This window comes from Serpens gallinarum (assembly GCF_014836765.1).
GTDB lineage: Bacteria > Pseudomonadota > Gammaproteobacteria > Pseudomonadales > Pseudomonadaceae > Serpens > Serpens gallinarum.
Genome location: NZ_JACSQG010000003.1, coordinates 173015 through 288357, shown reverse-complemented (window position 1 = coordinate 288357; position 115343 = coordinate 173015). Strand labels below are relative to the sequence as shown.

Annotated in this window: 96 protein-coding genes and 1 pseudogene (2 of these 97 running past the window's edge); 48 read left to right on the top strand and 49 right to left on the bottom strand. The window is 60.5% G+C overall.

Translation table 11 applies throughout. From position 1 onward, the window contains the following. From sucC to htpG, 8 genes are all read left to right on the top strand, one after another. Window positions 1-188, top strand: the end of a protein-coding gene (sucC, locus tag H9642_RS08820) for an ADP-forming succinate--CoA ligase subunit beta (protein WP_251836062.1). The gene continues 982 nt to the left of window position 1, outside the view; the window shows 188 of its 1170 coding nt (coding positions 983-1170); the start codon falls outside the window, past its left edge; it ends in the stop codon at window positions 186-188. Beyond that, the gene (gene sucD, locus H9642_RS08815) at window positions 185-1072 is read left to right on the top strand and encodes a succinate--CoA ligase subunit alpha (RefSeq protein WP_251836061.1); all 888 of its coding nucleotides are present in this window, start codon (window positions 185-187) and stop codon (window positions 1070-1072) included. The genes sucC and sucD overlap by 4 nt, the downstream gene beginning before the upstream one ends. Before the next feature lie 354 nt (window positions 1073-1426). Beyond that, entirely contained in the window at window positions 1427-2740 is a 1314-nt protein-coding gene (gene brnQ, locus H9642_RS08810) for a branched-chain amino acid transport system II carrier protein (RefSeq protein WP_251836060.1), read from the top strand. Window positions 2741-2789: 49 nt separating this feature from the next. After that, on the top strand, window positions 2790-3518 hold the full coding sequence (locus tag H9642_RS08805; RefSeq protein WP_251836059.1) for a DUF599 domain-containing protein: 729 nt from the start codon (window positions 2790-2792) through the stop codon (window positions 3516-3518). A gap of 163 nt (window positions 3519-3681) precedes the next feature. Further along, the gene (locus H9642_RS08800) at window positions 3682-4146 is read left to right on the top strand and encodes a PaaI family thioesterase (RefSeq protein WP_251836058.1); all 465 of its coding nucleotides are present in this window, start codon (window positions 3682-3684) and stop codon (window positions 4144-4146) included. After that, window positions 4143-4589, top strand: a complete 447-nt coding sequence (locus H9642_RS08795) for a PaaI family thioesterase (protein WP_251836057.1) — start codon at window positions 4143-4145, stop codon at window positions 4587-4589. The genes H9642_RS08800 and H9642_RS08795 overlap by 4 nt, the downstream gene beginning before the upstream one ends. A gap of 34 nt (window positions 4590-4623) precedes the next feature. Further along, a complete protein-coding gene (locus tag H9642_RS08790) occupies window positions 4624-5865 on the top strand; it encodes an MFS transporter (RefSeq protein ID WP_251836056.1) in 1242 nt (413 codons plus the stop codon). A 95-nt stretch (window positions 5866-5960) separates the two neighbouring features. Further along, complete coding sequence (gene htpG, locus H9642_RS08785; protein ID WP_251836055.1) at window positions 5961-7865, top strand: molecular chaperone HtpG; 1905 nt, start codon at window positions 5961-5963, stop codon at window positions 7863-7865. A gap of 155 nt (window positions 7866-8020) precedes the next feature. Here the strand turns inward: htpG and H9642_RS08780 are convergent, their stop codons facing one another. Both H9642_RS08780 and H9642_RS08775 read right to left on the bottom strand, forming a co-directional pair. Further along, window positions 8021-9523 (bottom strand): methyl-accepting chemotaxis protein, encoded by a 1503-nt coding sequence (locus tag H9642_RS08780; protein WP_251836054.1) that lies wholly within the window; start codon window positions 9521-9523, stop codon window positions 8021-8023. 430 nt (window positions 9524-9953) lie between these two features. After that, complete coding sequence (locus H9642_RS08775; protein ID WP_251836053.1) at window positions 9954-10373, bottom strand: OsmC family protein; 420 nt, start codon at window positions 10371-10373, stop codon at window positions 9954-9956. Window positions 10374-10493: 120 nt separating this feature from the next. Here H9642_RS08775 and H9642_RS08770 point away from each other — a divergent pair, with 120 nt between their 5' ends. Continuing rightward, complete coding sequence (locus tag H9642_RS08770; RefSeq protein ID WP_251836052.1) at window positions 10494-11147, top strand: thiopurine S-methyltransferase; 654 nt, start codon at window positions 10494-10496, stop codon at window positions 11145-11147. Between the two features lie 63 nt (window positions 11148-11210). On the opposite strand, the gene H9642_RS18445 is transcribed toward H9642_RS08770, so the two are convergent. Both H9642_RS18445 and H9642_RS18440 read right to left on the bottom strand, forming a co-directional pair. Continuing rightward, complete coding sequence (locus tag H9642_RS18445) at window positions 11211-11945, bottom strand: methyl-accepting chemotaxis protein (protein ID WP_433962689.1); 735 nt, start codon at window positions 11943-11945, stop codon at window positions 11211-11213. A 123-nt stretch (window positions 11946-12068) separates the two neighbouring features. Then, window positions 12069-12779 (bottom strand): annotated as a pseudogene (locus H9642_RS18440) (cache domain-containing protein); the annotation flags it as partial. A gap of 323 nt (window positions 12780-13102) precedes the next feature. Between H9642_RS18440 and H9642_RS08760 the strand changes: the two are divergent. The 3 genes from H9642_RS08760 (at window position 13103) to H9642_RS08750 (ending at window position 15988) form a co-directional block, all read left to right on the top strand. Then, window positions 13103-13933 carry an undecaprenyl-diphosphate phosphatase gene (locus tag H9642_RS08760; protein ID WP_251836050.1) on the top strand — a complete coding sequence of 277 codons (831 nt, stop codon included), beginning with the start codon at window positions 13103-13105 and terminating at the stop codon, window positions 13931-13933. Further along, a complete protein-coding gene (locus H9642_RS08755; protein WP_251836049.1) occupies window positions 13933-14322 on the top strand; it encodes a DUF1294 domain-containing protein in 390 nt (129 codons plus the stop codon). The genes H9642_RS08760 and H9642_RS08755 overlap by 1 nt, the downstream gene beginning before the upstream one ends. A 76-nt stretch (window positions 14323-14398) precedes the next feature. Then, window positions 14399-15988, top strand: a complete 1590-nt coding sequence (locus H9642_RS08750; RefSeq protein WP_251836048.1) for an ABC-F family ATPase — start codon at window positions 14399-14401, stop codon at window positions 15986-15988. A gap of 190 nt (window positions 15989-16178) precedes the next feature. On the opposite strand, the gene H9642_RS08745 is transcribed toward H9642_RS08750, so the two are convergent. After that, the gene (locus tag H9642_RS08745) at window positions 16179-16457 is read right to left on the bottom strand and encodes a peptidylprolyl isomerase (RefSeq protein WP_251836047.1); all 279 of its coding nucleotides are present in this window, start codon (window positions 16455-16457) and stop codon (window positions 16179-16181) included. A 146-nt stretch (window positions 16458-16603) separates the two neighbouring features. Between H9642_RS08745 and H9642_RS08740 the strand changes: the two genes are divergently transcribed. After that, on the top strand, window positions 16604-16828 hold the full coding sequence (locus H9642_RS08740; RefSeq protein ID WP_251836046.1) for a VF530 family protein: 225 nt from the start codon (window positions 16604-16606) through the stop codon (window positions 16826-16828). An 88-nt stretch (window positions 16829-16916) separates the two neighbouring features. Continuing rightward, complete coding sequence (locus tag H9642_RS08735; RefSeq protein WP_251836045.1) at window positions 16917-17345, top strand: YciI family protein; 429 nt, start codon at window positions 16917-16919, stop codon at window positions 17343-17345. 36 nt (window positions 17346-17381) lie between these two features. Here H9642_RS08735 and H9642_RS08730 read toward each other — a convergent pair whose 3' ends face one another. The 4 genes from H9642_RS08730 to H9642_RS08715 form a co-directional block, all read right to left on the bottom strand. Further along, window positions 17382-19337 carry an acetoacetate--CoA ligase gene (locus tag H9642_RS08730; protein WP_251836044.1) on the bottom strand — a complete coding sequence of 652 codons (1956 nt, stop codon included), beginning with the start codon at window positions 19335-19337 and terminating at the stop codon, window positions 17382-17384. A gap of 104 nt (window positions 19338-19441) precedes the next feature. Next, window positions 19442-20215, bottom strand: coding sequence for a 3-hydroxybutyrate dehydrogenase (locus tag H9642_RS08725; RefSeq protein WP_251836043.1), 774 nt, complete (start codon window positions 20213-20215; stop codon window positions 19442-19444). A 60-nt stretch (window positions 20216-20275) separates the two neighbouring features. Beyond that, on the bottom strand, window positions 20276-21667 hold the full coding sequence (locus H9642_RS08720) for a GntP family permease (RefSeq protein WP_251836042.1): 1392 nt from the start codon (window positions 21665-21667) through the stop codon (window positions 20276-20278). A gap of 301 nt (window positions 21668-21968) precedes the next feature. Beyond that, complete coding sequence (locus H9642_RS08715; protein ID WP_251836041.1) at window positions 21969-23372, bottom strand: sigma-54 interaction domain-containing protein; 1404 nt, start codon at window positions 23370-23372, stop codon at window positions 21969-21971. 103 nt (window positions 23373-23475) lie between these two features. Between H9642_RS08715 and H9642_RS08710 the strand changes: the two genes are divergently transcribed. Both H9642_RS08710 and H9642_RS08705 read left to right on the top strand, forming a co-directional pair. Further along, entirely contained in the window at window positions 23476-23892 is a 417-nt protein-coding gene (locus H9642_RS08710; protein ID WP_251836040.1) for a DUF192 domain-containing protein, read from the top strand. 130 nt (window positions 23893-24022) lie between these two features. Beyond that, window positions 24023-25948 (top strand): acyltransferase family protein, encoded by a 1926-nt coding sequence (locus tag H9642_RS08705; protein WP_251836039.1) that lies wholly within the window; start codon window positions 24023-24025, stop codon window positions 25946-25948. A gap of 43 nt (window positions 25949-25991) precedes the next feature. On the opposite strand, the gene H9642_RS08700 is transcribed toward H9642_RS08705, so the two are convergent. The 7 genes from H9642_RS08700 to H9642_RS08670 all read right to left on the bottom strand — a co-directional run bounded on the left by H9642_RS08700 (window position 25992) and on the right by H9642_RS08670 (window position 34171). Then, window positions 25992-26897 (bottom strand): hydroxymethylglutaryl-CoA lyase, encoded by a 906-nt coding sequence (locus tag H9642_RS08700; RefSeq protein ID WP_251836038.1) that lies wholly within the window; start codon window positions 26895-26897, stop codon window positions 25992-25994. Beyond that, the gene (locus tag H9642_RS08695; RefSeq protein ID WP_251836037.1) at window positions 26894-28825 is read right to left on the bottom strand and encodes an acetyl/propionyl/methylcrotonyl-CoA carboxylase subunit alpha; all 1932 of its coding nucleotides are present in this window, start codon (window positions 28823-28825) and stop codon (window positions 26894-26896) included. The genes H9642_RS08700 and H9642_RS08695 overlap by 4 nt, the downstream gene beginning before the upstream one ends. Before the next feature lie 35 nt (window positions 28826-28860). Further along, on the bottom strand, window positions 28861-29655 hold the full coding sequence (locus H9642_RS08690; RefSeq protein ID WP_251836036.1) for a gamma-carboxygeranoyl-CoA hydratase: 795 nt from the start codon (window positions 29653-29655) through the stop codon (window positions 28861-28863). A gap of 88 nt (window positions 29656-29743) precedes the next feature. Continuing rightward, on the bottom strand, window positions 29744-31351 hold the full coding sequence (locus H9642_RS08685; protein ID WP_251836035.1) for a carboxyl transferase domain-containing protein: 1608 nt from the start codon (window positions 31349-31351) through the stop codon (window positions 29744-29746). Window positions 31352-31505: 154 nt separating this feature from the next. Next, entirely contained in the window at window positions 31506-32669 is a 1164-nt protein-coding gene (locus H9642_RS08680) for an isovaleryl-CoA dehydrogenase (RefSeq protein WP_251836034.1), read from the bottom strand. 54 nt (window positions 32670-32723) lie between these two features. Further along, window positions 32724-33104, bottom strand: a complete 381-nt coding sequence (locus tag H9642_RS08675; protein ID WP_251836033.1) for a MerR family transcriptional regulator — start codon at window positions 33102-33104, stop codon at window positions 32724-32726. Between the two features lie 158 nt (window positions 33105-33262). Then, window positions 33263-34171, bottom strand: coding sequence for a LysR family transcriptional regulator (locus H9642_RS08670; RefSeq protein ID WP_251836032.1), 909 nt, complete (start codon window positions 34169-34171; stop codon window positions 33263-33265). 159 nt (window positions 34172-34330) lie between these two features. On the opposite strand from H9642_RS08670, the gene H9642_RS08665 reads away from it, so the two are divergent. The 4 genes from H9642_RS08665 (at window position 34331) to mddA (ending at window position 39687) form a co-directional block, all read left to right on the top strand. After that, entirely contained in the window at window positions 34331-35560 is a 1230-nt protein-coding gene (locus tag H9642_RS08665; protein WP_251836031.1) for an acyl-CoA dehydrogenase, read from the top strand. Between the two features lie 40 nt (window positions 35561-35600). After that, window positions 35601-36332: a response regulator gene (locus tag H9642_RS08660; protein ID WP_251836030.1), complete on the top strand. Its 732-nt coding sequence runs from the start codon at window positions 35601-35603 to the stop codon at window positions 36330-36332. Window positions 36333-36440: 108 nt separating this feature from the next. Further along, complete coding sequence (locus H9642_RS08655; RefSeq protein ID WP_251836029.1) at window positions 36441-38807, top strand: hybrid sensor histidine kinase/response regulator; 2367 nt, start codon at window positions 36441-36443, stop codon at window positions 38805-38807. Between the two features lie 121 nt (window positions 38808-38928). Further along, entirely contained in the window at window positions 38929-39687 is a 759-nt protein-coding gene (gene mddA, locus H9642_RS08650; RefSeq protein ID WP_251836028.1) for a methanethiol S-methyltransferase, read from the top strand. A 49-nt stretch (window positions 39688-39736) separates the two neighbouring features. Here mddA and H9642_RS08645 read toward each other — a convergent pair whose 3' ends face one another. The 3 genes from H9642_RS08645 to xthA all read right to left on the bottom strand — a co-directional run bounded on the left by H9642_RS08645 (window position 39737) and on the right by xthA (window position 43178). Then, entirely contained in the window at window positions 39737-40738 is a 1002-nt protein-coding gene (locus H9642_RS08645) for a TerC family protein (RefSeq protein WP_251836027.1), read from the bottom strand. Between the two features lie 112 nt (window positions 40739-40850). Beyond that, window positions 40851-42263 (bottom strand): substrate-binding domain-containing protein, encoded by a 1413-nt coding sequence (locus H9642_RS08640; RefSeq protein ID WP_251836026.1) that lies wholly within the window; start codon window positions 42261-42263, stop codon window positions 40851-40853. 102 nt (window positions 42264-42365) lie between these two features. Next, on the bottom strand, window positions 42366-43178 hold the full coding sequence (gene xthA, locus H9642_RS08635) for an exodeoxyribonuclease III (protein WP_251836025.1): 813 nt from the start codon (window positions 43176-43178) through the stop codon (window positions 42366-42368). 174 nt (window positions 43179-43352) lie between these two features. Between xthA and H9642_RS08630 the strand changes: the two genes are divergently transcribed. The 9 genes from H9642_RS08630 to H9642_RS08590 all read left to right on the top strand — a co-directional run bounded on the left by H9642_RS08630 (window position 43353) and on the right by H9642_RS08590 (window position 59670). After that, the gene (locus H9642_RS08630; RefSeq protein WP_251836024.1) at window positions 43353-44006 is read left to right on the top strand and encodes a GNAT family N-acetyltransferase; all 654 of its coding nucleotides are present in this window, start codon (window positions 43353-43355) and stop codon (window positions 44004-44006) included. A gap of 60 nt (window positions 44007-44066) precedes the next feature. Next, the gene (locus H9642_RS08625; RefSeq protein WP_251836023.1) at window positions 44067-45788 is read left to right on the top strand and encodes an autotransporter assembly complex protein TamA; all 1722 of its coding nucleotides are present in this window, start codon (window positions 44067-44069) and stop codon (window positions 45786-45788) included. Then, entirely contained in the window at window positions 45785-49492 is a 3708-nt protein-coding gene (locus H9642_RS08620) for a translocation/assembly module TamB domain-containing protein (RefSeq protein WP_251836022.1), read from the top strand. Before H9642_RS08625 ends, H9642_RS08620 begins: the two co-directional genes overlap by 4 nt. 153 nt (window positions 49493-49645) lie before the next feature. Continuing rightward, window positions 49646-50143: a thiol peroxidase gene (gene tpx / locus H9642_RS08615; protein ID WP_251836021.1), complete on the top strand. Its 498-nt coding sequence runs from the start codon at window positions 49646-49648 to the stop codon at window positions 50141-50143. 66 nt (window positions 50144-50209) lie between these two features. Then, window positions 50210-50521: a putative quinol monooxygenase gene (locus H9642_RS08610; RefSeq protein WP_251836020.1), complete on the top strand. Its 312-nt coding sequence runs from the start codon at window positions 50210-50212 to the stop codon at window positions 50519-50521. Between the two features lie 159 nt (window positions 50522-50680). Continuing rightward, on the top strand, window positions 50681-51883 hold the full coding sequence (locus H9642_RS08605; RefSeq protein ID WP_251836019.1) for an MdtA/MuxA family multidrug efflux RND transporter periplasmic adaptor subunit: 1203 nt from the start codon (window positions 50681-50683) through the stop codon (window positions 51881-51883). Beyond that, window positions 51880-54975, top strand: a complete 3096-nt coding sequence (locus H9642_RS08600; RefSeq protein WP_251836018.1) for an MdtB/MuxB family multidrug efflux RND transporter permease subunit — start codon at window positions 51880-51882, stop codon at window positions 54973-54975. Before H9642_RS08605 ends, H9642_RS08600 begins: the two co-directional genes overlap by 4 nt. Window positions 54976-55090: 115 nt before the next feature. Further along, on the top strand, window positions 55091-58195 hold the full coding sequence (locus H9642_RS08595; RefSeq protein WP_251836017.1) for an efflux RND transporter permease subunit: 3105 nt from the start codon (window positions 55091-55093) through the stop codon (window positions 58193-58195). A gap of 41 nt (window positions 58196-58236) precedes the next feature. Further along, window positions 58237-59670: an efflux transporter outer membrane subunit gene (locus tag H9642_RS08590; protein WP_251836016.1), complete on the top strand. Its 1434-nt coding sequence runs from the start codon at window positions 58237-58239 to the stop codon at window positions 59668-59670. Window positions 59671-59752: 82 nt separating this feature from the next. Here the strand turns inward: H9642_RS08590 and H9642_RS08585 are convergent, their stop codons facing one another. The 8 genes from H9642_RS08585 to H9642_RS08550 form a co-directional block, all read right to left on the bottom strand. Next, window positions 59753-60748, bottom strand: a complete 996-nt coding sequence (locus H9642_RS08585; protein WP_251836015.1) for a TRAP transporter substrate-binding protein — start codon at window positions 60746-60748, stop codon at window positions 59753-59755. A gap of 317 nt (window positions 60749-61065) precedes the next feature. After that, on the bottom strand, window positions 61066-61224 hold the full coding sequence (locus H9642_RS08580; RefSeq protein ID WP_251836014.1) for a hypothetical protein: 159 nt from the start codon (window positions 61222-61224) through the stop codon (window positions 61066-61068). A gap of 114 nt (window positions 61225-61338) precedes the next feature. Beyond that, window positions 61339-61737 carry a diacylglycerol kinase gene (locus tag H9642_RS08575; protein ID WP_251836013.1) on the bottom strand — a complete coding sequence of 133 codons (399 nt, stop codon included), beginning with the start codon at window positions 61735-61737 and terminating at the stop codon, window positions 61339-61341. Between the two features lie 178 nt (window positions 61738-61915). Next, complete coding sequence (locus tag H9642_RS08570) at window positions 61916-62650, bottom strand: PIG-L deacetylase family protein (protein ID WP_251836012.1); 735 nt, start codon at window positions 62648-62650, stop codon at window positions 61916-61918. A 217-nt stretch (window positions 62651-62867) separates the two neighbouring features. Next, window positions 62868-63623, bottom strand: coding sequence for an L-cystine ABC transporter ATP-binding protein TcyN (gene tcyN / locus H9642_RS08565; protein ID WP_251836011.1), 756 nt, complete (start codon window positions 63621-63623; stop codon window positions 62868-62870). 4 nt (window positions 63624-63627) lie between these two features. Further along, complete coding sequence (gene tcyL / locus H9642_RS08560) at window positions 63628-64293, bottom strand: cystine ABC transporter permease (RefSeq protein WP_251836010.1); 666 nt, start codon at window positions 64291-64293, stop codon at window positions 63628-63630. After that, entirely contained in the window at window positions 64290-65075 is a 786-nt protein-coding gene (gene tcyJ, locus H9642_RS08555) for a cystine ABC transporter substrate-binding protein (RefSeq protein WP_251836009.1), read from the bottom strand. Before tcyJ ends, tcyL begins: the two co-directional genes overlap by 4 nt. 22 nt (window positions 65076-65097) lie before the next feature. Continuing rightward, window positions 65098-66102, bottom strand: a complete 1005-nt coding sequence (locus H9642_RS08550) for a D-cysteine desulfhydrase (protein WP_251836008.1) — start codon at window positions 66100-66102, stop codon at window positions 65098-65100. Window positions 66103-66282: 180 nt separating this feature from the next. Between H9642_RS08550 and H9642_RS08545 the strand changes: the two genes are divergently transcribed. From H9642_RS08545 to H9642_RS08535, 3 genes are all read left to right on the top strand, one after another. Next, window positions 66283-67395, top strand: coding sequence for a DUF3182 family protein (locus tag H9642_RS08545; RefSeq protein ID WP_251836007.1), 1113 nt, complete (start codon window positions 66283-66285; stop codon window positions 67393-67395). Then, the gene (locus H9642_RS08540) at window positions 67379-68134 is read left to right on the top strand and encodes an alpha/beta hydrolase family protein (protein WP_251836006.1); all 756 of its coding nucleotides are present in this window, start codon (window positions 67379-67381) and stop codon (window positions 68132-68134) included. Before H9642_RS08545 ends, H9642_RS08540 begins: the two co-directional genes overlap by 17 nt. 102 nt (window positions 68135-68236) lie before the next feature. Then, window positions 68237-68701 (top strand): PA2169 family four-helix-bundle protein, encoded by a 465-nt coding sequence (locus H9642_RS08535; protein ID WP_251836005.1) that lies wholly within the window; start codon window positions 68237-68239, stop codon window positions 68699-68701. 54 nt (window positions 68702-68755) lie between these two features. On the opposite strand, the gene H9642_RS08530 is transcribed toward H9642_RS08535, so the two are convergent. The 5 genes from H9642_RS08530 to H9642_RS08510 all read right to left on the bottom strand — a co-directional run bounded on the left by H9642_RS08530 (window position 68756) and on the right by H9642_RS08510 (window position 72062). Continuing rightward, a complete protein-coding gene (locus H9642_RS08530) occupies window positions 68756-69199 on the bottom strand; it encodes a DUF421 domain-containing protein (protein WP_251836004.1) in 444 nt (147 codons plus the stop codon). 12 nt (window positions 69200-69211) lie between these two features. Next, entirely contained in the window at window positions 69212-69745 is a 534-nt protein-coding gene (locus H9642_RS08525; RefSeq protein ID WP_251836003.1) for a hypothetical protein, read from the bottom strand. Continuing rightward, window positions 69742-70908, bottom strand: a complete 1167-nt coding sequence (locus H9642_RS08520; protein ID WP_251836002.1) for a zinc-dependent alcohol dehydrogenase — start codon at window positions 70906-70908, stop codon at window positions 69742-69744. The genes H9642_RS08525 and H9642_RS08520 overlap by 4 nt, the downstream gene beginning before the upstream one ends. Before the next feature lie 143 nt (window positions 70909-71051). Then, window positions 71052-71417 carry a DUF3509 domain-containing protein gene (locus tag H9642_RS08515; protein ID WP_251836001.1) on the bottom strand — a complete coding sequence of 122 codons (366 nt, stop codon included), beginning with the start codon at window positions 71415-71417 and terminating at the stop codon, window positions 71052-71054. A gap of 138 nt (window positions 71418-71555) precedes the next feature. Further along, on the bottom strand, window positions 71556-72062 hold the full coding sequence (locus H9642_RS08510) for a DUF4142 domain-containing protein (protein ID WP_251836000.1): 507 nt from the start codon (window positions 72060-72062) through the stop codon (window positions 71556-71558). A gap of 33 nt (window positions 72063-72095) precedes the next feature. On the opposite strand from H9642_RS08510, the gene H9642_RS18375 reads away from it, so the two are divergent. Together H9642_RS18375 and H9642_RS08500 are read left to right on the top strand one after the other, a co-directional pair. Beyond that, the gene (locus H9642_RS18375) at window positions 72096-72473 is read left to right on the top strand and encodes a metallothionein (protein WP_350027855.1); all 378 of its coding nucleotides are present in this window, start codon (window positions 72096-72098) and stop codon (window positions 72471-72473) included. A 132-nt stretch (window positions 72474-72605) separates the two neighbouring features. Next, entirely contained in the window at window positions 72606-73076 is a 471-nt protein-coding gene (locus H9642_RS08500; protein WP_251835998.1) for a PA2171 family ribosome-binding persister protein, read from the top strand. A 26-nt stretch (window positions 73077-73102) separates the two neighbouring features. Here the strand turns inward: H9642_RS08500 and H9642_RS08495 are convergent, their stop codons facing one another. Further along, window positions 73103-74239, bottom strand: coding sequence for a DNA-binding protein (locus H9642_RS08495; protein ID WP_251835997.1), 1137 nt, complete (start codon window positions 74237-74239; stop codon window positions 73103-73105). Window positions 74240-74420: 181 nt separating this feature from the next. Here H9642_RS08495 and H9642_RS08490 point away from each other — a divergent pair, with 181 nt between their 5' ends. Further along, complete coding sequence (locus tag H9642_RS08490; RefSeq protein ID WP_251835996.1) at window positions 74421-75389, top strand: site-specific integrase; 969 nt, start codon at window positions 74421-74423, stop codon at window positions 75387-75389. A 30-nt stretch (window positions 75390-75419) separates the two neighbouring features. Here H9642_RS08490 and H9642_RS08485 read toward each other — a convergent pair whose 3' ends face one another. After that, complete coding sequence (locus H9642_RS08485) at window positions 75420-75794, bottom strand: Rho termination factor N-terminal domain-containing protein (RefSeq protein ID WP_251835995.1); 375 nt, start codon at window positions 75792-75794, stop codon at window positions 75420-75422. Between the two features lie 175 nt (window positions 75795-75969). Between H9642_RS08485 and H9642_RS08480 the strand changes: the two genes are divergently transcribed. The 7 genes from H9642_RS08480 to H9642_RS08455 all read left to right on the top strand — a co-directional run bounded on the left by H9642_RS08480 (window position 75970) and on the right by H9642_RS08455 (window position 84551). Next, window positions 75970-78441 carry a glycogen/starch/alpha-glucan phosphorylase gene (locus H9642_RS08480; RefSeq protein WP_251835994.1) on the top strand — a complete coding sequence of 824 codons (2472 nt, stop codon included), beginning with the start codon at window positions 75970-75972 and terminating at the stop codon, window positions 78439-78441. A gap of 205 nt (window positions 78442-78646) precedes the next feature. Beyond that, entirely contained in the window at window positions 78647-78811 is a 165-nt protein-coding gene (locus H9642_RS08475; protein ID WP_251835993.1) for a con-10 family general stress protein, read from the top strand. 683 nt (window positions 78812-79494) lie between these two features. After that, complete coding sequence (locus H9642_RS18330; RefSeq protein ID WP_286010277.1) at window positions 79495-79638, top strand: PSPA7_2676 family Cys-rich small protein; 144 nt, start codon at window positions 79495-79497, stop codon at window positions 79636-79638. After that, a complete protein-coding gene (locus H9642_RS08470) occupies window positions 79635-80126 on the top strand; it encodes an MgtC/SapB family protein (RefSeq protein ID WP_251835992.1) in 492 nt (163 codons plus the stop codon). Before H9642_RS18330 ends, H9642_RS08470 begins: the two co-directional genes overlap by 4 nt. Window positions 80127-80161: 35 nt before the next feature. After that, window positions 80162-81052, top strand: coding sequence for a non-homologous end joining protein Ku (gene ku / locus H9642_RS08465; protein ID WP_251835991.1), 891 nt, complete (start codon window positions 80162-80164; stop codon window positions 81050-81052). Between the two features lie 9 nt (window positions 81053-81061). Further along, window positions 81062-83605 (top strand): DNA ligase D, encoded by a 2544-nt coding sequence (ligD, locus tag H9642_RS08460; protein ID WP_251835990.1) that lies wholly within the window; start codon window positions 81062-81064, stop codon window positions 83603-83605. A gap of 82 nt (window positions 83606-83687) precedes the next feature. Beyond that, window positions 83688-84551: an SDR family oxidoreductase gene (locus H9642_RS08455; RefSeq protein ID WP_251835989.1), complete on the top strand. Its 864-nt coding sequence runs from the start codon at window positions 83688-83690 to the stop codon at window positions 84549-84551. A gap of 341 nt (window positions 84552-84892) precedes the next feature. Here the strand turns inward: H9642_RS08455 and zapE are convergent, their stop codons facing one another. Next, entirely contained in the window at window positions 84893-86029 is a 1137-nt protein-coding gene (gene zapE / locus H9642_RS08450) for a cell division protein ZapE (protein ID WP_251835988.1), read from the bottom strand. 194 nt (window positions 86030-86223) lie between these two features. Between zapE and H9642_RS08445 the strand changes: the two genes are divergently transcribed. From H9642_RS08445 to H9642_RS08430, 4 genes are all read left to right on the top strand, one after another. Further along, window positions 86224-88233 carry an alpha-1,4-glucan--maltose-1-phosphate maltosyltransferase gene (locus H9642_RS08445; protein ID WP_251835987.1) on the top strand — a complete coding sequence of 670 codons (2010 nt, stop codon included), beginning with the start codon at window positions 86224-86226 and terminating at the stop codon, window positions 88231-88233. Between the two features lie 13 nt (window positions 88234-88246). Beyond that, complete coding sequence (gene treS / locus H9642_RS08440) at window positions 88247-91570, top strand: maltose alpha-D-glucosyltransferase (RefSeq protein ID WP_251835986.1); 3324 nt, start codon at window positions 88247-88249, stop codon at window positions 91568-91570. Continuing rightward, complete coding sequence (gene glgB / locus H9642_RS08435) at window positions 91563-93761, top strand: 1,4-alpha-glucan branching protein GlgB (protein WP_251835985.1); 2199 nt, start codon at window positions 91563-91565, stop codon at window positions 93759-93761. The genes treS and glgB overlap by 8 nt, the downstream gene beginning before the upstream one ends. 95 nt (window positions 93762-93856) lie before the next feature. Further along, on the top strand, window positions 93857-94354 hold the full coding sequence (locus tag H9642_RS08430; RefSeq protein ID WP_251836160.1) for a TIGR00645 family protein: 498 nt from the start codon (window positions 93857-93859) through the stop codon (window positions 94352-94354). Window positions 94355-94380: 26 nt separating this feature from the next. Here H9642_RS08430 and H9642_RS08425 read toward each other — a convergent pair whose 3' ends face one another. The 12 genes from H9642_RS08425 to glgA form a co-directional block, all read right to left on the bottom strand. Continuing rightward, window positions 94381-95361 (bottom strand): lysylphosphatidylglycerol synthase domain-containing protein, encoded by a 981-nt coding sequence (locus H9642_RS08425; RefSeq protein WP_251835984.1) that lies wholly within the window; start codon window positions 95359-95361, stop codon window positions 94381-94383. After that, a complete protein-coding gene (gene clsB, locus H9642_RS08420) occupies window positions 95358-96569 on the bottom strand; it encodes a cardiolipin synthase ClsB (protein WP_251835983.1) in 1212 nt (403 codons plus the stop codon). Before clsB ends, H9642_RS08425 begins: the two co-directional genes overlap by 4 nt. Then, a complete protein-coding gene (locus H9642_RS08415; protein WP_251835982.1) occupies window positions 96566-97348 on the bottom strand; it encodes an endonuclease/exonuclease/phosphatase family protein in 783 nt (260 codons plus the stop codon). The genes clsB and H9642_RS08415 overlap by 4 nt, the downstream gene beginning before the upstream one ends. Continuing rightward, the gene (locus H9642_RS08410; protein ID WP_251835981.1) at window positions 97335-98255 is read right to left on the bottom strand and encodes a DUF72 domain-containing protein; all 921 of its coding nucleotides are present in this window, start codon (window positions 98253-98255) and stop codon (window positions 97335-97337) included. Before H9642_RS08410 ends, H9642_RS08415 begins: the two co-directional genes overlap by 14 nt. Before the next feature lie 24 nt (window positions 98256-98279). Next, on the bottom strand, window positions 98280-99599 hold the full coding sequence (locus H9642_RS08405) for a zinc-dependent alcohol dehydrogenase (protein ID WP_251835980.1): 1320 nt from the start codon (window positions 99597-99599) through the stop codon (window positions 98280-98282). 164 nt (window positions 99600-99763) lie between these two features. After that, entirely contained in the window at window positions 99764-100177 is a 414-nt protein-coding gene (locus H9642_RS08400) for a CBS domain-containing protein (RefSeq protein ID WP_251835979.1), read from the bottom strand. A gap of 107 nt (window positions 100178-100284) precedes the next feature. Next, complete coding sequence (gene glgX, locus H9642_RS08395) at window positions 100285-102450, bottom strand: glycogen debranching protein GlgX (RefSeq protein WP_251835978.1); 2166 nt, start codon at window positions 102448-102450, stop codon at window positions 100285-100287. A 27-nt stretch (window positions 102451-102477) separates the two neighbouring features. Continuing rightward, window positions 102478-102744: a DUF2934 domain-containing protein gene (locus tag H9642_RS08390; RefSeq protein WP_251835977.1), complete on the bottom strand. Its 267-nt coding sequence runs from the start codon at window positions 102742-102744 to the stop codon at window positions 102478-102480. Beyond that, a complete protein-coding gene (locus H9642_RS08385) occupies window positions 102741-105518 on the bottom strand; it encodes a malto-oligosyltrehalose synthase (protein WP_251835976.1) in 2778 nt (925 codons plus the stop codon). The genes H9642_RS08390 and H9642_RS08385 overlap by 4 nt, the downstream gene beginning before the upstream one ends. Next, window positions 105511-107619 (bottom strand): 4-alpha-glucanotransferase, encoded by a 2109-nt coding sequence (malQ, locus tag H9642_RS08380; protein ID WP_251835975.1) that lies wholly within the window; start codon window positions 107617-107619, stop codon window positions 105511-105513. Before malQ ends, H9642_RS08385 begins: the two co-directional genes overlap by 8 nt. Further along, a complete protein-coding gene (treZ, locus tag H9642_RS08375) occupies window positions 107616-109370 on the bottom strand; it encodes a malto-oligosyltrehalose trehalohydrolase (RefSeq protein ID WP_251835974.1) in 1755 nt (584 codons plus the stop codon). The genes malQ and treZ overlap by 4 nt, the downstream gene beginning before the upstream one ends. Further along, window positions 109371-110909 carry a glycogen synthase GlgA gene (gene glgA / locus H9642_RS08370; protein WP_251835973.1) on the bottom strand — a complete coding sequence of 513 codons (1539 nt, stop codon included), beginning with the start codon at window positions 110907-110909 and terminating at the stop codon, window positions 109371-109373. It abuts the gene before it with no gap. A 206-nt stretch (window positions 110910-111115) separates the two neighbouring features. Between glgA and H9642_RS08365 the strand changes: the two genes are divergently transcribed. Beyond that, entirely contained in the window at window positions 111116-111637 is a 522-nt protein-coding gene (locus H9642_RS08365) for a CinA family protein (RefSeq protein ID WP_251835972.1), read from the top strand. On the opposite strand, the gene H9642_RS08360 is transcribed toward H9642_RS08365, so the two are convergent. Further along, a complete protein-coding gene (locus tag H9642_RS08360) occupies window positions 111634-112932 on the bottom strand; it encodes a tyrosine-type recombinase/integrase (protein ID WP_251835971.1) in 1299 nt (432 codons plus the stop codon). The genes H9642_RS08365 and H9642_RS08360 overlap by 4 nt on opposite strands. Before the next feature lie 269 nt (window positions 112933-113201). Further along, complete coding sequence (locus H9642_RS08355) at window positions 113202-114698, bottom strand: catalase (protein WP_251835970.1); 1497 nt, start codon at window positions 114696-114698, stop codon at window positions 113202-113204. Window positions 114699-115145: 447 nt separating this feature from the next. Between H9642_RS08355 and H9642_RS08350 the strand changes: the two genes are divergently transcribed. Then, on the top strand, window positions 115146-115343 hold the 5' portion of the coding sequence (locus H9642_RS08350; protein WP_251835969.1) for an outer membrane beta-barrel protein. The gene runs 957 nt beyond the window's last position; the window shows 198 of its 1155 coding nt (coding positions 1-198); its start codon is at window positions 115146-115148; its stop codon lies off the right edge, out of view.

The following is a 115343-nucleotide window of genomic DNA, read 5'->3' as shown; positions in this document are numbered from 1 at the left end:
TTGCCGAGGGCATCATCGGCGCGGTGAAAGAAGTCGACGTCAAGGTGCCGGTGGTGGTTCGTCTGGAGGGCAACAATGCCGAGCTGGGCGCCAAGGCACTGGCTGAGAGCGGCCTGAACATCATTCCTGCATCCAGTCTGACCGATGCCGCCGTGCAGGTCGTCAATGCCGCGGAGGGCAATCAATGAGCGTCCTGATCAATAAAGACACCAAGGTCATCTGCCAGGGTTTTACCGGCTCACAGGGTACGTTCCACAGTGAGCAGGCTATCGAGTACGGGACCCAAATGGTCGGCGGTGTGACCCCGGGCAAGGGCGGTACCACGCACCTCGGCCTGCCGGTGTTCAACTCGGTCAAGGAAGCGGTAGAGGCCACCGGCGCCGATGCCAGCGTGATCTATGTGCCGGCTCCGTTCTGCAAGGATTCGATCCTGGAGGCCGCGTTCGGCGGCATCAAGTTGATTGTCTGTATCACCGAAGGCATACCGACCCTGGATATGCTCGAGGTCAAGATCAAGTGCGACGAGTTGGGCGTGCGGCTGATCGGCCCGAACTGCCCGGGCGTGATCACCCCAGGCGAGTGCAAGATCGGTATTCAGCCTGGTCATATCCACCTGCCCGGCAAAGTGGGCATCGTCTCGCGGTCTGGCACGCTGACCTATGAGGCGGTGAAGCAGACCACCGATGCAGGCTTCGGCCAATCCACCTGTGTGGGTATCGGCGGTGATCCGATTCCGGGTTCCAGCTTCATCGATATCCTCAAACTGTTCCAAGAAGACCCGCAAACCGAAGCCATTGTCATGATCGGTGAAATCGGCGGCAGCGCCGAGGAAGAAGCCGCAGCTTATATCAAGGCCAATGTGACCAAGCCGGTGGTGTCCTACATTGCGGGGGTTACCGCACCGGCCGGCAAGCGCATGGGGCATGCTGGGGCGATCATTTCCGGCGGCAAGGGTACGGCAGACGAGAAATTCGCGGCGCTACAGGACGCGGGGGTGACTACCGTGCGTTCGCTGGCCGATATCGGCAAGGCATTGGCCGAGTTGACGGGCTGGCCGATTAAACAGCCCTGAGTCGGTTAGCTGAGTAGAAGGAGGCCACCCTGGGGGTGGCCTCCTTCTTTTCTGACCAAATACGCAGGACGCGCTGGATGGACTCCGGCACAATGCCTCGTCACAGGTCTGTTTCGAGCTTGATCATTGCTCAAGTTCTCGGAGCCTGTCGTACTCCACGCTTCAAGCGTCAACTTGATCCGTATCAGTGCACTTGCGCGCGTCGAGCCGCTAGGCTCTGCGACTTGGCCTGCTGCCTTCACAAGAGGCGGCCTGCTACCCGTTCCGTTCATCACGCGGAACCTGAGTTTCCCCCATCCTTCGGGAAGCCCCACGGAATCCTTATTTTTTTTTCTGGAAGTGGTACTTCTCTTCATGACTCGTTTTAAAGGTTCTGACCTGCTTGCCCTTGGCTTCATGACCTTCGCGCTGTTTCTAGGCGCCGGCAATATCATTTTTCCGGCCAGCGCCGGTATGGCCTCGGGAGAACACGTCTGGAAAGCGGCATTGGGCTTTTTGCTCACAGGCGTTGGCCTGCCGTTGCTGACGGTGGTGGCCTTGGCGCGAGTCGGTGGCGGCATGCCGGCTCTTACGGCACCGTTGGGTAAGTGGGCGGGCACGTTGCTGGCAGTGGCTGTCTACTTAGCCATCGGTCCGCTGTTTGCAACGCCCCGTACTGCGGTTGCTTCATTCGAGATTGGTGTCTTGCCCTTTACAGGCGGCGGAGCGGTGGCGCTGTTTATCTACACGTGTATGTTTTTCGGCGTCGTGCTGTTCCTGTCCCTCAAGCCCGGCCAACTGCTGAACCGGGTTGGCAAAGTCATTACGCCGGTCTTGCTGGTGGCTCTGGTCTTGCTAGGCGCCGCGGCGCTGTTTGCTCCGGCCGGCCCGGTCGGCGCTACGGTCCAGGCCTATCAGGCCCAGCCGTTGATGAAAGGCTTTGTCGAGGGCTACCTGACCATGGATGCTCTCGGTGCCCTGGTGTTTGGTGTGGTGATCGCCACCGCGATTCGCGATCGGGGCGTGACGATGCCCAATCTGGTGACCCGATATTCGATCATTGCCGTGCTCATCGCCGGCACCGGCCTGGCGCTGGTCTATCTGTCGCTGTTCTATCTCGGTGCCACCAGCCAGGGCATCGCCGGCGAAGCCAGTAATGGTGGACAAATCCTTACCGCCTATGTCCACCACACCTTTGGTAGCCCGGGTTTGTTGCTGTTGGCCACCGTTATCATTCTGGCCTGCCTGACCACGGGCGTCGGGCTGATCACCGCCTGTGGCGAGTTCTTCAGTGAGCTGTTGCACGTGTCCTACGCCAAGGTGGTGTGGGTGTTCGTCCTGTTCAGTCTGCTGGTATCCAACCAGGGGTTGAATGAGTTGATCCGAGTATCGGTGCCTGTGCTGGTTGGCCTTTACCCTCTGGCGATTGTCCTGGTCGTCCTGGCGTTGGCAGATCGACTGTGGCGCTCAGCAGCGCGCGTGTTTCGCCCGGTGATGGCCGTCACCTTGCTGTTTGGCGTGGTCGATGGTCTGAGCGCAGCCGGCTTCGCTGCGCTGATACCCGCATTCTTCTCGCAGCTGCCTTGGGCCTCGCTGGGCATGGGCTGGGTACTGCCGGTGCTGGTCACCCTGGTGCTGGCCGTGGTGGGAGATCGGCTGCTTTCCGAGCGAGTAAGCAACCCCATCTGATCCCTCGCAGTCTTGGAGGTATAATCCTTCGGCATAGAAGGAGCTCCCTATGTCGATTTTCGCGATATACCTGCAGGACCTGCTGGCCATTCTCTGGTTAACGGTGTGTTGGGTGGGGTATACCCGCTACGCGATCTGGAGGGGCAGGGATACTCCCTGCCTGGCCAGTGTGCTGCATTTGTATCGCGAAGACTGGATGCGGCGCATGTTGCTGCGCGACAACCGTATCGCCGACGCCAACGTGATCGGCAGTCTGGAGCGCAACGCCTCATTCTTTGCGTCCAGTACGCTGATCATCCTCGCCGGTGTCTTGACCGCCTTGGGGGCATCGGAGCAGGCCTTCACGCTCCTGGCGGAATTGCCCTTGACCCAACCGGTGAGTCGGCAGCTTTCAGAACTCAAGCTGTTGGCACTCGCGTTGATTTTTGTTTATGCATTCTTCACGTTCAGTTGGTGCATGCGGCAATACAACTTTGCGGCCGTGCTGATCGGATCGGCGCCCCTGATTGGCGAGCGCAATGTCAGCGACCAGGAGCGTAAGTCTTTCGCCAGCCGCTCCGCTCGAGTGATTTCCATGGCGGCCAATCACTTCAACTTCGGTTTGCGTGCCTATTATTTTGGCCTGGCCACTCTGACCTGGTTTATCCATCCCTTGGTTTATATGGCGGTTACCGCAGGGGTAGTACTGGTACTGTACCGCCGTGAATTTCACTCGAAGGTCCTGCAGGTAATGCTCTACACGCAGACGGCGGTAGACGATGAGCTCCGGGACCTCTGAGTACGTCGTCAGAGAAAACTCAGCGGCCAGGTAGGCGGGGTGGCAAACAGTTGCCCTGTTGGCTTCTTCTGTTCCGCCAGCCGTACTTTACGGATAGTTACATTGGCGGTCCTGGCCCTGCGCTATTATTCCGCCCCTTTTTCCGCTGACGTGGTTTCGCTGTATGAGTGACATTCTCATCGTTGAACGGGCAAAACATTTTCTGAGTGCTTTGCGCCATTGCCAAGTGCTTGGCTTACGGGTGATGCAGGCTGATGCCCAGGGGTTATCCCTGTGTTTGCCCTACAGCGAAAAGATCGTCGGTAATCCAGAAACCGGTGTGATTCACGGTGGGGCAATCACCACCCTGATGGACACTACCTGCGGGATTTCCACTGTCTGCTTCCTGCCCGAGATGGAAATCTGCCCGACTCTCGACCTGCGTATCGACTACATGCATCCGGCCGATCCGCACAAGGATGTGTACAGCTTTGCCGAGTGCTATCGCGTCACGCCAACAGTGATCTTCACCCGTGGTTATGCCTATCAGGATGATCCGCAGCAGCCAATTGCGCATGCGGTTGGCACCTTCATGCGTTTGGGCAAGGACGCGCACGTCAAGGCCGGCACGTTGAGGAACAAGGCATGAGCCCACAGAATTTCAACGCGTTGGTGCAAGAGGCCAACGAGAAGAACGATTATTCGGCACTGCTCGATCTGGTGCCCTATGCGCGCCTTATCGGCATTGAATGCCTGCGTCTGGGCGATGACATGGTGTTTCGATTGCCGACCAACGCCGACAACATTGGCAATCCGGTGTTGCCGGCGCTGCACGGCGGTGTCATTGCAGGTTTTATGGAGCATGCGGCCATGTTGCATCTGCTGATGTTCATGGGCACGCCACATTTGCCGAAAATCATCGACTTCTCGATAGATTACCTGCGGGCCGGTCATTATCGTGACACCTACGCTTCATGCCAGGTATGGCGACAGGGACGTCGCGTCGCCAACGTGTCGATCACCGCCTGGCAAACCACGCAAACCGAGCCGATCGCCACCGCGCGCGCCCACTTCAAGGTTGACGAACCCTGATCAATGGGTCATGGCCGCATGTTAAGGAAGATTCATGGATGCTTTGCTGATCCTGGGCGGCCTGCTGCTGATCCTGGTGTGTCTCGTGTGGCTGAGCCTGCGCGCCTTCTCAGTGAGTGCCGCCTGGGGCGTTGCGAGCCTGGTGCCGCCTTTAGCGCTCGCGTTTGCCTGGCGTCATTGGTCGCGAGGGCGTTTGCCGATACTCGTGGGCGCGCTCGGCTGTGTGGTGCTGATCAGTGGTCTGATCCAGGTGGCCAGTCGCGACAGCGAACGCCTACGCGCCATTCTTTCGCTGCAATGGTTACAGCCGCCACCGGCTGAGCTGCACACCACCCTGCAAGGCCAGCTCTGGGGCGAACTGTTCAAGCCGGAGCAGGGCGAGTTGATCAATGGTGTGTTGCGCTTGCGTGAAGGGCGCGATTTTTTCGCTCGGCGTGAGCTGCTGATACGCCTGCCGCAAGGCCCGGAAGAACAGGCCCTGCGCCTGGATATCCTCCCGCAGGATCGCGTTGATGTGCCAGAGGTGGAGATCAGCCGCTTGTTGCCCGAGCAGGATCTGCCGGAAGCCCACCGCCTGGAGCATGGATATACCTTGCACCTTAATCTGCAGCCCAAGGCACCCAACCGTCTGGTCGGTGATCTGCACCTGACCTTGCCGGCTCCGTACCAGACACGCTTGAGCGGACGTGTCGAGCTGTTCACCGATCACCTGCGGTATCGCGAGGATGGCCAAGTTGATACCCACTTCGACTCGGAAGACACCCTCCTGCATGTAATCGGCGATTACCTGCAACGTCGTTTCGTGCAACCCGAAGTGCAGGTTTTCAGCATCTCGGGGCTGGATTGGACAGCGCAGTATCTGGATGTGCATGTGCTTGTGAAAATCGGTACGCGCACTGTGCGTCTGCCATTGAAACTGCAAAAGCACCCCAGTCATGGGTGGCAGGTGCTGGGTGACCGTTATCCTGAATTGCCCGTCGCCGCGGCTGCGGTTCCGCCACCAGCGTCTGCCCCACGGAGCGAAAACCGCCAGCGCCCAAATGCGCCGCCTCCGGTGTCGGGAGCCTTTTCTCTGCAGCGGCTGCAGGCGGCTCCTGGAGACTTCCCAAACAGCCGGTTGCGGGTGCAGACCGTGCGCGGGCATGTGGCCGAAGGCGTATTCCTGGGGCTGGACGAGGAAGGCCGTGTGCTGATTCGCCAAGTGCGAGGTGGGCCGGGTGAAGTACGCTTCAGTCTGGCTACCTCGGAAATTCGGCGCATCGAATTACTGCAGTAAAAACCCCAAGCCCTTGAAATGGCTGGTGGTGCCCCCATTTGCTGGGTTATCCGTCGCAACTGCGATCCGTACCATCCACGTGGAGTTTGATGACCATGAGTGTGGAAACTCAAAAAGAAACCCTGGGCTTCCAGACCGAAGTGAAGCAGATGCTTCACCTGATGATCCATTCCTTGTACTCCAACAAGGAAATTTTCCTCCGTGAGCTGATTTCCAACGCGTCCGATGCCGCCGACAAGCTGCGCTTCGAGGCGCTGGCCAAGCCCGAGTTACTGGAAGGCGGCGCCGAGCTGAAAATTCGTCTGAGCTTCGACAAGAACGCCAAGACCGTCACCCTCGAAGACAACGGCATCGGTATGAGCCGTGAGGATGTCATTTCCCACCTGGGCACCATCGCCAAGTCCGGCACTGCCGACTTCATGAAAAACCTCTCCGGTGACGCCAAGAAGGATTCCCAACTGATTGGCCAGTTTGGCGTGGGCTTCTATTCGGCCTTCATCGTCGCCGACAAGGTGGATGTCTACAGCCGCCGTGCCGGTATGCCAGCCAGCGAAGGCGTGCACTGGTCATCGAAAGGCGAGGGCGAGTTCGACGTTGCTACCGTCGAAAAAGCCGAGCGTGGCACACGCATCGTCCTGCACCTGAAGAGCGGTGAAGAAGAGTTCGCCGACGGTTGGCGCCTGCGCAACATCGTCAAGAAGTACTCCGACCACATTGCCTTGCCCATCGAATTGCCTAAAGAGCACGTCGGGGAAGAGAAGGACAAACCTGCGGAGCCCGAGTGGGAAACCGTCAACCGCGCCAGTGCGTTGTGGACCCGCCCGCGCACCGAGATCAAGGATGAGGAATACCAGGAATTCTACAAGCACGTCGCCCATGATTTCGAGAATCCGCTGACCTGGAGTCACAACAAGGTCGAGGGCAAGCTCGAATACACCTCGCTGCTCTACGTGCCGGGCCGTGCGCCATTCGACCTCTACCAGCGTGAAGCGCCCAAGGGCCTAAAGCTCTACGTGCAGCGCGTGTTCATCATGGACCAGGCCGACGAGTTCCTGCCGCTGTACCTGCGCTTTATCAAGGGCGTGGTCGACTCCAACGACCTGTCGCTGAACGTCTCCCGCGAAATCCTGCAAAAAGATCCGGTCATCGACAGCATGAAGTCGGCGCTGACCAAGCGCGTGCTGGACATGCTGGAAAAGATGGCCAAGAACGAGCCCGAGCAGTACACCGAGTTCTGGAAAGCCTTTGGCCAGGTGCTCAAGGAAGGTCCGGCGGAAGACTTTGCCAACAAGGAAAAGATTGCCGGCTTGCTGCGCTTTGCGTCCACCCATGCCGGTTCCGCCGAGCAGTCGGTATCCCTGGCTGACTACCTGGGCCGCGTCAAGGAAGGCCAGGACAAGATCTACTACCTGACCGGCGAGTCCTACGATCAGGTGAAGAACAGCCCGCACCTGGAAGTGTTCCGCAAGAAAGGCATCGAAGTGCTGCTGCTCACCGATCGTATTGATGAGTGGCTGATGAGCTACCTGACGGAGTTCGACGGCAAGCAGTTTGTCGACGTGGCCCGGGGCGACCTGGATCTTGGTAACCTGGATTCGGAAGAGGACAAGAAGGCCCAGGAAGAAGTCGCCAAGGCCAAAGAAGGGCTGGTCGAGCGTCTGAAAACCACGCTGGGCGGACAGGTCGCCGACGTTCGCGTCTCGCACCGCTTGACCGACTCGCCGGCAATTCTCGCCATCGGCGAGCAGGACCTGGGTCTGCAGATGCGCCAGATTCTCGAAGCCAGCGGGCAGAAAGTGCCGGATTCCAAGCCGATCTTCGAGTTCAACCCGCAGCATCCGCTGATCGAAAAATTGGACGCTGAAGCCGATGAAGATCGCTTCGCCGACCTTTCGCACATCCTGTTCGATCAAGCTGCGCTGGCGGCGGGTGACAGCCTCAAGGACCCGGCTGCCTATGTTCAGCGCCTCAACAAGTTGCTGGTAGAGCTTTCTGCCTGAACCTGTCGGATCAGCCTTCGCGGTTGATCCATCAAGCAACGCCACAAAAAAACCGCTGTCCCGTTAGGGGCAGTGGTTTTTTCGTCTGCGAGTGCTGGGCGTGACCCTTGTTTTGCTCTTGCCAGGGGCTGAACGCCATACGAGATCGTGCGGTGTTATTTATCTGCGCTGCTGAAACGCCCACTCAGCTGGTCGAGGCGTTCGCTCAGGACACGTAACTGCTTACCATCCTGCTCCAGTTGGCGGGCGTTGACGGCGGTATGCTCGGCGACATCTTTGATACTCCGCAGGTGTTGGCCAACTTCTTCGGTCACGGCCGTCTGTTCATGAGTGGCGGCAGCGATCAATGTATTCATCTCGCTGATCGCTTCGATCTCGCCAGCCATGGATTCCAGCAAGTCACTGGCAAGCTGGCTGCCTTTGACACACTGTATGACGCCGAGACGACTGTTCTGCATGACGCTTGCGGCCTCAAGGCTTTCGCTCTGCAATCGACTGAGAATCCCCTGGATTTCACTGGTTGAGTTGGCCGTTCTCTGCGCGAGGTTGCGAACTTCATCGGCTACGACGGCAAAACCCCGGCCTTGCTCACCAGCTCGGGCGGCTTCAATGGCTGCGTTCAAGGCCAGCAGGTTGGTCTGACTGGCAATACTGCTGATCACCTCCAGGACCTTGCCGACGTGTTTGGAGTGCGTCGCCAGGCTCTGCACTGTCTGGTTTGCGCTTTCGATGTGCGCCGCCAGTTTGGCGATCTCGTCGTGGGCGTCGGCAACAACGCTGCGTCCTTCAAGGGCTTTGGAATTGACACTTTGTGCGGTCACGGCAGCGTGCGCGGCATGTTCTGCGACATTCTCGATAGCCGAGGCCATTTCTTCCATGGCGTTGACCATTTGGGCGGTTTGCTCGAGCTGCAGGTTTGAGCCTTCACGCAAGTGCTGGGTAGCCTGGTTAAGGCTGGCCGTGGTGCTTTCCAGCGCGCGCATGTCGCGCTTCACCGCACCCACCAATTCGGCGAGATAGTTGAGGAATTCATTGAAGCGCAGGGCAATTCGGCCGCGCTGCTGAATGCGTGGGGTCAGATCAATCCGCTCGCTATCCGGGGTCAGGCAAGCGATAGCCTTGGTCAGCGCTGCGCCTTCTTGAGCGGTGGCGAGGCTGCTACGGGCCAGGTAGACGAGGATTGCAGTTTCCAGCACGACATAGAACGCGTGAAGGAAAACAATCGGCCAGTCACCCTCCGGGATCAGAAAAATATTCAGACCCCGTTGTTGCAATACGAAAAAAACCAGATGGTGAACCGTGGTGGTGGCAGCAGCGATAACGATGGGCAGCCAGTCATGGTAATAGAGCAGAAAGGCCAACAATACGAAAATGCCGAAATGCATTTCGACCATGCCATGGCCCAGGTTGATATGCAGGGCGGCCATGATCATGAACGCCACGCCAATCATGCATCGCAACATGCGCTGGCCGGGAATCAGTTGGACGAGGAAGCTCATGGCGCCGGCGGTGAGGCCGCCGATAATCAGTGCTTGAGGCCAATTGTCCTGCCAGGCCGCAATCACCAGGGCATACAGAAACATAAACCACACGACGCCGAGCATGATTCGGTCGGCTTTATGGTAGTGAGCTAGAAGGGAGTGGGAGTGACTGGTCATGATGTCAGTTTGTTAACACCTACAAGATGCTGGGAATCGCGCAGCACTTGAAAGGCGTGTGCATGGGCGCGAAGGGTCTTTTAAAAAGCGATAGGGTATTAACCCGATCCTTTAGCGAGGGCCAGGGGCTGCGTGTGGGTTGGGTTATGCGTCGGGTCGGGAGATTGCGCTGTCCCTATGTGGAGGGCAGGTCACGAAGTGGCGAAGCATACTCGGGTCTTAATCCACAATAAAGAAAAGGTTAATACAAGGTGCTATTGCTGTTGGGTTAAACACGGGAACTGGCGGAGGTCACGCAGAGAATGGATCTGACAGTCGCAGTCGACGCTCTGAATAAGGCGAGTGTCAGAGTGCGGACAGCGAAACAAATGAAAGGCCCTCTCGAAAGATGGAGAGGGCAGTGAAAGGACCGCGGGATTGGCAGTCCGGCTTATTGGCTGAAAGGACCTTGGCTGAGCTGGGTCTCAATGCTCACTTCAACCTGGGTCATCAATTTATGCAGGGGGCAGCGGTCCGCGACCCGTTTCAATTCGGCGCGCTGCTCATCAGTCAGGATTCCCCGCAGGGTGAGCACGGCTGTCATCGGATAGAGCCCTTCTTTTTCACGGCTGGAGTCGTGACTGACCTCGACACTGACGCCGGTCAGCGGAATATCGTGCTGGCGGGCGTAGTGGGTGACGGTAAGCGCCTTGCAAGCGCCCAGGGCCGCGTCGAAGTAATCGTGGGGCTCCGGTGCGCTGCCTTCGCCGCCCATGGACTTTGGCATGTCAGTGATCAGTTCATGTTCTTCATCCACCATGATGGTATGGCGATAGCTGTCACTGGATTGAGTGGTGACCATGATGCTCATAAGGAATCCGCTCCAGATTTACAGGGTGTCAGACATAGAGCCTGTATAGGCTGCTGTCGTTCCACGGCTCCGACCGTGCGAGAATCGTTTGCTCTGTGGGCAACCTAAAGGACATGGCACATGCATGAAGACTTTTGGCAGGCTCGTTGGAGTCGCAACGAAATCGGCTTTCACCTGAATCAGGTAAACCCCTGGCTTGAGCAGTTTTGGCCGACGTTGCGGCTGGCGGCCGGGACTCGCGTGTTGGTGCCCCTGTGTGGCAAAAGCCTTGACCTGTCGTGGCTTGCGGGCCAGGGCCATGCGGTGCTTGGTATTGAGCTGGCGGAGACGGCGGTGCAGGCATTTTTTGCCGAGCATAGCCTGCAACCCGAGGTCAGCCAGCAAGGTTCGTTCACCCGTTACCAGAGCGGATTGATCGAGCTGTGGTGCGGCGATTTCTTCGCGTTAACTGCTGACGATGTAGCTAACTGTCGCGCCTTCTACGATCGGGCGGCGCTGATTGCCATGCCTGCTGAGATGCGCGAGCGCTATGCGGCCCATCTCACGGCCATTCTGCCCGGGGCATGCAGCGGTTTGCTGGTGACTCTCGACTATGCCCAGGAAGAAAAGGCGGGGCCGCCCTTTGCGGTGAGTGAAGCAGAAGTGCGGCGCTTGTTCGGCGCCGCCTGGACAGTCGAGTGGATGGCACAGAAGGATGTGCTTGAACTCAACTGGAAGTATCACCAGCAAGGTCTGACCCGCCTGGAAGAAGCAGCCTACCGGATTCGGCGCTAGGGATTGGCCTATACCCAGTGAAAGAAAGCCCCGCCACGCCAATAAGCGCGGCGGGGCAAGGCGTCACAGCCGGAACTGCCCCAGCTGCTTGTTCAGCTGGCCAGCCAACTGCTCCAATTGCTGGCTGGCACTGCTGGTCTGATTTGAAGTTTCGGCCGTGTCATGGGCCAGGCTGGCGGCCTGGGTGACATTGCGGTTGATGTCGTCGATCACATGGGACTGCTGCAGCGTGGCGCTGGCGATCGAGGCGTTGGTGTCTGCCAGGGTGCGAAGACTCTGGGCAATCTGGCTCAGGCTGTCACGGGCCTGGCCGGCCTGTTCGACGGTGAGTTGTGTGGCCTGGCTGCTGTCCTGGATGACGCGTACCGCTGCGATGGAGTTGCTTTGCAGCCGCTCGATCATGGCCTGGATTTCCGACGTCGACTGCTGGGTGCGTTGGGCGAGCAGGCGCACCTCGTCGGCAACGACGGCGAATCCACGTCCCTGTTCACCGGCGCGTGCGGCTTCAATGGCGGCATTCAGAGCGAGTAGGTTGGTTTGCTCAGCAATGCCGCGAATGACCTCGACGACGCTGCCGATCTGTGTACTTTCGCCCGCCAAACCCTGCATGACGTCCACGGCCTCGGAGATGGTGGTGGAAAGGTGGTCGATCTGCTGAAGGCTTTGGTCAATGTTGTGTTGACCCTGGGATGCCAGGCTTTCTGCCTGCTTCACTTCTTCTGCAGCCTGATCCGCATTTTTGGCTACATCCTGCACGGCATAACTGACTTCGTTGACTGCCGTGGCCACCTGCTCCATCTGTTCGGACTGCTGCTGGCTGGTTTGCTTGGCGTTGTTGGCGACCGTGCCCAGGGAGTGCGCGGACTGGTCCATTGAGCGCGCAGCGGTGAGCATCTGTTGCACAGTGCCATGGAGCTTGCCGGTAAAGGTGTTGAAATGACGAGCCAAGTTGGAGATTTCATCGCGTCCGCGAGCATCCAACTGGAGGGTCAGGTCGGCTTCGCCACTGGCGATATTGGCCATGGCTTCGACAGCCTCGTTTACCGGGCGGACAATGCTGCGGGCTATGAGGGTCAGTAGCAGCGCCATCAATAAGGTGATACCCAGGCCGGTAGTTGATGCCGCAATGCTCTGCGACAGGAACTGCGCCTCTACATCATCGGTATAAACGCCCGTGCCAAGCACCCAGCCCCAGGGTTCGAACAGCTGCACATAGGAGGCCTTGGGAACCGGCGCGTCGGCACCTGGCTTTGGCCAGCTGTAGTTCACCGAGCCGGCTTGCTGCTTGCGTACCACCGCGACCATTTCGTTGAACAGCAGTTTGCCATTAGGGTCTGCGTATTCTTTCAGCGATTGGCCGTCCAGTTTCGGGTTGGTCGGGTGCATGACCATGCGTGGAAACAGGTCGTTGATCCAGAAATAGTCGTTGTCTCCATACCGCAACTTGCCAACCTGCGTCTTGGCCATTTCCTGCGCCTTTTCGCGGCTCAGCAGTCCTTGGGTTTCCAGCAGATGAAAATGGCTGAGAATGCCAATGGCGCTCTCTACCAAATGCTGATTTTTTTCTGCCTTGTTGCTGTGCAGGTCCTTATTCAGCTGATTAAGCTGAAGTGCCCCCTGCAAGACCAACATGACGATCGAGACGGCGAGGATCAGCCAGAGACGATGTCGAATGCGAAGATTGCGTAGAGATATCATGGGGGGTTAACTCTTATAAAAAGCTAATTATAAGTTGCAGAATACGAGCGTCGTAATCGGCTAACTTGCCCTGAATCAATGAATGAGCCTGCGGCTGCTGTGACAAAAAGTCCATGAGCCTTTAGACGAAGCCGCCGCATGCAGGTCTCCTTCTGGTAGGATTTCCGCCGGCCGCTGGGAGGGAGACCTGCCGGCATCTTTCCCACCTATTTTTTGAGTTCGCCCGTGTGGCAAGGCCGCGCGGACTAGGGAGCTTTATGGATCTTTGGATTGCCGTTCAGGCGTTGATATTGGGTATTGTCGAAGGGCTCACCGAGTTTTTGCCGGTCTCGAGCACGGGACACCAGATCATCGTCGCGGACCTGATCGGCTTTGGTGGTGAACGCGCTCTGGCGTTCAACATCATCATCCAGCTGGGCGCGATTCTCGCGGTGGTCTGGGAATACCGCCGCAAGATATTGGATGTGGTGGTGGGGTTGCCCAAGGAACGCTCGGCTCAGCGTTTCACTGCCAATCTGTTGATCGCCTTTTTGCCCGCAGCTGTGATCGGGGTGATTTTTTCCGACCTGATCCACGATTTTCTATTCAATCCCATTACCGTGGCTACCGCGCTGGTCATTGGCGGGGTGGTGATGCTTTGGGCGGAAAAACGTAGCCATGCCATCCAAGCCGATACGGTCGATGACATGCATTGGACCCATGCGCTGAAAGTCGGCTGCGCCCAGTGCCTGGCATTGATTCCTGGTACCTCGCGTTCGGCCTCGACGATCATTGGTGGCCTGCTGTTTGGTCTGTCGCGCAAGGCGGCGACCGAGTTCTCTTTTTTTCTGGCCATGCCGACCATGGTGGGGGCGGCGGTGTACTCCGGCTACAAGTACCGTGATTTGTTCCAGCCGGACGATTTGCCAGTGTTCGCCATCGGCTTTGTCACCTCGTTTATTTTCGCCATGCTGGCAGTGCGCGCCTTGCTCAAGTTCATCGCCAGTCACAGTTATGCGTCCTTTGCCTGGTACCGCATTGGTTTTGGTCTGTTGATTCTGGCCACCTGGCAGTTTGGCGTCATCGACTGGAGCACGGCGCAAGGCTAATGAAGAAGCCGCGGATAAAAGCCGGGCGGGGCAGGGCGTTGAAATGGCTGGCCTTCGGTTTGCTCTGCGCCTTGCCGCTGTATGGTTCGCTACGTTTCTGGTGGGTGTGGGAGGCTCCCTGGACTCTGACGCTCTACGGGGTGGCCAGTCTGCTGACGTTTGCTCTCTATTGGCATGACAAACGTCGCGCGCGCGTGGCCGGCTGGCGTGTGCCGGAAAACCTGCTGCACCTCGGCGAACTGCTCGGCGGTTGGCCTGGCGCGCTGCTCGCCCAGCAGAAGTTTCGCCATAAAACCCGCAAGCAGTCCTTTCAACTGGTGTTCTGGGCCATCGTGCTATTGCATCAACTGTTCTGGGTCGAGCGGCTGGTATTGCCACTAGGAGGCTGACCACCCTGACCGAGCATAAACACGCTACAATCGCGCCCTTTTTGCGCTCGCGCGTGCTCAAGCAGGATCCAGATTCGTGATTTCAACCGCCAATATCACCATGCAGTTTGGCGCCAAGCCTCTGTTCGAGAATGTTTCCGTCAAATTCGGCAATGGCAACCGTTATGGCCTGATCGGTGCCAACGGTAGCGGCAAGTCGACGTTCATGAAAATTCTCGGCGGCGAGCTGGAGCCCTCTGCGGGTCAGGTGATGCTCGAACCCAATACTCGGCTCGGTAAACTTCGTCAGGATCAATTTGCCTACGAAAACTTCACCGTGATCGACACGGTGATCATGGGTCATGAGCAGTTGTGGAAGGTCAAGGCCGAGCGCGATCGCATTTATTCGCTGCCGGAAATGACCGAAGAAGACGGCATGGCCGTGGCGGAGCTGGAAACCGAGTTTGCCGAAATGGACGGCTATACAGCCGAGTCCCGCGCGGGTGAACTCCTGCTTGGTCTGGGCATTCCGCTGGAGCAGCATTTTGGTCCGATGAGCGAAGTGGCGCCGGGCTGGAAGCTGCGGGTGCTGCTCGCTCAGGCACTGTTTTCCGATCCGGATGTGCTGCTGCTCGACGAGCCGACCAACCACCTGGATATCAACACCATCCGTTGGCTGGAAAGCGTCCTTACCGCGCGCAACAGCACCATGATCATCATTTCCCACGACCGTCACTTCCTCAATAGCGTGTGCACGCACATGGCGGATCTGGATTATGGCGAGCTGCGCCTGTTTCCGGGCAACTACGACGAGTACATGACGGCCGCCACCCAGGCGCGCGAACAACTGCTCTCCGACAACGCCAAGAAAAAGGCCCAGATCGCCGAACTGCAAACCTTCGTCAGCCGCTTCTCGGCCAACGCCTCGAAAGCCAAACAGGCCACTAGCCGCGCGAAACAGATCGACAAGATCCAGCTGGCCGAGGTCAAGCCGTCCAGCCGCGTGAGCCCCTTCATTCGCTTTGAACAGACCAAGAAGCTACACCGCCAAGCCGTAACCGTGGAGAAGCTCAGCCAGGGTTACGACGGTGTGCCGCTGTTCAGCAACCTGAACCTGCAGATCGAAGCGGGCGAGCATGTCGCCATTATCGGCCCCAACGGTATCGGCAAAACCACGTTGCTGCGTACGCTGGTTGGCGAAGTGCCGCCGATGAGTGGCGAAGTGAAGTGGACCGAGAGTGCTGAGGTCGGTTATTTCGCCCAGGATCATGCCGACGCCTTTGAGGACGATGTCACCCTGTTTGACTGGATGGGGCAGTGGACTCAAGGCGGCGAGCAACTGGTGCGCGGCACTTTGGGCCGTATGCTGTTCTCCAACGATGACATCCTCAAGTCCGTGAAGGTTATTTCCGGAGGAGAGCAGGGCCGCATGCTGTTCGGCAAGCTGATCCTGCAAAAGGCCAACGTGCTGATCATGGACGAACCGACCAACCACCTGGATATGGAGTCGATCGAGGCGCTCAACCTGGCGCTGGAGAACTATCCGGGCACGCTGATCTTCGTCAGCCATGATCGTGAGTTCGTCAGTTCCCTGGCCACCCGCATCATTGAGTTGTCGGAAGATGGCGTGACCGATTTCAGCGGGTCCTACGACGATTATCTGCGCAGCCAGGGCGTTGTGGTTTAACCGACGCTAGAGCTCCGCATCCATAAACAGAAAAACCGGCCTTGTGCCGGTTTTTCTGTTTATGGACCGGTAGTTCATGTGCAGCGCTGCGTCGATGGATACCATGAACTTAATACCACCCCTATACCGCGTTGAACGTTTCACGAACCTCCGCGTGAGAGCCCGGTTGATCAGTGGAAGGGGCGTGTGCTCAGTCGCGGTAAAAGACCTGAACCAGGTGATAACCAAACTGGGATTTCACCGGGCCGTGGACGATGCGGATGGGTTTCTTGAAGATCACCTGGTCAATTACCCTGACCATCTGCCCGGGCCGGACTTCGCCCAGGTCGCCTCCACGTTTTGCGGAGGGGCAAATAGAGTGTTTTCTGGCCAGCACATCGAATGCGTCGCCATTGGCCAGGCGCTTCTTCAACTGCTCGGCTTCTGCTTCGGTCTTGACCAGGATATGGCGCGCCATGGCTTTGGCCATGTGGGTTCTCCTCGATTTCGGGGTCGGCATTCTGCCGGCTTCCCGCGTGGTGCTCAACGCCAGGCAACCGAACATGGCAATAGAGTGGGCTAGGCGCACAGAGTCCGGTCCACTAAGCTGCCAACTTTATTCAGCTGAAGTGCCACATGAAACCCGCCGCGAACAATCCTCTGCATGGCGTCACCCTGGAAACTCTGCTCACCGAACTGGTTGATCACTACGGATGGCCAGGGCTGGCGCAACGCGTCGATATCCGTTGCTTTAAAAGCGATCCGAGCATCAAGTCGAGCCTGACCTTTCTGCGCAAGACGCCCTGGGCACGCGAGAAGGTCGAATCCCTGTATATTCAGTTGCGCAAATCGAAGTCCTGATCCAACGCTGTCGATTCCACTTCGTCCTGTTCGACTAAGTGCACGGACCGCTCAGCCGGTCTCAACCAAACCGACAGGAGGCAAAGCCATGCGCGTTATGGTGATTGTCAAAGCCGACCCAAGCTCCGAAGCGGGCATTATGCCCAGCGAGGAATTGCTGACCGCCATGGGTCGTTACAACGAAGAGTTGGCCAAAGCCGGCGTGTTGCTGGCCGGAGAAGGCTTGCAGCCCAGCTCGAAAGGCGCTCGGGTTAGGTTTTCCGGCAGCCAGCGTACCGTGATCGACGGGCCCTTTGCGGAAACCAAAGAGCTGATTGCGGGCTTCTGGATACTTCAGGTGTCCTCGTTGGCCGAGGCCATTGACTGGGTCAAGCGATGTCCCAACCCGATGCCTGGCGACTCGGAGATCGAGATCCGACCGATTTTCGACGTGGAGGATTTTGGCGAGGCACTTACTCCCGAATTGCGCGAGCAGGAACAGCGAATTCGGGCACTGGCCGCTGGACGTTCGGATTGAATGTCAACCACAACCGGGTCTGAGCTGCCGGGTCGCTCAGTCCCGTAGTTGCGGTAGATCGCGGAACAGCTCCAGCGCCTGGGGGTTGGCCAGGGCATCGGTATTCTTCACCGGCTGGCCGTGCACCACATTGCGCACGGCCAGCTCGACGATCTTGCCGCTGAGCGTGCGAGGAATGTCCGCGACCTGGATGATCTTCGCCGGCACATGTCGCGGCGAGGTATTGGCACGGATCACCTGGCGGATACGGGTCTGCAGTTCGTCGTTCAATAACAAGCCGTTGCGCAAACGTACGAAGAGCACCACGCGCACATCGCTCTGCCATTCCTGGCCAATAGCGATGGCCTCCAGTATGTCCTCGACCTTTTCAACCTGGCGGTAGATCTCCGCCGTGCCAATGCGCACGCCGCCGGGGTTGAGGACGGCATCGGAACGGCCGTGAATTACCAGACCGCCATGGATGGTCTCTTCGGCATAATCGCCGTGGGCCCAGATGCCGGGATAGGTCTCGAAATAGGCTGACTTGAAGCGGCTTCCCTGCGGGTCGTTCCAGAAACCCACTGGCATCGACGGAAAATGTCGAGTGCAGACCAGCTCGCCTTTCTCGCCAATCACGTGTTGGCCTTGCTCGTTCCACACCTCGACCGCCATGCCCAGGCCCTTGCATTGCAACTCGCCACGCCACACGGGCAAGGTTGGATTGCCCAAAGCGAAGCATGAAACGATATCGGTGCCACCGGAAATGGATGACAGGCACAGGTCGGCTTTGATCTCGCGGTACACGTAATCGAAACTTTCGTGAGCCAAGGGCGAGCCGGTGGACAGAATGGCTTTCAGGCGGCTGAGGCGGTGGGTATCGATGGGCTTGGCGCCGGCTTTCTGCAGAGCGGCCAGATAGCGGGCGCTGGTGCCGAAAATGCTGATGTCCTCGCTGTCGATCAGATCGATCAGGCGTTCCGGAGCGGGGTGGAGGGGCGAGCCGTCGTACAACACCAGGGTAGCGCCCTGGCTCAGCCCGGAGACCAGCCAGTTCCACATCATCCAGCCACAGGTGGTGAAATAGAACAGGGTGTCATCCGGTCGCAGGTCGGTATGTAGCCCCAGTTCCTTGACGTGTTGCAACAAGGTGCCGCCCACGCTGTGCACAATGCATTTCGGCACGCCGGTGGTGCCGCTGGAATACAGGATGTACAGCGGTTGGGCGAAGGCGACTGGCGTAAAGCTAGGCTCACCGCCAGGCTGGTAAACGTCTTGCCACAGCACAACCCGCGCCGCGGTGTTGAATTCGCCAGCCCGCGCTTCGGGGCGGGCGTAGGGCACCAGGATCAGCAGTTCCAGCGTCGGTAGTTCGGCAAGGATTTCGTTGAGCTTGCTGGTCAGGTCGAGGGTCTTGCCGGCGTAGCGATAGCCGGCACAGGCCAGCAGCACCTTGGGTTCGATCTGGCCGAAACGGTCTATCACACCGTGAGTACCGAAATCCGGTGAGCAACTGGACCAGGTCGCACCCAGGCTGGCGGTGGCGAGCATGCCCACCACCGTCTGCCAGGTATTGGGCATGACGGCGGCAACCCGGTCACCAACCCCGACGCCTGCTTCACGCAAACTCTTCTGCAGACCGGCGACATGCCTGGCCAGCTCGGCATAACTGAGCTGCTCGCGCGTTGCGTCTTCGCCCACGGCCACCAGCGCCGGATGATCGTCGCGGCGGCGCAGCAGGTGTTCAGCGAAATTCAGCGTGGCGCCGGGAAACCAGCGCGCATCAGGCATAGACTTGCCTTCGTCAAGCACGCTCTGGGGCTGCTCGTGAAAAGCAATCTGAAAGAACTCAACAATGGACTGCCAGAACTCGGCGCGGTGTTCCACGCTCCAGGCATGCAGAGTGGGGTAATCGGGTAGCGATTGGCCGTGGCGCTGCTCGACATATCGTCGGAACGCCTCCATTCGGGTATTGGCAATGTGCTCAATAGAGGGAGACCAGAGGGGCGCAGGCATGGGGAAAGGCCTCAGTGTGCAATTTCTTGTTGGATTCTAGCCGCGTGGTAAACCATCACCGAAAGCCGCTCCAGCGGAGCGGCTCGGGTCACGCTTGAGGTTTGTTATTGCGCGGTCCAGCCGCCGTCCATGTTCCAGGCGGCGCCGCGAACCTGATTGGCTGCCTGGCTGCACAGGAACAACACCAGCTCGCCCAGTTGTTCAGGTGTGACGAAATCCAGCGAAGGCTGTTTTTCAGCCAGTAGCTCCTGGCGGGCCTGGGCGACATTCCCCTGGGTCTGACTGGTGCGACTGTCGATTTGCTTTTGCACCAGCGGCGTCAGTACCCAGCCCGGGCAAATGGCATTGCAGGTAATGGCGGTGGTCGCGGTCTCCAGCGCCACGACCTTGGTCAGGCCGATCACTCCATGCTTGGCGGCGACATAGGCAGATTTCTGCGCAGAACCCACCAGCCCATGCACCGAGGCGATGTTGACGATCCGCCCCCAGCCGCGCTTGCGCATCCCGGGCAGAGCCAGGCGCGTGGTGTGAAACACCGAGGACAGGTTGATGGACAGGATTGCATCCCAGCGTTCCGCCGGAAACTCCTCCACCGGCGCCACATGCTGAATACCGGCATTGTTGACCAGGATGTCGATCCCGCCGAATTCGCGTTGCGCGTAGTCGCTCATGGCGGCGATTTGCTCCGGATCGGCAACGTCCGCCGGGTGGTGAGCGACCTTGCCGCCGTGGCGTTTTACGTCGCTAATCGCAGCGTCGGCATCGCCGAAGCCATTGAGAATCAAATTGGCACCTGCGGCGGCCAAGGTATGGGCGATGCCCAGGCCGATGCCGCTGGTGGAGCCGGTGACCAGAGCGGTCTTGCCTTTCAAGATCATGGGTGTTGTCTCGTTCAGGGGGCGCAGGCGGTCTGCTCGCCTGCGCCGCATCGATGGGGATCAGACGATGCCGGTCGCGTAGTACACGCCGATTACGAAAAACACGGCGACGGTGGAAATCAGCGTAATACCGAATATGTCCTTGTACGCCTCGCGGTGGGTCAGGCCGGTGACCGCCAACAGCGTGATCACGGCGCCGTTGTGGGGCAGGGTGTCCATCCCGCCACTGGCCATCGACGCCACGCGGTGCAGAACTTCCAGGGGAATTGCGGCGGCATTGGCGGCGCTGACGAAGCTTTCCGACATGGCGGCCAGGGCGATGCTCATGCCGCCGGACGCCGAACCGGTAATCCCGGCCAGCAGGTTGACGGTGATCGCTTCGTTGATTAGCGGGTTGGGGATGCTTTCCAGGGCATTGGCCACCAGCATGAACCCGGGCAGAGCGGCGATCACCGCGCCGAACCCGTACTCAGACGCAGTGTTCATGGCAGCCAGCAGCGAGCCGCCGACGGCAGTCTTGGTCCCTTCGGCGAGCTTGTCCTTGACGGTGCGGAACGAGCACACCAGCACCAGCACAATCCCGGTCAGCAGCGCCGCCTCAACGGCCCAGATGCCGGTGATCTTGGCAACTTCGGTCTGGATAGGCGCGCTCATGCCCGGCAATTGCAGGATGTGGCTCTGACCATACAGCTGTGGGATCAGGTTGGTGTACACCAGGTTGGAAACCCCCACCACCAGCAGCGGCGATAGGGCCAGCCAGGGGTTCGGCAATTTGATGTCATCCGGTGTGTCTGGCTCGTTGCGCAGGTCTGTGCCATAGCCTTCGCCCGCGCGCTGGGCCTTGTTCAGCTGCCGGCGCAGATACAGCATGCCGACGAAAAACATGAACAACGTACCGGCGACGCCGAGCCAGGGCGCTGCCCAGGCATTGGTGCTGAAAAAGGCGGTCGGGATGATGTTCTGGATTTGCGGCGTGCCGGGCAGCGCAGTCATGGTGAAGGTGAAGGCGCCTAGGGCGATGGTCGCCGGTATCAGGCGCTTGGGAATGTTGCTCTGGCGGAACATCTCCGCCGCGAAGGGATACACGGCGAACACCACCACGAACAGCGAGACGCCACCGTAGGTGAGCAGGGCGCAGACCAGGACGATGACCAGCATCGCCTGTTGCGTGCCGAGCAGACGGATGGCAGCGGCCACGATCGAGCGCGAGAAACCGGACAGCTCGATCAATTTGCCGAACACGGCGCCGAGCAGGAAGACCGGAAAGTACAGCTTCACGAAGCCGACCATCTTGTCCATGAACAGGCCGGTAAACGCGGGGGCCACCGCCGAAGGGTCAGTGAGCAGGACGGCCCCCATGGCGGCAATGGGGGCAAAGAGGATGACGCTGTAACCGCGGTACGCGGCCACCATCAGCAATATCAATGCAGCAAGGGCGACGATGACACTCATCGGAATTCTCCTTGGGCACTGCTACGAAGCAATCTGGCGCGGGTGTGGTGTTTCCAGGCGGGCGGCTTCGTGGCAGGCATTTTTGTTGTTGTTTTAGGTGCGGAACGAGCCGCAGCGAAGCTATAGCGAGTTTTGTGCCATATCGGTAACTCGCTGATTTATAAGTATTTTTTGCTTATTTTTGATAAGAGCTGGGCAGTGGTTTCTCCAAACGGAGAAAAAACGCTGACTAAATCCAAGACAAAGCCAGGTTGCATCAGGGGTCCCGCGCTGTCTCTTTCTCGAGACTGGTGTCTCGCAATCAAGACACAATGCCCAGCGCAGCCATTTTCTTGTACAGGGTCGAGCGCCCCATCCGCAGTTGGCGGGCCGTCGCGTCGACATTCCCGCAGTGCTCGGCCAGTGCCGCTGAGATGAACTGTCGCTCGAACTGCAGCCGTGCCTGCTGGAAGTCACCCAAGGCGGGCAGGGTGTGCCGTGACGACGCGGGCGCGGTTAGCGGGTGCAGGACGCCAATGGCGGTGCGCAGCGCTTCCTCGCTCAACACGGCCTCGTCGTTGAGTAGAGCGGCGCGCTCCAGCACGTTGCGCAGTTCGCGGATGTTCCCCGGCCAAGCGTGGCGAGAGAGAAGTTCGAGAGCTTGAGGAGCAAGCTCATGGTGGTTGCCAAACTCATCAAAGATGGCTTCGCACAGGGCCGGCAAGTCTTCGAGGCGCTCGCGCAACGGTGGTACGCGAATCGGTAGAACGTTGAGGCGGTAATACAGGTCGGCACGGAACTCGCCCCGCTGCACTGCTACTTCGAGGTCGATGGAGGTTGCGGCAATCAGGCGAATATCGCTGCTGATCACCTCGTTGGAGCCGACCGGTTCAAACTCCTTCTCCTGCAGCACGCGCAGCAGCTTGCTCTGGAGCGGCAGGGGCATATCGCCAATCTCGTCGAGAAACAGCGTGCCGCCTTGAGCAATCTGCAACTTGCCGGCACGTCCCTTGCGATCCGCCCCAGTAAACGCCCCCGGTGCGGTGCCGAAGAACTCGGCCTCCAGCAGTGTTTCCGGGATGGCTGCGGTATTGACGCTGACAAAAGCCTTGTGAGCTCGCGGGGAGGTGCTGTGGATGGCGTGGGCCAGCAGCTCCTTGCCGGTGCCGGTTTCACCCAGCAGTAGCACGGGCGAATCCGTGCCTGCACTGCGTCTGGCGCGGCGCTTGACCTCCAGGCTGGCGGCGCTGGTACCGATGAAGTTCGCGAAGTTGTACTTGGCCTGGCGTGCGCGTAATAACGAACGGGTCGAGGCCAGTTCTTCCTGCATCTGTTGATAGCGGGTCAGCAAGGGGGCCAGGCTTTTCAAACGACCGAACAAGGCGAAGCCGATGGCGCCGATGATCTGTTCGGCATCGTCGCGGATCGGCAGGCGCATCACCACCAGCGGTTCGGTGGACGTATCGAGCATGTCCAGCAGCAGGGGTTGGCCTGTGGTTACCACTTCGCGCATCAAGCTGCTGGGAATCACACTTTCGCAAGGTTTGCCAATGGCTTCCTGGGCGCTGGCCAGGCCGAAGCGTTGGGCATAGCGCTCGTTCATCCAGACGATATTGGCATTGCGGTCGACAATGATCGTGCCCGCGCTGGACTGCTCGACGATTTCAAACAGCGAGCGGATGGCGAGTTGGCGTACCCGTTGGTAATCCTTGAGGCTGGTATCCATGTGTTACCTGCAGCGATGCGATTCGAAAAGGAAGGGCGGTTTGGCGAGCGATATAGCCTCGCCTATAGTCCTGATCTTTGATCCTGTGACAAGGAACCACTCCATGCGCCTGTTTCTATTGGCCAGTATTCTGGCCGGCCCGGCACTGGCCGAACCCGGACTTTTACCCCTGTTGTTCGGAGAGCATCGCCTGCAGGTCGAGTTCGCGTCCAGTCAGGAAGAGCGCCAACGTGGTCTGATGGGGCGCACCGAGTTGGCGGAGTCAGCAGGCATGCTGTTCAGATTCCCCGAACTCAAGCGTCAATGTTTGTGGATGAAAGATACGCCGCTGCCGCTGTCGGCAGCCTTCCTGGATGAGCAAGGTCGGGTTATCAACCTCATTGATCTCGAGCCCCATGACTTGCAAGTCAAATGCTCCAGCGCGCCTGCGCGGTTTGCCGTGGAAGCCAACCAGGGCTGGTTCGGCCAGCGGCAGATCGTACCCGGCATATCCGTAAGGGGCTTGCCGGCAGCTGAGTGAGTGGCGCTATGCTGGGTTCGGCTCTTGCGATATCAGGCCGATATCAATCCGCGTATTGCAGGTGCTGCCGGGTGTTATGCATAATGCCGGACTTTTTCTGGCCGGGTTTCCGGTATCTCTTTAGGTTGCCATGCATTACCGCACCGATATCGAAGGACTCAGGGCGCTTGCCGTTCTCCTGGTCATTGCTTACCACTATCAGTTTCCTGGCATCACCGGCGGGTTTATTGGCGTCGATGTCTTCTTCGTCATTTCCGGCTTCGTCATCACCCAGTTGCTGATGCGCTCCATGGCGCAAGGCACGTTCAGCTTCGCTGATTTCTATGCACGCCGAATCCGACGCCTGGTTCCGGTGTTTCTGCTGGTGTCCACGGCCAGCTTCCTGCTGATTTCGCCGTATTACCTAGACGACGACTACTACGTTTTTTCCAAGAGCTGGCTGAGTTCTTTGGTCGGCGTCAGCAACTTTTATTATTTCAGCGAGCTGAATCAGTATTTCGCGCCTGAAACCCAATCACTCACGCTCCTGCATACTTGGTCGCTGGCGGTCGAAGAGCAGTTTTACCTGCTCTGGCCGCTGACGCTGCTGTTGGTCTGGCGCTGCTTCCGGAGCTGGGGTGGCGTACGCGTCTTCCTGTTCATCGTGCTGCTTGCTTTGTTGCTGTCTGTGTATCTGGCGGAAACAGCCCCCAAGGCCGCTTATTACCTGTTGCCGGCCCGGTTGTTCGAGTTGCTGCTTGGCGCCGGCGTCGCCCTGCACGCAAGCCGCTTGCCGGTGTTGCAATCCTGGATGGCACAGATAGTCGCGACCACGGGCCTGGTTCTGATCGTCGCCACTGGCCTGCTGCTGGATAACAGCGACCATTTCCCCGGCTATAACGCCTTGTGGCCAACCTTGGGCACCGCGTTGATCATTTACGCAGGGTTGCACCAGCCGGGTACCTGGGTGGCGCGGCTGCTCAGCCTGCGCTGGATGGTTTTTTTGGGCGGCATTTCCTACTCGCTTTACTTGTGGCACTGGCCAATCGTGGCTCTGCTCCATTACCAGTTGGTGGAGCTCACCTGGCCGATCCGCCTGTCCATGGTCGCTGGAGTCATTCTGCTGTCCTGGCTCAGTTATCGCTTGGTGGAAAACCCTTTCCGCTACACGCAGTGGCGACTGGGCAAGCTGCTTCTGCTGATGGTATTGGCGCCAGCTGTGTTGATGTGGGCGGTGCAGGTCACCATCCGACTGGCAGATGACATCAGTTTCCGTATTCCGGAAGAGCGCCGCGAGCTGTACAAGATCATCGAGCAGAATGACGATACGGACCTGTATAAAGCCTGTTTCAAAGGGCCTTATTACCAGTTCAATACCTCGGCCAAATGTCTGTTCGGCGTACCGGCACCGCAAGGCGAGCCCAACAGCATTCTGATTGGCGACTCCCACGCCATTGCGCTGATGGGGTTTGTCGAGGAACTGATCACCGGTACGGACCGATCACTGCTGCTGGTGACCCAGGCGTCCACGCCATTCGTCCTGGCCGAGTATGCCGCTGCGGTATTTGGAGATGACAGCGAGAAAATAGACCGCAGCCGTGCGCTGACCGAATACCTGAGCAAGCGCCCGATGACGGTATTTGTTTCGGCGTATTGGGACGCTTACCTGGCCAGTTCGACCCATCACCGGTCTTTCGTGGCAGCCATTGGCTGGCTGGTGGAGCAGGGACATGATGTGATCATTCTCGAGGACGTTCCCAAGTTGCCTTCATCGGCCCATGCCCATTGTCTGCTCAAGAACATGGCGGACTGCTCCATCGACATCGCCCCGGTTCGCAAGCGCCTGGCTAACTTCGAGCGATTCAAGGCCGAGATACGTGCCGGCTACCCCGATGTCGCCTGGATCAATCCACGCGAGGTCATCTGCGACGACGCGCGATGCCAGACGGTCCTTAACGGTATTCCGCTCTATCGGGACGCGGACCATCTGAATAACCTGGGCGCCCGGGAAATCGCACGGGCTTATCTGCAACGCTTCGGCAACCCTCTGCTCGAGCGGTATTCGGCTAATCCATAACGGCGCTGGACGCGCCGCCGTTATGCGGCAGTTCAGTCAGGGATCAACCCCGAGCTGCGGCGAGCGCCTGTGCCACACGCGAGCCATTTTGGCGGCCGAGCAGGGCGCAAATGTGCTCGCCAGCGGCGAACAGTTGCTCAAGGTCCACGCCGGTCTCGATGCCCAGGCCTTGCAGCATGAATATCACGTCTTCGCTGGCCACATTGCCACTGGCGCCCCGCGCATAAGGGCAACCTCCCAAGCCGGCGACGGAGCTGTCGAACACCGCGACACCTTCCAGCAGGCTGGCATAGATGTTTGCCAGCGCCTGGCCGTAAGTGTCGTGGAAGTGCCCGGCCAGGCGTTCGCGGGGGATGTCCTGGGCGACTACATCGATCAGTTGTCGGGTCTTGCCCGGCGTGCCGACGCCGATGGTGTCGCCCAGTGAAATCTCGTAGCAGCCCATGGCGAGCAGCTCCCGGGCCACCTGGGCCACCTGCGCCGGAGCGATGTCGCCTTCATAGGGACAGCCCAGCACGCAGGACACATAGCCGCGCACCCGGATACCCTTTTGCCGCGCGGCATCCATCAGCGGAGCGAAGCGTTGCAAGCTTTCGGCAATGGAGCAGTTGATGTTCTTTTGCGAAAAGCTTTCCGATGCGGCGGCGAATACAGCGACTTCCTGGACCCCCGCCTCTAAGGCTGCTGTAAAGCCCTGCAGGTTGGGGGTCAACGCCGCATAGGTAACGCCGGGCTTACGCTGTATCTGCGCAAACACCTCAGCGCTGCCGGCCATCTGGGGCACCCATTTGGGCGATACAAAACTGCCGACTTCGATATAGCTCAGTCCTGCAGCGCTCAAGTCATCGACCAGGCGCACCTTGTCAGCCACGCTGATCGGTAGTTTCTCGTTCTGCAGACCGTCCCGTGGGCCGACTTCGACCAGGCGGACGCGTTGCGGCAGGCTCATTCTTCCAGCTCCACCAGGGCCGCGCCCTCGCTGACCATATCCCCTTCGGCGCAATACAGCGCCTTGATCGTCCCGGCTTGCGGCGCGCGAATGCTGTGTTCCATCTTCATGGCTTCCAGTACCACCAGCGCCGTACCGGCCTCGATGGTCTGGCCTGGTTCAACCAATACACGCACGATGCTGCCGTTCATGGGCGCCACTAGGCCGCCGTGGTGCGCATGACTGGCTTCTACTTCAGCGATGGCATCGACACGGGTCACCACTTGCAATTCACCGTTCCATTCCAGGTACAGAGTATCGCCCTGGCGGATGGCCTGCAGGCGTTGATGGACGCCGGAGGCGTTGGTGTACAACAGTTGATCGCCGCACAACTGCGCATTGCCAGACGGGCGAATGACCTGGGAAATGTCGTTGCAGCGCAGGTGCACGATGCGCTGTGCCGGCAGTCCGGCACGCCAGCCACTGGTGGAGGACCAGGGCGAATGCGCATCGTCCGTGCGTTGACGAGCAGGTTCGCTGTTTATAAAGGCTGCAGCGGCCAGTTGCCAGAAAGCCTGTGGCAGCTCAGTCGGTGGCGGTAGCAGATCGGCGTGGTAACGGGGGATGAAGCTGGTGTCCAGTTCGGCCGCGGCAAAGGCCGCATGGGCCAATACGCGACGCAGGAAGGGCAGGTTGGTCTTGAAACCGCCCACGGCCAGCTCGTCCAGCATGGCCAGCAGGCGCAGACGGGCTTCCTCGCGGGTTTCGCCCCAGGCGATCAGCTTGGCCAGCATCGGGTCATAGAACGGCGAAACGCTGTCGCCTTCGCTGACGCCGCTGTCCACCCGGCGTCCGGGTCCGGCGGCGGGTTCGCGATACAGCGTCAGCGTGCCCGAGGCGGGCAGGAAGTCCTGCTCGGTGTCTTCGGCATACAGGCGTACTTCAATGGCGTGGCCATTCAGGGGAACTTCATCCTGGGTGATCGGCAACGCGTCGCCATTGGCCACGCGGATCTGCCAGGCCACCAGGTCCAGGCCGGTAATGGCTTCGGTCACCGGGTGCTCGACCTGCAAACGGGTGTTCATTTCCATGAAGAAGAAGTCGCCACGGGAGTCGAGCAGGAACTCCACGGTGCCGGCGCCGACATACCCGATGGCCTGAGCGGCCTTGACAGCCGCTTCGCCCATGGCGCGGCGCAATTCGACGGACAGGCCGGGGGCGGGCGCTTCTTCGACGACTTTCTGGTGACGACGCTGAATGGAACAGTCACGCTCGTTGAGGTACAGGCAATTGCCGTGCTGGTCGGCGAAGACCTGAATTTCCACATGACGTGGCTTGAGGACATATTTTTCCACTAGCATGCGCGCGTCGCCGAATGCCGACTGCGCCTCGCGCTGCGCCGATTGCAGGGCTTCGGCCAGATCAGCCTCGCGCTCAACCACTTTCATGCCCTTGCCGCCACCGCCGGCGGCGGCCTTGAGCAGCACCGGATAGCCGATGCGCTCGGCGGCGGCGCGGAAGGTTTCCACGTCCTGCGCCTCGCCGTGGTAACCGGGCACCAAGGGCACGCCGGCAGTTTCCATCAGGGCCTTGGCGGCCGACTTGCTACCCATGGCGTCGATGGCCGAGGCGGGCGGCCCCAGAAACAACAGCCCGTTTTGCTCGCAGGCGCGCGCAAAGGTGGCATTTTCAGCCAGAAAACCGTAACCGGGGTGGATGGCCTGGGCTCCGGATGCCTGGGCGGCGGCGATGATGGCGTCGATGCGCAGGTAGCTTTCCGCCGGTTTGGCGCCCCCCAGGTCCACACTCAGGTCAGCTTCGCGAACATGACGTGCAGGGCGATCGATGGCGCTGTGCACGGCCACGGTCTTGATACCCAGGGTGTGGGCCGTGCGCATGATGCGACAGGCGATCTCGCCCCGGTTGGCAATCAGCAGCGTTGTAATCATTATTTTCCGCTCCAGTATTTTCTTGCAGCTTGCAGCTAGTGGCTCTGCCAGTTCGGTTTGCGCTTTTCGAGGAAGGCTTTCAGGCCTTCCTGGCCTTCATCGCTGATGCGGATACGGGCGATGGCGCTTTCCGTGTGGCGGCGCAGGGCAGGGCTCAAGGCGCCATGACCCACTTCGTTGAGCAGGTCCTTGCACGCGGCCATCGCTTGCGGGCTGTTCAGCATCCATTGCCCGATCCAGTGTTCGACGGCCGCGTCGAGGCCGTCCTCGCCATAGCATTCGGCAAACAGGCCCAGTTCGCGCGCCCGGGCGCCGTCGAAGGCTTCGGCGCTCAAGGCGTAGCGGCGGGCGGCGCGGCGGCCAATGGCATGCACCACGAATGGGCTGATTACCGCCGGTATCAGACCGACGCGGACTTCCGACAGGCAGACGCGCGCGCTCTCGGTGCCAATGGCCATGTCGCAGCAGGCGATCAGGCCCACCGCGCCACCGTAGGCGGCGCCCTGGACCACGGCCAAGGTTGGCACGCGCAGCTGTTGCAGGCTGTACATCAGCTCGCCCAGGCGCTGTGAATCCTCCAGGTTGGCGTGAAAGTTCAAGTGGGCGCTTTCCTGCATCCACGCCAGATCCGCACCGGCAGAGAAGTGCTTGCCGCGTCCGCGCAGCAGCAGGAAGCGCAGGGACGGGTCCTCGCCGCAGGTTTTGATGGCTGCTGTCAGCTCGCGGATCATCTGCGCATTGAAGGCGTTGTTCTTTTCCGGGCGATTCAGCCACAGGGTGGCGAAGCCACGCGGGTCGGTTTCGAGCTGGATGGTATGGAAGTCGTTCATGGAAACTCCTTGTTGAGCCGCACGCGGCAAGCCTCACGCTGCCGTTCTTCGCGTTGCTTGCTGCCTGTAGTGTGCCGCCAGCAGCTGTTTACATGCGGAACACGCCGAAGCGGGTCGGCTCAATCGGGGCGTTGAGGCTGGCCGACAGCGCCAGGCCCAGTACATCGCGGGTTTGCGCGGGATCGATGACGCCGTCGTCCCACAGGCGGGCGCTGGAGTAATAAGGATGGCCCTGGTGTTCGTACTGATCGAGGATCGGCTGCTTGAGCTGCTGTTCCTCTTCGTCAGAGAACGTCTGCCCGGCACGCTCGGCCTGCTCGTGCTTGACCTGGGCGAGCACGCCGGCGGCCTGTTCGCCGCCCATCACCGAGATGCGCGCGTTCGGCCACATCCACAGGAAACGCGGATCGTAAGCGCGCCCGCACATGCCGTAGTTACCGGCACCGAAGCTGCCGCCGATGATCACGGTGAATTTCGGCACTTGGGCGCAGGCCACGGCGGTCACCAGCTTGGCACCGTGCTTGGCAATGCCGCCGGCCTCGTATTTCTGGCCGACCATGAAACCGGTGATGTTCTGCAGAAACAGCAGCGGAATCCCCCGCTGGCAGGCCAGTTCGATGAAATTCGCGCCTTTTTGCGCCGACTCGGCGAACAGGATGCCGTTGTTGGCGAGGATCGCCACCGGGTAGCCGTGCAGGTGAGCGAAGCCGCACACCAGCGTGGTACCGAACAATGTCTTGTATTCGTCCAGCTGCGAATCATCGACGATGCGTGCAATCACCTCGCGCACGTCGAAGGGCTGTTTGCTGTCTTCGGGAATCACGCCGTACAGCTCATCGGTTGCGTAGCGTGGTGCAATTGGCGTGCGGCTCTGTACCTGGCCAAGCTTGCGCCAATTGAGGTTGGCGATGCAGCGCCGCGCCAGTGCCAAGGCATGTTCATCATTTTCTGCGTAATGGTCGGCCACACCGGAGATCTTGCAGTGCACGTCAGCGCCGCCTAGCGCTTCGGCGCTGACTACTTCGCCCGTGGCGGCCTTCACCAGTGGCGGACCGGCGAGGAAAATGGTCGCCTGGTTGCGCACCATGATGGCTTCGTCGGCCATGGCCGGCACATAGGCGCCACCGGCCGTGCACGACCCCATCACCACGGCAATTTGCGGAATGCCCATGGCACTCATGTTCGCCTGGTTGAAGAAAATCCGCCCGAAGTGTTCGCGATCCGGGAACACCTCATCCTGCCGCGGCAGGTTGGCACCGCCGGAGTCCACCAGGTAAATGCACGGCAGGCGGTTCTGCTGGGCAATGGTCTGCGCGCGCAGGTGCTTCTTCACAGTCAACGGGTAGTAGCTGCCGCCTTTTACCGTGGCGTCGTTAGCCACGATCATGCATTCGATGCCTTCGACGCGGCCGATACCCGCAATGACGCCGGCGGCCGGCACGTCTTCGCCGTACACCTCGTGGGCGGCCAGTTGACCGATTTCCAGAAAGGGCGAGCCAGCGTCAAGCAACTGGTCAATGCGCTGACGGGGTAGCAGTTTGCCGCGCGAGGTATGGCGCTCCTGCGCCTTGGCGCCGCCGCCTTGCTGGATGCGCTCCAGCAAGCCGCGCAAGTCGTTGACCTGAGTGAGCATCGCCGCGCTGTTGGCGGCGAACTCCGGGGAACGGGGATTAATCTGGGTATTCAGGATGGCCATGGTCTGGCTCCGATTCATTCCGTAGGGTGAATGGCGCTTTGTCCATCCACCGGCTCTGGCGGAAAACGCTTCGCGGTTTTCCGCCCTACGACTGCGGCTGAACGAGGCTGTAGTGGTTTTGCGTCCAGCCTGCAGCCTCACGCCTCCAACGGCTTTATTTGGTCTCGTTGAACAGCTCGCGGCCGATCAGCATGCGGCGGATTTCGCTGGTGCCGGCGCCGATTTCGTAGAGCTTGGCGTCGCGCAGCAGGCGGCCGGTGGGGAAATCATTGATGTAGCCGTTGCCGCCGAGAATCTGGATGGCGTCGAGGGCCATCTGCGTGGCGCGCTCGGCGGTATAGAGGATCACGCCGGCGGCGTCCTTGCGGGTGGTCTGGCCACGGTCGCAGGCTTGTGCCACGGCATACAGGTAAGCGCGGCTGGCGTTGAGCTGAGTGTACATGTCGGCAACCTTGCCCTGGATCAGCTGAAACTCGCCGATGCTTTGGCCGAACTGCTGGCGGTCATGAATGTACGGCACCACCACGTCCATGCACGCCTGCATGATCCCGGTCGGTCCGCCGGAGAGCACCACGCGCTCGTAGTCGAGGCCGCTCATAAGCACCTTGGCACCGCCATTGAGGGTGCCGAGAATGTTTTCTTCCGGGACCTCGACATCCTGGAACACCAGCTCGCAGGTGTTCGAACCGCGCATGCCCAGCTTGTCCAGCTTCGGGCTGCGCGAGAAGCCTTTGCTGTCGCGCTCGACGATGAACGCGGTGATGCCGCGCGGGCCGGCATTGATGTCGGTCTTGGCGTAGATCACATAGGTGTCGGCATCGGGGCCGTTGGTGATCCACATTTTGCTGCCGTTGAGCACGTAACGGTCGCCTTGCTTGTCGGCGCGCAGCTTCATGCTCACTACATCGGAGCCGGCGTTGGGTTCGCTCATGGCCAGGGCGCCAATGTGCTCACCGCTGATCAGCTTGGGCAGGTACTTGCCTTTCTGCTCGACGCTGCCGTTGCGATTGATCTGATTGACGCACAGGTTGGAGTGGGCGCCGTAGGAGAGGGCTACGGACGCCGAGGCGCGGCTGATTTCTTCCATGGCGATCACGTGGGCCAAGTAGCCCAGGCCGGCACCGCCATACTCCTCACCCACGGTCACGCCCAGCAGGCCCATATCGCCGAACTTGCGCCACATGTCCACGGGGAATTCGTTATCGCGGTCGATTTGCGCGGCGCGCGGGGCCAGCTCGGCTGCGGCGAAGGCCTGCACCTGCTCGCGCAGCATGTCGAGGGTTTCGCCCAAGGCGAAATCGAGGGTGGGGTAGCTCATGGTTCACCTGTTGTTTTTAGAGTCGGGAAATGAAGCTTAGAGCTGGGCTACTTGTCAGGTAGTGGCGGCCATGGCGGCGTGGCAGCGCTCCTCGGCGGTATCCAGTTCCAGTTGCATGTGCTGGATGTCCAGCAACTGCTGTTCAAGCTGCGCGCGGCGCTGGCCGATTTTGGCTAGGACGGTCTCCAATTGCTTGCGGTTGCCGCTGCTTGGCTCGTAGAGGTCGATCAGTTCCTTGCATTCGGCCAGCGAGAAACCCAGGCGCTTACCGCGCAAGATCAGCTTCAACGCCACCTTGTCGCGTGGGGAGTAGATACGTTCCTGACCGCGCCGCTCGGGGCTGAGCATGCCTTGTTCTTCATAAAAGCGAATGGCGCGCGTGGTGATATCCAGCTCGCGGGCCAGATCGGAAATGCTGTAAATCGGTACACCCATGCACGAAAATCCTGTGTTGCGTTGACGTTAACGTTAAGCTTGCTTGACGTTAACGTCAAGCAAGAAACCTGATGCCTCTTGGCTTCATCGTTCGCTTTAATTGGCTAGTACAATTTCGTTATATGTCAGTAGGTTGGGATTATTTTTTGATGGTGAGTCTAAGCCTGAGAGTTCACTTTCTGAGCAATGTCGATGAGCTGTTCACGCATCCAGCGATTGGCGGGATCCTGCTCGGTGCTTTCATGCCAGTACAAATGGCTCGCTAGGCGCGGCACATCCAGCACCGGCAATTCAACGGCGAATAGCCCGTGCTGACGGGCAAAACGTTCGGGGACGGTCATGGCCAGGTCCGTTTGCTGCACCACGCTGGAGGCCATCAGATAATGCTGGGAACGCAACACCACCTTGCGTTGCAGGCCTAGCTTGCCCAGGGCCAAATCGACATAGCCGAGTCCGTTGCGCCGGCTGGAAATGTGGATATGACTGAGCGAAAGGTACTCCTCCAGGCTGAGTTGTTCCTTGGCCAGGGGATGGCCCTGGCGCAGGGTGCAGACGAACCGGTCATCCAGTAACTTGACGTGGCGGACCTGCGGATCGCTGTTGATGGGCAGGTCGACAGCGAAGTCGAGGCGCCCCGATGCCAGCTCCTTGGTGGTCTCCCGGCGGCGCGACAACATGCTTTCGATCTTTACCTGCGGCGCCATGCGACTCAGACGCTGCAGCAGCGGCGGTAGCAGCAGCGCCTCGCTGAGGTCGGTCATGCTGATGTGAAAGGTTTTACTGGCCCCGGCAGGATTGAATACCCGGCTTTCCTGGACTGAAACGCGTAGCAGCTGCAAGGCATTGCGCACCGGGCCGATGATGTTCTGTGCCATGGGGGTGGGCACCATGCCCTGGGCGGTGCGTATGAAGAGCGGATCGTTGAACGTTTCCCGCAGGCGCGACAGCGCATTGGATACCGCCGGCTGGGTAATGCCGACGATTTGCCCGGCGCGGGTCAGGTTGGCTTCGCTGTAAATGGCATCGAACACGATGAACAGGTTGAGATCGACCTTTTGCAGGTTCATATGGGCCCTCCGGCACGCTTTATTTTTATCAGGCGGTTGTCTCTAGCAGCCTGATCATATCCAGCTTATGAATAGCAATACACGCAGACAATAATCTAGATAAATCATGGCCGAGTGTCCTAGCATCGAGTCACACCTCATCCTCAAAGGTAACCGGCCATGGATTTCGCGTACTCCCCCAAGGTTCAGGCGCTGCGTGAACGTGTCACTGCGTTCATGGAAAACCATGTGTATCCCGCCGAGGCAGTCTTCGAGCGCGAAGTGAACGAAGGGGATCGCTGGCAGCCAACCGCGATCATGGAAGCCCTGAAAGCCAAGGCCAAAGCCGAGGGCCTGTGGAATCTGTTCCTGCCGGAATCCGACTACGGCGCGGGCCTGAGCAATACCGAATACGCACCCCTGGCCGAGATCATGGGCCGCTCGCTGCTCGGTCCCGAGCCGTTCAACTGCTCGGCGCCAGACACCGGCAACATGGAAGTGCTGGTGCGCTACGGCAGTGTCGAGCAGAAGACACAATGGCTGGAACCGCTGCTGGCCGGCGAAATCCGTTCCGCTTTTGCCATGACCGAACCCGACGTGGCGTCCTCGGATGCCACCAATATGCAGGCCAACGCCCGGCGCGAGGGTGACGAGTGGGTCATCAACGGTCGCAAGTGGTGGACCTCCGGCGCCTGCGACCCGCGCTGCAAGGTCATGATCTTCATGGGCCTGACCAACCCGGATAACCCGCGTCACCAGCAGCATTCGATGATCCTGGTGCCCAGCGATGCTCCCGGCGTGACCATCGTCCGCCCGCTGCCGGTGTTCGGCTATGACGACGCGCCCCACGGCCACGCCGAGGTGCTGTTCGAGAATGTGCGAGTGCCCTACGAAAACGTGATTCTTGGCGAAGGCCGCGGTTTCGAAATCGCCCAGGGGCGTCTCGGGCCGGGGCGCATTCACCACTGCATGCGCTCGATCGGCATGGCCGAGCGTGCGCTGGAGTTGATGTGCAAGCGCTCGGTGTCGCGTCAGGCGTTTGGTAAGCCGTTGGCGCGCCTGGGCGGCAATCTCGACCTCATTGCCGATTCGCGCATGGAGATCAACATGGCGCGGCTGTTGACCCTCAACGCCGCCTACATGATGGACACTGTGGGCAATAAGGTGGCGGCCAGCGAGATCGCACAGATCAAAGTGATGGCGCCGAACGTGGCGTTGAAGGTGATCGATCGAGCGATCCAGATGCACGGCGGCGCAGGAGTTTCCGGTGATTTCCCGCTGGCCTACTGGTACGCCATGCAACGGACTCTGCGGCTGGCCGACGGCCCGGACGAAGTGCACCGCGCCACGATCGGCAAGCATGAACTGCGCAAATACGTGCCCAAGGAGCTGCTGCGCGCCAGCCGCTGAGCGCCGCTTAGCGAGAATGCCGACGGGCCCTGACTATGCTGTGAGAGAACAGCGAGGGCTGGGTATGGGCCAGGCGCGGGTGTGGGTGGTGGATGATGACGCCGAGGTGCGGCAGTTGTTGCACGACTACCTCGGCGGTCACGGTTATCAGGTGCAGCTGTGCGCCGACAGCACAGCGCTGCGCCAGGCCCTGGAGCAGGAGTTGCCTGACCTGGTGCTGCTGGATCTCGGCCTGCCCGGCGAGGACGGCCTGAGCCTGGCGCGCTTTCTGCGCGAGCGTCACGATTTGCCGGTGATCATGATTTCCGGCGCCGGTACGCCGCTGGATCGCACCATCGGCCTGGAAGTCGGCGCCGATGATTACCTGGGCAAACCCTTCGATCCGCGTGAGCTGCTGGCACGGGTCAAGAGCGTGCTGCGCCGTTACCGGCCGGCGCAGCCAGCAATTGACTCAGCGGAGGCGGCCGATACCCTGCGCCTCGGACGTTTTCGGCTCGATCTGCAACGCCGCCAATTACGCGACGACCAAAATACTGAAATCGAACTGACCGCCATGGAGTTCGACCTGTTGCAGGCCTTCGCCCAGCGCCCGAACCGCCCGCTGTCCCGTGACCAGTTGCTCAACCTGACCCAGCACCGCGACTGGAATCCCTACGACCGTTCCATCGACATCCGCATTGCCCGGCTGCGGCGCAAGCTGGAGGACGATCCGGAAAAACCGCAGATCATCCGCACCCTGCGTGGAGTCGGCTACATGCTGGTTTCTGGCTGATCCTGACGCGCAACCCTCTGTTTCAATTGTTTCAGCCACGCCCAGTAGTCCGGTCGGCGGACGGTGCCTTCCTATACTCAAGGCATAGCCAGTGGGCGGAGCACAGCCATGCACCCGTCGTTCCCACCGTTGACAGCCACGGACCTGGATCATCCGCTGCGGCAGATCGTTGACAACAGTAGCGCGGTGATCTTCATCAAGGATCTTGCCGGCCGCTATCGGCTGGTCAACCCCGCGTTCGAACGTTTCTTCCAGCGCACGGCAGAACAGGTGCTGGGACGCAGTGACCATGAACTGTTTGTTCCTGAAGTAGCCGATGCCCTGCGCTGTAATGACCAGCTGGTGATCAGCCAAGGCCAGCCCATTGAGGTGGAGGAACAGGTGCAGTCCCCCAATGGCAATTGGGTGTACCTGTCCAGCAAGTTCCCAGTGTTCGACGCTGCAGGGCGGGTCATCGCCGTGTGCGGGATCGCCACTGACATCAGTGAGCGCAAGCGCATTGAAGAGGCGCTGAGTCACGTCGCGCTGGGCGTTTCGGCGGCCACCGGCGACGCTGTTTTCGCGGCCATTGCCCGCTATCTGGCGCTGTCGCTGCACGCCAATTTCGCCTTCGTCAGTCGTGCCGCGAGCCCAGACAGTGACAGCCTGGATACCCTGGCGCTCTACCATGCGGGGCGCTTGATCCCCAATGTGCGCTATGAGCTGGCCGGCACACCCTGCCAGGAAGTGTTCGGCAAGCGCTTTCATTTCGTCGAACAAGGCGCCCGCGAGCGTTATGCCGCCAGTGATGCCTTGCGTCTGTTCAGCCTCGACAGCTATGCCGGCTACCCGCTGTTCGCCAGTGATGGGCGAGCCTTGGGGCTGATTTCCGTGGGCCATAGCCATTCGCTTCCGGAACGCAGCCGCGTCGAGGCGGTTCTGAAGATCTTTTCGGTGCGTGCCGCCGCCGAATTGCAGCGCCTGGATGCCGAAACCAGCTACCGGTCGATCTTCGAGTCCTCGATGGATGCCATTTTCGTGCACGACCTGGACAGCGGTGCGCTGGTGGATGTGAATCCGAGCGCCTGCGCCATCTACGGCTACAGCTATGAAGAAATGCTGGCTCAGGGCATAGAGGCCTTCAGCGTCGGGTATTCGCCGTACAGCGGCGCGGATGTCCAGCGCTGGCTGGCTCTGGCTCGCGAGCAGGGGCCGCAGCGTTTCGAGTGGCTGCGCCGCCACCGCGACGGCAGCCTGCACTGGGACGAGGTGTGCCTGAAACGAGCGAGTATTGCCGGTATCGAGCGCATCCTGGCGTTTACCCGCGACATCAGCGAACGCAAGCAGGCCGAGCAGCAGCGCGCCGAGCTGGAGCAGCAGTTACGCCAGGCGCAACGTATGGAAGCTATCGGCCATCTCACCGGAGGCATCGCCCATGACTTCAATAATTTGCTGACCGGCATGCTGGGCTACACGCACATGGCCGAGGAGCACGCCGAGGAGCGCGACGATGCACAGCTCGGGCATTACCTGGCGCGGGTGCGGCATTCGGCGGAGAAAGCCCGCGACCTGATCCAGCAGATGCTGATCTTTAGCCGCGGCAGTCACGGTCAGCCACGGGCACTGGAGTTGGAGCAGTTAATCGGCGAATTCCGACAATTGCTGCGGTCGACGATGCCGCCTGGTATCGACATCGACCTGCAAATGGCCCGTGACCTGCCACCGGTGCTGTTTGACCCGGTGCAGCTGGAGCAGGTGCTGATAAACCTGTGCATCAATGCCCGTGATGCCATGGCCGGCAGCGGCCAGTTGCGCATCACGCTGCGCCGAGGCGGTCAACAGCGCGGCATCTGTGCGTCGTGCCAGCAGGCGTTTGCCGGCGATTACCTGGTGCTCGGGGTGGAGGATTCCGGGCCAGGCATCGCCGAGTGGGTGCAGCGGCAGATGTTCGAGCCGTTCTTCACCACCAAGGCATCGGGGCAGGGCAGTGGCATGGGGTTGTCCATGGTGCACGGCATTGTTCACGAATACGGCGGACATCTGCAGCTGAGCACACAGGCGGGGAAGGGGTCCTGCTTCCAGGTATTGATTCCGCCATTGCTGTCCATGGAGCACGCCTGCAGGCCCTTGCATGGGCGCGTGGCGGTAGTTGATGACGAGCCGCTGGTGGCTGAGTTCATGAGCGAGCGGCTGCGGCAGTGGGGCCTGGATGTCCAGGTGTGGTCGGATGCCGAGCAGGCTTGTGGTGAGCTACAGCTGGACCCAGCGGCCTGGGATCTGCTGATCCTGGATCAATGCATGCCGCGCCTGACCGGCCTGCAACTGGCCGAGCGTCTACTGGCCGCACGGCCCGATCTTCCCATTGCGCTTTATAGCGGCTTCAGTGATCAGCTCGATGAAGCGCACGTGCAGGCCCTTGGCGTGCGCGCGGTGTGGCACAAACCGTTGGACGAATCGGCGCTATATACCTGGCTACGCACCAACCTGCCGGCATGACCAGCTGAAACCAAAAGGCTACAAAACCGCGGCACCCCGACATCGTGCCGATACACAGCCGGCGCACCCTGACCTCGACTGCACATCCGCAGTTTCTTCACGACGAGGCAGGATTTATCCCATGAAGCGCTATCTGATCTTCCTCTACGGCATCGCCAGCTATGTCGGGTTCTTTGTCACCTTTCTCTATGCCATTGCCTTTCTCGGCAACTTGCCCGGCGTGCCGCGCACCATTGATGGTCCTCCCGAGCTGGCGTCAGGCCCGGCCCTGGCCATCGATCTGTTGCTGCTGACGATATTCGCTGTGCAGCACAGCCTGATGGCACGACCGGCTTTCAAGGCACTGTGGACGCAGATCATCCCCGTAGCCGCCGAGCGCAGCACCTATGTGCTGTTCTCCAGCTTGGCGCTGACTCTGCTGTTTTATTTCTGGCAGCCGCTGGGCGGGGACGTGTGGACACTGGAAAGTCGGACCGGGCAATGGCTGATGTATGCAGGCTTCGCCTTCGGTTGGGTGTTGTTGCTGTACAGCACCTTCCTGATCAATCACTTCGATCTGTTCGGCTTGCGCCAGGTGTGGCTGCAGTTGCGGGGCAAAGCTTACACCGACTTGCCGTTCAAGACGCCGGGCGCCTACCGACTGGTGCGCCATCCCTTATACGTAGGCTGGTTCTTTGCCATCTGGTGCACGCCGCAGATGAGCGTTACCCATATGCTGTTTGCTTTGGTGACCGCCGCCTATATTGTCGCGGCGATCAGCTTTGAGGAGCGCGACCTGATCGATGCGCACCCGGAATACAGGGACTACCGGCATCAAGTGCCCAAGCTGTTGCCCAGGTTTCGGTCGGCGCGTGGCCAGCAGGCCAAAGATGCAGTGTAAGCGAACTACCGAAACAAACAGGGCGCCTGGCGGCGCCCTGTTTGTCTTGTCAGCTATGGCTTTCCTTGGCCTCGACTTTCGCCTCGGCTGGCTGATTACGCGTCTTGATCAGCGATAACAGTACACCACCGGCCAATAGGCCAAAGGTCATGCACAGCGAGAGCAGGGCCGGCACCTTGTAGAAGTCGTGCAGAAGGATCTTGCCGCCAATGAAGATCAGCACCAGCGCCAGCGCGTACTTGAGGTACACGAAACGGTGCATCAGCGCGGCCAGGGCGAAGTACAGCGAACGCAGGCCGAGGATGGCGAAGATGTTCGAGGTATAGACGATGAACGGGTCCTGAGTGATGGAGAACACGGCCGGCACACTGTCCACGGCGAACACCAGGTCGGCCAATTCGATCAGCACCAGGCACAACAGCAGCGGCGTGGCGTAAAGCAGGGGGTGGGGCGCACCTTCCGGCTGCAAACGCACCAGGAACTTGCCACCATGCAGGGTATCGGTCACGCGGATGTGTTTACGTGCAAAGCGAACGAAGCGGTTGTTCTCGATGTCCGGGTGTTCTTCTTCTTTTTCGAGGAACATTTTCACGCCGGAGTAGAGCAGGAAGGCCCCGAACAGGTAGAGAATCCAGGCGAACTCGGCCACTAGGGCAGCGCCGAGGCCGATCATGATGGCGCGCAGCACGATCACCCCGATAATGCCCCAGAACAGCACGCGGTGCTGGTAACGACGGGGAATGCCGAAGGCGGCGAAGATCATCGCCATGACGAACACGTTGTCCATGGACAGCGACTGTTCGACCAGGAAGCCGGTGTAGAACTCCAGGGCGCTCTGCGCGCCCAGTTCGAACCAGACCCACACCCCGAACAGCACACCCACGCTGAAATATCCGCTGTACAACAGCAGGCTTTCACGCATTTCGATTTCGCGCTCAGTGCGATGCAGGACGCCCAGGTCGAGCACCAGCAGTGCGATCACAATGAGCAGGAAGCACAGCCACAGCCACGTGGCCGTGCCAAATAATGGAGTCGTGAGGAATTCAAGCATTGCGCAGGCCCCTTCAAAGGTGTCGGAAAAAAAGTGACTCCGACATCACGATGAGAAACGCTTACTCATCGCCAGAGGGGCCCGGCGTCACAACCCATATAGGCTATGCCTCTCAAGGCGTCACGGCAATGGGTTCAGGTAACAGATCGTTGCCGAGGGCTCGGTTGACCCAGACCTCCACGCGTCGATTCTTCAGGCGACTGTCTTCCAGGTCGTTCGCTGCCACCGGCATTTCATCGCCGATGCCGACAATACTGCTGATAACGACGCCATTCCTGCGCAATTCTCGACGCACAGCCATGGCGCGCAGTCGCGACAGCAGGTCGGCACGCTGCGCGTTGTTCTTGGCATCGCCAAACCCCACCAATGTCACCTGGCTTCCCGACATCTCGTGGGCGCGCAGGTACTCGCGTATCCGATCGATATCGCGCAGCGCCTTGTTGTCCAGCTGGGCGCTGCCTTCCTGGAAACGAAAATTCACCGATAGACGCTGCGCTTGACGCGCCAACTGCCGGTAGGCAACTGGCATCTGTTCGCTGGGCGTGATGCGCATGGTGCGCACGTTCTGGGAAATGAAACCGACATTTTCCACGATGGCCTGACCTTGCGGGCCGTGCGCGAAGTCGATTAATCGCTGGGCCCACGGGTTTTGCTCGCCTGGCAGGTTGTAAATGAACAAACGCCGGGACAGCGGATAGTCCTCGGTGGCGAGAGTGTTGGCGTTGGGCGGCAGGGGAAGGCCTTCACCGTTGGAAATCAACAGCGCCTTGCTTTGGCCAACCGATGCCAGGCCTACAAAGCCGATACCGTGACGGTCAGCCAGCACCGCTTGGGCGAGGCGGTCATTGGACTCGAAGCGCTGGGCAGCCGGCCCCAGCGTGCGGCCATCGGCGTTGAGCACCAGCTCCTTGAACGTGTCGTAGGTGCCGGATTGGTCATCGCGGGCATACAGAGTGATTGGAGCAGGTGCACCACCCACTGCGCTCCAGTTGTTCAGCTCGCCAGCAAACACTGCGGCCAGTTGCTTCGTATCCAGATGCTGAAGGGGGTTCTTTGGGTGCACGATGATCGCCAGGCCATCGATGGCGATCACCTGTTCGGCACTGGCGGAGCGCAGATCGCCGAAAGCCGCCAGAGCTGCGACCTCGCTGTCTTTGACCGGGCGGGAGGAAGCGGCCAATTCGGCCGTATGGGAGTGCAAGGCGGTGAAACCGGTACTGGAGCCGTGGGCGGCGATGACGACTTGCACCAGCCGCCCCTGGGGGGTGTAGGCGACCACGCGCTGTTCGTTCGCGCGCGCCCCCTGCACAGTACGGATGCCTCGTAATCCCTGTCGTTGAAACAACCCTTCGACCAGCGCCGGAGCCAGCTTGGCGCCAATGGTGTTGGAGCCCTGGATACGCAGGACGGTCTCGGTTGGGCTTTCGGCCTGTACCACGCTGGGCAGTACACAGCCGCACAGCGCGAGGGATACACAAAACGTGCGGGTTAGACGTCCGAATCGGTGTGCGACGGTGCGCGGCATGGTTACTTCTCCATGTAAATATGCCGCGCAGGCTAGATTCGTAATGTGTCAATCATGTGACGGTCTATCGCAATTGCCGAACAGGTCCTTTTCGGTCGGAACCTAGATAATTTCCAGCCAGACCGGTGCATGATCAGACGGTTTTTCCATGCCGCGCAGTTCATAGTCGATGCCGGCGTCCTTGATCCGCTCCTGTAAGCCCAGCGAGGCGAGGATCAGGTCGATGCGCAGGCCGCGCTTGGGTACGTCTTCAAAACCGCGGCTGCGGTAATCGAACCAGCTGAAGCGATCATCAACCTCTGGATACAAGTGGCGGAAGCTGTCCACCAGACCCCAGCCCTTCAAACGCTCCAGCCACTCGCGCTCTTCAGGCAGAAAGCTGCATTTGCCGGTGCGCAGCCAGCGCTTGGCATTCTCAGCACCGATGCCGATGTCGCAATCCTGGGGGGAAATATTGAAATCGCCCATTACCACCACCGCTTCTTGCGGCTGGAATCGCTCTTCCATCAGACGCTGCAGGTCGGCATAAAACTGCGTTTTGGCTGGAAACTTCACCGGGTGATTGCGGCTTTCGCCCTGTGGGAAGTACCCGTTGAAAACATGGATGGTCTGTCCGTCGGCGGTGGCGAAACGGCCGCCGATCCAGCGCCGCTGGGATTCTTCTCCATCGGTAGGAAAGCCCTTGTAGACCTCCAGCGGCGCCTGACGCGAGAGCAGGGCGACACCGTAATGGCCTTTCTGGCCGTGGTAGTGCACGTGATAGCCCAGTGCTTGTACATCGGCGAGAGGGAACTGCTCATCGGAGACTTTGGTCTCTTGCAGACCGATCACGTCGGGCTGGTGCTTGTCGATCAGGGCCGCCAGCTGATGCGGGCGAGCGCGCAGACCATTGATATTGAACGAAACCAACTTCATTGCGGCAGGTCCTGAGAAAACTGCGATGCTAGGGGTTGTTGATGCTTCATCGCAAGCCGCAGGGCCTGTGCGGTCGCGATGAAGCATCAATAGACCCTGCCATGGCAGTGTCCATGGCGACCGGCTACCGTCCTTTTGCCGACTACCAACCATAACGACAAGGGGGAGACCTCCATGCCCGGAAGCCAGCCCGCCAGACCTGCCAACGTGTGCGCACTTGACCGCGGCTATGGCCCCGAAGCCAGTTCGCTGCTGTATCACGCCTACCGCGATGATCCCACCTTCAGGTACCTGTTCGAAGCCGATCGTCCCGGTTATGACCATCGGCTGCGCGCGACGATTCGCGAATTGATGCGCAAGCACGTCGGTGAACAGCGTCCTGCGCTGGGGCTGATGCTCGATGATCGCCTGATTGGCGTGGCCTTGATTTCACCGCCCCAACGGCGCCTGGAGGTCACTGAAAGCTGGCCCTGGCGGCTGCGCATGCTGCTCACCGCAGGCTTTCGTTCCACCCGACGCTACCTGGACTATCACGAGGCGGTCATGGCTTGTGTGCCGTCGGATGCGTTTCATCTATTGCCGCTGCTTGGTGTGCAGCCCAGCCTGCAAGGGCAGTATTACGGAGAACAAATGCTTGCTGCCGTGCATGACTGGTGTGCCCAGGATGCCCACTCGCGGGGTATCGTCCTGTCCACGGGCAACAACCGTAACCTGGAGTTTTTCCAGCGCCACGGCTATCAGAATATTGGCGAAGTGGCGATTGGGCCGATTCGTGAGCAGGTCTTTTTCCATGCCAATCCTTACGCACTGTCCAGTTCGCAAGGATGAGCCCCAACACCCACATTCGGTTAGAGGGGCGCAATAAACCTCGTGGTAGCATGCGCGGCCATGTCGATTCGTAGAAAAGGCTTCGGCGTGCTGCTGTTTCTGCTGGCAGCGCCGATATTTGCCGATCAATTGCGTGTGCGTGTCACGCCGAATAATGCCGCCCTCAAGGAAAACGTCGAAGGCTATATCGGTGAGCTGGAGGACCTGGACCGCGCCGCGCTGCTACAACGCAGCCGCACCGCCGCCGCTCAGGCCCGTCAGGCTGCCGAGGCCCTCGGTTATTACCAGACGCGGATCACGACCGAAGTGAGTGACAGCGCAACACCCAGGCTGACGGTACGCATTGAACGGGGAGAGCCGGTAACCTTGCGCAACGTCACCGTGCGCATCGAGGGGCCGGCTGCGCAACAACGTACCTTTACCTTGCCGGATCTATCCGAGCTGCGGCCTGGCCAGCAGCTGCACCATGGAAACTATGAAAGCGTCAAAAGCCGCATCGAGAGCCAGGCCGCGCGCTATGGCTATTTTTCCGGCCGCTTCGACCGTCAGCAACTGCAGATCGACCCGGCAGAAGGTTACGCCGACATCGAGCTGATCTACCAGAGCGGCGAGCGTTACCGTTTTGGTGACGTCAGCTTCAGTGGCGATTCGCCCTTCGATGATGAGCTGCTGCGACGCATGGTGCCGTTCGAGCCCGCCACGCCTTACGACAGCGAGCTGATTGCCGAGCTGCACCTGAATTTGCAGTCCAGTGGCTACTTCGAAAGTGTGCGGGTCGACGCCACACCGGCCACGGCGCAGGGCGGCGTGATGCCCATCGATGTGCAATTGACCACGCGCAAGCCGCGCACTTTTGGTGTCGGTCTGGGTTACTCCACCGACGTGGGCCCGCGTGGACGCTTCAACTGGACGCGTCACTGGCGCAATCCTCAGGGACACAGCTACGGGGTGGAAACCGAATTGTCTGCCCCACGGCAAAACATCGGCCTGTGGTATGACATGCCCGGCGATAAACCGCTGACCGACAAGTTGCGCCTGGCCGGCGGTTATCAGTATGAAGAATTGGCCGATACTGACAGCCTGAGCCGCTTGCTGACCGTCGGGCCGGAATGGCACAGCCTGCGCCCGAACGGCTGGCAGCGGGTGATTTCGCTGAAGTGGCAACATGAAGAATACCGCCTGGGCGATGACTCCGGAATCAGTACCCTGTTGATGCCGGGCATCGGTTACTCCTACTTGAACAGTGATAATCGACTCGATCCCAGCCGAGGCTATCGGGTGCAGTTTGAAGTGTCCGCAGCTCAGGAAGGCATACTCTCGGATGCCAGCCTGGTGCACGGCGAAGCGGGGTTGCGGGGCCTCACCACCTTGGCTGACCGCCACCGCCTGCTCGGACGCGTGCAGCTTGGCGGCAGCTGGACCGACGACTACACCACGGTGCCGCCCTCGCTGCGTTTCTTCGCAGGGGGTGACCAGAGCGTACGCGGCTACGACTACCAGAGCCTGTCGCCCACCAACTCCCAGGGCGATCGCGTTGGCGGCCGGTATATGTTTGCCGTCAGCGCCGAGTATCAATATGCGCTGACACCCACCTGGCGGCTGGCAACCTTCGTTGACCAGGGCAACTCCTTCAACTCGCTCGAATTCCCGTCATTGATGACCGGTGTCGGCGTCGGCATTCGCTGGGTATCGCCGGTCGGGCCGTTGCGCCTGGACCTGGCCACGCCTTTGGATGGCGAGAAGGGCGTACGCCTGCACTTTTCCATGGGACCGGAATTGTGAGGGCGGGTTTGAAATGGGGCCTGATAGGCCTGTCGAGTGTTATCGCCTTGTTGGTGCTGGCCTCGGCTGTGTTACTGGGCAGCGAGGCTGGCAGCCGCTGGCTGATGGCGCGCGTACCGGGTCTGAGCGTGCACGGTTTCGAAGGCCGGCTGGCTACCCAGTGGCGCGCCGAAGAATTGACCTGGCAACAGGGTGAGAGCCGCGTTGAGCTGGTGGCGCCGGGCTTTAATTGGTCACCACGCTGCTTGCTGCGCTTGCGTCTGTGTGTAAAGGAGTTATCGGCCGATGAGGTCACCCTCGACTTCCCTCCCGGCGAACCGACCGAAGATACCGGACCGCTGTCGCTGCCAACCCTGCGCCTGCCGCTTGCCATACAAGTGACCAATGCGCGTGTGGGCCGCCTGGTCCTCAACGGCGAAGAACAGCTGCGCGACCTGCAGCTAAACGCCCACTGGACTGAAGTTGGCCTGCGGATCGACAGCCTGCGTGTGCGGCGCGATGAGATGAGTCTGGTTCTGCAGGGACAGCTCGATCCGCAAGGAAACTGGCCACTGACGACATCCGGCACCCTGAAGCTGCCCGCACCCGATGGACGAGAGTGGTCGCTGACGCTGCAAGCCCATGGCGAGCTGCAAAAAAACCTGCAACTGATCGTCAACAGTACGGGCTACCTGCAAGGGCGGCTGGAAGGCGATGTGCAGCCGCTGGTCGAGAGCGTGCCTGCAACGCTGCGTTTACGCGCTGAGGGTTTCAAAGCGAGCGCGGCATTACCTGACACCCTGACGCTCAATCGCCTCAATCTGCAGGCGGAGGGCGATTTGCAGGCCGGCTACCGCATCAACGGTTCGGCGCGCCTGCCCGCGCAGGCAGCGCCAATAGAGCTCAGCCTGGCAGGTCGCGTCACGGCGCAGGGCGCAGACATCCAGGCACTGCGCCTGGATGCCGGCGAGCAGCAACATGTGCAACTCGAAGGCCGGCTGGAATGGCACGAGGGATTCGTTGCCGACGCGACGCTGGACTGGCAGGCATTTCCCTGGTTGCATCTGTATCCCATGGACGAGCCGCCGGTAAACCTGGAACAGATGCATGCACAGGTGCATTACCGCGATGGCAACTACCTGGGCAATTTCGATGCTCGGTTGCAGGGTCCAGCCGGGCCGTTCACCGTGTCCAGCCCGGTCAGCGGCGACCTGAGCCAGGTGCACTTCCCCTCGCTGCAGGTTCAGGCGGGGCAGGGGCGCGCCGAAGGACAATTGAGCCTGGGCTTCGCCGACGCCATCACGTGGAAAACCGCCTTGCAGCTGGAGCAGCTCGATCCGTCTTACTGGGTCGCAGAACTGCCGGGGCAGCTGGGCGGTCCGCTGCGCAGCGAAGGCCGACTGCAGGGAGAGGATCTGCAGCTGCAAGCGAACATCGAATTGCAGGGCCAGCTCCGTGGCCAATCCGCTGCGCTGCTGTTGGATGCCAACGCAGCAGGACCTTCCTGGCAGTTGCCACGTCTGGATCTGCGCCTGGGCGACAACCGCATTCAGGGGCGCGGCGGCCTGAACGGGCAGTTGCAGGGCCAAGTGAATCTGGCGCTGGGCAAGCTCAATCAGCTGTGGCCGGGTTTGCGCGGCAGCGCCAACGGACGCCTGGATCTGGCCGGCACGCGCGAAGCACCGCAAGCCAGGCTGGATCTGCAAGGCCAGCAATTGCGTCTGGATGAGCAGCGTATCGCCAGCCTGGTCCTTAAAGCTCGTCTCGATCAGCAGCAGCAAGCTCACCTCAGCCTGCAGGCGCGGGAGATCCGTTCTGGCGACACCGAGATCGGCGAGCTGACCTTGAACGGCCAAGGCAATCGTCAGGAGCAAGCTGTGGCCCTGCGTCTGGAGGGTGAACAAATTCAGGCTGAACTCAATCTGGCCGGCCAGTTGGAAGGTGATTCTGAGGGCGGCTGGAACTGGCAGGGTCAGCTCAGTGAAGCGCTGCTCGCTGCCGCCGGGCAGCGCTGGCAACTACAGCAAGCCGCACCGATCGAACGCCGCGCCGACGGTCAACTGACGCTCGGCGCCCATTGTTGGCGGTCCGGCGCGGCCAGCCTATGCGGCGAAGAGCAGCGGCTGATGCCGGATCCGCGGATTCGCTACCGCTTGCGTGATTTCCCCCTCAACAGCCTGGCGGCATGGCTGCCGGACGATTTCCAGTGGCAGGGGGAGCTCGATGCCGAGGTGGCGTTGGACCTGCCGGCCAGCGGTCCGAGTGGACGCATTCTGGTTGATGCCGGGCAGGGCCGCCTGCGCCTGCGCGACCCTGAACGCGAACAGGATCAATGGGTGGAGTTTCCCTATCGCCAGTTGCGCCTGGACAGCCAATTGAAGCCCGAACAGGTGGACGTGAACCTGCGTTTCGATGGCGGCCAACTGGGTGAACTGACGCTGCAGGCGCGTATTGACCCGCGTCAGGAGATCAAACCCCTGAGCGGTGATTTCTCCCTGCGCGGGCTAAATCTGGCTGTGGCGCGCCCCTTCGTGCCGCAGGTGGCGCGCCTGGAAGGACAGATTAATGGCAGTGGCCGCCTCGCCGGCAGCCTGCAAGCGCCGTTGGTTGAAGGCGAAGTGCGCTTGACCGACGGCCATATGTCTGGCGGCGAGCTCCCCATGGCCATTGAGGACTTGCAGGTGCAGGCGCGCATCGCGGGCCAGCAGGTGAGCCTGGATGGCAACTGGCGCAGCGGCACTCAAGGGCAGGGCCGTATCGGTGGCAGCGTTGCGTGGCAACCCACCCTGCAGGTGGATGTACGCATTCAGGGCAGCCGCCTGCCAGTGGTAATTGCTCCCTACGCCGAGCTTGAAGTGGCGCCTGACCTGCGCATCGCCATGACGGACGAAGCCTTGTCGCTGAGCGGCAAAGTGGACGTGCCCAGAGGCGCCATCACCATTCGTGAATTGCCGCCGTCGACCGTGAAATTGTCTTCGGATGTGGTGATCGTCGGCGAGGAAGCACCGGAGCAGAAGGCAGCATTACCCCTGCGCATGGATATCGACGTCGTGGTTGGCCAGGAAGAACTAAGCTTTTCGGGTTTCGGGTTAACCGCAGACGTGGCCGGTGGCATTCATATCGGCGACAACCTCGACACTCGTGGCGAGCTCAGTTTGAACCGAGGCCGTTACCGCGCCTATGGTCAGCGCCTGACCATTCGCCGGGCACGCTTGTTGTTTGTCGGTCCCATCGATCAGCCTTTCCTGGATGTCGAAGCCATTCGCCGGGTTGATGACGTGATTGCCGGGTTGAGAATCAGCGGCAGCGCCGCTGCGCCGCGCACGCAGATTTTTTCCGAGCCGGCCATGAGCCAGGAGCAGGCCCTGTCTTATTTGGTTCTCGGGCGACCGCTGGGGGGTGGTGACGACGACACGGGAGACAGCGCCTTGCTTGCTCAGGCAGCTCTGGGGCTGGGATTGGCTGGCAGTGCGGGCATCACCGGCAATATCGCCCGCCAATTGGGCATCAAGGATTTCCTGCTGGAAACTGAAGGCAGCGGTGGCAGCACCAGCGTGGTGGCCAGCGGGCGGATTTCCGATCGCCTGAGCCTGAGCTACGGGGTAGGCGTGTTCGAGCCAGTCAACACCCTGGCGCTGCGCTACCGCTTGAGCCGCCGGGTGTTTTTGGAAGCGGCCAGCGGGCTGGCCAGCTCGCTGGATATCTTCTATCGAAGGGATTTCTGATCCAGGCGGCCAACAATACTCCGGCCCGGCTTCGATCATCCGTGCGGTTACTGCTGTGGAGACCGAATGCGGCTGTTAAGCTCGTCGTCCGGATGTCTACCGGACCTGCTTAAATAGGCAGGTCAGCAATTCCCATCAAGAAGGATATATCCAATGACTCAAGTGACCATGCGTGGCAACCCCATCGAAGTTTCCGGCAACCTCCCGCAGGCTGGCCAGCAGGCGCCGGCGTTCACCCTGGTGGGCCAGGATCTTGCCGACGTCACCCTCGCCAGCTTTGCCGGCAAGCGCAAAGTGCTGAATATCTTCCCGAGCGTTGACACGCCGACCTGCGCCACCAGTGTGCGCAAATTCAACGTTGAAGCCGGCAAGTTGAGCAATACAGTCGTGCTGTGCATCTCCGCCGACCTGCCGTTCGCCCAGAAGCGCTTCTGCGCCGCCGAAGGCCTGGACAATGTGGTCAACCTGTCGACCATGCGTGGCCGCGAGTTCCTGGAAACCTACGGCGTCGCCATTGCCGAAGGTCCGATGACCGGTCTGGCTGCCCGTGCGGTGGTGGTTCTGGACGAGCAGGACAAGGTCCTGCACAGCGAACTGGTCAGCGAAATCGGCCAGGAGCCCAATTACACGTCTGCCCTGGCTGCGCTGTAAGTTCCTGCGGCCTGCGGAGTCTTCCGCAGGCCGCTTTCGCTTTCACCGCACACCGAGGATTGCAAAATGTCGCAGACCGCCTTGTTTATCAGGCACAAGACCCGTCCCGGCAAGCGTGATGAGGTACGGGCTGTATGGATGAAACACATGGCTCCCGCCATTGCAGCCAACGCCGGGCATACTGACTATTTCTACTGCTTCGATGATGCCGATCCGAACTCGATCTGTGCCTTCCAGTGCTATGCCTCGCCGGAAGCAGCAGAGGCGTTTCTGGCTCATCCCAACTATGCCGTTTACCTCGAAGCCGTCGAGCCGCTGCTAGCGGGCGCTCCCGAGGTGAGCCGGCTGACTCCGATGTGGATCAAAGAGCCTGGCTAGCCACTGCGTTCGGAAAGCCAGCGCGACCCGCACCTATTCACCCCAGTAGCAAAATCACTGCGACCCTTTAGCTGTTAGGGGTAAAGGAGCGGTAAATCTCCTTTGCTTGTCTGCCGCTTGTCCTTATCGTGCTGACTCCTTTGTTGATGATTGCCCGTCATGTCCGAGTCGAGTCTGTCTTCCTCTTCACGTTCTTTCCGCCGTTGGTGGTGGGTGCTGGTCCTTGTGGTGGCCGCCGCGTTGGTCTGGTGGTTGTGGCCGAGCAGTGGCAGCAAGGCGCCTGCCGGTCCGGGCGGCCGCTTCGGTTTCAACGGTCCGGTGCCGGTGCGGGTGGCCGAGGTCAGCCGTGGCGATTTTCCTGTCGAGCTCAAGGCGCTGGGCACTGTTACTGCTTACAACACCGCCAATGTGCGTGCCCGCGTCGGGGGTGAACTGGTCAAGGTGTTGTTTGAGGAAGGCCAGAAGGTAGAGGCCGGCGACCTGCTGGCGGTGATCGACCCACGCCCTTACCAGACTGCGCTGCGTCTCGCAGAAGGGCAGTTGCAACAGACTCGCGCGCAATTGAGAAACGCTGAAATCGATCTGTCCCGCTATCAGGGACTGTATGCCGAAGACTCCATTGCCAAGCAGACCCTGGATACCCAGCAGGCACTGGTTGCCCAGTACCAGGGGCAGATCAAGGCCAACCAGGCGGCGGTGGAAGAGGCGCACCTGAATCTGCAATTCACCGAAATCCGCGCACCCATTCCCGGGCGTCTCGGCCTGCGCCAGGTCGATATCGGCAACTTGCTGGCCAGTAATGACAGCACCGTGCTGGTGAGCATTACCCAGACCCAACCTATTGCGGTGAGTTTCACCTTGCCGGAGGGCGACGTGCCGCAAGTGCTTGAGCAATTGCGCAACGGCCGCGAGCTGCAGGTGGAAGCCTGGGATCGCAGCGAGCGCAACCTGCTGACCGAGGGGCAGTTGCACAGTCTGGACAACCAGATCGACACCGCTACCGGCACCCTGCGCCTCAAGGCACGGTTCGAAAATGCCGATCAGCGTCTGTTCCCCAATCAGTTCGTCAATGTCCGCCTGCGCGTCAGCACCCGCGAGCAGGCCTTGCTGATTCCTTCCGCCGCCTTGCAGTACGGCTCGCGCGGCACCTTCGTGTATGTGGTGGGCGAGGGCGACAAGGTACAACTGCGCGATGTGCGAGTCGGACTCAGCGACGGCGCAACCACGCTGGTGGAAAGTGGCGTCGAGCCCGGTGAGCGCCTGGTGCTGGAAGGCACCGACCGCCTGCGCAACGGTTCGGTGGTGGAGGTGATTTCCGACACCCCGGCCCAGGTAACCCATTCCGCAGCACCCAACGCATGAACATCTCGCGGTCCTTCATTCTTCGTCCGGTCGCCACCACGCTGATCATGGTGGCGATCTTCCTCAGCGGGGTGATCGCTTACCGGCTGTTGCCGGTTTCGGCCTTGCCCGAGGTGGATTACCCGACCATCCGCGTCATGACGTTGTATCCGGGCGCCAGCCCCGAGGTGATGACCAGTGCGGTGACCGCCCCGCTGGAGCGCCAGTTCGGGCAGATGCCGGGCCTTTCGCAGATGTCCTCGACCAGTTCCGGTGGCGCCTCGGTGATTACCCTGCGCTTCACGCTGGAGGTGAACCTGGACGTCGCCGAACAGGAGGTCCAGGCGGCGATCAACGCGGCCAGCAACCTGCTGCCCAACGATCTGCCGGCCCCGCCGGTGTACAACAAGGTCAACCCGGCGGATACCCCAGTAATGACGCTGGCGATCAGCTCTCCCAGCATGCCGCTGCCCCAGGTCAATGATCTGGTGGACACGCGCATGGCGCAAAAACTGGCGCAGATCAGCGGCGTCGGCCTGGTCAGCCTGGCCGGCGGGCAGCGCCCGGCGGTGCGTATCCGGGTCAATCCCGAGGCGCTGGCCGCTTACGGCCTGAACCTCTCCGATGTGCGTGCGCTGATCACCAGTTCCAACGTCAACCAGCCCAAGGGCAACTTCGACGGCCCGACGCGGGTGTCCCAATTGGATGCCAACGACCAGCTCAAATCCGTCGAGGAATACCAGCAACTGATCCTCACGTATCAGAATGGCGCCGCCTTGCGCCTCAAGGATGTGGCGACCATTCACGACGGTGCCGAGAACGAGCGCCTGGCTGCCTGGGCCAACCAGAACGCCGCGGTGTTGGTGAACATCCAACGTCAGCCGGGCGCCAACGTCATCGAGGTGGTCGATCGGATTCAGGAGCTGCTGCCGCAAATTACCGCCAGCCTGCCGGCCAATCTCGACGTCATGGTGCTTACCGACCGTACGCAGACCATCCGCGCGGCGGTCAAGGACGTGCAGTTCGAGCTGATGCTCGCCGTCGCGCTGGTGGTGCTGGTGACCTTCCTGTTCCTGCGCAAACTGTCGGCCACGGTGATCCCGTCAATTGCCGTGCCGCTGTCGCTGATCGGCACCTTCGGCTTCATGTACCTGGCCGGCTTCTCGATCAATAACCTGACGCTGATGGCCCTGACCGTGGCCGCAGGTTTCGTGGTCGATGACGCCATCGTCATGCTGGAAAACATCGCCCGTCACCTGGAGGAGGGCGAGACGCCGCTGCAGGCGGCGCTCAAGGGCGCCAAGCAAATCGGCTTTACGCTGATCTCGCTGACCTTCTCGTTGATCGCCGTGCTGATTCCGCTGCTGTTCATGGCCGATGTGGTCGGCCGGTTGTTCCGGGAATTCGCCATCACCCTGGCGGTGGCCATCCTGATTTCCCTGGTGGTGTCGCTGACCCTGACGCCAATGATGTGCGCCCTGTTTCTCAAGCATGAACGCGAGGAAGAGCAAAGCCGCTTCTACCGTGCCAGCGGCGCCTGGATCGATGGGCTGATTGCCCGTTACGACGTTGGCCTGCAGTGGGTTCTGCGTCACCAGCCGCTGACCCTGCTGATCGCCATCGCCACTCTGGGGCTGACCGTGGTGCTGTATGTAATTGTGCCCAAGGGTTTTTTCCCGGTGCAGGACACTGGTGTGATTCAGGGCATTTCCGAGGCGCCGCAAAGCATTTCCTTCCGCGCCATGAGCGAGCGCCAGCAGCGCCTGTCGGCGGTGATCCTTGAGGACCCAGCGGTGGCCAGCCTGTCTTCTTACATCGGTGTCGACGGTGATAACGCCACCTTGAACAGCGGTCGCCTGCTGATCAATCTCAAACCCCATGCCGAGCGCGACGTCACCGCCAGCCAGGTGATCGACCGCTTGCGCTCGGGTCTGGCGCAGATCCCGGGCATCGAGCTGTACCTGCAACCGGTACAGGACCTGACCATTGAAGATCGGGTCAGCCGCACGCAGTTCCAGTTCACGCTGGAGTCACCAGAAGACGAGCTACTGCGGCAATGGACGCCCCGATTGGTGGAGGCGCTGAGTCAGCAGCCGGAGCTGCGCGACGTGGCCAGCGATCTCCAGAACCGGGGCCTGCAGGTGTACCTCAACATCGACCGTGATGCGGCCGCACGCCTTGGAGTGAGCGTCACTGACATCGACAACGCGCTCTATGACGCTTTCGGTCAGCGGCAGATCTCGACCATCTATACCCAGGCCAGCCAGTACCGCGTGGTGCTGGAAACCCAGGCCGCCGATCGTCTCGGTCCGGCAGCGCTACGTCAGGTACATGTGGCCACTGCTGCGGGAGGGCAGGTGCCATTGTCCTCCCTAGCGAGCATCGAGGAGCGCGCCACGCCGCTGTTGGTCAACCATATCGGCCAATTCCCGGCGGTGACTCTGTCCTTCAACCTGGCGCCGGGCGTATCGCTGGGCGAAGCGGTGGACGTCATCGAGCGGATCGAGCAGGAGATTGGCCTGCCCGGTGGCATCGTCAGCCAGTTCCAGGGCGCGGCTGAAGCGTTTCGCGCTTCGCTATCGAGTACCTTGCTGCTGATCATCGCCGCCGTGGCAACCATGTACATCGTGCTCGGCGTACTCTACGAGAGCTATATCCACCCGATCACCATTCTGTCCACGCTACCTTCCGCTGCGGTCGGCGCCTTACTGGCCTTGCTGCTGTCCGGCAACGATCTGAGCCTGATTGCCATCATCGGCATCATCCTGCTGATTGGTATCGTCAAGAAAAACGCCATCATGATGATCGACTTCGCCCTGGAAGCCGAACGCCATCAGGGCATGGACCCGCAGGCGGCTATCCATCAGGCCGCCTTGCTGCGCTTCCGGCCGATCCTGATGACTACCTTGGCGGCCTTGTTTGGCGCTGTGCCGCTGATGCTGGCCACGGGTTCCGGTGCCGAATTACGTCAGCCGCTGGGCCTGGTTCTGGTCGGCGGCCTGTTACTCAGCCAGGTGCTCACATTGTTCACCACGCCGGTGATCTACCTGTACTTCGACCGCCTCAGCCGCCGATTCATGGGGCGCAGTGCGGCAGGGGTGGCGGTGGTATGAACTGCAAGCTTCAAGCTTCAAGCGGCAAGCTAGGGGCGAAAGCCGGATTGTCGCGCGCCTGCACCTCGGTGCTTTTGTCTTGCGGCTTGCCGCTTGCCGCTTGTGGCTGCCGCTCATGAATTTGTCAGCGCCCTTCATCGTCCGCCCGGTTGCCACGCTGTTGCTCAGTGTGGCGATCCTGCTGGTCGGTGCGTTGAGCTTCGGGTTGTTGCCGGTCTCGCCGCTGCCGCAGATGGATTTTCCGGCGATCACTGTGCAGGCCAACCTGCCCGGCGCCAGTCCGCAGATCATGGCCGCCACCGTGGCCACGCCGCTGGAACGCTCGCTGGGCGGCATCGCCGGGATCAGCGAGATGACCAGCCGCAGCAGCCAGGGCAACACGCGCATCACGATCCTTTTCGATCTGGACCGCGACATCGACGCTGCCGCCCGCGAGGTGCAGGCTGCCATCAACGCCTCGCGCAACCTGCTGCCCAGCGGCATGCGCAGCATGCCCACCTACCGCAAGATCAATCCGTCCCAGGCGCCGATCATGGTGCTGTCGCTGACCTCCAATATGCTTGGCAAGGGCGAGCTCTACGATGTCGCTTCATCGATCATCGGTCAGAAGTTGTCCCAGGTGGCCGGCGTGGGCGAGGTGCAGGTGGGCGGCAGCTCGCTGCCCGCGGTGCGCGTCGAATTGCAGCCACGGCTGCTCGACCAGTACGGCGTAGCCCTGGACGAAGTGCGCCAGACCATCAGTGCCGCCAATGCCCAGCGACCCAAGGGTGCGGTTTCGGATGATGACCGGCACTGGCAGGTTCAAGCCAACGATCAGCTCGACAAGGCCGCCGACTACCGCTCGCTGGTGATTCGTTACCAGGACGGCGCCGCCTTGCGGCTGGGCGATGTGGCTCGGGTCAGCGATGGGGTGGAGGATCGCTACAACAGCGGCTTCTACAACGACCAGGAGGCGGTGCTGGTGGTGGTCAATCGCCAGGCCGGCGCCAACATCCTGGAAACCATCGGCGCGATCAACGGGTTGCTGCCAGCGTTGCGCGAGGTCATACCCGCCAGCGTGGAGCTGGAGGTTGCCATGGAGCGCTCCTCGGTGATCCGCGCCACCCTGCACGAAGCTGAACGCACGCTGCTGATTGCCGTGGCGCTGGTGATTTTGGTGGTGTTCGCGTTTCTGGGCCGTTGGCGGGCGGCGCTGATTCCGGCGCTGGCGGTGCCGGTGTCGCTGGTCGGCAGTTTCGCCGCCATGTACCTGCTGGGTTTCTCGCTGAACAACCTGTCGCTGATGGCGTTGATCGTCGCGACGGGACTGGTGGTGGACGATGCTATCGTGGTACTTGAGAATATTTCTCGGCATATCGAGAACGGCGAAAAGCCCCTGACGGCAGCACTCAAGGGCGCGCAGGAGGTGGGTTTCACGCTGCTGGCGATGAACGCTTCGCTAGTGGCGGTCTTCCTGTCCATCCTCTTCATGGGTGGCATCGTTGAGCGACTGTTCCGCGAGTTCTCGATTACCCTGGCCGTGGCTATCCTGATTTCCCTGGTGGTGTCGCTGAGCCTGACGCCGATGCTCTGCGCGCGCTGGCTGAAACCCGCCGAAGCGAACGAGCCCGGCGCTTTGGCGCGCTTTGGCCAACGGCTGCAGGCACGGGTACTGAGTGGTTACGCGCGAAGCCTGGATTGGGCGCTGGCCCATGCCCGACTGATGCTGGTTGGTTTACTGGCGACCATTGCGTTGAACGTTTACCTGTACATCGACGTGCCCAAGACCTTCATGCCGCAGCAGGACACCGGCCAACTGGTCGGCTTTATCCGTGGCGATGATGGCCTGTCGTTCCAGGTCATGCAGCCGAAGATGGAACGCTACCGCCAGGCACTGCTGACCGATCCGGCGGTGGAAAGCGTGGCCGGCTTCATCGGCGGCAGTGGCGGGATCAATAACGCGTTCATGATCGTGCGCCTCAAGCCCATTGCCGAACGGCGCATCGGTGCCCAGCAGGTGGTCGATCGGCTGCGTAACAGCCTGCCGAAGATTCCCGGCGGGCGGATCTTCCTGATGGTCGATCAGGACCTGCAATTCGGCGGCCGTCAGGGCCGCGCCACAGACAACGAATACACCCTGCTGGCTGGCGATCTTGACGATCTGCGCACCTGGCTGCCCAGGGTGCGCGACGCATTGCGGGCGCTGCCGCAGCTCACCGACATCGACGCCAGCGAAGGCGAGGGTGCCCAGCAGATCAGCCTGGTGATCGACCGCGAAATCGCCAAGCGCCTCGGCGTGGACATGGCGATGATCACCGGGGTGCTCAATAACGCCTTCAGCCAGCGGCAGATTTCCACCATCTACGACAGCCTCAACCAGTACAGCGTGGTGATGGAGATCGACCCGCGTTATGCCCAGTACCCCGAGGCGCTGGATCAGGTCCAGCTGATTACTGCCGAGGGCGCACGGGTCCCGCTGTCCATGCTGGCCCGCTGGGAACGCAGCCTGGAAGAGGACCGGGTGCACCACCGCGGGCAGTTTGCCGCGGAAAGCATCGGCTACTCCATCGCGCCGGGCTACAGCGCCGATGAAGCCAACCTGGCGATTCAACAAGCGGTGGCGCGGGTTGGCCTGCCAACCGAGGTGCAAGGCCTGCTGGGTGGTACGGCCGGCGCCATGCAGCAGACCCAGGAGGCTCAGCCGCTGATGATTCTTGGCGCGCTGCTGGTGGTGTATATCGTGCTCGGCGTACTCTACGAGAGCTATATCCATCCGCTGACCATCCTCTCAACGCTGCCCTCGGCCGGTGTTGGTGCCTTGCTGGCCATCCAGTTGACGGGCGGGCAGTTCAGCCTTATCTCGCTGCTCGGATTGTTCCTCTTGATTGGCGTGGTCAAGAAAAACGCCATCTTGATGATCGATCTGGCGCTGGAGCTGGAGCGCACGGAAGGCCTGAGTCCCGAGGACTCGATCCGCCGCGCCTGCCTGCAGCGTTTTCGCCCCATCCTGATGACTACACTGGCCGCGATCCTCGGCGCCTTGCCGCTGCTGCTGGGCATGGCCGAAGGCGCGGAAATGCGCCAGCCACTGGGCCTGGCCATTGTTGGCGGTCTGTTGCTCAGCCAAGTGCTGACCTTGTACAGCACGCCGGTGGTTTATCTGTTCTTTGATCGCCTGCGCCACCGCTTCAACCGTCGGCGGGGTGCGCGCAGTGATGCGGCACTGGAGCGGCTGTTATGAAACTTTCCTTTCGCCGAGCCCCTAAAACTGAATCGGGTGTTATGAACGCATTTGCCCTGAGCCCCTTGTTTGTCATTGTTGCCCTGCTAACAGGCTGCGCCATCGGCCCGGATTATCAGCGTCCCGAAGTGGAAACGCCTGCGCACTTTCGTCAGGCCGAAGGTTGGAAGCCCGCCGCACCCAGCGACGCATTGGAGCGGGGTGCCTGGTGGGAGCTTTATGGCGATCCTCAACTCAATGCGCTGGTATCCCAGCTGAATGTGTCTAACCAGAACCTGGCTGTGGCTGAAGCCCAGTACCGTCAGGCGCGAGCGTTGGTGCGCGGCGCGCGGGCGGCGTTCTTTCCCATCCTGTCCGCCGGGGTTGGCGTGAGCCGCGCGTCCTCTGGCAGCCGCAGCACGCAACTTAGCGATACGCAGCTCAGAGCGGGCCCCGGGGAGGTTTTCGATGCCAACCTCGGGCTGAGCTGGGAGCTGGATGTCTGGGGTCGCCTGCGCCGGGGGCTGGAAGCCAGCCGCGCCAGCGCCGAAGCCAGCCAGGCGGACCTGGCGGCGGCGCAGCTCAGTTTGCAGGCGGAGCTGGTGCAGAACTACCTGCAACTGCGTGTGCTCGATGAGCAGAAGCGGCTACTCGACGCCACGGTCGATGCTTACCAGCGTTCGCTGCGCCTGACCGAAAACCAGTACCGCGCGGGCATCGTGCCCAAATCCGACGTGACCCAGGCGCTGACCCAGCTGAGAAGCACCCAGGCCCAAGCCGTGGACCTGGAGTGGCAGCGCGCCCAGTTGGAGCACGCCATGGCTGTGCTCACCGGTGCGCCACCCGCCGGGTTCGCCATTACTCCCAGCGAACAGATTCCGCCATTGCCGGTGATTCCTCCAGCGCTGCCTTCGCACTTGCTGGAACGACGACCCGACATTGCTTCAGCTGAGCGCGGCGTGATCGCCGCCAATGCGCAGATTGGCGTGGCGAAAGGCGCCTGGTTTCCGGACTTGAGCCTGTCGGCCAGCGGTGGCTATCGCAGCAGCAGTTTCGCCGACTGGATCAGTCTGCCGAATCGGTATTGGTCGCTGGGACCGGCATTGGCGGCACAGATTTTCGATGGAGGCTCGCGGCGTGCCGAGCTTGAGCGCAGCGAAGCGGCCTGGGAACAGACCGTTGCGCAGTATCGGCAAACGGTGCTGGATGCATTTCGTGAGGTGGAAGATGCGCTGGTGCAATTGCGCGTGCTGGAAACCGAGCAAGCATTGCAGCAGCAAGCGATGGAGGCTGCCCGCGAATCCCTGCGTCTGATCGAGAACCAGTACCGCGCCGGTACGGTGGATTTCAACAGTGTGGTCAATGTTCAGGCCAGCGCACTCAACAATGAGCGCAACAACCTGACACTTTTGGGAAGTCGGCTCAGCGCCAGCGTGCGTTTGATTGCTGCGCTGGGAGGTGGTTGGGAGAGTCGCAACCTGGCGCAAGACGAATAGTTCCGCTCCGCCTGCGGGATGAGAATGAATGGGGGCAGTGATGGCTCAGCCCTGCGGCCCGGCTTCCATGCCAGGCTGTGGCTTATTGCGGCTTGCGATTGGCCGCGCGAGCGGCCTTGATGATGTCCGTGCCGATCTGGGTCTCGAAGTGACGCCAGACGGGCTCCATTGCCTCGCGCCAGGCTTGCCGTTCGGCGCTGCTAAGTTGCAGTACCTGGCTGTAGCCGGAATGCTGGATTTTCTGGCGATAGCCGATGTTGAGCTCAGCAGCCTGCTGGTTCACGGCATAGGTCACCTCATCGATGATCCCTTCCAGTTCGACGCGGATGTGATGAGGAATTGAATACCAGAAGCGGGAGTTGCTCACCAGCATGTAGTCCAGCACGCCGTGGTTGGTTTCGATGATGTAGGGCTGCACTTCATGGAATTTCTGGCTGTAGATATTCGACCAGGGATTTTCCGCCCCTTGTACCTGACCGCTCTTGAGGGCGGTATACACGCTGGAAAACGGTAGTTTGGAAGTTTTTGCGCCGAGCTGCTGAAACTGTGCTTCCAATACGGCGGAATGTTGAATGCGGAAATTTAAGTCTCTTGCATCCTGGGGCGTGCGTAACGCACGGATGGCCGAGAGCTGTTTCATGCCGTTGTGCCAATAAGCCAGTCCGACGATATTGTGATCAGCCATTGATTGCAGTAGCTGACGCCCCTTGGCGCGACGTTGAAAACGGTCGACCGCCGCCAGGTCATCGAACAGGAAAGGCAGGTCAAACACCTGCAGTTGCGGTGTATAGGTCTCGAACTTGGCCAACGAAGGGGCGAGCAGCTGCACCCTGTTCTCGCGTAACGCCTCCATTTCGTCAGCATCGCCGTAGAGGCTGGAGTTGGCGTATACCTCGACGCGCACTTGATCGCCGAGACGTTGTTCCACCAGCTCCTTGAACAGTCTCGCGCCTTGACCCTTGGGCGTACTATCGGTCACCACATGGGCGAACTTGATGGTGATGGGCTCGGCTAGCGCGCAGGCGCTGAGCAGTGCTGCTGCTAGGCAAAGACTTATGGAAAGGCCACTTTTATTCATGAGTTCCCTTTTTATAAATAGAACCTTTAGCACGAAGACGTAACCAAAACATTACTGCAAGTCTTGTGCCGGCAATCGTGCACAACACAAGGTGCCGCCCATTCTCGGCTGTTTTACAACAAATGAATGAAGACAGGTGGTTGTAGCCGTGGCTGGCTGCGGGGGCCTGTGAGGTAGGCCGAGATGGTCACACTATGGGTACGATTTCTGAATCGCAGGACTAATAATAGGCATGCCCAAGCGACAAGTTGAGCACCTATCACGGCCCACCTTGCGGGTGCGCACGATCACAAAGAGTCAATCAAGCGATCGTGGAATCAGGAATTCAGCGGTTCCTCACTGGGCTTGACCTTGCCGCTGCCGGGTTCGCAGGGATGGCTTTCATCCATGGGTTCATGGCTGGGCGAATGCCCATAGTCACTGGGCGTGTCATAGACGATGGGGTCCGGCTGGGGAATATCGGGATGGATAGTCATGATCATCTCCCGGCAGGTTGGGGCGGTCTCCATCACAATGGAGAGAGTCAGTGTGAGGAAGTTCCGGGAGTGTTGATCAGTGGTGATCGCGGGGATAAACGACACGAGCGTCAATCAGAACAGAACGACCGCCCAGATCAACGCGATCAGCGACAATGATAGAAACTGCGCGCCGCTGCCCATGTCCTTGGCGCGCTTGGCCAGCGGGTGGATATCCAGGGACACACGGTCCACTGTCGCCTCGATGGCCGAATTGAGAATCTCCACGATCAGGCCAAGAAACACCACAGCGATCAATATCGCCCGTTCTGCCTTGCTGACGTCCAGGTAGAAGGCCACGGGGATCAGAATCAGGTTGAGCATGATCAATTGTCGAAATGCTGCTTCGCCGGTGAACGCTGCCTTGAGTCCGGCCATCGAGTAACCCGTCGCTTTCAGAATGCGGGCCATGCCCGTTTGCCCCTTCAGGCTTTCGGCGCTGGGGGTTATTCCAGTATCCAATGGCTGTTTCATAGTGTTCTCCATAAGGCGGCATCTAAAAAGGCGCGCAGTTTAGCGTTTGATCGTCGGTGAGGCACCTGGCGAAGATGGCAATAAGACAACCATGCTCGATCCCCAGGCGGGTTAGCCACGATCGCACTACGTAAGAAGGGAAAGCGAAAAGGAAAGACTGCCTGGCGCAGGCAAAAGCTCAGACGAAGAATAGCTCCCAATGCAGCTGTAACTGCTCGCGTTCATTGGTGTTGCGGTCGACGGTCTTGGGGGCCAGACAATGACTGGCCTGGGAATTCATGGCATGCCGTTTGCGCGCCAAGGCCGTAATGTCGAGTGCCAGCTTGCGGGCCCGCCACCAGGGAATACGCGGATCATCCACTGACGTGCCGCGCCATGCGTTGAGCGGCATTTCCACTTGCTGGGCGCCGAGCAACACCGTACAGCTTTGTGCGACCCGGCCAACCGCTTCATGGTCTGCGCTTCCGTCGCTACGCCAGGGTGAGAACACCACATCATTGGGGCGCAGGTGGCGCATCAGGAAATCCAGCAGGGCGTTTTCTTGGTTTTCGATGTCGCCGGCCTGAAAACGGCCGCGTATGGTTTTCAACTGGACCAGCGGAATGCCAAGACGGCGTAACGAGTCCGTGCTTTCCATTGCACAGGCCACGCTGTGTCCTTCAGGCGAGGACTGCCTGCTTGGCGCAGCCTGGCCATCGGTGATGGAAATCAGCTGCAAGGCATGACCGCGATGGCTGAGAAGCTGCAAAAGCCCGCCGCAGGCCAGCACTTCATCGCCTGGGTGAGCCGCTAGGATCACTGCGCGTCGGCCGGGGGGCACCAGTGCATCGATATTAACGTCTTCAATCAGGGCAAGTTGACGGCATGGGCCGCCCAGCCGGGGTTGCATCTCACTGGCAGTCTTCGCGTCCATATCCCTACGGCCTCATGCAAGCAGTTTTTGAGAATGGCGTGTGACGCACCGCGTAATGAAACTGTGCTTCAGCCATCCTTTACTTAACGGCAGAACAGGGTTTTCCTTAACCCAGGCTGCACAATGAAATCGACACAATGTTCAGGCATTGGGTGCTGAATGAAGTTCAATGCACGCCAAGGCGGTGCCAAAGGTTGTGGGCGGGGTATCAAAAAGGTCAGTGCGAAGAATCGCCGAGGAACTTGTGCAAGAATTGGCGGGTGCGTGCGTGCTGCGGAGAGGCGAACAGGGCTTTGGCTTCGCCTTGCTCGACGATGACACCCTGGTCGATGAAGATCACCCGGTTGGCCACGTCGCGGGCAAAGTTCATCTCATGGGTGACGATCACCATGGTGCGTTTTTCAGCAGCCAGGTCGCGAATGGTCGCCAGCACTTCGCCGACCAGTTCCGGGTCCAGCGCTGAGGTGGGCTCATCGAACAGAATCACATCGGGTTGCATGGCCAGCGCACGGGCGATAGCGACGCGCTGCTGCTGCCCACCGGAAAGGCTCCTCGGGTAGGCGTCTTCCTTGCCCGCCAGGCCGACTTTTGCCAACAACTGACGGGCGCGTTCAAGAACGCTGCTGCGTGGTTCTTTCTTGACGACCAGCGGGCCTTCCATGATGTTTTCCAGCGCGGTGCGGTGCGGGAACAGGTTGAAGTTCTGAAAGACGAAACCGACATGCTGGCGCAGCGTGCGGATCCGTTCTTTCTGACGGTGGAGAGGTCGGTTGGCATCGATCTGAATGCTTCCTACCCGAATACTGCCGCCATCGGGTACTTCCAGCAGATTCAGGCAGCGCAGCAGCGTCGTCTTGCCCGAGCCACTGGGGCCAATGATCGCGATCACCTCACCAGCCGCCACCTTAAGGTCGATGCCCTTGAGTACCTGCTGCCCCTTGAAGCTCTTGCTCAGTCCATGCACGTCGATCATGGCGTCAGGTATCCCGACTGTGCCGGTTGACCCGGGCTTCCAGGCGGTTCTGCACGCTGGATAGACAGGTGGCGAGCACCCAGTAGATCACGGCGGCAGCCAGGTACATGGTGAAAATTTCGAAGGTGCGCGCGGTGATCAGTTGCGCCTGACGAAACAGCTCCGGCACCTGGATGGTGGCGGCCAGAGAGGTATCTTTCACCAGGGAGATGAAGCTGTTGCCCAGCGGGGGCAAGGCAGTGCGCGCGGCTTGAGGCAGGATTGCCCGGCGCAGGGTCTGTGCCGGGGTCATGCCGATGCTGGCTGCCGCTTCCCACTGGCCTCGATCGATCGAGGCGATGGCGCCGCGCAGAATCTCGGAGATATACGCAGCCATATTCAGAGAAAAACCGATCAAGGCCGAGGGGAGGGGATCGAGTTGCAGGCCCAATTGCGGCAACCCGTAATAGATCATGAACAGCTGCACCAATAACGGCGTGCCGCGAATGAACGACACGTAGATGCGGGAAGTCCACGCCAGGGCCTTGAAGCGCGACAGGCGCATCAAGGCCAGGACAAAACCGAGGAGTAACCCTAAGAACATGCCGCCGAGGCTGAGAAACACGGTGTAGCCAGCGCCCCGAAGCAGAAAGGGCGCTGAATCCCAGACCAGCTGCAACGGCTCGATCATTGCGTGACGTCAGCGTCGAACCACTTCTTCGACAAGGTCGCCAGGGTGCCATTGGCGCGCAAGGTGTCGATGGCTTGGTTGAGTGCGGCCAGCAATTCCGGCTCGCCTTTGCGCAGGGCAATCCCGGCTTCCTGCCGTGCGAAGGGTTCGCCAGTTATGGCCAAGTCGCCGCGGGTCTGCTTGATCAGCTCGAACGCGGCCAGGCGGTCGATGAGAATGACATCGATACGGCCGACCCGCAGGTCCTGGTACTTGGTGGGGTCATCGTCATAGGTGCGGACATCGGCTTGCGGGACGTTTTCCCGCAGCCACTGTTCATAGTTGGTGCCCAGGCCGACGCCGACCTTCTTGCCGGCCAGATCCTGCGGCGAGGCGAATTGTGCTTCTTGCCCCTTGCGCACCAGCGCCTGCACCCCGGAAACCGTATAGGGCGTGGAGAAATCGTATTTCTGCTTGCGCTCCTCGCTGATGGTGACCTGGTTGATCACCACATCCAGTCGTTTGGATTCCAGCGCCGCAAGGATGCCATCCCATTTGGTCGGCTGCAGTTGCGCCTCCACACCCAGTTCCTTGGCCAGTGCTCGGGCGAATTCGACTTCGAAACCATCCAGCTGGCCATTGGCATCCTGAAAGCTGAACGGCGGGTAGGTGCCTTCCAGGCCCACGCGGATCTGGCCGTTGGCCTGGATCTGCTTGAGCAGTTCGCCGGCGCTGGCCTGGCCGGCGAAGCCGGTGGCAAGTAGCAGGACGAGAAAAAAATCGCGAAACAGGGTCAGGTTCATGGCGCACTCCATCCAAAGGAAGTCAGTCGAGTACTGCGGGGTGATAGGCGAACAGCGCAGGGGCACCGCCGGTGTGCAGGAACAGCAACGGGCCGTCAGCGAAGCGCTGCAGGCCGATGCCATCCAACAGTCCGTCCATGGCCTTGCCGGTATACACGGGGTCGAGCAGGACGCCCTCCATACCTGCCAGCAGGCGGATTGCGGCCCACGTGGCCTCGTTAGGCTCACCGTAGCGCGGGATGAAATAGTCGTCCCAGAGTGTTACCTGGCAACGGGCCGGCAGCTCGACGCCCAGCAGGGCGGCGCAGCGTTCCAGCAGGCTTTGCACCTTGGGTTGCTGCTCTTCGGTGCGTCGCGACACGGTAACGCCGATGACCGGCAGCTGCGGAAACGTATAAGCCAGCGCCAGGGCCAGGCCGGCATGGGTACCGGCACTACCGGAGGCCAGCACCAGGGCGGCAAACGACTGGCCACTGGCAGCGATCTGTGCGGCGAGTTCCAATCCGGCGCGGACATAGCCCAGGGCGCCCAGCGCATTGGAGCCGCCCACCGGGATCACATAGGGGCGCTTGCCATTGCTGCGCAGCCGTTCGGCGAGGGTGTGCAATTGCGCGTCGGGCTGATCCAGCATAACTACTGGCTCGACCTGGGCATTGAATAGGTCGAGCAGCAAACGATTGCCATTGGTCAAATAGTTGTGGTCAGCGCTGTCGATCGGGTTTTCCACCAGCGCCGTGCAACTCAGCCCCAGTCGGGCGGCCAGCGCGGCTGTCTGGCGGACATGATTGGACTGAATGGCGCCGGCGGTGACCAGGGTATCCGCGCCGGCGCGCAGTGCATCGGCGGCCAGGTATTCCAGTTTACGTACCTTGTTGCCGCCCATGGCCAGCGGCGTCAGATCATCGCGCTTGATCCAGATATCGCGCCCCATGTGAGTGGATAAGCGTTCGAGTTTTTCCAGCGGGGTGGCCACTCGAATCAGATCCAGACGGGTGAAGCGGCTCAGGTGAGCATCAAGTGAAGACATGGGAAAGTCCATCAGCGCCGATGCCTTTGAATATAGGCAGGCACTGGCGAACCTGCTTGCAGCCAATCGACGAACAAAGCGGGGGTTGTCAGGGTCCGTAAACTAAGCGGCGGGAATGCTGCCGACCTGACCATGCCCTCGGTTCGCAGGGCGATTCGACTGCTTCATCAGGAGGCGTCCATGGCACAAACGCAACGGCGCTTGGTGCTGACCTATTCACCCAACCCCCAGGCGCCCCGGCATGGGGTGGAAACCCAACAGACCCTTGCGCGCTGGTTGGCGGATATCCAGGGACTCGAATACGGCGGCCGTTACGACCCCCAGCAACATGCAGGCCGCCCCTGCTATCTGGTGCCCAGCCGCTGCATCGTCGGCCGCGAGCAAGCGCGTGAAATGAATGTGCAAGGGCCAGACGATCTGTTCGGTGGTTATGTAGATCATGCTTTCATTGCCACCAAGGCAATTACCCATCCGCTGGTGTCGGAGGATGCTGTCGCCCCCACGGGCTGGGTGCCGGGCTTTGCCGAGCAGATTGCCGGGTTGGTCCTCAGGGGCTTTACCGTGTTTTCGCCACAGGATGCAGAACGTGCCGCCCGCACACTGCTGGCGACGGGCCCGTTGCGCTTCAAACCTGTACAGGCCAGTGGCGGGCGTGACCAGCGCGTGTTCAAAGACCTGCATTCCTTCCAGCCTTTTATCGGCGCTCCGGACGTGGCGGCGCGCTTCAGTGAAGGTGTCGTGCTGGAAGAGGAGCTGAGCGATGTCAGCACCCACAGCGTTGGCCAAATCCGCGTGGGCGAGCATCTGCTCAGTTATTTCGGTACTCAGCACCTAACCGAAGATGGCCGGGGGGCTCAGATGTATGGCGGCTCGGATCTGGTAGTGGTGCGCGGGGATTACCCGCGTTTGCTGCAACTGGACCTGGCCGGCCAGGTGCAACAGAGCATTGAGCAGGCCAGAGCTTTCGATGCCGCAGTCAGTGCAGCCTTCCCGTCATTCTTCGCCTCGCGACGCAACTACGACCTGATTCGCGGCACCGATGCCCGCGGCGAGACACGCAACGCAGTGCTCGAGCAGTCCTGGCGACTGGGCGGGGCCAGCAGTGCGGAAGTGGGTGCCCTGCAGGCATTCATCGATAATCCGTTGCTGCAAGTGGTGCGCGCCTCCTCGTTCGAAATCTTTCATGACAAGGTGCTGCCAGCCAACGCCATCGAGGTGTTTCGCGGACACGACGAGGAATTGGGCTTCCTGATCAAATACGCAATGGTTGAACCCTATGACGGCGAGAACTGAGAAAACCCGTATCGAAATCGATAACGAACACATGGACGCGACCTTCCTGAGCCCCAAGGCCAAGGTGCCGGGGGTGCTGTTCGTGCACGGCTGGGGAGGGAGTCAGCAGCGTGACCTGATCCGCGCCAAAGGAATTGCCGGGCTGGGCTGTGTGTGCCTGACGTTCGATTTGCGCGGCCATGCGGGAGCCGAGGCGCGACTGGGACAGGTCTCGCGCGAGGACAATCTGCGCGATTTGCTGGCCGCCTATGACCGACTGCTTGCTCATCCGGCCATCGACACGGAGGCGGTGGCCGTAGTCGGCACCAGCTACGGCGGTTACCTGGCCGCGATCCTCACCAGCCTGCGGCCAGTCAAATGGCTGGCGTTGCGCGTGCCGGCGATCTATCGCGATAGCCAGTGGCAGACGCCCAAGCGGGAATTGGACAAAGCCGACCTGGCGCGTTATCGCAGCCGTCTGATTCCGGTGGAAGACAACCGCGCCTTGCGGGCCTGTGCGGAATTTCGCGGCGATGTGCTGATTGTCGAGTCCGAGCATGACGAGCATGTACCCCACGCAACGATCATGAGTTACCGGGCGGCTTTCCAGAGCACGCATTCATTGACGCACCGGATTATCGACGGCGCGGATCACTCGCTGAGCGAAGACGTGTCTAGAGAGGCCTATACCACGCTGCTGGTGGACTGGGTGACCGAGATGGTGGTGGGCGAACGGCTGAGTCTGATCCAGGCGCCCTGAAGCGGATTGTGCACCGCCAGTCCTGAAAACTGAATTCCGCACCCGTTCGGGCAGTCAAGAAATGGAACCCCTACCAAGACCATACCGGGAGAGACGTTTCGTATGATCACTACTGAAAATGCTAAAGAAGTCATTTCCGTACTCAACGACCTGATTGAGACCAGCAAGGATGGTGAGGCCGGTTTTAAAGTGTGTGCCGAAGATGTGCAACGGGCGGACCTGAAAACGCTGTTCAATAATCGCGCCCGGGATTGCGCCGCCGCGGCGGCAGAGTTGCAGGGTTTGGTCCGTCAGTTGGGCGGTGATCCGGAAAGCAGTACCAGTGTCGCAGGCGATCTGCATCGGCGCTGGGTTGACCTCAAGTCACTGGTCACCGGCAAGGATGAAGAGGCGATCCTCAACGAATGCGAGCGTGGCGAGGATGTCGCCAAGAAAAGCTACCGCAATGCCCTGGACAAAACGCTGCCTGCGGAGATTCGTGCCGTGGTCCAGCGCCAGTACGACGGCGTGCTGCGCAATCACGATCAGATCAAGGCATTGCGTGACGCTGCTCGCGCTCGCAGTTGATAGACCACTCAGCAAAGAAGGCCGTCGCGCGGATTCCGCTCGGCGGCTTTTGCATTACGAATAAGGAATGATCGATATCTTGCCGTTCTTTTCCAGAATGGCGTACTTGATCTGATCCATCCGTTCCAATCCCTGACCCTGGCGAGCAGCCTGCAAAATGTCCGCTTCCTGCAGACGCGCTTCAGCAATCCGTCCCCTCATGGGTTTCCCGTCCTCAACAATGATGGTCGCCGCGCCATCCAGTAATAAATCGATTTTGCGACTGCGTAACTTGAGCAAGGACAATCCGACATCAATAGCGATCAGCGTGACGATCACCACAATGGCGTTGGTGAGCGAAAAATCGTCGCCCAGCAAGGCTTGCTGGGTCGCCTCGCCAATGATCAACAATAGAATCAGATCGAACGAGGTAATTTCCGCCAGCGATCGCCGTCCAGCCACGCGGAACAGGATCAGCAGGGCAAAATAGATGGCAGCGGCTCGCAATACGGCATCCATGCAGCGTCCTCCTCACGGGTAGATGAATTGGAAAAACTCCACCGTCTGCTCGTTCAGGCGAACGCTTTGCCGAATGCTGCCCAGCCCCTCGGGGCGCAATGCCAGATAAAATTTCAGGGCACCCTGGGTGTCGGCACGGCTCTCCAACAACAAACCGCCTTGCTGCGTGGAGCTGTGTAGTGGTTCGGGATAGATACCTTCCAGTGTGAAGTTTTCGAGCAGTTGCGGTGAGAACCGCACAGCGGCGCTGCTTGACGGTGCGACATGCACGGTAACGACCAATTGGCCGTGCGCCCCATGGCGCTGAAACCGCTGGTACTCGACCCGCAACGCGCCATCGGCAGTGCTGACGTGACCGGTACTCAGTGGCCCCTTGGAGAACAACCCGAGCAGGGTAAGCAGCACGATGAGGACCAGCAAGAACCACCCGATGCGCTCAAAACGCCAGCTCTTGCGCTGAAAGGCTATTTCATCGTTGATCGGATAATTGCGCGAAACGAACTCGTCGGGTGGCGAGGCACTGGCTCGCTGCTCGGGTTGTTTCATGGCAACAGAATGACCTTGCGGCATTCGTTCTGATGCTTGTCGAACATTTCATAGCCTTCGGCGGCGTCTTCCAACGCCAGGCGATGGGAGATGATCGCATGGGGGGCCAGTCGGCCTTGCTCGATGTGTTCAAGCAATTCCGGCAACAGCGCCTGTACGTGGGTTTGCCCCATCTTGAAGGTCAGGCCCTTGTCGAAGGCATCACCGAACAGGAACCCATGCAGGTAACCCGCATACACCCCAGGAACACTCACGGTGCCGCCACGTCGTACGGCGGCAATGCATTGACGAAGCACCTTGCCCACACTGGTTTCGATCTTCAGCGTGGACAAAACCGTTTCGGTGGTGCTGCCCTTGGCCTCGAAGCCGACGGCATCAATGGCGGCATCGACACCGCGCTGCCCGGCAGTTTGTCCGATGATAGTCGCTGCAGGGTCGTCGTCATCGGCAAAGTTGACAGGGATTACGCCATAAGCGTCACGGGCGAACTCGAGTCGATGGGCAAACTGATCGACCATGAAAATCTGCTCGGCGCCCACCAGGCGCGCGCAGGCGGCGCTCATCAAGCCCACCGGGCCCGCCCCGTAGATAGCGACACTGGAGCCGGGACCTATTCCGGCATTGAGCACGGCTTGATAACCGGTGGGGAGGATATCGGTAAGGAACAGAACATGTTCATCCGGCAGGGCCGTGGGGACCTTGAACGGCCCGGTGTTGGCCTTCGGCACCCGCACAAACTCCGCTTGCCCACCTGGTATTCCGCCGTACAAGTGGCTGTAACCAAACAAAGCGGCTCCGGGTGGGATCTGCTTTTTATTGAGGATCGCACCACGCCCTGGGTTAGTGGTTTCGCAGGAGGCATAAAGATTCAGCTGACAGAAAAAACAGTCACCGCAGGCAATCACGAAAGGCACGATGACCCGATCGCCGGTTTTCAAGGCTGACACAGCGCTGCCAGTTTCTTCGACGATGCCCATGAACTCATGGCCGAAGATATCGCCGTCCCGGGTTTCGGGAATCTTGCCGTGAAAGAGGTGCAAGTCAGAACCGCAGATCGCCGTGGCGGTAACCCGAAGAATAATATCGTCCGCCTGCAGCAGTTTGGGATCGGGAACATCTTCGACCCGGACATCGCGGGCGCCGTGATAGGTCAATGCTCGCATTAGGTTTCTCCGCGTGAGGGAACATTTATCCCTGCTCTAGATCCTTTCTGATGGGGCACTCACACGGGCTGCAGGTTCGCAAAGAAGGATCAGCGGTAATGCCCAGACGAAAAAAAGCGCCCGGCTAGGCGCTTTTGTCAGAACTAAAGAGCTTTAAAGTAAGGTAAATGCAGTTTTTTTCGAAAATAACCAATCTGACTCTGTTGTAGCGGCCCTTGCTGGACAAATAGATCGCGACGCATTCGCTCGAGTACATCATTAATAAGAACCGGGGATTTAAGCTCCGCAGCGGTGATGACCCTATGTAGTACGTGACAGCCGTCCGTGCGGCGGCTCAAGGATAATACCAAGGCTGAATCGGGCCGGAATTCGCTTTTTATCGTGTAATCCTTGGCGAGTTCCTTGATCAGGTAATCGACGGGACTCTCTGATGCGCTCATCTCATCCGTTCCTGATGTGGGTTGAGATCCCTTCAGTACAAGCACTATTCGTTCCAATTCGCGAGCCATGCAAGTACCTGATTTAACAGGGTGAATGTTAAATCGATACTTGCATTTTGCACGGTGGGCCCTTGGCAAGGTTTGCGCTTTGCAAGCCGACAGGCCGGTGTGGCAGGTGGCCGAGTAATGGCCAGCCTGCCACTCCGCTTAATTACCGGTGGCCAGTTTTTTGGCCATTTCCAAATGCTCTTTCAGTTCGGGAAGTCGATCTTCGGCAAACTTCTGCACATCGCTATCATTGCTGCCTTGTGATGCACGCGTAAAGAGTTCAATCACCTGTTCATGGGCTTTGACTTGATTGTTGGCGTAGGCTTGATCAAAGGATTCACCTTCGCGCATTTCCAGGATCATCGCCTTGGCCTTGTTCATCAGGTCCGCTTCGCTGGCTACCTCCAATTGCTTGTTCATAGCCAGCTCTTTCAAATCTTCATTGGCCTTGGTGTGATCTTTGATCATTTGTTCCGCAAAGTTGTGCACTTCAGGCGACTGGCTCTTTTGCAGGGCCATTCGGGCCGATTCAATTTCGGCCACACCAGCAGCAGATGCCTGATCGACGAAATCTTGGGCGCGAATTTCATCCGCCGCCCAAGCAGCCGGAACCGCGGCGATCAGTGCTGTGAAAAAAAACGAGCGGAGCAGCGTGGTAATAGGCATCGATCGATCTCCTGTAGATGAAGGGTGTGCGCCATGCAACTCATGCAACTAAGGTGCAGCAGCGCGCTGGCTCCTTTAAAGGACTCGTCTTTATCGGGGAGGGTTCAGAAAAACATGCAGACGGCACGTTTTCAGCCGTTTGGAAGAACTCTGGAACTCGTACATAAATCTCCATTCCATTGGTATACGCCTGCACTTACCCAAGCGTTTAGTAGGAGGATTAACACCATGGCTGAATCCAAGTGCGCCTGCCCCGGTTGCACCTGTGACGTTTCGGGAAATGCGGTCAGCCGGGACGGCCAGCAGTTTTGCAGCCAGGCCTGCGCTGACCGCCATCCGAACGGAGCGCCGTGCCCCAGCGGTAACTGCCACTGCGAAACCAGTGTGCAAGCGCCCACGGCGGGGCTTTGACATCCCGTGAGCACAGCGCCGCCGCTTGGCGGCGCATGTCATTCGCGTCCGCGCCATTAATCCAAAGGCCAGAACCAAGCAAGCCCCGCCGGGTCTGCTTTAAACAAACCGGATCAGCCCAAGGATGCCACCATGAATGCCCTCGACCTGCTCAAACAAGATCACGAAACAGTTCGCGAGCTGCTTGATCGTCTTGAAAAAACCACTGAGCGCGCGGTAAAAAGTCGCGCGGAAATGCTGCAGAAACTGCAGCTCGAATTACAGATACACACCACCCTCGAAGAGGAAATCTTCTACCCAGCCTACACCCAGGCGGGAGGCAAGGAAGAGGCGGTCATGGCGGCCGAAGCCAAGGAGGAGCATCGCACGGTCGACTCCCTGGTGCTCCCAGATCTGCTGAATACCGACCCGGGCAGCATTCCGTTCACCGGGCGGCTCAAGGTGCTCAAGGAGTTGCTGGAGCACCACATTGAAGAGGAGGAAGGGGAGCTGTTCCCGCAAGCCCAGAAACTCTTCGATAAAGCCCGTCTGGATGAGTTGGGTCTGGAGATGAAAAGCCGCAAGGACGAACTCAAGAAAACCCTCGCCGCCCAAGAGGCCTGACGTAGGTCCGTACTTTAAACGGCCTGTTATGGCTCGCTGCTGGTGTCTTCCGCCAGCAGCGATTGAGCTTCGCTCAACCAGCCCAGCAGCGCGCCATCGCCAACCGCTAAAGCGCCAGGCGCGCCAACTTTATCCTTGGACAGCGCTTGGGACGCTCGGGATAGAAGCGCACTCAACGTCTGCAAGCGCTGTCGCTGCGCAGCGTGGCGCTGGTAAAACTCAAGGCGCTCATCGTGCAGCATGGCTTGGGCTGTCGCCATGGCCTGTTGCTGTTCAGCATATCTGCTGTCCAGACGCTGGGTTTCGACCTCTTGGGCCTCAAGGCGCGCCTGCAATACCTGATTACCTGTCAGAGCCTGGGTGAGTTGTTCCTTCAACTCCGCCATTTCCGTTGTCTGGCGTTGTAAAGCGTCCTGCCGGGCATGATTTTCACGGCGCAATTGCCCTGATTCGCTGGTCAGGCGTTCGTTGTCGCGATTCAGGCGCGTCAGTTCGTCCTGCTTGACGATCAAGGTCTGTTGCAACTGACGCATTTCCATCTGCAAGTGCTGGACCTCGGCGGCATGGCGGCGCTCTTCCTGTTCGCGCTGCTCCTTGCTGGCCTCGCGGTAATGTTGCAGGGCATCGCGGGCATGCTGATGCTTTTCTTCCAGGGAGCGAATGTGCTCATCCCGTTCCAGCACGCGTGTTTGCAGGTCCTGGCAGGCTTGCAGGGCGCGTGCATTGTCCACTTGCAGGCGCTGAAATTCCTCACGCGTGTGTTGGTGGGCAAGCTGTTCCGCCTGCAACTGTGCCGTCAGCGCTTCGCATTCGGCGCCGAGTTGCTGAATACGTTGTTCCGCCTCCTGCAAGCGTTGCTGCCAGGCCAGACGATCCCGGGCCAGCTCTGCGCGCTCATCACTCACGGTTTCCTGCGCCTGCTCGGCTAACTGTTCGGCCAGTTGGTTGACCAAGCCGGCAAGCTGCTCATTCAACGGCTGGTCGGTGCGCAATGCAGTGGCTGGCTGGTTGTCCAGCTCCTTCAGATAGCGATGAATGGTGGTTTTCGAGCCGGTATTACCCAGCTCGACACGTATCGCGTCGATGCTCGGATGCTCGCCGCGATCGAGCAGGGCCTGACGGGCTCGCTGCACGTTCGCTTTGTTGATGCCACCTCGGGCCATGCTTCGCTCCTACTATTTAGTACTGAATTACATACCACGTAATTACATACTAATACGGATATAATTTCATCTCATATTTTGTTATTTGTGAGATAGAATAACGGCGCATTATCCCGTGTCATCACGCAAATCGGTGTCTGTGGGATGCAATTCAGTACGCCTGGGCAGGCGGGAGTAGACCATGAGCGATATCGAGCGCTATCTGCAGGCGAGTACGCGGGAGAACACGCGGCGTAGCTATCAGTCGGCCATTGAGCATTTCGAAGTGAGCTGGGGCGGCTTTCTGCCGGCCACCAGCGAGAGCGTCGCGCGCTACCTGGCTGCCCATGCGCAGACGCTTTCGCTGAACACGCTCAAGCAACGCCTGGCGGCTTTGGCGCAATGGCATGTCAGTCAGGGCTTTCCCGATCCGACCAAAGCGCCGCTGGTGCGCCAGGTGCTGAAAGGTATCCGTACCTTGCATCCAGCCCAGGAAAAACAGGCGGCGCCGTTGCAGTTGCAGCATCTGCAGCAAACCGTCGCCTGGCTGGAACAGGAGGCGGACGACGCCCTGAACGCAGGAAACAGCGCGCGGCTGTTGCGCAGCAGGCGCGATGCGGCGTTAGTGTTGCTGGGTTTTTGGCGGGGGTTTCGCAGCGATGAGCTGTGTCGCCTGCAAATTGAACACATTCAGGCCGAGGCGGGGAGTGGCATGACGCTCTACCTGCCGTTCAGTAAAGGTGACCGGCAAAATCTCGGCACCACCTACCAGGCGCCGGCGTTGAAACAGTTGTGCCCGGTGCAGGCCTATCTGTCCTGGATTGGTGTCGCGGGGATCAGTCAGGGCGCGGTGTTCCGGCGCATCAGCCGTTGGGGGCATTTGGGCGAGGAGGGGTTGCACCCCGGCAGCATGATCGCGCTGCTGCGGCAGATCTTGCAGCGCGCCGGCGTGCCGGCCGAGCTGTACACCAGCCACTCGTTGCGTCGCGGCTTCGCGACCTGGGCGACCGCCAATGGCTGGGACCTAAAAACCCTGATGACCTATATCGGCTGGAAGGACATGAAATCGGCGATGCGTTATGTCGACCCGGCCATCTCCTTCGGCGGTCTGGCGGCGAAGGCGCCCTTGTTGAACGCTGAACACTTGCCAGCACTCGCGAGGGATAAGTAAGAGGACGGGCGACTTGTCGCGACGTTTCAATCAGCGCTGAAGCGCCTCGATCAGCTCCTGCTTGCGCATGGTGGAACGGCCGGGAATATTCTTGGCGCGGGCTTTTTCCAGCAGCTGCGCCTTGGTCTGCTCTTCCAGGCTGGCGGACTTGGAGCGGGGCACGCCGTGCTTGGTGGCCACCGCGCGACGCGCTGATTGCTGGCGATCCTGAGTCTTGGCTGTCGACGACTTCTTCTGACCAGAGCCACCCTTGCGCTCACCGCCACCGGACTGCTTATTGACCGTCGCCCAGGCGCGCGCCTCGGCTTCATCCTCCGAAACGCCCTTTTCCTTGTAGCTGTCCTCGATATGCTCGGCCTTGCGCTTTTGCTTGTCGGTGTATTTCTCTTTGCTTCCGCGAGGCATGGCGGCACTCTCCATAAAACCCACACAAAAATGCACAGCGTCATCCATGTGGAGCGGCGGGCCAGGAATTGGTTCGAGGGAACTCCCGCCCGCTCGCGGCAGCCTCACGCTTAGTCATCCAGTAGGCATCACGGCATGAAGGTGCTCAATGCCACGACTAGAGAGAGGCGTCCTCATGTCCCGGCCAGAATGTTCCAGTCTCGAGAGTGTCGCGGTGTTCCGCGAGCGCATTCTGTCAAAACTCAAATATGCGACCGGCAAGGACCTCACCTCGGCCTGCAAGCATGACTGGTTTGAAGCCGTGGCCCTGGCAACCCGTGATTACCTGGTGGACAACTGGGAGGACTCGGCGTTGCAGATCGACCGCAGCGAGCAAAAGCGCGTCTATTACCTGTCGCTGGAGTTCCTCATCGGCCGGCTGCTGATCGATAACCTGAGCAATCTGGGTCTGATGGAAACCGCCCGCGAGGCGTTGGCCGAGCTGAATGTCGATTTGCAGGACATCAGCGAATTGGAGCCGGATGCCGCGCTGGGTAACGGCGGCCTGGGGCGCCTGGCGGCGTGTTTCATGGAGAGTATGGCGACCCTTGGCGTGGCCGCCCATGGCTACGGCATTCGTTACGAGCATGGCTTGTTCCGCCAGGTGATCATCGACGGCTGGCAGCACGAGCACACCGAAACCTGGCTGGATTTTGGCAATCCCTGGGAGTTTGAACGTTCGGAGGCCGGCTATACCATCGGCTTCGGGGGCAGTGTCAGCACGGTTCAAGCTGCCAGTCACGGCCTCGGCCGGCAAAGCTGGCAGCCCACCGAAACGGTGCGGGCCATTGCCTACGACACGCCCATCATCGGCTGGAAGCGCGCCAGCGTGAACACATTGCGTTTATGGCGATCGCGGGCGGAACGCTTTTTACAGCTGGAGCGTTTCAACGCTGGGGATCACCTCGGTGCCGTGGCCGAGGCGGTCAAGGCCGAAAGCATTTCCCGGGTCCTGTACCCTGCGGATATCACTGAGGCCGGCCAGGAATTGCGCCTGCGCCAGGAATACTTTTTTGTTTCCGCCTCGCTGCAGGACTTGCTGCACCGGCATGTCAAACACCATGACATCCAGCGCCTGCCCGACATGGTGGCGATTCAGCTCAACGATACCCATCCAGCCATCGCCGTAGCCGAGTTGATGCGCCTGCTAGTGGATGAGCATGGGCTGGCCTGGGAGCAGGCCTGGCAACTGACTGTAGCCACCCTGGCCTATACCAATCACACCTTGTTGCCCGAGGCGCTGGAGTCCTGGCCGGTCTCGTTGATGGAGCGCCTGTTGCCACGACACATGCAGATCATCTATCTGATCAACGCGCACCACATCGACATGTTGCGCGCCAAGGACATTCACGATTTTGCGCTGTTGCGCTCCGTGTCGCTGATCGAAGAAGACCAGGGCCGCCGTGTACGCATGGGCAACCTGGCTTTTCTGGGCTCCCACAGCGTCAACGGCGTTTCCGCACTGCACACCGAACTGATGCGCGAGACCGTGTTCCGCGACCTGCATCGCCTGTACCCCAACCGCATTAACAACAAGACCAACGGGGTGACCTTTCGGCGCTGGCTGTACCAGTCCAACCCACAACTGACCAGCCTGCTGGTCGAGCACCTGGGGGATGAACTGCTGGATGCCCCCGAGCGGTTGCTGCAGAAACTGGAGCCTTGCGCGGAGAAGTCCTCGTTTCGCAAACGCTTCATGGAGCAGCGCCAGCACAACAAGCAGGCGTTGGCCAACCTGGTGCAGTCGTGGCTAGGGATCACGCTGGATACCGAGGCGATCTTCGATGTGCAGGTCAAGCGCATCCATGAGTACAAGCGCCAGTTGCTCAACCTGCTGCATTGTGTGGCGCTGTACCAGGCGATCCGCAACGACCCGGCCACCGACTGGGTGCCCCGGGTAAAGATCTTCGCCGGCAAGGCGGCGGCCAGCTATTACCAAGCCAAGCTGATCATCAAACTGGCGAACGACATCAGCCGCACGATCAACCACGACCCTACGTTGCGCGGCCTGCTCAAGGTGGTGTTCATTCCCAATTACAACGTCACCCTGGCGGAGGTGATCATCCCGGCCGCCGACCTGTCCGAGCAGATATCGACCGCCGGCATGGAGGCCTCAGGCACCAGCAACATGAAATTCGCCCTCAATGGCGCCCTGACCATCGGCACCATGGACGGCGCCAATGTGGAAATGAGCGAGCGTATCGGTACCGAAAACATGTTCATCTTCGGCATGTCCGCTGAGCAAGTCGCCATGCGTCGGCTGGCCGGCCTGGACATGTCAGCGGAAATCGCCCACTCGCAGCGCCTGGCCAGTGCTCTGGAAGCCATTCGCAACGGGGTGTTTTCCCCCGACGACCCGAATCGCTATGCCGGCTTGGTCGAGGGGTTGCAGTATCACGATCGCTTCCTGGTTTGTGCCGACTTCGAGGCCTATTGGCAAGCGCAACTGCGGGTCGAAGCGCTGTGGAAACGTCCCATGCACTGGTGGAAATCTTCGGTCTTGAATACCGCGCGCACGGGCTGGTTTTCATCGGATCGCGCGATTCGCGAATATGCGGCCGACATTTGGAACGTCATGCCAGGGGGTAGCGGAAAGCTTGGCGAGTAGTGACGAAGCGCACCTGAATAAACAGGTTGCATCACCAATTCAGCGCTTCGCCATGGCCAGCTGCCTTGTTCCATCCTATGCCTGAAACACTGTTATCGATGCAATGTTGCTCTTAAAAAGAGGCGAACTTCCTCATGAGAGGGGCATCCATGGATATAGGTGCGTAACGCGCCTGTTTACCAAACCTGAAAAGAGGCATTTAGAAATGGCTGACCGTCAAGGTGGTAAAGGCAACTTCGCTGAGGACCCGCAACGCGCTTCCGAAGCGGGGAAAAAAGGGGGCCACGTCAGTGGTGGCAATTTCAAGAATGATCCCGAACGTGCCTCTGAAGCAGGCAAGAAAGGGGGTCAAAGCAGCAAGCGCAACTAACCTGTAAGTTGCGCGCGGCGGAAGCGGGAAGCTTCCGCCACCCGCTGAGGGGGGTGTCATGCCCCGTAAGCGTATTGATCCCGCCGACAACAGCGCAAATCAGCAAAACGCCAACCAGGGAACGAAGGGCACCAATCGGCAATACGATCAAAACCAAGGGAACAGGGGTAAGCAACTAAATCCCAACCGGCGAGAAGATTGAATGTGGCCTTGGCTGTTGTAAGCCACCGCATTCTCGGGCGTTTCTACCCGCGCAAAAATCCCAACGATTGTCCCCTGCGTTCGCAAGGGCTGCACAAAATGGTTTTTTCCAGATTGCTGTATAGATATACAGGGTTTGAATTTTGCCATGCGCGTTTTCCTCTTTGGGCCAGACGCCGAATCATCGATTTCGCAGCCGTTTTATTCCTTTCGCATTCCCGCCAGATTTCCCAGCCCGGCGCAGCCTCCCCGTGGAGCGGAAATGATGAGCCCAGGTCATACGACTCGCCTGGACCCGTTATGGGAGGTGAAAAGCAAGTAGGCTGGCTGTCCTGGGGCATTCCGCTCCTATGTTTTCCTCCGCATCGCTGAAGCCCCGCAAGTTTGTGCTCGGTTTCGTCTCTTGAGGCAACCATCGTTTGCTTTTCGCAGTCGAAACCCTTGAGCCCTAATCCCGCGGTGAACCCGCATAAGGAGGCGTTATGGTTTTCCGTTGCCTGTTGGCAGGATGCAGCTGGACACAACCCATTCAGGTGCGCCTTGGTCAGGAAGATATGTTTTGTCAGCGCTGCCTTCGCTGCGCCAGCACTCGCTACAGATCAGTGGGGCAGGAATTGTCGGGATGAGCGCATGGGCGGTAATCGTAGAAACGCTTACAGATGAGTTTTCCGATATCGCCGAGCTGGACCAGGCCGTTCGCGTCACCCTGCGTTTGTTTCTGGCTGCGTTACTGGGCGCCTTGCTGGGCTATGAGCGTGAGCATAGTGGCAAGGCGGCCGGAGTGCGTACCCATATGCTGGTCGCGCTGGGCTCAGCGATGTTCGTGCTGGTACCGCAGCTGGACGGTGCCCTTGAGGACGCCATGAGCCGAGTCATTCAGGGTGTCGTCGCCGGAGTTGGATTTCTCTGCGCCGGAACCATACTGAAAAACGACCACATCAATGAGGTCAAGGGACTGACCACGGCGGCCGGCATCTGGCTCACCGCGGCCATTGGCATGTCGGTGGGCATGGGCAGTGAAGCCACAGCCGTGCTGGGTACCTTGCTGGGCTTGATTGTGCTCAACCTGGTGCCGCACCTTGTCGATCATCTGGAAAAGAAAACCAAGGAGTAAGCGGTCACTTTTCAGGAATTTGGAGGATCGCAACAATGCCTCGATCCATCTGGAAAGGCGCAATCAGCTTCGGCCTGGTACACATCCCGGTGGGCCTGGTGTCGGCCACTTCCAGCCAGGGCGTGGACTTCGACTGGCTGGACAAGCGCAGCATGGACCCGGTCGGTTACAAGCGCATCAACAAGGTGACCGGCAAGGAAATCACCTCGGAAAATATCGTCAAGGGCGTGCAGTTCGAGAAGGGGCGTTATGTGGTCCTCAGCGAAGAGGAAATCCGCACGGCCCATCCGCAATCGACGCAGACCATCGATATCTTCACCTTCGTCGAACGCGAGCAAATCCCGCTGCAGAACATCGACACGCCGTATTACCTGAGCCCCGAAAAGCGTGGCGAGAAGGTCTACGCCCTGTTGCGTGAGGCCTTGAGAGGCAGCGGCCGGGTGGCCCTGGCCCGCGTCGTGCTGCATACCCGGCAATACTTGGCGGCATTGATGCCCCTGGAAGATGCACTGGTACTGGTCAAGCTGCGCTGGCCCGCCGAGGTGCGCAGCTTGGCGATTCTCGAACTGGGCAGCGCGGTCAGCAAACCGGACCTGGCCAAGGCGGAACTGGACATGGCCAAGCGCCTGATCGAGGACATGAGCGGCGACTGGCAACCCGACGACTACCGCGACACCTTCCAGGAAAAAATCATGGAGCTGGTGGAAGAGAAGGCCAGCGCCGGCAAGATCACCCATGTCGAAGGCGTCGAGGCAGGCGAGGCGCGGCGCAGCGCCGATGTCATCGACCTGACCGAACTGCTCAAGCGCAGCCTGAGCGGCAAGCGCGGGGAAAGCGCGAAAGCGGACACGGACGACACGGCCAGCACGCCAAAGGAAAAACCCGCGCCGCGCAAGAAAACCGGCAAGACCGCGCGCAGCAAATGAGGAATATCCATGGCCGACCCGTTGAGCCATTACCAGCGCAAGCGCAACTTTGCCGCGACGCCTGAACCGAGCGGCGACACGACGCGAAAAAAGAGCCGCAACAGCGACAAGGCGCTAAGTTTCGTGATTCAGAAGCATGATGCGCGACGTCTGCACTATGACTTTCGCCTTGAGCTGAACGGCACCTTGAAAAGCTGGGCAGTGCCCAAGGGCCCCAGCCTGGACCCCAACGACAAGCGCCTGGCCGTCCACGTGGAAGATCACCCGCTGGAATATGCGAGCTTTGAAGGCAGCATTCCCGCTGGGCATTATGGCGCGGGTGACGTGATCGTCTGGGATCATGGCGTCTGGCAGCCCCACGGCGATCCGGTCGCGGCGTACCGGGACGGCAAGCTGAAGTTCACCCTGGTGGGCGAAAAACTCAGCGGCGACTGGACCCTGGTACGCACCCACCTGCGCGGCAGCGGCGACAAGGAGCAATGGCTGTTGATCAAGGAGCGCGACGGTACGGCGCGTCCCGCCAGCGATTACGACATCGTGCAGGCGCGCCCGGAAAGCGTGTTGAGCAGCGCGCGGATCACGGAGAAAAAGCCAACAAGCAAGACAGCCAAATCCACTGCAGCCAAGCCCCGCAAGGCAGCGGTCGCGGTACCGGACAGCCTGACCCCGGAACTGGCCACGCTGGTGGACCGTCCGCCACCGGGCGACTGGCTGTACGAGATCAAATTTGACGGCTATCGCATGCTGGCTTGCATTACCGTCGATGGGGTGCGCCTGTATACCCGCAAGGGCAACGACTGGACCGAGCGCTTGTCGCAGCAGGCCGAAGCCATTGCCGAGCTGGGCCTGCCCAACAGCTGGCTGGACGGGGAGGTGGTGGTGCTCAACGAGAAAGGCTTGCCGGATTTTCAGTCACTGCAGAATGCCTTTGACCTGGGGCGCAGCCAGGAAATTGTGTATTACCTGTTCGATGCGCCCTTTTTGAATGGCGAAGACCTGCGTGAACGCCCCGTAGAGGAACGGCGCGCGGCGCTGCAACAGGCGTTGATGGACAAGCCGCAGCCATTGCTGCGTTTTTCCGAAGCCTTTCAGGCCAGCCACCACGACATCCTCGCCAGTGCCTGTGCCATGTCCCTGGAGGGCGTAATCGGCAAGCGCGCCGGCAGCACTTATCAATCACGACGCAGCCCCGACTGGATCAAGCTCAAGTGCCGCTTGCGCCAGGAATTCGTGATTATCGGCTACAGCAAGCCCAAGGGCAGCCGCAGCGGGTTCGGTGCGCTGTTGCTGGCCGTCAATGACAAGGACGGCTTGCGCTACGCCGGACGGGTGGGCACCGGGTTCAACGAACACAGCCTGAAAGCCCTGCACGCCCAGATGCGCAAACTGGAACGTGCCGACGCACCGCTCGCCAACCCACCGCGTGGCACCGCCATCAAGGACGTGCACTGGATCGAGCCCAAGCTTGTGGGCGAGGTGGAATTTGCCGAATGGACCCGTGAAGGAATCGTGCGCCAGGCGGCGTTCATCGCCCAGCGCAGCGACAAACCAGCCGAGGAAATTGTTCATGAACGGGCGGTGAAACCTGCCGAGCTGAAAAGCAGCGCCACTAAGGCCGCGCCCACCGGCAATCCGGTGGCCGGCAGTCCGGCGGCAAGCGATCTGGTGGCGGAGATCCGCATCAGTAATCCGCAGCGGGTGATCGACCCCGAAAGCGGCGCGACGAAACTCGACCTGGCGCGCTTCTACGCCAGCATTGCCGAGTGGATTCTGCCCAAACTGGACAACCGTCCAGTGTCTCTGTTGCGTGCCCCGGACGGGGTAGGTGGCGAACAATTCTTTCAGAAACACGCGGTGCGCCTGGCCATCCCGCACATCAAGCACCTCGATCGCGCGCTGGACCCCAAGCACGATCAGCTCATGGAAATCGACAGCCTGCAGGCGCTGATTGGCGCCGTACAGATGGGCACCATCGAGCTGCACACCTGGGGCGCCACCCACGACCGCATCGAAACGCCGGACCACTTTGTCCTCGACCTCGACCCGGACCCGGCGCTGCCCTGGCGCAGTATGCTGGAAGCGGCGCAGCTGACCCTGACGGTGCTCGATGAGCTGAAACTCTCGGCGTTTTTGAAAACCAGCGGTGGCAAGGGTTTGCACATCATCGTGCCCCTGGCTCGCCGCGACGACTGGGACGCCGTGAAACGCTTCAGCAAGGCGATTGCCCAGCTCCTGACGCGTCAGTTGCCGGAGCGTTTTACCGCCACGTCGGGGCCGAAGAACCGGGTCGGCAAGATCTTTATCGATTACCTGCGCAACCAGCGCGGCGCCAGCACCGTGTGCGCCTACTCGGTGCGCGCCCGACCGGGCCTGGCGGTGTCAGTGCCCATCGCCCGTGACGAACTGACCGAGCTACACAGCTCAAACCAGTGGACGATTCACAACCTGCACGAGCGGCTGGACAACATGAAGGGTGATCCCTGGAAGGGCTATGCCAATCGCCAGCGGATTACTCGGGCGATGTGGGAGCAATTGGGCGTGGAGGAGAAGTAGCGGGCTGTGCGTCTGGTGAGCTGAACCCTTGGTCCTCCACTCAGTCGGCTTTGTATGTATCACCTATCCACCGGAGACCATCATGGCCGAGCAAGGCAAGAAAACCCTGCCGCCTCAGCACCAGGAGCATCGCCCAGGTTCGGAGGAGGAAATGATCCCGCAGCCTGTCTATCTGGCAAAAACCTACAAGCCTGCCGGCAAGCTTGAAGGCAAGGTAGCCATCATCACCGGAGCGGACAGTGGCATTGGCCGCGCCGTGGCCGTGCATTACGCCAGAGAAGGCGCGCGCATCGTCATGCTCTATCTGAATGAATATGAAGATGCCGACCTGACCCGCAGCGAGATCGAGCAGAGCGGCAGCGAGGTCATCGGTTTTGCCGGCGATGTTGCCGGCGAAGACTTCTGCGACAAGGTGGTCGAGGAAACACTCAAGCAATGGGGACAGATCGACATCCTGGTCAACAATGCCGGTGAACAGCATCCCCAGGAATCCTTGGAAGACATCACCGTGGAGCAGTGGGAAAAGACCTTCCGCACCAATATTTTCGGCATGTTTCTGCTGACCAAGGCGGTGCTGCCGCACCTGAAGCCGGGGGCGACCATCATCAACACCACCTCGATCACGGCCTACAAGGGCAATCCGAAACTGTTGGATTATTCTTCCACCAAAGGCGCGATCACTTCATTCACCCGTTCCTTGGCCATCAACCTGGCGTCCCGGGGCATTCGTGTCAATGCGGTGGCGCCGGGACCCATCTGGACGCCCTTGATCGCCTCGACCTTCAGCGCCGAACAGGTGGCCAGCTTCGGCGCCGAGACTCCGCTCGGTCGTCCCGGACAGCCGGCCGAGGTGGCGCCGGCTTATGTCTACCTGGCCAGCGACGACTCGTCCTATGTGTGCGGGCAGGTGCTGCATGTCAACGGCGGCAGCGTGGTGAATGGGTGATCGCCGCGCGCTTAGGTGGAGTTGAAGCGCTGCGTTCGCTAAGGCGCGGAGCGTGGAACGATCAGCAAGGCCAGGTGCTGGACTTTTGTAGGGGCGAAATTTATTCGCCGGACACTGCGCACCCAGCACATCGGTGCGGCGACGAACATCGAAGGTATGGATGACAGCCGAACATCTGCCATCCGTCGCCGCCCAACGGACATCGGATGGCTTGTGCAATGGCGAATGAATTCGCCCCTACAGGTACGCTTGCACACCTCTGCTGAATCATTCGGCCCATCAGCGTCACAAGCCCACACGACGGGTATCGCTGCGCTCAACGCCATCCTACAGACGTGCTGTCACTCGATACATTCACCAAAGCGTTGCAGCTGCATTTCCCGCAGGCGGCTCAAGGTGCGGCGAAAGGGAAACGCCAGGTAGCCTTCGGTGTACAGCTCATCCAGCGGTACCGCCGCTTCCAGATACAGCGGGATGCGTCGGTCATAGCACTCATCCACCAGGGCAATGAAGCGCCGCACGCTGTCGTCATGCACCGACAGTTCCGGCAGTTGACGATCACCGGCCGCGACCCGTTCCACCCCGTCCTCGGTGCCACGGGCGATGCGACCTTCGCGCGGCGCGGCGCTGAGATTCGGCACCTCGCCGATCAGAATGGCGCTGAAGCGGTCGCCCAGGGCAATGAAGTCCAGCGCTGACAAGGGATGCTCGCACAGGTCGGCGAACCGGCACCAGAGTACCGACTCGCTCTGGCGTACCACGGCAATGGAGCGGTGGCCGATCGACAGGGCTTCGCTGCACGCCGGATCGGTGCCGGCCAGTTGCTTGAACAAGACGGCCAACGCGCTGGGCTGACCGGCTTCGGTAACCCAGTAGCGCTGTTGCGCAGCGCCCGGATGCAAACGGTGATCCTGGCCACCATCCACACTGACAATCTGCATGTGACGGTCGATGGCCTCCACGGCGGGAAGAAAACGCTCGCGGTTGTAGCCCTCGGCATACAGCTGGTGCGGGGGCTGATTGGAGGTGGCGACCAGCACCACACCTTCCTCGAACATCACCCGCAGCAGCCGGCCCAGCAGCATGGCATCGGCGATATCACTGACGAACAGTTCATCGAAGCACAGTACCCGCACCTCTTCGCTCAGTTCCCGGGCCAGCGCCTGCAACGGATCGGGCGTGCCGGTCAGCTGAAACAGTCGTTGATGCACCCAGCGCATGAAATGGTGGAAATGCTGTCGCCGCGCGGGCACTCGCAGGCTGCGATAAAAACTGTCCATCAACCAGGTTTTGCCGCGCCCGACCGGGCCCCACAGGTAAATCCCTGCAATGGTCTGCGGTTTCTCCGACTGACTGTGCAGAGTGCGGTGGCAATCATCCAGTGACTGCGCAGCGTGCCACTGGGCGGGGTCGGAGTGAAAGCCGTGCTGTTCGATGGCCTGGCGGTACAGCATCAGCGGGGTAGGGACGTCCGTCATGGAAAACCGGCTCATGGCGCTAACAAGGGCCGCGAGTATACGTCTTCATCCGCGCATGTTGCCTGACGCGGCACCGCACCACCCGGCTTGAGGGCTGAACTTTGCCTGGGGCAAGGGCTCGGAATAACAGGTCGGCTGTTGCTGATCCAGCATGCCAGCCTGCTCGAGTCGCTCGCAGCACCAAGGAATTGTCGATGCCCCTAGACACCCCCCATGAGCCTTCCTGGCGCCTGAACGGTAACGTCGGCCTGGAGGAAGCGCTGACCTTGCCGCGAATCGCTATCGAATCGGTCGAGCCTGTGGTCGACGGCGGACGCTTTGCCGCCAAGGCCATCAGTGGTCAGCCCGTGACCGTATCGGCGGTGATCTTTGCCGATGGCCATGATCAGCTTGCCGCCGAGCTGCTCTGGCGACCGGTCAACTACACCCACTGGCAGCGGGTGCCGCTGACCTTTATCACCAACGACCACTGGCAGGCCGAGCTGCTGCCGGCCCATCCGGGGCGCTGGGTGTTTGCCATTGAAGCCTGGTGGGACCAATACGGCTCCTTCTGTAACGAACTGCAAAAAAAACACCGCGCAGGCGTGCCGATCAGCCTGGAGCTGACCGAAGGCGAAAGCCTGATACGTCGCGTTGCGCACACAGCGCCCGCCGAACACCGTACCGAGGTGCAGCAGGTGCTCGATGAGCTGCGCACGGCGCGCAGCGATGACGCGCGAGTCGCCGTGATGCTGGCCAAGCAGACGATCAGCACCATCGCGCTGGCCGCCGAACATCCGCACCGCACCCGCAGTCCGGTATTTCCATTGGAGGTGGAGCGACCGCTGGCGCAGTTCGCCAGCTGGTATGAGTTGTTTCCGCGCTCGGTCACTAATGACCCGCACCGCCACGGCACCTTCAAGGATGTGATCCGCAGGCTGCCGGAAATTGTCGCCATGGGCTTCGATGTAGTGTATTTCCCGCCCATTCATCCTATTGGCCACACCCACCGCAAGGGCCGCAACAATGCCCTGTTGGCCAAGGAAGGCGATCCCGGCAGTCCGTATGCCATCGGCAGCGAGGAGGGCGGTCACGAGGCCTTACACCCGCAGTTGGGCAGCTTCGAGGATTTCCACGAGTTGGTGGCCGTGGCCCGTTCCCTGGGCCTGGAAATTGCCCTGGACTTCGCCATCCAGTGCTCCCCCGATCATCCCTGGCTGCGCGAACACCCTGGCTGGTTCAGCTGGCGACCCGACGGCAGCATTCGCCATGCGGAAAACCCACCGAAAAAATACGAAGACATCGTCAATGTCGATTTCTATGCCGAGGGGGCGATTCCCGAGCTGTGGCTGGCACTGCGCGACGTCGTGGAAGGCTGGGTCATGCACGGCGTCTCGCTGTTTCGCGTCGACAACCCACACACCAAACCGTTGCCGTTCTGGGAATGGCTGATCGCCGATATCCGTGGCCGGCATCCCGAGGTGATCTTCCTGGCCGAGGCCTTCACGCGCCCCGCGATGATGGCGCGCCTGGGCAAGCTCGGTTTCAGCCAGAGCTACACCTATTTCACCTGGCGCAACACCAAGGAGGAACTGCAGACCTATTTCACCGAGCTCAACGAGCCGCCGTGGCGGGACTGCTATCGACCGAACTTCTTCGTCAACACGCCGGACATTAATCCTTCCTTTTTGCACGAATCAGGGCGCGCGGGTTTTCTGATTCGCGCCGTGCTGGCCACCATGGGTTCAGGACTGTGGGGCATGTATTCGGGCTTCGAGATCTGCGAGTCGGCGCCTATCCCTGGCCGCGAGGAATACCTGGACTCGGAGAAGTACCAGATCAAACCGCGCAACTTCCGTGCGCCTGGGAACATCGTCGGTGAAATCGCCCAGCTGAACCTGATTCGCCGGCGTAACCCTGCCTTGCACACGCACCTGGGCTTTCAGGCATACACCGCGTGGAACGACAACATCCTGTATTTCGGTAAACGCACGGCGGAACTGGATAACTTCATTCTGGTGGCGGTCAGTTTGGACCCCCACCATGCCCAGGAAGCGCATTTCGAATTGCCGTTGTGGGAATTCGACTTGCCCGACAACGCCAGCCTCCACGGCGAAGATCTCATGAGCGGCCATCGCTGGACCTGGCATGGCAAGGTCCAGTGGATGCGCATCGAACCGTGGCACCTGCCGTTCGGGATCTGGCGCATCCGTCCGGCCAGTTGATAGGGAGATATGCATGGCGAGGAAACCCAGGCCGGCCGCCTTTCTCAACGACCCGCTGTGGTACAAGGACGCCGTCATCTACCAGGTGCACGTAAAGTCCTATTCCGACACCAATCAGGATGGAATTGGCGATTTTGCCGGCCTGATCAATAAGCTGGATTACATTGCCAGTCTTGGCGTGAACACCATCTGGCTGCTGCCGTTCTATCCCTCACCGCGCCGTGATGATGGTTACGATATTGCCGAGTACCGGGGCGTCCATCCCGATTACGGCAACCTGGCCGATGTGCGCCGTTTCATCAGCGAGGCACATAAGCGCAGCCTGCGGGTCATCGCCGAACTGGTCATCAACCACACCTCGGACCAGCACCCCTGGTTCCAGCGTGCCCGCAACGCCAAGAAAGGCTCCCGCGCCCGCGACTTTTATGTGTGGTCGGACAGCAACAAAAAATACGCCGGCACGCGCATCATCTTCCTGGACACGGAAACCTCCAACTGGACCTGGGACCCCGTGGCAGGTCAGTACTTCTGGCACCGCTTTTATTCCCACCAGCCGGATTTGAATTTCGACAATCCGGCAGTACTGCGTGCGGTGATCAGCATCATGCGTTACTGGCTGGACCTGGGTGTCGACGGCCTGCGCCTGGATGCCATCCCGTATCTGATTGAGCGCGACGGCACCAATAACGAGAACCTGCCGGAAACCCATGTCGTTCTGAAAAAAATCCGCGCCGAGATCGACGCCAATTATCCGGACCGCATGCTGCTCGCCGAAGCCAACCAGTGGCCGGAAGATACCCAGATGTATTTTGGTGGAACGGAAGGGGGTGACGGCGACGAATGTCATATGGCGTTCCACTTTCCCCTCATGCCGCGCATGTACATGGCGATTGCTCAGGAAGACCGCTTCCCGATCACCGACATTCTCCGCCAGACTCCGGATATTCCCGCCAACTGTCAGTGGGCGATTTTCCTGCGCAATCACGATGAGCTGACCCTGGAAATGGTCACCGACCATGAGCGCGACTACCTGTGGAATTTCTACGCCGCCGACCGGCGCGCGCGGATCAATCTGGGTATTCGCCGGCGCCTGGCGCCCCTGGTGGAGCGCGACCGCCGGCGTATCGAGTTGCTGCACAGCCTGCTGTTTTCCATGCCCGGTACGCCGACGCTGTACTACGGCGATGAAATCGGGATGGGCGACAACATCTATCTGGGCGACCGCGACGGCGTCCGCACGCCCATGCAGTGGTCCAGCGACCGCAATGGCGGTTTCTCCCAGGCGGACCCCGCGCGCCTGGTGCTGCCGCCAATCATGGACCCGCTGTATGGCTACCAGACCATCAACGTCGAGGCACAGACGCGCGATCCCCATTCGCTGCTCAACTGGACGCGGCGCATGCTCGCGATTCGCAAACAGCAAAAGGCGTTCGGCCGTGGCTCTTTAAAAATGCTCGCACCGGCCAACCGGCGCATTCTGGCCTACCTGCGCGAATACACCGGTGTCGACGGCCGGCACGAAATCATCCTGTGCGTCGCCAACGTGTCGCGGGCGGCCCAGGCCGCTGAGCTGGATTTGTCCGCCTATGCCGGCAAGGTGCCGGTGGAAATGCTCGGCGGCAGCTCATTCCCGCCCATTGGCCAGCTGAATTACCTGCTGACGCTCCCCCCCTATGGTTTTTACTGGTTCTTGCTTGCCGAGGAGGCGCATATGCCCAGTTGGCATTCCCCACCGGTCGAACGCATGCCCGAGCTGCCGACCCTGGTCATCTCGCGTGATTTGCTCGAACTTCTGCAGCCGCCGGCCCGCACGTTGCTAGAGAAGGAGTCACTGCCGGCGTATCTGCCCAAACGGCGCTGGTTCGCCGGTAAACAGACAGAGGGCGTATCGCTGTTGTACGCCATTCCATTCGGTGCACCGGAAGATCTGTGCGTGCTGAGCGAAGTGCAAGTCACCAGTAACGAAGGCCCGATGCACTATCAACTGCCGCTCGCCTTCGTGCCGGAGTTTCAACCCGGCAACACGCTGCCACAGCAACTGGCCCTTGCACGCTTGCGTCGCAAACGCCACGCCGGGCTGCTGACCGATGCACTGACACTGCCTGATTTCACTCGACAGGTACTGCATCAGCTTAGAAACCCCAAACCCTTGATGGGTAACGGTTTTGAAATTCAGTTTTTACCCAGCTCTGCGTTTGCAGGTGTGCAGGACCAGCCCGATGAAGAGATCGAGCTGGTTGCGGCTGAGCAATCCAATACTTCGGTGCTCATCGGCGAACGGATGATGCTCAAGCTGGTGCGCCGGGTCATGCCGGGCATTCACCCGGAAACCGAGATGGGTGGTTTCCTGACCGAGCGAGGCTTCACCAATATCGCACCGCTGCTGGGTGAGGTACGTCGAGTCGATGAGCAGGGCACGCCGCATACGTTGATGGTTCTGCAGGGCTATCTGAGCAATCAGGGCGATGCCTGGCAATGGACGCAGAACAATTTGGAGCGCGCCATTCGCGATGAGTTGACAGGGGGATTGTCCGAACAGGAAAACCAGTACACCGCCCTGGGCGAGCTGCAGTCCTTCGCCACCTTGCTGGGGCGACGCCTGGGCGAAATGCACGACATGCTCGCTCAACCGTCGGATAACGCGGATTTTGGGGCGTTGCAAAGTAACGAGCAGAACTGCGCCGAGTGGAACAGAAGCATTGCCGCGCAGGTGAACGATGCCCTGGACGCCGTGGCGCAGCGACGTGATGCGCTGACCGGCGCAGCGCGCAAGGCCGCTGACTGGCTGGCGGGGCAACGTGATGCGCTACTGCGCCAGATTGAAACGCTGGCCGGGAGTTTGCGTGGTGGTTTGCGCATTCGCGTGCATGGCGATTTGCATCTCGGCCAGGTGCTGGTGGTGAAGGGCGATGCCTATCTGATCGACTTCGAAGGCGAACCGGTGCGCAGCCTGGAAGAGCGGCGCGCCCGACACAGTCCCTATAAGGATGTCGCCGGCGTGCTGCGCTCCATCGACTATGCCGCCGCCATGGCCAGACGCAACGCCCACGGCAGTGACAGCTCCGCCGAGGCCGAGCAGGCTCGCCGCACCATTGCCGAGCTGTACCGCCAGCAGGCCCAAACCGCCTTTCTCGACGCCTACCGACACGCGGCCGCGCCGGTGCCCCATGCCTGGGGAGACGATGCCGAAGACGCGGCGCTGGCGTTATTCACCCTGGAAAAGGCCGCCTACGAAGTCTGCTACGAGGCCCGTTTCCGTCCCGACTGGCTTGAGGTGCCCTTGCACGGGTTAGCGGCCTTGGCGCGCCAGACGTTGGGAGTTCAGAGCCATGAGTGACGTACACGGCTGGTCGGCGGGAGAACGTGCGGCCATTGATGCGCTGGTACGGGCCGAGCACGGCAATCCCTTCGCCTTTCTGGGCCCCCATGCCACCGGGCAAGGTACGGTGATTCGCGCCTACCTGCCCGGTGCGCTGCGCGTCGAGCTGCTGGATGCGCAGAGCGGCGAAGGTCTGGGGGACATGCAGCAATCCACACCGGGGCTGTTCTGCCAGCACCTCGACACCTTTCGTGCTTATCGATACCGCATTCACTGGAGTGGTGGAGTGCAGGAAACCGAAGACTCCTATGCCTTCGGCCCCTTGCTTGGCGAGATGGATATCTACCTGTTCAGCGAGGGCAACCACCGCGAACTGGGCCAGGTATTCGGCGCCCAACTGACCCGGCATGAAGGCATCAAGGGTGTGCGTTTCGCGGTCTGGGCGCCGAATGCGCGGCGCGTGTCGGTGGTGGGAAACTTCAATGCCTGGGACGGTCGCCGCCATCCCATGCGCCTACGCCATCCTTCCGGGGTCTGGGAGCTGTTCGTGCCGCGCCTGGGAGCCGGCGAAGTTTACAAGTACGAAATCCTCGGTCAGGGTGGCGTGCTGCCGTTGAAGGCCGACCCCATGGCGCTGGCGAGCGAGCCGCCTCCTGCAACCGGGTCGGTGGTGTCGGCACCTCTCGATTTCGACTGGCATGATGATGACTGGATGCAGCGCCGCGCCACGGTGCAAGGCCATCAGCGTCCGCTGTCCATCTACGAAGTGCATGTCGGATCCTGGCGGCGCGAGGGCGGTCGCGATGGTCGCTCACTGACGTGGCCCGAGCTGGCAGAACAGTTGATTCCGTATGCGCTGGACCTGGGCTTCACGCACATCGAGTTGCTGCCGATCATGGAACACCCGTTCGGTGGCTCTTGGGGATACCAGCCGCTGGGGCAGTTCGCACCCACCGCACGTTATGGCAGCCCACGCGACTTTGCTGCCTTTATCGACGCCTGCCACCAGGCAGGGCTCGGCGTGATCCTGGATTGGGTCCCGGCACATTTCCCCACCGACCCCCACGGTCTCGGGCGCTTCGACGGCACCGCGCTGTACGAGTATGCGCACCCGTTCGAAGGCTTTCATCAGGACTGGGATACCTATATCTACAACCTGGGCCGCACCGAAGTGCATGGCTTCATGCTGGCCTCGGCGTTGCACTGGCTGCGCGTCTATCACGTCGACGGGCTGCGCGTCGATGCGGTGGCCTCGATGCTCTACCGCGACTATTCACGCAACCAGGGCGAGTGGATTCCCAACCGCCATGGTGGCCGGGAAAATCTCGAGGCCATCGATTTTCTCTGCCACCTCAATGACGTGATCAACAGCGAAGTACCCGGTGCGCTGGTAATTGCTGAGGAGTCGACGGCCTGGCCGGGCGTAAGCCGGCCAACCGGGGAAGGCGGCCTGGGCTTTGCGTACAAGTGGAACATGGGCTGGATGCACGACAGCCTGGCCTATATCCAGGAAGACCCGGTGAACCGCAATCACCACCACGACCGCCTGACCTTCGGGCTGATCTACGCGTTTTCCGAGCACTTCATCCTGCCGATTTCCCATGATGAAGTGGTGCACGGCAAACGCTCATTGCTGGACAAGATGCCCGGTGATCGCTGGCAGCAATTCGCCAATCTGCGGCTGTATCTCAGCATCATGTGGAGCCATCCGGGCAAAAAGCTGTTGTTCATGGGCTGCGAGTTCGGCCAGTGGCGCGAATGGGACCATGACCATGAACTGGACTGGTACCTGCTGCGTTACGGCGATCATCAAGGCGTACAGCGGCTGGTCCGCGATCTGAATTACCTGCACCGCCACGAGCCGGCCCTGCACCAGTTGGATGGGCAAGAGGAAGGTTTCCAATGGTTGATTGGCGATGACCGCAGTAATAGCGTTTACGCCTGGCTGCGCAGCGGCGCCCATGGCGCACCGTTGCTGGTGGTGCATAACTGCACGCCGGTACCACGCCCCAACTACCGCATCGGTGTACCTCTACCGGGCACATGGTCCGTGGCCTTGAACAGCGATGCCGAGGAATATGCCGGCTCCGGTGCGGGCTGCATGGGCGAAGTCGCGACATTGGACGAAGTCAGTCACGGCGAGGCGCAGTCGCTGTGTCTGGACCTGCCGCCGCTAGGAAGTCTGATTTTGAGGCCGCAAGCGCTCTAGAGCGATACACCAATATTCGCTTTTTTGCGGGCCATGACGCTCGGTATACTTCGCGCCCTTCGCTTTTCTACCGAGTTTCATTGCCCGTGAAAATGATCGAATCCTTTCTGGAGAATCTGCTCTACACCGCCCGCTGGCTGCTCGCGCCCATCTACCTGGGCCTTTCGCTGGCGCTTCTGGCCTTGGCCCTGAAGTTCTTCCAGGAAATATTCCATGTGCTGCCCCATGTGTTCGAGCGTAGCGAGGCGGAGCTGATCCTGGTGGTGCTGTCGATGATCGACATGGCCCTGGTCGGCGGGCTGGTGGTGATGGTGATGATTTCCGGCTTCGAGAATTTCGTCTCGCAACTGAACATCAAGGCCGGCATGGAAAAGCTGGAATGGCTTGGCAAGATGGATTCGGGCTCACTGAAACTGAAGGTTGCTGCTTCGATCGTGGCGATATCGTCCATTCATTTGCTGCGCATGTTCATGGATGCCCAGAAGATCTCCAACGACAAGCTGATGTGGTACGTGATCATCCACATGACCTTCGTGGTCTCTGCCTTTGCCATGGGCTTTATGGAAAAGCACGTAAAACACAAAGGGGCATAAGGCGTGTTCGAGAGACCCTCACTTCGCTAACGTCCAGCCGTCCGCGCTTGCATTTTCTTGGCGCGTTTCTCCAGCACCAGATACGCCGCGCAGGCGATGCCCAGCGGCACCAGGAAATACAGCGCCCGGTAGCCAATCATGGCCGCCAGGATCGTGCCCTTGGAAAACTGGTGCTGAAGCATGGCCATGAACACGGCCTCGGTGACGCCGAGACCGGCGGGAATGTGGGTGATGACGCCGGCGATGCTGCTGATCAGCAGGATGCCGAGAACCGAGAAATAAAAGGCCTGTTCCGGCAATAGCAGATAAATCACCCCGGCCATCAACATCCAGTTGAGGGCACCCAGGCCAGCCTGGAGCAGGGCGAAGCGCAGCGAAGGCAGGCTGATGCGGTGGCCGCGCCAATGCCAGGTGCGCTTCGGAGCAAACGCACAGGCCGACAGATAGGCGAAAGAAAGGAGCAGCAGCAGGACGCCGCACAGGCGCAAACCCTTCGCACCGATGCTCCAGCTCTCCGGCAGTTCAAGCAGACCCAGACAGAAGATAACCCCACCCAGCACGAAAAAGCCCAGCCAGTTGGTGATCAGGCTCATGCTCAAGATTCGGGTAATGGTGGCGATATCCAGCCCCAGTCGGGAATAGAGCCGGTAGCGCAGCGCGACTCCGCCCACCCAGGACCCCAGGTTGAGGTTGAAGGCGTAGCAGACAAACGCCAGCGGCAGCACCTGACGCGCGGGCAGGGTGTGGCCGGTATAGGTTCGGCTGAGCAGATCGAAACTGCTGAACACCACATAACTGGCCAGGCTGATGCCGATCCCAGCCAGCAAAGTGCCCGGGCTGTAGGCATAGAGCGCCTGCTTGACCTCTTGCCAGTCGAGGTTCCTGACCAGCAGGAATAACATCAACGGCACCAGGATCAGCAGGCCCAGCGACAAGAAACGACTCAGCAGCCGCCATTTGCGCGCGCCGGGCTTGCGGGTGGCGTCTGACGTGCCGACCGTGGTCATGAGGTTTTTTCCTGCTTGTACGGCTGCTCGACAGGAGTTTCCGGATGCAGGGATGTTAGGCGCGGCTGGTGCGCCGGGAGCCAGCCGACGATCGCAGGAAAACGACGGGTGAAGTGATAACCAAGAAAAACCAGCGGAGCGCGCCACCAGTAGCCGCGCATGACCCGCTGCAAGGTCACCTGCTTGCAACTGCTTATGGCCAGTTGTTGCAGATGCTCGTAAAGACGCTGGTTGAAGCCCGCATCGCGAATGAACAGATTGGCTTCCAGGTTTAGCGACAGGCTGAGCGGGTCAAGGTTGCTGGAGCCCACCGTCGACCATTCCCGGTCGGCTATGGCCACTTTGCCGTGCAGCGGCTTTTCACAATACTCATGGATCACCACACCGTCGCGCAGCAGGTAGTTGTAGAGCAAGCGTCCACAGATTCGCGCCCAGGGCATATCCGGTTGGCCTTGCAGAATCAACGTGACTTGCACGCCGCGCTGGGCGGCATTGCGCAGTTCGCGCAGCAGCCGATAACCCGGAAAGAAATAGGCATTGGCCACCAGTAAACGCTGCTGGGCCCTGCGGATGGCGCGCAGGTACTGTTCCTCAATGTCGGTGTTGTGATCCTCGTTGTCGCGTATCGCCAGCAGCATGGCGACCCGGCCGGCCGGTTGGTCATCGCGCGGTTGAACGACGCCCGGATAGCCCTCCGGGGTGTGTTCGAGCAGCTCGCGACTAGCCGAATGAATGTCGGCAACGATGGGGCCACGCACCCGAACCGCGTAATCCTGCTTGGCCATCGGCCCGAATTCAGCCAGGTGGTCGATGCAGAAATTGATCCCGCCGATAAAAGCCAGCTCGCCGTCGATAACCACGATCTTCCGGTGCAGGCGCCGGAACAGGTTAGTGCGCATGCCTAACAGCCGAGGACGGGGATCGAACATGTGCACTCGGATGCCGACCCGGGTCATAGCCAAAATATACTCGGAGCTCAGGTCCGCGGTGCCATAGCCATCGACGGTCACTTCTACGGTCACACCGCGTTCGGCGGCCTCGATCAGCGCTTTTTGCAGCTTGATACCGACCTTGTCCTCGAAAATGATAAAGGTTTCCAAGAGGACTTCCCGGCGTGCCGCACGAATGCTCTCGAAGACGCTGGGGAAAAACTCCTCGCCATTGATCAGCAGCTGTACGTCATTACCGCCGCGCCAGGCAAAAGTCATAGTCGTACCTCTACAGCCAGCGGCGCATGGTCCGACAAGTGGGACCAAGGCCGGTGGCTCAGCACTTGCGGATCGTGCCCGGTGGCATTGCGCAGGTAGATACGGTCCAGGCGCAGCAAAGGGTGTCTGGCTGGGAAGCTTTTCGCCGGCGTGCCTTGAGCGCGGGTGAACACTTCTTCCAGGCCACAGCGTGCCAGTAGCTGATCAGCACGCAGGCGCCAGTCATTGAAGTCACCGGCAACGATCACTGCGGCATCCTTGGGCAAGCCCTCCAGCAAGCGACACAGCAGCTTGAGCTGCCGCCGCCGATGGCCTTCGCGCAGGCCGAGGTGCACGCAGATGGCATGCACTTCCCTGGGGCCCGGCACATCCAGTTCGGAATGCAGCAAGCCACGCTGTTCATGGCGACCGATGGAGACATCGTGGTTATCGAACGCCAGTATCGGGAATTTCGACAACAGGGCATTGCCGTGGTCGCCGTGGGGGTACACGGCATTGCGTCCGTAGGCGTACTCCGGCCACATGCTGTCGGCAAGAAACTCGTACTGCGGCGTGGGCGGCCAATTGCTCAGCCGCGCAGCATGGTGTTCATGGGTGCCATGGACTTCCTGCAGAAACACCAGGTCGGTGGACAAGGTGCGCACCGCCTCGCGCAGCTCGGGGAGAATGAAACGGCGGTTGAACGGAGTGAAGCCCTTGTGCGTATTTACGGTGAGAATGTGCAGTCGCTGCACCGCGGGCAGCGCTGCTTGCCGGAGTCGGGCATCAGGATGAGTCATGAGGCGCCTCCTGTCCCGGTACGGTTTCCAGCCCCTCGGCCAGCCCAAGCTTTTCCAGCAAGCGCCGGGCGTCGTAGGGTGCACGCACCTTGATGTCATTATCAAAATAACAATAGAGATCACGAGACGCACGCGTCTGGTCCCGCTCCTCGCTGATCAGCTTGGCATCGGCCGGCTCGCGTCCCTGGGTCCAGGCTTCGATGCGTTTCTGCCAGCGTGTCAGAGCCTCTTCGCTGTAGCCGCTGGCATACAGCTCGGCATCCCCGTGCAGGCGCATGTAGACAAAGTCACCGGTCAAGTCTTCGGCATAGGGCCATTTGCCCGCTGTGTCAGCCACCACCAGGGCGACACGATAACGGCGCAGCAATGCCACGAAAGCCGGATCCACGAAACTTTTGTTGCGGATCTCCACGGCATGGCGCAGTGGGCGCTTTTTATCGTGGTCCAGATAACCGGGCTTGCGCAGTTCAGCGTTGCAGTGCTGCGCAGTTTCTATAGCTGAATCGGTGGATTGCGGCAACAAGCTAAGAAAATGCTCGAACTGCTCGGCGTCGAATTTGAAGCTGGGCGGGAACTGCCAGAGGATGGGCCCAAGCTTGTCTCGCAGGCTAAGCACCCCGGATGCAAAAAAATTGGCCACTGGGGTTTCTACCTCTCGCAGACGCCTTACATGTGTGATGAAACGCGGCGCCTTGACGCTGAACACGAACCCGTCGGGGGTGTCGGCGTACCAGCTTGCATACCGCTGCGGCGTCTGCAGCGCATAAAAGGAGCCATTGATTTCGATGCTCCTGACGGCGCGCGAAGCAAAATGCAGCTCGTTCTTCTGGGCGAGGCCTTTGGGGTAGAAATCACCCCGCCAGGGCGCGTAGCGCCAGCCGGAAATGCCGATGCGAACTTCAGTCATAGGCCTTTTCGTCTTTTTTTGCGGTCACGAACGCTTGGGCGAGGTCATCGAAGGAGGGTCGCTAGCCGGAAACGAGTCCTCAATTGCATCGTCGAGTTGTGCCTCACCGGGGGTGATCTGTTCATCACCGCTACGCGATTGTTGTCGCTGGGGATGCAGCTCCACTTTCACCCAGCCGCTGTCGCGCCGGTCGAAGGCCTCGAAGGCGGCAATGGCATCGCTCATCGGCTTGATCTGGGTGATGATTTCGGCCGGATCGATCCGCCGGCTCTGCACCAGTTCAATCAGGCGTGGGATGTATTTGCGGTGATGACAGTTACCCATGTTGATGGTCAGGTTCTTGTTCATCGCCAACCCGATGGGAAAACTGCGCGACTGCTCCGAGTAGACACCGATGATTGACAGCGTACCGGCTTTGGCCAGCGCTTCCACGGCCCATTGCAGGACCTGGCTGGGGGCCGTGCCCGGGTGCCAGTTCGCGCCGTCCGGGTGGGTATGAGGCGTGATGTCGGCCATTTCCTGATGGAAACGGTTGTCGTCCGGCTGCGGCGTTGCGCTGTGGGGGTGTTCGGCGTCCACGCCTACCGCATCGATGACGCGGTCCGGGCCAATGCCATCGGTCAGGCGATGCAGCGCGTGAACCGGGTCTTCATGTTCAAAGTTGATGACTTCGGCGCCCTGCTGACAGGCCATGCGCAGCCGGTCATCCAGCCGGTCGATGGCAAAGATGCGCGCAGCGCCCAACAGTTTGGCGCTGGCAATGGCGAACTGGCCGACCGGGCCGCAACCGAAGACGGCCACGCTGTCCCCGGGGGTAATTTCAGCCATTTCGGCGCCGAAATACCCAGTGGGGAAAATGTCCGAAATCAGAATCGCCTGATCGTCGCTGATTTCGCTGGGCAATTTGACCAGGCCGATATGGGCGAAGGGGATGCGCGCCTTCTCCGCCTGCAATCCATGAAAAGGACCGGTCGAAGCCGGGCCGCCAAAGAAGGCGGTACCGGCTTGCGGGCCATTGGGGTTGGCCACGTCGCATTGCGCGTAATAACCGGCCCGGCAATAGACGCAGTTACCACAGGCAATGGTCGAGGCGATGACGACGCGGTCGCCGATCTGCAGGTTGCGCACGTCCTCGCCCAGCGCCTCGACAATGCCTACGCCTTCATGCCCTAGGATGGTGCCTGGTTGCATACCGGCCACGGTACCGCGCACGAAGTGCAAGTCCGTGCCGCAGATGGCCGATGCCGTCAGCCGCACGATGGCATCAGTGGGTGCTTGCAAGGTGGGTTCAGGAACGTCGTCGAGTCGGATGTCGCCTACATCGTGAAAAACCACAGCTTTCATGGCACCTGTCCTCTGGCTGAATATCTGGCCGGCTAAGGGACGCTAGGTTTTTGGAGCGAAGCGTTATCACGGGCTTCGACCATGCCTTTGCCTTCGCGGCAAGACCGCCGCTCCCCTACGCGCGCGCGCACTGACTGCAGCCCGTAGCCGGATCACCTTGGCAATCAATGCGCCTCGGTTACGCCTTGCAGTACGGTGTCGCTGGTCTTGGCATCGTTGGAGCTGGCGATGTTGCCCAGCGAGACCACCCCGATCAGGCGTTTCTCACGGTTGAGCACCGGTAGACGACGCACCTGGATATCCGCCATGTTCTGCGCCACGTGCTGCACGTCCTCGTCTTCGAAGCAGTAGCGAATATTACCGGTCATGACCTTGCGCACCGGCGTGTCACTGCCTAGCCCCTGGGCCACCGCACGAATGGTGATATCGCGATCGGTGACCATGCCCACCAGGCGATCACCTTCATTGACCAGCAAGGCACCGCTGTCGATGCGCGCCATCAGGTCGGCGGCTTCGCGGATGCTCTGCTCGGGCGAGATGGTTTGTGCATTGCGGGTCATGACGTCGCGAATCTTCATGGGATCCTCCACTGGGGTAATGCTGTACGGTGGCCGATATAACGTCCGACTGAGGGAAGGGAGGGGGGTTCAGATCGCCAGGGTCCGTCCGTCCATTGATACGCCCGCTACGCCTCGTCCCGTTGCAACTCGAACAGCAGCAATGAACGGTTGGTCACCAGGAACTCACTGCCAAAGTCATGCAGCTCACCGGGGCGCAGGGTGGGCCGGTAGGTGTCGAGCAGGCATTCCCAGGCAGTGCCCTGAGTGACTTCCGGCAAATGGAAGTTCACCACGTCGTCATGGGCGTTGAGAATTAGCAGCAGGGTGGCATCGTCGCCACGCCGGCGAATACCCGTGGGCTGAGCGCGGCCGTCCAGAAGCATGCCGAGGCAGCGGGCATTGCCATCGTGCCATTGCTCTTCGCTCATCTCACTGCCGTCCGGGGACAGCCAGGTGACGTCCTTGACGCCCAGCTCCTCGTTGTATTCACCCACCAGGAAGCGGCCACGATGGAGGATCGGGTAGGCTCGGCGCAGCTTGATCAGCCGACGGGTGAAATCCAGGAGGCTGCGGCCTTCGTCGTCGAGGTCCCAGTCGACCCAACCCACTTCGTTGTCCTGGCAGTAGACATTGTTGTTGCCGTGCTGGGTACGGCTGAATTCGTCGCCGGCCAGCAGCATCGGCGTGCCTTGGGAAAGCAGCAGTGTCGACAGTAGGTTACGCATCTGGCGCAGGCGCAGGGCACGAATATCCGGGTCGTCAGTCGGACCTTCCCAGCCGTAATTGGAGGAAATGTTGTTGTCGTTGCCGTCCTGGTTGTCCTCGTTGTTGGCTTCGTTGTGCTTCTGCTCGTAGGAAACCAGATCACGCAAGGTGAAGCCGTCGTGAGCGGTGATGAAGTTGACTGACGCGTAGGGCCTGCGGCCACGCTGATTGAACTTGTCGCCCGAGCCGGTCAGACGGCTGGCCAATTCGGGCAACTGTCCCTCGTCGCCGCGCCAATACCCCCGTACGGTGTCACGAAAACGGTCGTTCCACTCCATCCAGCCGGGCGCGAAACCACCGACCTGATACCCCCCGGGGCCGCAATCCCAGGGTTCGGCAATCAGTTTGACCTTGCTCAGGACAGGGTCCTGGCGACAGGCGACGAGAAAACCATGGCGTTCGTCGAAGCCGTGGCTATGGCGAGCGAGGATGGTTGCCAGATCGAAGCGGAAGCCGTCCACGCGCATTTCCGTCGCCCAGTAGCGCAGCGAGTCGGTGACCATTTGCAATACGCAGGGATGGCTCAGGTCCAGCGTGTTGCCGGTACCAGAGTCATTGATATAAAAGCGACGCTCGTCGGGCATCAGCCGGTAATAGGTGGCGTTGTCGATGCCGCGCATGGATAGCGTGGGGCCCAGTTCGTTACCCTCGGCGGTGTGGTTGTAGACCACATCGAGGATGACCTCGAGACCTGCATTGTGAAGATGCGCAACCATCTCTTTGAATTCATTGATTTTACCGCTCGCCAGATATGACGCTTGGGGAGCGAAAAAGGCGATGCTGTTGTATCCCCAGTAATTGCTCAACGACTGTTCGAGCAAATGCTGGTCGTCCAGATAGCCATGCACGGGCAGCAGTTCGATGCTGGTGACCCCCAGCGAGCGCAGGTGCTTGAGCAGTGCCGGGTGCTTCAAGCCGGCGCAGGTTCCGCGCAGCTCCGCAGGCACCTCCGGGTGGCGCATGCTGATGCCACGCAGATGCGCTTCATAGAGGATGGTGTTTTCCCAGGGCACACGCACCGGGGGTTGCTCACCCCAGGTAAAGGCGGGGTCGATGACCTTGGCCTTGGGCATGAAACGGGCGCTGTCCCGGGTGTCGAAACTCAGGTCCGCATCGTGGGAGCCAAGGGTGTAGCCAAACAGGGCCGGCGACCAGGTCAAGCTGCCCACCAGCTGCTTGCTATAGGGGTCAATGAGCAACTTATTGGGATTAAAGCGATGGCCGTTTTCCGGCTCGTACGGACCGTGTACTCGGTAGCCGTAAATCAGGCCCGGATGGGCGTCGGGCAAGTAGCCATGCCAGATTTCATTGGTGTATTCAGGCAACTCGATGCGCTCGAGTTCAGTCGTGCCCTTGTCATCGAACAGGCACAGTTCCACGCACGTAGCATGGGCAGAAAAAAGGGCGAAATTGACCCCCAGACCGTCCCACGTGGCGCCAAGTGGGTAGGGCTGCCCTTCAGAAACCCGCGAGCGCTGTAGAACCTGCGGGGCAGGGTGGTGCAGTCCAGCTTTTGATCTTGGCATAGGGTTTCCCCTCTCAAGGGCGGCGGGCTATAAAGGTGTCGCGCCAGGCTTTTGTCGTGGCTTTCTCGGTTCCTTGACCACGGCGGCTTTTTCTTCGGGCGAACTGGGCGGCACCATGGTGGCTTGTGGTTTGCCGGCCCGTCGGGAACTCGACTTGGGCTTGCCGGCGGGCACGCTTTCGGTCTGGACCAACTTGCTGGCCATGGCCCAGTGGCGGTCTTCCTGGCCCGCGGGTTTACCTTCCGATTCCCAGATCTGATAGGCGAGTTCTCGAATGCGCTGTTCATCACTCATGACGCAGTCTCCAGGGCATGCAGCAGATTGAGGGAAAAGTCGGCGAGTATGTGTTGCACGGCAAGACAGCCTTGCTGTGGCATGAGCCGGGCGGGCGTGAGCAGGCTGACCAGTTCCGTGGCCGCCAGCTCTGCGGGCAGATGGATCTGCGTGTCACCCCAGCGCAGCGGATCGATATGGGGAACCTGCCGGTCGCCGAGCAGCCCGGCAGCATGCAGCGGCACCACGACAATCACCCAGGTGTTCCGCCAGACACGTGCGAAGGCCATGACCTGGTCGGCCTGGCCGCCGCTGATCCGCAAAGGCTGGTAAGCGCCGTGGCGAAACAGCGCGTCATGGGCCTGGCGAAAACGCAATACCTCTTGGATCAGGCGCTGCTTGATGCGCCCGTCGCGCCAGGCCTGCACCAGCACGGGAAGATCTTCCGCAGCGGAAAGCGCCGCCTGGCGGGCGGCAAAGTCCACCGCCTGGCGATTGTCCGGGTCCACCAGGCTGAAGTCCCAGAACTCGCAACCCTGATACAGATCAGGCACGCCGGGCGTGGTCAGGCGCAGCAGGCATTGCGCCAGGCCGTTCAGGGCACCGGCCGGCGCCAGGCTGTTTGCTGCGGCGGCGATTTCACGTCGCAACGGCACGCCAGCGGCGTCAGTCAGCAGGCGGGTGAGGAACTCGCGACAGGCCCCTTCATAGGCCTGATTGGGAGCGCTCCAGCTGCTGTGCAGCTTGGCTTCGCGCAAGGCTTTTTCCTGCCAGCCCAGCAGCCGTTGCAGATAGGCCTGCAGCGCCGCTGTATCGTCTTCATCCAGCTGCAGCGGCCAACTACCCAGCAGGGTTTGGTAGAGCATCAGCTCATCGGAGGGCACCGGCGCAATCAGCGCCTCGGTTTGGGTGCGCAGGGGTTCGGCCAGTTGCAGCCAATGGCGGGCACGCTCGGTGTACCATTCGGCACGCTCACTGATCACCGCCAAGCGCGCGCGGTTATCCTCGCCGCGCTTGTGATCGTGGGTGGCGGTGGCCAGCAGATTGGCTGGAAAGCGTTCCGCACGCTCGGCGCAGGCGGCATTGAAAGCCGACAGCGGGACGCTGAAATTTTCTGGGTCGAAGCCTACGTCATTGCGCGACAGCAACACCGCCGAACGATAGCAGGCGGTGTCTTCCACGGCCTTGGCGGCGGCCGGCGCGGTGAGTTGCTGAAAGCGAGTGAGCACCTTACGCCGCCCTTTGCGTGCCGCACCGGGTGGCTGCCCGCGCAACGGCTGACCTCCCAGCCAGCGGTCCAGGTGTTCCAGCAAGGGCCAGTCGGTTTCCGGCAGATCCTGCCGTGCGCCGTCCAGGGCCTGCTGAAAGAACTGTTGATCGTCGCCCAAGCGGCCGCACACGCCGACATAGGTGCGATAGACGGTGAAGTGCATGATCAGCGCCAGCAAGGCCCGGCGGATCGCACCGAGCGTCAGGTCGCGAGTGGCGATATCCTGACGGGCCACCTGATGCAGCCCCTGGGCCACGGTTTCCAAATCGCCGGCCAGGGTGGTGCTGAGCATCAATTGCCGCGCCTCGATGACTTCCTCAAGGAATGGCGCCGATCTGCCGCTGACGTCTTGCCAGAACGCCGTCAGCAGCTGCTCGCCATGGGCATCGTGTTGCAGGAGCGACACCTGGTTCATGAACTCGTAGCCGGTGGTGCCGTCGACGCCCCAGTCTTCGCGCAGCCGTTCGCCGGCACCGAGGATTTTCTCCACATAGATAGGCAGGTGTCGGTCGGGGCACAATCGGTCGATGCGCCGGCGCAGCCGCCGGCAATAGGCGCGAGGATTGGCCAGGCCGTCGACGTGGTCGATGCGCAAACCATCGAGCAAACCCCGCTCGACCAGCTCGAACACCTTGGCGTGAATGGCCTCGAACACTTCAGTGCGCTCCGTTCGCAAGCCGCCCAACTCATTGATGTCGAAAAAGCGCCGCCAGTTGATGTCATCAGCTGCGGTGCGCCAACTGGCCAGCCGATAATGCTGGGCTTCGAGCAGGGCATGCAGGCGTTCGAAGCCCCGTTCCGCGTCCGGGCGAAAACTCTTCATGGCGTTCTGCAGGCTGGCCAGCGCCTGTTCATTTTCCAGGGTGTCGGCCAGTTGCGCCTGTAAGGCCTTGGCTTTGTGCCGCGCCTGGCTGCGCTTGGACAACGCCTCGAAATGTGAGGCAAGGGCGCCTAGCGCCGGGTGGTCGCAGCGCCGCAATACCCGCGCGTAGGAGGCGGGCAGCAGGGGGAAGCGGTGATCAAAATGACTGACGTAGAGCTGGCCGGTCTCGGCCTGCAAGTTCAGGACGATTTCACCAGCGGCGAGCACTTCGCCGTAATCACTGCGCAGAAAGGGCACCAGCAGCTGGCCACGCAGCAAAGGGTCGTGGGAGCGCCACTGAATGTCGAAAAACTTCGCATAAGGGCTGGCTTCGCCCCATTCCAGCACGTCCAGCCACCAAGGATTGCCGGCACCGCCCACCGCCATGTGGTTGGAAACGATATCCAGAATCAGGCCCATGCCGCGCTGGTGAAGCGCCTCCACCAGGCGAACCAGTGCCGCTTCGCCGCCCAATTCAGGATTGATGCGGGTCGGGTCGAGCACGTCATAACCATGCACGGAGCCGGGGCGCGCGGTGAACAACGGTGAGGCATACAGGTGGCTGATCCCTAACTCGGCAAAATAATCCACCAGGGGCAAGGCGTCGTCGAGGGTGAAACCACGGTGAAACTGCAAACGGGCGGTGGCGCGCACTTCAGTCATGGCGGGGGGTGTCCGTGCCAAGTTCATCCATATCCGCGTCCTCCTGTTCCTGGCGGATGCGCTCAAGCAGCTGCAAGCGGGCGCTGGCCTTGGGCCGCTGGAGCAAATCGCTTACGTCCCAGGGCCAGCGGCGACGCCAGTTGGGGTGACGGTCGCCTGGGCCCGGCAAGTTGGGTTGTTCTTCGCTGGCCAGCACATCTTCCAGCGGCAGCAATACCAGCGGCGCAGGCGTGCGGCCGAGCAGCTGAATACAGGCGTCCAGTTGCGCGTCGGGGCGTTCGACGCCCTCGTCCAGCAGGCCACGCTGGCGCAACAGATCGCCCAGGGCTTGTTTCTCCGTTTTGCGTTGCTGCAGGTCGAGGCGGGCGCGTTCGGCGTCGATTTGTCCGTTGTCCTGGCGATGCTGGATATCCCGACCACTCAGCCAGCCGGCGATACTGGGCAGGTCATGGGTGGTGGTGGTCGCCAGGGCATCGGCGGACCAGTCTTCGGGCGGGGTGAAGCGTCCTTTCTTCTGCTCGAAATACAGCACACGCATGCCGAGCACGCCGCGCCTGGTGAGCTTTTCGCCAAGCCCCTCAGGCACCGTGCCCAGATCCTCGCCCACGACCAAGGCCTGATGACGGGTGGCTTCCAGCGCAATCAGGCGCAGCAAATCCTCACAGGGATAGCTCAGGTAGGCGCCGTTTTCGGGCGATTCGCCTTGAGGAATCACCCACAAACGCTGCAGACCCATGGCATGGTCGATGCGCAGCCCACCGGCATGGGCGAGGTTGGCACGCAACATCTCGATAAAGGCGCGGTAGCCATTCTGCTGCAGACCCTCAGGGGAGAACGCTGCGATGCCCCAGTTCTGACCTGCGCGATTGATGATGTCCGGTGGCGCACCCACGCTCAGCGAGGGCAGCAACTCGGTCTGACGCGACCAGCCCTGGCTGCCACCCGGCTCGGCGCCGACCGCCAGGTCGGCAATCAGACCGATGTGCATGCCAGCGCTTTTGGCGGCGCTGTGGGCGCGTTGCAGACAGCGGTCGATCAGCCATTGAGCGAAGGCGTGAAATTTCACGTCATCGGCATGTTCACTGGCGAACTGACTGACCGCCGGGTGTTTTGGGTCGTGGTACTGCTCGGGCCAGACACGCCAGTCGCCAGGCTGCCCCTGGCCAATCATGTGAGCATGCAGCGCTTCGAAGCGGCAATGCTGCAGCAAGGCCTCGCCGCCATGGGCGCAGAAACTGTCGAAATCCGGGCTCAGCAGATTTTCCGCGCCACTGAAGCTGGTATACAGCTGTCGTAAAACCTGCAACCGGGCCCGGCTCACGGCCGGCCAGTCGATCAGCTCAAGGGCTTCCAGGCGCTGCCATTCAGTCTCAAGGCCGCAGGCCTTGATCGCCTGGGCGGCGGCATGTTCGCCGAGAATGCAGCCTGGCGAGGCATGCAGGACATTGAAGAACAGCCGGCTAGAGGGCGAATACGGGCTGTAGTGCTCGGGGAGCGCCGTAAACATGGCATGCACCGGGCTGAGTGCCAGGGCATCGGCGCCGTGATCCGCGGCCTGGCGCACCAGGGCTTCCAGGGCCAGCGTGTCGCCCAAGCCGCCATCGCCCGCACGGCGCAGGGCATAAAGCTGTGCACCTATGCCCCACACATGCCCACGTTGGCCATCGCTCAGGCTGCGTACGCTAGGACAAGCCGGAGGCGCCACCGCCAGAGTCAGTTGCTCGTCGCCGATCATCAAGTTGTGATAACCGCAATCGTCGAGCGGCGGCAGGCAGATGTTGGCATCCAGGCGGCCTTCGATGCGCAGATCCCCTTCGATTTGCAGGCGAAACGGCGTGTTGGCCTTGAAATGATCTGCTAGAGATACAGCCTGTCCCTGATCGACAAGGATCAGCGGGCCGACGCTGCTGTTGCGGTGGCGTTCGGCCAGGGTGGCAAGGCTTTCCTCGATCTGCTCGGGACTCTGTGCCGGAAAACCCAGCGCTTCCAGTAATGCGCGTTGGGCCTCCGGGGTTACGTGCTGCAGCTTTCCGTGGGCATCCTGCCATTCCAAGTTAAAGCCTGCTGCGCAGGCCAGGTCAGCAAGACGCCTATCACTCATGGCATGGGCTCCAGGGTCGCCAGCAGGCTATGTGGGGGTAGGGTGCCGGGCTGCTCGGCGTCGATACGCAGACCAAACAACAGCTGCGCGCGCTCGCTCAGAGGCCCGGTGCTGACGTCGATGTCGGAAAAATTCAGGTCGATGCGCAGACGCACGTCATCGCCCATGCGCCAACGGGCCGAAACAGCCTGTTCGGCAAGGATTTTCACGTCAGCCGGGCGAGTACCGCGCAACCGCGGCACGATATGCCTATGCCGCAAATCCAGCAGGTCGCGGTAGAACGCCCACCAATGATGGTGCTCAGGCTGTGAGGCGCTGAGTTCTGGCTGTGAACTGACAAAGGTACTCAGTGCGTTTGGGTCGGGAATCTGCCTCTGCGCGCCGGACCCTGCAAAGGCGGTGAATTCGGCGAATTCGCTTTGGCGCCCTTCACGTACGGCACGGCCGAGTTCGTCGTGATAATCGGTGAAAAACAGGAATGGATGGGTCGAGCCCCATTCCTCGCCCATGAACAACAGCGGGATCATCGGGCTGAGCAGCATCAGCGCCACGGCTACCTTAAGGGCGTCCTGATCGGCCAGTGTTACCAGGCGGTCGCCGAAAGCACGGTTGCCGACTTGATCGTGATTCTGCATAAACAGCACGAAGGCGTAGGGCGGCAGCTTCCAGCTCGGTTCGCCGCGTGCCCGGCCGCGGCGGTCGGTTTCGCCCTGAAAGACGAAGCCTTCGCTCAGCACGCGAGCCAGTTTGGCGGTGCGCTCTTCGCAGAAATCCGCGTAATAGCCTTCACGCTCATCGGTCAGCAGGCTGTGCAGCACGTTGTGGCCGTCATCATTCCACTGCGCGGTAAAGCCTTGCTCCAGCAAGCGCACCTGGTTGTCCTCGTTTTCCAGTACCAGGTGAATCTGACGTTCGACACCCACGGCCACGCGCGCCCGATTGGCCAGTTCAACCAGGAATTCCTTGTCGAGAATCGCGTGTACGGCATCCAGGCGCAGGCCATCCACCCGGTAATCCAGCAACCACATCAGGGCGTTTCCGCAGAAGAAATCCCGCACCTGAGCGCGGCGAAAATCGATGGCGGCGCCCCAAGGAGTCTGAATATCGTTGCGAAAGAAGGGGCTGGCGTACTGGTGCAGGTAATTGCCCTGCGGGCCGAAGTGGTTGTAGACCACATCGATGAACACCATCAGCCCCAATTCATGGGCGGTGTCGATCAGATGCTTGAGTTGTTCGGGCGTGCCGTAGGTGGATTCCGGCGCGAACGGCAGTACACCGTCGTACCCCCAGTTGCGCTGGCCGGGGAACTCGCCGATCGGCATCAATTCGATGGCCGTCACCCCCAGTTGTTGCAGCTGCGGCAAGTGCGCTTCGACGCCCGCATAGCCACCGAGCAGGCCGACATGCAGCTCGTAGAACACGCATTCGTGCCAAGGCCGGCCTTGCCAGTCGGGAACGTTCCAGCGATAGGCCTGGTGGTCAACCACCAGGCTCCAACCCTCGACATCTTCCAACTGTGCCCGCGAGGCTGGATCGGCCACCGGAAGGTGGCGGTCGATCCAGTAGCGGTAAGCGGTGCCTGCGGAACATTGCAGGTGCGTGACAAACCAACCTTCGGCCTGTGCCTGCAAACCGTGTCGTTCGCCATCTCCCAGTTCAAGCTCTACATCAGCGGCGTCCGGCGCCCACAAGGCAAAGCGGGTCATGCCATCGCCTTGCATTACCGCACCGTGTAGCAAGGAACCATGCATTCATCGGCCCCTCACGCGAACGGCGGCCTGCTCCTGAAGCAGCCGCTTGTAGAGGCGATCGTAAGGCTCTACCGATTGCGCCCAGAATTGCGGCGCTGCCATGGCCTGGCAGCGCATGGCGTTGAGCAATTGGGGGTGTTTGAAGACATTCAGCGCACGCTGCACCGCCTCAAAGTAGCTTTCGGCATCGCCATGCTGGAACAGGAAACCGGTAACGCCATCCTCAATGCTATCGGCCAGCCCGCCGGTGCGGCGGGCAATCGGCAGCGAGGCGAAGCGCTGAGCGTACATCTGACTCAGCCCACAGGGCTCATAGCGCGAGGGCATGAGCAGGAAATCGCTGCCAGCAAACATGCGCCGCGCATCGGTTTCGTTGAAGCCAATGTGTACACCGATGTGCCCAGGGTGCCGCACGGCCAGCGCAAGCAATTCAGCCTCCAGTGCTGGCTCACCCTGGCCGAGAATGGCCAGGCGACCGCCACCGGCCACAATGCTGTCGGCGATTTTCAGCGTCATATCCAGGCCTTTTTGATGCACCAGGCGCGAAACGACGATGAATAGCGGTCCTTCGCAAGGCTGCAGGCCAAACATCTCGTCCACATGGCGGGCATTGCGCCGTTTCAGCTCCCATTCATGGATCTGAAAACCTTGCAGCAAGTGCGGGTCGGTTTTCGGCTGCCAGCTCTCGTCAATGCCGTTGGTGATGCCGCTGAGCTGGCCTTGTTCTTCCTTACGTTTGAGCAAGCCCTGCAAGCCGCAACCAAAAGCCTCGGTGGTAATTTCCCGTGCGTAAGTCTGACTCACGGTAGTGATGTGGCTGGCATAGACGATGCCGGCCTTGAGAAACGACAGCTTGCCGTAGAACTCCATGCTGTCCGGTGAGTGCGCTTCGGCAGGCAGGGCGAGTTCCGGTCCGCAGGCCGGGTCGCACAAGCCCTGGTAAGCCAGGTTATGAATGGTGAAGACACTCGGCGTGCGCAGTCTTTTCCAGGCTATATAGGCTGGAGCCAATGCGGCCGGCCAGTCGTTGGCATGTACGAGTTCGGGCTGCCAACTGAGGCAGCCGGCGGCGATTTCCGCGGCGGCAAGGCCCAGACGGGCAAAGCGAATGTGGTTGTCGTCCCAATCCCGGCCATGGTTATCGCCGTAGGGCTTGCCGTCGCGCTCATAAAGCTCCGGGCACAGCAGGACGTAAATGATCAGACCGTCATCCAGGTCCATACGCCCGATACGGCAGGGCGGCAAGGCGGCCTGGCCTGGCAGTTGGGCAATGATGCGGATGACATTGCCGCTTTCGAGTACTTGCCGATAACCGGGTATCAGTACCCGGATATCGTGCTGGGCGCGCAGGGCCCTGGGCAGCGCAGCGGACACATCGCCCAGCCCACCCACTTTGACCAGTTCAGCGAATTCCGAGGTGACGAACAGGATTTTCTTCGTATCGGTGTGCAGACTTTCAACGCTGAGCCTGGGAGGGCTCAGCAGCGTGGCGGCCTTCTCAGATTCAACAAGACGAGCGGTTGCAACAGCGTTTCCCATCTTCTTTCCCCCAACAAACCAAGCGTATGACGGCGCGCTTCCAGGCGTGACATCGCAATGAGGAGTCTCCCCATCCTCAGTCCTGACTGGCCAGTCGTTGAGAAAGTTTCGCTGCCCTCCCCAACGGTAGTGGCGCCTGTCGGGTGAACTTGCCAGGCCTGCTGGGCATCCATAGCCCATGCCACCCAATCACCGGGAGATCTCGTATGCGCAGCCTTGAGAACGTGGTCGAGTTTCTGCAGAGAAATCAGCTGATGCTGACCACGGCCGAATCCTGCACCGCAGGCCTGATGACCGCGATGCTGGCGGATATCGCTGGCTGCGGTCGGGTACTGGAAAGCGGTTACGTGGTGTATTCCGTGACGGCTAAACGCGCCTGCCTGGGGGTCAGTCTGGAGACGATCAAGACCTTTGGCTTGACCAGCGAAGAAGTCGCCCGGGAAATGGCCGCGGGTGCCTTGCGTATCAGTAGCGCAACCATTGCGCTGGCCAACACCGGCCTGGCTGAAGCCGATGATGAGTCGATGGACGGCGTCGTGTGTTTTGCGTGCGCCATGGGTCTGGAGGAAAACATCAAAGTGGTCAGTGAGACCGTCAAGTTCGACGCCCCGCGCAATGAGGTGCGCAAGGCTGCGGCGCGCCATGGGCTACAGCATTTGCCGGCGTATTTTCAGCGCCTGCAGAATGCCGGCCGTGGACCGCAGGATGATTTAGGGGTCATTCCTTAGGGGTCTTCCTTGATGCGCAGGTTTTTCACCGAATGCGCTCGTTGCTCATCCAGGGAGTTGTAATAGGTGTTTTGCGTAGTGCTCAGGCTGTTGTGACGCAGGTCGGCCTGGAGATCCTTCATGTCGCGGCGCGGCGCATCGAAGGTGGCCGAGGTATGCCGCAGCCAGTGCAGCGAAGCTGAACGCAGGTGATCGACTTCATCGTTACTCCATCCTTCGGCAAGCATGCGTTCCAGCGACCGGTCGAACACCTCCTGCAGTAACAGCCTCAGATGCCGGTCAGAAAGCCCGCCGCGGCCTTTGAGGGTGGTCAGTAGCGGGTGGGTTTCATGGGGCGAGGGCAGGGCAGGCAGCCCCAGGTGGCGTCGATAACGGGGCAGGTAATTCTGGATATAATCATCGCGCACGCTGATTTTGGCCGCTTTATTGCCTTTACCGACCACATTGAACCACCAGTTGCCTTGCGTATCCTTGCGAAAATCACCCATGGTTGGCTCCCAGTTGTCCCGGCCCACCAGGTCGGACACGCGCAGATACATGGCAAACAGCGTCGTAAGGATGAACAGGGTGCGCTCGTAGGTTTCATCCTCATCGGCCATTTTTTCCGCCGTTTCGATCACGTAGCTCCATTGCAAGGGCGTGAGCGAGCGTCCGGCGACATCCAGAGTATTGCGTTGTTTGTACACCGATTTCTGCTTGACTGCGCGGAACGGGTTGACCTCGGTGAGGCCCTCATCAATGGCGTGCTGGAAGAAGCTACCGCACACGGCAAACACCTGAGCCACGGATCCTTGGGACATTTTATAGGGGCGTTCGGCGAGATCCTGGGCGGCTGTGCCATCCAGGGTCCGATTCCGTTTGGGCACAGTGACACTAAACGGGCGCCAGGCTTCGTTGACTTGATAGGTGTCCGATTCCAGCTTCTTGCGACCGCCAATGCGCACAAAACGTGACTTGACCATGGGGCCGACCCAGTCCTTGGGAGGCCGCAGGCAGAATTCCATGAATGCTTCGGCATCGCGCCGGCGCAGTTCCAGCAAGGGCTTGTTGGCCACCAACAGTGCCCATAACAGCAAGCGCTCGACATGGGTCCGGTAAGAAGTAAACGTCGTCTCGTTGCCTGCATACGACTTCAAAAAACCGCGAACGGCCTGGTAACCCTCGAACGCCAGCAGCTCGGGCGCAAAGCGGCCCAGATAGTCACGCACAATGGGCAGCTCTTCGGTGAACTGTTGAAAGTTCAGCTCCAGGAAGCGGTGGTAGGTTTCGAACAAGGGAAACGGGACTTTGGGCATGGGGCGTTTTTCTGGCAGTGGCTGGCTTTGGATCACGCACCGCATGGTACGACAAAACACGCAATATGCAATATCCGGGTCTGGTGATTATCGGATATTACATATGCACTCTTTAGCAACAGTCGCTCTTAACAAACGCCTCTTCTGACGGCTGTCGTTCCTGTAAGCGCGCTTTTCATGTACTACGGCTCCGCGTTTCGCACTGCACGCATCTTTGACCGTAGCTGCGCGCCGCCAGCACCACCGCCGGCGGCGTCCTCGCAGGAACATTACGCTTCGCTCATGCCCGCGGCTGGTTCCGCCGCCGCGCCGGTTCGAACCTTTTCCTCGATACGCCGGCCCACATCAGGATCGATGTGCTTCCAGTAGTCCAAGGCGCGTTCGAGCACTGGGCTGCGTACGCCTCCCAGCAGACTGCCCGACACCGTTTCCACGAGGCGGTCCCGTTGCGCAGCGTCAAATACCTCACGCACCAATGCGCCCGGTTGTGAAAAGTCATCGTCTTCGGCGCGTAACGTATAGGCGTCACGCACCATTCCACCATCAGTCTCCCAGCCGTTGTCGACCTGTCCCGTTTCATCGGCCCAGGATCGTCCGGCCGAATTCGGCGCGTACACGGGTTGGTTGCCGCTGTGTGCGTAGGTCATCTGCCCATCGAACATATAAGTATTTACGGCAACCTTTGGCTGGTTGACCGGAAGCTGGTGGAAATTGGTGCCAATGCGGTTGCGTTGCGCATCGTTATAAGCGAAAGCACGGCCCAGCAGCATCTTGTCAGGTGATAGGCCAATACCCGGAACCAGGTTGCCGGGCGAGAATGCAGCCTGCTCAATCTGGGCAAAAAAGTTGTCGGGATTGCGGTTAAGCGTCATGACGCCGACATCAATCAGCGGGTAATCGCTGTGTGGCCAGATTTTGGTGAGATCGAAGGGATTGATGCGGTAACTCTTCGCATCCTCGTATGGCATGATCTGGACCCGCAGGTTCCAGCTGGGAAAATCGCCCTGGGCAATGGCTTCGAACAGGTCACGGCGATGATAGTCGGCATCCCGACCGGCCATCTCCATGGCTCCGGCATTGGTGAAGAACTCCATGCCCTGCCGCGTATGGAAGTGATATTTGACCCAGAACCGCTCGCCGGCCTGGTTTACCCACATGAACGTATGCGAGCCATAGCCGTTCATGTGCCGCCAGGTGCGGGGTAGCCCGCGATCCCCCATCAGATAGGTGACCTGATGGGCGCTTTCCGGGTTGAGGGTCCAGAAATCCCACTGCATGTGGTTGTCGCGCAGGCCTGAGTTCGGTAGCCGTTTCTGACTGCGAATGAAGTGAGGGAACTTCATCGGGTCACGCACAAAGAAAATAGGCGTGTTGTTTCCCACCAGGTCGTAGTTACCTTCATTGGTGTAAAACTTCAGTGAAAAGCCACGCACGTCACGCCAGGTGTCAGGGCTTCCGGCCTCCCCCGCTACGGTCGAAAAACGAGCAAGCATTTCGGTCTTGCTGCCCGGCTGGAAAAGCGTGGCCTTGGTATAGGCACTGATGTCACCTGTGGTCTCGAAGACGCCGAACGCACCGGCGCCCTTGGCGTGGGGCTGGCGCTCGGGCACTTTTTCTCGATTGAAGTGGGCCATCTGCTCAAGGAAATGTACATCGTGAAGCAGGATGGGACCGTCGGGATTAACGGTTAGAGAATGGCGGTCACTTGGGGCCGGGGCGCCCGCGCCGGTTGTTGAACGTGAGCCTTCATATTTCTGTTGACCCATCTCAGATTCTCCTGAGTAGTCCAGAGGGATTGGCCAGCGAAGCGCAATCACAAAAAAGCATCGCGTGCCCTGATTACCCATGCATCAGAGTCATCATCTTAGACCCAACAGTCGCGATCTCGGCAAACCACCCTAACAGCATTCATTCACTGCTACCGTTGATCGGCTGAAACGCAATCAAGCCGTTTCGTTGCGGTCTGCTAAGTGCCTCCTTCCTTCTGCATTGCTGGATGGCATGGTTTTGAGTCGGGTGCGGCTTCGCCAGCGAAGCTCGACTTACCCGACCGGCTTGGGCCGAAAACCGCCGTAAGCAGCAGTTCCCGTTTTTACCACCCCGTTCTCAGGGATCAACGAGCAACCTTGGGGCGGTAGCGTGCCCGGCGGCACGCAGTCAGTTTCAACGACCTGCAAGGACGAGCCGACAGGACCCAAGCAATGGATATGCTTATGAAAAAAATCAGGTTCCCATTCGTGTTAATGATGCCTGTGCTGCCTTTGACAGCCTGGTCCCTAGAGCCACAGCCAATCAACGTATTGGGCTTTCAGTTTCTGCCCACGCTCAGTCTGGCTGAAACCTACGACGACAATTTTCGCGAACTGGCTTCTGACGAAGCATCCTCGTGGATCACCCGCATAGCCCCGGGT

What these genes read in the sequence shown, in the direction of transcription:
- htpG (WP_251836055.1), top strand. Translation starts at nt 5,961, where the DNA reads ATGAGTGTGGAAACTCAAAAAGAAACCCTGGGCTTCCAGACCGAAGTG.
- H9642_RS08575 (WP_251836013.1), bottom strand. Translation starts at nt 61,737, where the DNA reads ATGAAACAGCCATTGGATACTGGAATAACCCCCAGCGCCGAAAGCCTG.
- H9642_RS08775 (WP_251836053.1), bottom strand. Translation starts at nt 10,373, where the DNA reads ATGAGCATCATGGTCACCACTCAATCCAGTGACAGCTATCGCCATACC.
- H9642_RS08595 (WP_251836017.1), top strand. Translation starts at nt 55,091, where the DNA reads ATGAATTTGTCAGCGCCCTTCATCGTCCGCCCGGTTGCCACGCTGTTG.
- H9642_RS08725 (WP_251836043.1), bottom strand. Translation starts at nt 20,215, where the DNA reads ATGATCTTGAAAGGCAAGACCGCTCTGGTCACCGGCTCCACCAGCGGC.
- H9642_RS08690 (WP_251836036.1), bottom strand. Translation starts at nt 29,655, where the DNA reads ATGAACGACTTCCATACCATCCAGCTCGAAACCGACCCGCGTGGCTTC.
- H9642_RS08665 (WP_251836031.1), top strand. Translation starts at nt 34,331, where the DNA reads ATGGATTTCGCGTACTCCCCCAAGGTTCAGGCGCTGCGTGAACGTGTC.
- H9642_RS08800 (WP_251836058.1), top strand. Translation starts at nt 3,682, where the DNA reads ATGAGTGACATTCTCATCGTTGAACGGGCAAAACATTTTCTGAGTGCT.
- H9642_RS08630 (WP_251836024.1), top strand. Translation starts at nt 43,353, where the DNA reads ATGCCCGGAAGCCAGCCCGCCAGACCTGCCAACGTGTGCGCACTTGAC.
- H9642_RS08540 (WP_251836006.1), top strand. Translation starts at nt 67,379, where the DNA reads ATGACGGCGAGAACTGAGAAAACCCGTATCGAAATCGATAACGAACAC.
- glgA (WP_251835973.1), bottom strand. Translation starts at nt 110,909, where the DNA reads ATGGGAAACGCTGTTGCAACCGCTCGTCTTGTTGAATCTGAGAAGGCC.
- zapE (WP_251835988.1), bottom strand. Translation starts at nt 86,029, where the DNA reads ATGACGGACGTCCCTACCCCGCTGATGCTGTACCGCCAGGCCATCGAA.
- xthA (WP_251836025.1), bottom strand. Translation starts at nt 43,178, where the DNA reads ATGAAGTTGGTTTCGTTCAATATCAATGGTCTGCGCGCTCGCCCGCAT.
- tcyL (WP_251836010.1), bottom strand. Translation starts at nt 64,293, where the DNA reads ATGATCGAGCCGTTGCAGCTGGTCTGGGATTCAGCGCCCTTTCTGCTT.
- H9642_RS08495 (WP_251835997.1), bottom strand. Translation starts at nt 74,239, where the DNA reads ATGGCCCGAGGTGGCATCAACAAAGCGAACGTGCAGCGAGCCCGTCAG.
- H9642_RS08760 (WP_251836050.1), top strand. Translation starts at nt 13,103, where the DNA reads ATGGATCTTTGGATTGCCGTTCAGGCGTTGATATTGGGTATTGTCGAA.
- H9642_RS08680 (WP_251836034.1), bottom strand. Translation starts at nt 32,669, where the DNA reads ATGAGCTACCCCACCCTCGATTTCGCCTTGGGCGAAACCCTCGACATG.
- tcyJ (WP_251836009.1), bottom strand. Translation starts at nt 65,075, where the DNA reads ATGAACCTGACCCTGTTTCGCGATTTTTTTCTCGTCCTGCTACTTGCC.
- H9642_RS08470 (WP_251835992.1), top strand. Translation starts at nt 79,635, where the DNA reads ATGAGCGCATGGGCGGTAATCGTAGAAACGCTTACAGATGAGTTTTCC.
- H9642_RS08745 (WP_251836047.1), bottom strand. Translation starts at nt 16,457, where the DNA reads ATGGCCAAAGCCATGGCGCGCCATATCCTGGTCAAGACCGAAGCAGAA.
- H9642_RS08390 (WP_251835977.1), bottom strand. Translation starts at nt 102,744, where the DNA reads ATGAGTGATGAACAGCGCATTCGAGAACTCGCCTATCAGATCTGGGAA.
- H9642_RS08720 (WP_251836042.1), bottom strand. Translation starts at nt 21,667, where the DNA reads ATGAGTGTCATCGTCGCCCTTGCTGCATTGATATTGCTGATGGTGGCC.
- H9642_RS08590 (WP_251836016.1), top strand. Translation starts at nt 58,237, where the DNA reads ATGAACGCATTTGCCCTGAGCCCCTTGTTTGTCATTGTTGCCCTGCTA.
- mddA (WP_251836028.1), top strand. Translation starts at nt 38,929, where the DNA reads ATGAAGCGCTATCTGATCTTCCTCTACGGCATCGCCAGCTATGTCGGG.
- H9642_RS08355 (WP_251835970.1), bottom strand. Translation starts at nt 114,698, where the DNA reads ATGGGTCAACAGAAATATGAAGGCTCACGTTCAACAACCGGCGCGGGC.
- H9642_RS08475 (WP_251835993.1), top strand. Translation starts at nt 78,647, where the DNA reads ATGGCTGACCGTCAAGGTGGTAAAGGCAACTTCGCTGAGGACCCGCAA.
- H9642_RS08700 (WP_251836038.1), bottom strand. Translation starts at nt 26,897, where the DNA reads ATGAGCCTGCCGCAACGCGTCCGCCTGGTCGAAGTCGGCCCACGGGAC.
- tpx (WP_251836021.1), top strand. Translation starts at nt 49,646, where the DNA reads ATGACTCAAGTGACCATGCGTGGCAACCCCATCGAAGTTTCCGGCAAC.
- H9642_RS08415 (WP_251835982.1), bottom strand. Translation starts at nt 97,348, where the DNA reads ATGACTCATCCTGATGCCCGACTCCGGCAAGCAGCGCTGCCCGCGGTG.
- H9642_RS08525 (WP_251836003.1), bottom strand. Translation starts at nt 69,745, where the DNA reads ATGAAACAACCCGAGCAGCGAGCCAGTGCCTCGCCACCCGACGAGTTC.
- ku (WP_251835991.1), top strand. Translation starts at nt 80,162, where the DNA reads ATGCCTCGATCCATCTGGAAAGGCGCAATCAGCTTCGGCCTGGTACAC.
- H9642_RS18330 (WP_286010277.1), top strand. Translation starts at nt 79,495, where the DNA reads ATGGTTTTCCGTTGCCTGTTGGCAGGATGCAGCTGGACACAACCCATT.
- H9642_RS08730 (WP_251836044.1), bottom strand. Translation starts at nt 19,337, where the DNA reads ATGCCTGCGCCCCTCTGGTCTCCCTCTATTGAGCACATTGCCAATACC.
- H9642_RS08545 (WP_251836007.1), top strand. Translation starts at nt 66,283, where the DNA reads ATGGCACAAACGCAACGGCGCTTGGTGCTGACCTATTCACCCAACCCC.
- H9642_RS08480 (WP_251835994.1), top strand. Translation starts at nt 75,970, where the DNA reads ATGTCCCGGCCAGAATGTTCCAGTCTCGAGAGTGTCGCGGTGTTCCGC.
- brnQ (WP_251836060.1), top strand. Translation starts at nt 1,427, where the DNA reads ATGACTCGTTTTAAAGGTTCTGACCTGCTTGCCCTTGGCTTCATGACC.
- H9642_RS08550 (WP_251836008.1), bottom strand. Translation starts at nt 66,102, where the DNA reads ATGTCTTCACTTGATGCTCACCTGAGCCGCTTCACCCGTCTGGATCTG.
- H9642_RS08405 (WP_251835980.1), bottom strand. Translation starts at nt 99,599, where the DNA reads ATGAAAGCTGTGGTTTTTCACGATGTAGGCGACATCCGACTCGACGAC.
- H9642_RS08710 (WP_251836040.1), top strand. Translation starts at nt 23,476, where the DNA reads ATGCGCCTGTTTCTATTGGCCAGTATTCTGGCCGGCCCGGCACTGGCC.
- H9642_RS08410 (WP_251835981.1), bottom strand. Translation starts at nt 98,255, where the DNA reads ATGACTGAAGTTCGCATCGGCATTTCCGGCTGGCGCTACGCGCCCTGG.
- clsB (WP_251835983.1), bottom strand. Translation starts at nt 96,569, where the DNA reads ATGACTTTTGCCTGGCGCGGCGGTAATGACGTACAGCTGCTGATCAAT.
- H9642_RS08455 (WP_251835989.1), top strand. Translation starts at nt 83,688, where the DNA reads ATGGCCGAGCAAGGCAAGAAAACCCTGCCGCCTCAGCACCAGGAGCAT.
- H9642_RS08515 (WP_251836001.1), bottom strand. Translation starts at nt 71,417, where the DNA reads ATGGCTCGCGAATTGGAACGAATAGTGCTTGTACTGAAGGGATCTCAA.
- H9642_RS08770 (WP_251836052.1), top strand. Translation starts at nt 10,494, where the DNA reads ATGCATGAAGACTTTTGGCAGGCTCGTTGGAGTCGCAACGAAATCGGC.
- H9642_RS08640 (WP_251836026.1), bottom strand. Translation starts at nt 42,263, where the DNA reads ATGCCGCGCACCGTCGCACACCGATTCGGACGTCTAACCCGCACGTTT.
- H9642_RS18445 (WP_433962689.1), bottom strand. Translation starts at nt 11,945, where the DNA reads ATGGAGCAGGTGGCCACGGCAGTCAACGAAGTCAGTTATGCCGTGCAG.
- H9642_RS08400 (WP_251835979.1), bottom strand. Translation starts at nt 100,177, where the DNA reads ATGAAGATTCGCGACGTCATGACCCGCAATGCACAAACCATCTCGCCC.
- H9642_RS08795 (WP_251836057.1), top strand. Translation starts at nt 4,143, where the DNA reads ATGAGCCCACAGAATTTCAACGCGTTGGTGCAAGAGGCCAACGAGAAG.
- glgB (WP_251835985.1), top strand. Translation starts at nt 91,563, where the DNA reads ATGAGTGACGTACACGGCTGGTCGGCGGGAGAACGTGCGGCCATTGAT.
- H9642_RS08605 (WP_251836019.1), top strand. Translation starts at nt 50,681, where the DNA reads ATGTCCGAGTCGAGTCTGTCTTCCTCTTCACGTTCTTTCCGCCGTTGG.
- H9642_RS08530 (WP_251836004.1), bottom strand. Translation starts at nt 69,199, where the DNA reads ATGGATGCCGTATTGCGAGCCGCTGCCATCTATTTTGCCCTGCTGATC.
- H9642_RS08500 (WP_251835998.1), top strand. Translation starts at nt 72,606, where the DNA reads ATGAATGCCCTCGACCTGCTCAAACAAGATCACGAAACAGTTCGCGAG.
- H9642_RS08510 (WP_251836000.1), bottom strand. Translation starts at nt 72,062, where the DNA reads ATGCCTATTACCACGCTGCTCCGCTCGTTTTTTTTCACAGCACTGATC.
- H9642_RS08425 (WP_251835984.1), bottom strand. Translation starts at nt 95,361, where the DNA reads ATGACCACGGTCGGCACGTCAGACGCCACCCGCAAGCCCGGCGCGCGC.
- H9642_RS08655 (WP_251836029.1), top strand. Translation starts at nt 36,441, where the DNA reads ATGCACCCGTCGTTCCCACCGTTGACAGCCACGGACCTGGATCATCCG.
- H9642_RS08675 (WP_251836033.1), bottom strand. Translation starts at nt 33,104, where the DNA reads ATGGGTGTACCGATTTACAGCATTTCCGATCTGGCCCGCGAGCTGGAT.
- malQ (WP_251835975.1), bottom strand. Translation starts at nt 107,619, where the DNA reads ATGAGTGATAGGCGTCTTGCTGACCTGGCCTGCGCAGCAGGCTTTAAC.
- H9642_RS08670 (WP_251836032.1), bottom strand. Translation starts at nt 34,171, where the DNA reads ATGAACCTGCAAAAGGTCGATCTCAACCTGTTCATCGTGTTCGATGCC.
- H9642_RS08645 (WP_251836027.1), bottom strand. Translation starts at nt 40,738, where the DNA reads ATGCTTGAATTCCTCACGACTCCATTATTTGGCACGGCCACGTGGCTG.
- H9642_RS08535 (WP_251836005.1), top strand. Translation starts at nt 68,237, where the DNA reads ATGATCACTACTGAAAATGCTAAAGAAGTCATTTCCGTACTCAACGAC.
- H9642_RS08360 (WP_251835971.1), bottom strand. Translation starts at nt 112,932, where the DNA reads ATGCCCAAAGTCCCGTTTCCCTTGTTCGAAACCTACCACCGCTTCCTG.
- H9642_RS08740 (WP_251836046.1), top strand. Translation starts at nt 16,604, where the DNA reads ATGAAACCCGCCGCGAACAATCCTCTGCATGGCGTCACCCTGGAAACT.
- ligD (WP_251835990.1), top strand. Translation starts at nt 81,062, where the DNA reads ATGGCCGACCCGTTGAGCCATTACCAGCGCAAGCGCAACTTTGCCGCG.
- H9642_RS18375 (WP_350027855.1), top strand. Translation starts at nt 72,096, where the DNA reads ATGCAACTCATGCAACTAAGGTGCAGCAGCGCGCTGGCTCCTTTAAAG.
- H9642_RS08685 (WP_251836035.1), bottom strand. Translation starts at nt 31,351, where the DNA reads ATGGCCATCCTGAATACCCAGATTAATCCCCGTTCCCCGGAGTTCGCC.
- H9642_RS08600 (WP_251836018.1), top strand. Translation starts at nt 51,880, where the DNA reads ATGAACATCTCGCGGTCCTTCATTCTTCGTCCGGTCGCCACCACGCTG.
- H9642_RS08735 (WP_251836045.1), top strand. Translation starts at nt 16,917, where the DNA reads ATGCGCGTTATGGTGATTGTCAAAGCCGACCCAAGCTCCGAAGCGGGC.
- H9642_RS08625 (WP_251836023.1), top strand. Translation starts at nt 44,067, where the DNA reads ATGTCGATTCGTAGAAAAGGCTTCGGCGTGCTGCTGTTTCTGCTGGCA.
- H9642_RS08490 (WP_251835996.1), top strand. Translation starts at nt 74,421, where the DNA reads ATGAGCGATATCGAGCGCTATCTGCAGGCGAGTACGCGGGAGAACACG.
- sucD (WP_251836061.1), top strand. Translation starts at nt 185, where the DNA reads ATGAGCGTCCTGATCAATAAAGACACCAAGGTCATCTGCCAGGGTTTT.
- H9642_RS08715 (WP_251836041.1), bottom strand. Translation starts at nt 23,372, where the DNA reads ATGGATACCAGCCTCAAGGATTACCAACGGGTACGCCAACTCGCCATC.
- tcyN (WP_251836011.1), bottom strand. Translation starts at nt 63,623, where the DNA reads ATGATCGACGTGCATGGACTGAGCAAGAGCTTCAAGGGGCAGCAGGTA.
- H9642_RS08610 (WP_251836020.1), top strand. Translation starts at nt 50,210, where the DNA reads ATGTCGCAGACCGCCTTGTTTATCAGGCACAAGACCCGTCCCGGCAAG.
- H9642_RS08570 (WP_251836012.1), bottom strand. Translation starts at nt 62,650, where the DNA reads ATGGACGCGAAGACTGCCAGTGAGATGCAACCCCGGCTGGGCGGCCCA.
- H9642_RS08520 (WP_251836002.1), bottom strand. Translation starts at nt 70,908, where the DNA reads ATGCGAGCATTGACCTATCACGGCGCCCGCGATGTCCGGGTCGAAGAT.
- H9642_RS08790 (WP_251836056.1), top strand. Translation starts at nt 4,624, where the DNA reads ATGGATGCTTTGCTGATCCTGGGCGGCCTGCTGCTGATCCTGGTGTGT.
- treS (WP_251835986.1), top strand. Translation starts at nt 88,247, where the DNA reads ATGGCGAGGAAACCCAGGCCGGCCGCCTTTCTCAACGACCCGCTGTGG.
- H9642_RS08485 (WP_251835995.1), bottom strand. Translation starts at nt 75,794, where the DNA reads ATGCCTCGCGGAAGCAAAGAGAAATACACCGACAAGCAAAAGCGCAAG.
- H9642_RS08385 (WP_251835976.1), bottom strand. Translation starts at nt 105,518, where the DNA reads ATGACTGAAGTGCGCGCCACCGCCCGTTTGCAGTTTCACCGTGGTTTC.
- H9642_RS08365 (WP_251835972.1), top strand. Translation starts at nt 111,116, where the DNA reads ATGCGCAGCCTTGAGAACGTGGTCGAGTTTCTGCAGAGAAATCAGCTG.
- H9642_RS08780 (WP_251836054.1), bottom strand. Translation starts at nt 9,523, where the DNA reads ATGACCAGTCACTCCCACTCCCTTCTAGCTCACTACCATAAAGCCGAC.
- H9642_RS08585 (WP_251836015.1), bottom strand. Translation starts at nt 60,748, where the DNA reads ATGAATAAAAGTGGCCTTTCCATAAGTCTTTGCCTAGCAGCAGCACTG.
- glgX (WP_251835978.1), bottom strand. Translation starts at nt 102,450, where the DNA reads ATGCCAAGATCAAAAGCTGGACTGCACCACCCTGCCCCGCAGGTTCTA.
- H9642_RS08755 (WP_251836049.1), top strand. Translation starts at nt 13,933, where the DNA reads ATGAAGAAGCCGCGGATAAAAGCCGGGCGGGGCAGGGCGTTGAAATGG.
- H9642_RS08445 (WP_251835987.1), top strand. Translation starts at nt 86,224, where the DNA reads ATGCCCCTAGACACCCCCCATGAGCCTTCCTGGCGCCTGAACGGTAAC.
- H9642_RS08705 (WP_251836039.1), top strand. Translation starts at nt 24,023, where the DNA reads ATGCATTACCGCACCGATATCGAAGGACTCAGGGCGCTTGCCGTTCTC.
- treZ (WP_251835974.1), bottom strand. Translation starts at nt 109,370, where the DNA reads ATGCATGGTTCCTTGCTACACGGTGCGGTAATGCAAGGCGATGGCATG.
- H9642_RS08805 (WP_251836059.1), top strand. Translation starts at nt 2,790, where the DNA reads ATGTCGATTTTCGCGATATACCTGCAGGACCTGCTGGCCATTCTCTGG.
- H9642_RS08695 (WP_251836037.1), bottom strand. Translation starts at nt 28,825, where the DNA reads ATGATTACAACGCTGCTGATTGCCAACCGGGGCGAGATCGCCTGTCGC.
- H9642_RS08580 (WP_251836014.1), bottom strand. Translation starts at nt 61,224, where the DNA reads ATGACTATCCATCCCGATATTCCCCAGCCGGACCCCATCGTCTATGAC.